This is a genomic window from Oceanobacillus saliphilus (genome assembly GCF_023522835.1).
Lineage (GTDB): Bacteria > Bacillota > Bacilli > Bacillales > Amphibacillaceae > Oceanobacillus > Oceanobacillus saliphilus.
In genome coordinates this window covers 171,956-287,298 of record NZ_JALCZU010000004.1, presented here as the reverse complement: position 1 = coordinate 287,298, position 115,343 = coordinate 171,956, and the positions used below count along the sequence as shown (strand labels likewise).

Genomic DNA, 115,343 nt, shown 5'->3' with positions numbered 1-115,343 from the left:
AAGGAAACGCCTAAAGGCAAACGGAATCAAGGTGTTCGTATGAATGAGGGAGATTATTTACTGAATGAAGCAGTCTATGTTGAATAGATAGACATAAACCTAAATTAAATAGATCAATAGTGGATAATAGCAGTGTCTGAAACAGATTGTTTTACTCCAGACACTGCTATTATCAAATGGAGAACTAGAGGGATAGGAACTCTGGTTCACCGCTAAGGCTAACGCACTCGTGTAATCACGCTTTTTGATATTCTGATATTCCTGTTACTCTAGCTCATAAAATTTGGAAAAGTCATCTAAAAATATGAAAACTTATTAATTTACTCCTGCTTTATCCATTGCAGATTGTTTAATAAACTCTGCAATCCTTTCTCCAACCATTATTGCTGTTGCAGCTGGTCCTCTTGATGGAACCATTGGAAAGATAGAAGTATCGGCAACCCATAAACCTTCCATTCCATGTACCCTGCCATACTGGTCGACTACTGCTTCCGGATTATCACTCGGCCCCATTTTTGCACTTCCACTTGCATGGATAGCAGTAGCAAGATGGGAGCGTAACCATGCGTTTAACTTTTCATCATCATTTAAAGTTGCTTGATCTATTTCAGTCAATTTTTTGAAATAGGGTTTAAAGGCATCGCTAGTTAATAATTTGATTGTAGTTCGCATAGCTTCTCTTAATCTGCTTAGGTCATATTCGTTTTCTAGATAATGATAATCTACTTTAGGATATACATGTGGGTCTTTCGAAGTAATCGTGATATTTCCCCTGCCTTTAGAATACTGTACACCTATTGCAACCATCATATCTCCCTGATGCATTGCCTGTTGTAAGAAGCGCTTTTTTGAAATTCCTTTCATTGACTTTAATGTCTGGTTTGGTCTTCGAAGAATATCTGTAATTCCCTTAAACTTGGAACCAGAAGCTCCCAACATGGATTCACCAAACGGTTTAAACATCGGCATAATTTCCAAATCTCCCGGATGTTCTGACCCCTCTGAAGTGAAGTTTAATACAACCTGTAGATTATCTCTCTGCTCATCAGGACCAGGCACTTGATTTGGTTTATAACTCATTTGGATATCAGGGTGGTCAGAGAACTTTTTACCAACTCCAGGCAAATGATGGATCGTATCGATGCCAACAGCTGTTAATTCCTCGCTTGGTCCAATACCTGAAAGCATTAGTAAGTGCGGCGTATTAAAAGCTCCTGCAGATAAAACAATTTGATCTCCATGAATAATTTCAATTTCACCATTTCTTTCGACTTCAACACCGGTTGCTTTTTTATCATTAAATTCTATTTTTCTAACAAATGTATTCCCACTGACAAATAGGTTTTTACGATCTCTGTTATGATTAATATAAGCAAGTCCTGTATTAATCCTCATACCGTCCACTGCATTAAGCGGAACTGGACCATAACCAGGTTCTCCATCAGCGTTCTTATCTTCTTCATAAGAAAATCCAAGATCTTTGCAAGCCTGATAAAATGCTTTCGATATGCCATAAGGATTTTCGATTTCACGATAAATTGGCACAGGTCCTTTACTGTTATGAATCTCTGTATCGCCAAAGTTCAAATCATTTTCTAATTTAATATAATATGGCAGAACCTTTTCATATGACCATTCCGTATTGCCAGCTTCCACCCAACGATCGAAGTCTGCCCTAGTGCCTCGAATAAAATAGCAGCCATTTAATGATGAAGAACCACCGAGAATCTTTCCCCTAGGAACGGAGTACGGTAATTCAGGAGTTAAATTAGCCGTATATCCCCAGTTATTTGGATGTCCTGGGACAGCTCCTGACATGTGGCTAGCATTTAGAAGGTCTTGTGGGAATTCTTCACTGTCTGGATAATCCGGACCAGCTTCGATTAGTAGAACAGTTTTATTCGGGTCTTCACTTAAACGAGCTGCCAAGGGAGCACCTGCAGATCCAGCACCAATTACTATAAAGTCATATTTACTCACATATTTCTCCTCCTAAAATTATAATTTTTGTTATCTAGTAAAATATGAATGGATTAATTTGTGATTGTATTCTTTTTTTCTGTCTCATTTCTTTTGTTAGTTTTCATTTTATCGCCTGTTTACGCTGAGGTGTAACATAAGATTCTTTCCCAAAATCAGTTAGGTATCTCTGAAAGGGAGGTGCTGTTTTTAGTATGAGTTGACATGAATTCTAATTCGTTGTTTGTGCTGTGTTCGACAAAAGCCCCTCAGACCACTGACTTTTCCTCCAGTGAGGTGGTAGCTTAAGGATGGATGGATCGAGCTCGTCGATGGATTCCACTCCGAGATGACCAAGAGCATCGTTAATCTGTGAGCGGAAGAGGGTGAGAATATGATCGATGCCGCTTTCTCCTGCAGCCATGAGTGGGAATATATAGGCACGACCCAGTGAGACTGCGCGTGCACCAAGAGCCAAAGCCTTGATTACGTCAGTTCCGCGACGGATTCCGCCGTCCATGTAAACTTCGATCTTGTCACCAACCGCTTCGATGATGCTTGGAAGTGCCTCAATTGAAGAAATCGTGGTATCGAGCATATTGCCACCATGATTCGACACAATAATTGCGTCAACGCCTTCATCTACTGCTCGTTTGGCTGACTCTACAGAGACAATTCCTTTCATTACAATTGGACCATCCCAAATCTCTCTAATCCATTTTAGATCTTCCCAGGTCGGCGTTGGATCGAATATTTGTGAAGCGGCATCGAACCACTTCATGACTTCTCCGTTTTCCTCAACTGCCAGTTCGGCCATGGGCTCCTTAAGTCCGTTACGTAAGAAGTCGAATGCCCACGGGATCTTGGTGAACAGTTGTGGTGCAAACTTCATCACCTCCTTAAAATTGACGCCCATCGGTGGGGAAGCACGTCTGTTCGGTGGAATTTCGAAAGGCGGATTGGGAGCGGCACTGTCGGCGATGAGGACGAGAGCATGCACGCCAGCAGCCTTTGCCCTTTCAATGATTCTGACAGTCATATCACGATCCTTAATGAAATACAACTGCTGAAATACTGGACCAGTTGCTTCTGCCATAATATCTTCAATCGATGTAGTGCTCACACCGCTGACAATTTGGATGGTCCCTGCAGTACCAGCTGCGCGTGTTGCTGCTCGTTCACCATCTACATGGCCGGCACGAAGAGCGCCGACGGATGAGAGCATGACGGGCATAGATATCTCGTGTCCGAGTACCGTGGTAGATATTTTTTTGGTGCGATTAAAGGTGGCAGCCCGTGGAAGAAATTCAATTTCAGTAAAAGCTTCTTCGTTTCGCCGTGCGGTAACACCGGCCCCACTCCCACCTTCGTAGAAATTCATGATTCCCCGCGGAACACGCTTTCGGGCGTAGTAGAGCGCATCATTGACGGATTGAATCTTTGCTGGAATATTCTTCATTAGATATTTCCTCCTATTTTGCATTATTGTTAGCACTTATCATTGTGATATAATACTACTAATCAACCTATATCAATCCATCTTTTATCCCGCATCTGGCTATGTTGTACAATATGTATAGACATAAAGTTTGATATAATAGATTTGTTCTTTATTTCACCACAAAATAAAGCGCTTACATATTAAGCGTATGATTTAAACCCAAAACTAATGTTTTGAATTATTTACCAATTTTTTCAAAATCTATTACTAAATATAATTATACCAATCTAAAAAGGCATTACAATCGGTAAATTCCGAATATTTGTACATATAAGCAACAGTTTTCCTTGTTTTGTTTGAAATAATATTTAAATTTTTGGGAGGAATCTTTGTGATTACAAATAATAAGTTAGACAGAAGAGTAAGAAGAACAAAACTAACATTTATAAAAGCATTTATAAGTTTGATACAGGAAAAAGGTTACAAAAATGTAACTGTCACGGATTTAGTTGAAAGATCAGATTATAATAGGGCAACTTTTTATGCTCATTTCAAAAATAAGGAGGATTTAACTAATGAAATAATTGAGAAAATGATCAATGGGCTTCAAAAAGCCTTTTACCAGCCTTTTAAAGAGTTTGGACATTTGGAATTAGATAGTCTTTCACCTTCCTCTGTCCAAGTGTTTCAATATATTTATGCAAACTCAGATTCATTTGACTTACTAAAAGAATCTGAGTCAATACCAGGTCTCCAAGATAAGATTGTTGAGACGATTAGAAACATATTTCAAGAGGAAATTATATTTGTAAGTGGTCATAAGTTTGATATTAATAATGCTAATTTTATTACATATCGAACTTATGGAATTTTTGGCCTTATTTTAGAATGGATTAAGAGTGATTACGCACAATCGCCAGTAGAAATATCCGAACAGTTAATTAATATTTATAATACATATTCTCCTAAAGTTCGCGCCAATAGCATCGGTAGTAGGTTTTAGGGTTATCAATATAATGAAAACAAAAATATTATGTAACGCATAACTTCATAAAGACCCATTATGGTGATGTGACTCGATTGCTGGTCAACTGGGTTTTCCTTTTTCCATTGCCTCGCATTTTACCACGGACAATTATAAAGAGAAGATTGATTTGGATCGTTCGGCATTCAAATCGACAGCACCAATGGCACAAGAACCTTATGTCATGGCTGTGATTAACGTGCTTGTTGCTCCAACGGATGAGGAAGCGCAAAGACTTTGGACCACGACAGAGTAATATTTATTGATATTCAAACCGGAAAACAGCGATTACTGCAGCCGCCTGTGAATCCTGAAGAAATAGGATCAGAACAGGAAAGGGCACGTATAGAATCGATGTTCAGCATCAAAGCGGTCGGTTCTCCGGAAACAGTACGTAAGAAATTGGAAGAATTTACGGAGCGCAGTGGGGCCGATGAACTGATTGTTGTGACATACACCTACGATCCGGAAGATAGGAAGCGATCGATGGAGCTGCTCGCTGATCTCTGGTTCTAAAGTGGTTATTACAGATCCGCGTTAACTGTTGATCGTACATTAATAATTGGAAAACAAGGGCTGTGTATCTTGCTTCCCTACCTGTAAGAAAAAGCTTGGAGTCCGTTAATGGTAGGGAACTTGGATAATCTTTTATTAGTAAAACCTTGTGATAAACAAAAAAACACCTGCCCAAATTATTCTTCGGTGAGATTTGCAACATGGAATATCCGCGATACCTAAATCTGTCACCCCACCGCGTATAGAAGAGAATGCGAATATCTACACAACTTATTTATCGTTGTGGATCAAACTTTTTTAAAACCAAACTTAAATCTGCTGGATATGAATCCATTTTGATCAATTTTTTTTCAAAATGGATTCAATTCTATTTAATAAAATATAGGTTTAGGTGTTGTTTAATATGACTACTTATAAATATCTTTAAAAAATCCTGTATAATTGCGATCAATTATTTCTTCGACTGTTTCATTATCAACTACTGTTTCACGCCATTTTAAGAAATAACCCCTTTTCGCAAGAGCTCTGCTACGGCTTGCGTGCGATTGTTTACATCCAGTTTTGTTAAGGCAGACTTGACATATTGGTTGACTGTTGACTCACTAATACCCATAACATCAGCCATTTCACTGGAGCTTTCTCCCCACGAGATATGTTGCATGACCTCTAATTCTCGCCTGCTTAACGTATCTATTTTTTTACTTTCGCCCAAGTTACCTAAAATGTTTCCTGATAGTCTGCCAAATAAGGTGAGAGATGACAACAACTCTTGGTCAAAGGTTGTGTCTTCGTCAAATTGATAACTGATGATAAAACCTACAACAATCGGGCCAGCACACAAAGGAACAATAATAGAAGAATTAACATCCGAGGAAAATATATGCTTGCTTGTCATAAGTTTCAAAAATTCGATTCCAGTAAAATATTTTGCCTCCCTATCTCTAATAACCGAATTGAAAACAGGTAATGACCTTACATCGTCTCGTTCGCTTCTTATATGAATAACTTTTGAATGTGATATACCAATAACTCCTTCTGCTAAATAACCTATAGACGAATATCTGTATAGAAAAGCATCGCGAATAGAGAAAATACGAGTGTATTTTTCAAGGATTCCTATTAAAAGTTCATCTTGATTGGAGAAGCTAGTTAAATTAGATAGTGTTTCTTGGATATTTTGTTTCATCATCATAAAATCTACACTCCTTTTATCAAAAAAGTGATTTTATCGTTTCATACTACTAAAATCGGATGGCGCTATTCATTTAATGATACGAATCAAGAGTAAATTACCATCCCTAATAATTAGGAATATACAGATTATTCCGAGCGGTATAGGATTAAATATAGCACATATTCTTGATTTTGTATAAACAGAAATGTGGGTATGATAGCTGACAATCGGTAAAGTTTATTAAGCAAATTATGAATACGCTTACGGGTTGTAAAAGTATTAGAAGTTGAATGCATGGAAGGATTTTAATATTATGTAATGTCATCTTTGAAGTCAGCAAAAAAGCTATTATAATTTGAGAGGAGAATAACTTTGCCAACAACATTAGTTCCAGTAAGTAAAAATGCCGCTAAATTTATCTCTACTCCTAAGAAAATGCTAATCAATGGTGAGTGGGTGGAAGCTGCCAGTGGAGAAAGAAAAGAAACAAGAAATCCTGCAACAGGTGAGGTTCTCACAACGTTTCCAGAAGGTGGCGTGGAAGATATCGACCGTGCAGTAGCTTCGGCACGAAAGGCATTTGAAGAAGGTCCCTGGCCGAAAATAAAACCAAATGAACGAGCAAAATTGTTGCTCAATCTCGCAGATTTAATGGAAGAGAACTGCGAAGAACTTTCTCATCTAGAAACGCTTGATAATGGTGGGCCGATTGGTGTCACTGCAGCGTTTGTTGATTTAAGTGTGAACAATCTTCGTTATTTTGCTGGATGGGCTACGAAAGTAACTGGTGAAACGATTCCAGTATCAAATCCAGGAAATGTTTTTAACTATACAAGAAGAGAACCTCTTGGCGTTATCGGTGGAATCACGCCATGGAACGGACCATTATATATGGCGATTTTGAAATTATCTGCACCACTTGCAACAGGAAATACTGTTGTATTGAATCCAGCATCACTTACACCACTGACAGCTTTAAGACTAGGTGAATTAGTACAAGAAGCTGGTTTCCCTGATGGCGTTGTTAATATCGTCACTGGTAGTGGTTCGAAAGCTGGAGCACGATTAAGTGAACATCCTGATGTAGACAAAATTACCTTTACAGGATCAACAGCTGTTGGGAAACAAATTATACAAGCAAGTGCAGGAAATGTGAAGAAAGTATCGCTTGAACTCGGCGGGAAATCTGCACATATTATTTTCGCTGATGCAAATTATGAACAAGCATTAGAGAATGCTGCAAACGCTGTTTTTTTTAACTCAGGTCAAGCTTGTATTGCTGGTTCAAGATTATTTGTAGAAAATAAGATTTACGATCAATTCATGAGTGATTTAGCAGATTACGCAGAAAAGAATTTCACAATTGGTAATGGATTTGATCAATCTGCAATGATGGGACCACTTATTTCCGCCAAACAGAAAGATCAAGTATTAGGCTATATTGATATTGGTCAAAAAGAAGGTGGAGAAGTTCTATTCGGTGGAGATGCAACCGAAAGTGAATTTGCAAATGGTCATTTTGTGAAACCAACTGTATTAGCCAATATCACGAACGATATGACGATTGCTCGTGAAGAAATATTTGGCCCAGTTGTATCTGGCATGCCATTTAAGGATATCGATGAAGTAATTAAACTTGCTAACCAATCTATATATGGTTTAGGTGGAGGTATTAGCACAACCAATCTTAGTAAAGCTCATCGAGTCGCCCATGGACTGAGAACAGGAAATATCTGGATTAATACGTACAATCTCCTAGATCCTGCTACACCATATGGTGGTTTTAAACAAAGTGGACTAGGTAGAGAAAACGGCAAAACAGCTATTGATATGCTTACTGAAGAAAAAAGTATCTGGGTGAATCTGGATTAATTTGGCGTAATAAGAAAATGGAGTCTGTTCCTATTACAGATAGTTCATACAATAGCCTTTCATTAATCTTCTATGAATAATTTAGGTTTTTAACTATAGTTAAATATTTTTATTTATTTTGCTAATTATAATATGATAATAAAAAATTTTAAGGATTAAGAGAGAGGTTGATTAGTTTATGCCTAAACAAAAAGTGGCTTTAGTAACTGGTGGCGGAAGTGGAATGGGTGCAGCGATTAGTAAACGGTTAGCACAAGATGACTTCGCCGTCACAATTGCAGATCTTAATGAAGAAGCTGCTAATAAAGTTGCTAACGAAATTAAAGAAAATGGTGGCAAAGCTCGTGTATCAGTTACTGATGTTTCGGCTCGTGATTCAGTTTTAAAAGCCGTAAATGATTCAGTAGAAGAATTCGGAGATTTTAATGTTATTGTTAATAATGCAGGTATTATAATGAATGCAAATATTGATGAGGTTACACCTGAACAATATCAGAAATCATTTGATATTAATGTAGGTGGTGTTTTATGGGGAATACAGGTAGCTGCTAAGACTTTCAAAGGATTAGGTCATGGTGGAAAAATCATAAATACAACATCTCAAGCTGGTATTAAAGGAAATCCTGGTATTTCAGTATACAGTGCAACTAAGTTTGCAGTAAGAGGGTTAACACAATCAGCTGCGCAGGAACTTGGAGAATATGGCATTAATGTAAATGCTTATGCGCCTGGAACTGTTGCAACTGATCTAGCGAAAAAGCATATGAAAGAGTTGGCTGAAAAAAACAATACAACAGTAGAAGAAATAGAAAAAACATTCACTGATCAAATTGCTGTAGGGAAATTAACTCAGCCTGAGGAAATTGCAAATGTTGTATCATTTTTAGCTAGTTCTGATTCAGATCAAATAACTGGTCAAACTATTGTCACGGATGGTGGTATGGTATTCCATTAATTTAAAAGTAATAATCTAAAAAAAGACTACACTAATTTTAGGTCTAAAAGACTTAAAATCAGTGCAGTCTTTTAAGTTTTCAGTGTTTGTCAACATAGTTGTCGCATTTGGCTGTTTTACTTTTCTAAAAATCTCATTCAAAAAATATAGTACTTCCTCCAAGTGCACTGAAGGCTACCGCGCTGCGCTTGCTGGCCTAGTGATTTGATTCGAAAGGAAAAGCGTATTTTCGATTCAAATCACTAGGGAAAGTTGTGCAAACTACGATTTTACTAATACTTCTATTTGTCTTTCAACTCGCATGGGGTTGAGCGCTACATGTTCATGTGGTGTCCAATTTCTTTTTTGCTGCTTCATATACTTCTTTTCGCTTTTCTAATATAGTTACGTGCTCTCCGGTATGGCATTGATTTGGTGTAACGAAGTTTAGCCCACTATGCAAATGAATCTCATTGTACCAATGTACAAATTTCCCGGCCCATTGCCTTACTTCCTTTAGTGATACAAAACCTTTATGTGGGAAATCCGGTCGGTATTTGAGTGTTCGAAACATCGCTTCTGAATATGGGTTATCATTACTCACACGTGGTCTTGAGAACGAACTTTGAATACCCAATTTCTCTAGTAAAACTAGGAATGTGGAGGCTTTCATCGGGCTTCCGTTGTCGGAATGTAACACCAGTGGCTCACCTTGAATTTTCTCACTGATTACTGCCTTTTTCACGAGTGTTTCGGCATACGTGCTTCTTCTGTTTCCCATACTTCCCATCCGACGGCCTTTCTATTAAACAGGTCAAGAATCAAATAAAGCTTATAAAATAAACCTTTCGCAGGGCCGCCCAACCAGGTAATATCCCATGTCCACACTTGATTTGGCGTTGTGGCGAGATGACTCTCCGGAATTCTACTCGCCGGCTTTTGAGCGCGCCCTCGATGATTTTGCATTTTTTCTTCACGTAATACTCGATAAAATGTGGATTCAGATGCAAGATATGTACCTTGATCTGCGAGCTTCGGTACAATTTATGTTGGCGGTAAATCCACATACTCCTCTTGTTTGGCAATCATGATGATTTCGGATTTTTCTTCTTGTGACAGCTTATTTTTCGGTGTGGGGCGTTTTGAAACTGGTCGCTGATCGACCTTCACACCACCACCAGCTACCCAGCGCTCATACGTACGTACGCTAATGTGTAGCTCATGACAAGCCTTGGCTAATCTCGCACCGTTTTGATTGGCTTCTTGAATTAATTCTACGGCTATTGCGCGATTTGATGGGTCAATCATTCGTCCTCGTCGTCCCCCCAAATCGCTTGGGCCTTTTTTCGTAAAAGTAATAATGCCGCGGCCTCCGCTAACGCCTTCTCTTTCTTTTGTAGATCCTTTTCTAACTCCTTCGCACGTTTCTGTTCATCTTTCAATTGCACATCCAATTGTTTTTCCTGGTCGAATGCTTGACCATTTGCTTGAAGGCATACGTTACGCCATGCTTCAATCTGTTCACGATATAATCCTTTTTTACGACAATACTCTGCAAGCTCCAACTCATTCAGCATAAACGTTTCCATAACGATTAAGAATTTATCCTGACTATTCCATTTATCGCTTGTTTGTCCGTTGCCAGGGATTGCAGTACCAACTGCCCTCGCATCCTTACGCCACTTGTACCACCGATTCATTTTTTGGTGGCATCATCCGTTGAAGAACTTCCTCTTCTCGTTCCGCTGTATAACGTATTCCATTTTGCCTTGCCATATCAATCGACCTCCGTGTCATTTACTTAATCATATCACCTTAGCCTTGTATGACATCTATCCTAACAGAGGGGGATGTTTAAACAAATTGATCAGAAAAAGGCAACCCTTGATGCAAAACGTCCATTACCAAAGTATACATTAAGGAGTTTACGTGAAAAGTTACTACTTGAATGGACATTTCATTCAAATGCAATTGAAGGTAACACGTTAACTTTGCAGGAAACGAAAGTAGTGCTGGAAGGTATTATGGTTGGTGGGAAAACAATGCGTGAACATTTAGAAGTGATTAATCATCGGGATGCAATTTCTTATGTGGAAGAAATTGTCGGACGTAAAGAGTCTTTATCAGAATGGCAAATTAAGAATTTACATCGTCTCATTTTAAAAGGCATTAACGATGAATACGCAGGAGTATATCGAGATCAGCAAGTATTTATTTCTGGTGCTAAACACACACCTCCGGCACCGTATCTTATTAAAGAAGAAATGGAAAGGCTAATGAACTGGTATGAAGAGGAAACAGAGCAAATGCATCCAGTTGCTCGTGGTGCGATGTTACATGCAATACTTCTAGGTATACATCCTTTTATTGACGGAAATTGTCGTACATCACGACTATTATTAAATTTAGAACTAATGAAAGATGGCTTTCCACCTATTGTAATCAAAGTAGAAAATCGGTTGAATTATTACACTGCTTTAGATAAGGCACATACCAAGCAGGACTACGATGACTTTATTCAATTGGTCTCAAAGGAAGTAGAGGATTCGATAGATCTGTATATAAGTGCATTGAATAACTCAGGGTGATTTTTAGTAACAGTATAGGTTGAAGGGATCACCAGATAAAAAGGGTCAGACTCCCACTGCATTAAAGTATTAGTGAGACGGGGGCTGACCCTGTCAACCCTCGGTCTTGATCTGTTCGCTCTTGAATTCCCTATTACGGTCTTTATAAAAGCATTTAAAAAAGAAGCTTCAGCACTATACTGAAGCTTCTCAAGATTATTTTTTAAAATTCTCTGGAAACTGTTTCACAACTCCCTCAGAGATAGCATCTGCCATTAAGATTATATGTGTGATCCCTTCATCAATCGCAACAATTCTTGCATCCCATTCTTTTTCTAAGCTTGCTGCTAAGTCATCTGTTACCAATTCTAAATGCATATACAAAAATTTTCTTAAATCTTCATTTGTTAGATTGGGGTTGGCACCACTAAGGAACGCCGCTATATCATCAGCATTTCTATACCATTCTTTGTTTAGCTGATTCACCATGTCTTCGTTTCCGCTTTTAGCAGCATCTACGATTTTACCAGCAATAACAATATGTTCCGTAAGCAAATCCGTAAGTTTGTTCCCTGCGTCCTCTCCGTATACAGGCTTCACAGCATTTCCTATATCCTCCTGATTTTTCAGAAGTCTTGATAGTACTTGCTCTTGATCCTCTGCCCCAGCTGTTGTTGCACTTGTAATATAATTACTTGTCCACAATACATGATCAATCCAAAGTTTCCTAAAATCATTTTTGAACTTTACCTCTGATTGACTAATACATTGTTTTTGTGTTTTAGCATTGACACTAATTGACCCAGGTAGCATGTTTAGCATAAAAACTAATATTAATATCATAAACAATAATTTTTTCATCAAATCTACTCCTTCCAAATATAAAGATCCTTTATATTATTGTTATATGGTATTTTTTCATTCGTCAAAATCACATTATTAGAAATCTTAATGGGTTCTTCAAATGAAAAAGGTCAGACCCCCACTGCTTCAAATTATTAGTTAGGTGAGGGACTGACCCCAATGTCATCCTCATTAAAGGAAGGCACATATAATATAAGAATTATGGTATTATAACACCGTAATATATGAACGGAGGTTTTATCATTGATTTTTAAATCATCTACCTATTTAAGAAAAGATTATAATTCTATTTCTAAATTAGCTCACGAGAAAGCGAAGCCTGTTTATATTACGAAAAATGGAGAGGGTGACCTTGTTCTCATGAGTATAGATGCATTTTTAAAGAAGGGAAGCAATCATTGATTTAAAGGAAAAACTATTAGTTGCTGAGGAACAGCGATTAAGTGGTGAAAAGCCCACTACTCTTGAATTCTGCTTATCGAAGAATTATGGAAAGAATTGATCACAAATTATAACTTAGAATTGCTTCCCACAGTTGATGCTGATCTTGATGATCTTTTTGATTATATTTTGCTTGATAATCCTAATGATGCAGGTGATGTGTTAGAACGCATTATTACTTCATTAAAAAACCTTGAAGATTTCCCTTATGCTGGTACCAAGCTGATTGCAGATCACTAAACCATTATGAATTTCTTCGAATGATTGTTTTTGAGCCGTATGATGCGTATTGGAGTTCGTGGGAAATGAGTATATTAGAAAATGAATGGATGCAAAGAAATGGCCAATGGGTCAGTCCGCCACCACGTTAAAGCGATAGCGAAGTTTGGACTGACCCATAATCCAAAAGAAAAATCCGAACGAATTAGAATTCTATATGAAGAATTTTAAGTCAATCGGATTTTTCTATAACTAAAATACTTCTGTCCCAGCCTCTTCCTACTCAAAACTTATTAAATTACTTCTTCTTTATCCTTTGCAGATTGTTTAATAAACGCTGCAATCCTTTCTCCTACCATTATTGCTGTTGCAGCAGCCCCTCTTGATGGAACCATTGGAAAGATAGAAGTATCAGCAACCCATAAACCTTCCATTTCATGTATTCTGCGATACTGGTCGACTACTGCTTCACGAACATCACTTGGTCCCATTTTTGCACTTCCACTTGAATGGATCGCAGTAGCAAGGTGGGAGCGTAACCACGCATTTAACTTTTCATCATCATTTAACGTTGCTTGATTTATTTCAGTTTTAGGGGGATAGTCCACTCAAGGTTAAGTTAAAAAACACTAAAGGCACGATTTGTTATAGTGGGGGGTTTAGTTTGAACATATTCTTAATTAAGTATATTTTAATTGTAATAATATAAAGCAAGATATATGATAGGAGTATCAGAGACATGAGTATAGATATCAATCATCTATTACGGATACATAAAATGTAAACAGGGAGAGCTTTGGATGAGGAAATGGATTGTAGATAAAGCGCATACTAGAGTAGGATTTGAAGTAACTCATATGATGGTATCAAAAGTAAGAGGTCAATTTGATTCCTTTACAGCTAACGTAGAGGCAGAAGATTTGATGGATTTAACAACTGCAAAAATTTCATTCAGCTTTGATGCTGGGAGTATAAATACTCGGATTCAGGAGCGGGATAGACATCTAAAATCAGAAGACTTTTTTGATACGCCTAACTATCCAACGATTGATTTCCAATCTACTAAAATTACCAAAAAGGAAAGTGATGATAACTATACAGTTACAGGTAACCTGACGATGAAAGGGATAACGAAATCTGTAGAATTTGATGTTGCTTACGGTGGAAGAGCAACTGACCCATGGGGAGGGGAAGTTTATGGCTATGTAGCAGAAGCAACAATCGACCGTGAAGAATTTGGCCTTCTCTGGAATGCAGCGTTAGAAACAGGCGGCGTACTAGTTGGCAAAGAAGTTACAATTAAAGTTGATTTGGAATTAATAAGCGTAGATCATAAAACTTCGTATGAGAATACCTTAATGAAACCGTCTCTAATTAACAACAACCCAGTGAAAAAGAAAACAACGAATGAATTTAACCGGTTGATTGCTGAAAACTTAACCGATTTAATTACGGTTATTGATTGGAACGGATCCATGAAATTTACAAGTTCAACTCTTGAAGCGGTGTTACACGATAATTCTTTACTTCATAATAGGAATTTTTTTGATATCATCGACCCGAAAGAAAAAGATTCTATTCAAAATGAAATCTTAACCTACTCTAACAGAATGATAAAAAAGGAACTAAAAATCGAATTTCGCATTCTTCATAAAGAAGGATATTATATGAAAGTAGAGGCAATTTTTATTAGTATGAAGGGCGAAGATGAATTAGTATTAGTCGTCATGCGTGATATAAGTGAACGAAAGGAAGTAGAGAAGGCTATTTACCATTTAGCATTTCATGATGCGCTGACAAAACTTCCAAATCGACGTTCATTTATGAATCAGCTTCGTAATGAGGTCATGGACCGAAAATATTCGAAGTCTAAGTTAGCGATATTATTTATTGATTTGGATGATTTTAAGTCAATTAATGATAGATGGGGTCATGATGCGGGAGACATTGTCCTTAAAGAAGCAGCTAAAAGAATTCGAACGGCTATCCGTCCAACAGATATAGCAGCGAGATTTGGTGGAGACGAATTTGTTGTTATGTTAAGGGATGTGCAAGATAAAGAAGATGCTATCACAATCGCCGAGAGGTTGGTGGCTCAATTTCAAAATCCTATAAAAGAATCTGGCCAAGAATATAAGCTCACCCCTAGTATTGGTTTAGCGTACTACCCTGAACACGGAGAATCAGCTGACGAACTGATCAAAAATGCGGATACGGCACTTTATCATGTAAAAGAGCGCGGTAAAAATGATTTTTCGATTTTCAGCGAACTTATGGAAAATCAGTCATTAGAAAGACGCATACTTGAAAATGCATTAAGGCAAGGGATTAAAGAGCAGCAATTTTACTTGGAATATCAACCGAAAGTGAATATAACCACAAATGAAATAATTGGTATGGAAGCGTTAGTTAGATGGAACCACCCAGATTTAGGAATCATTCCTCCGGGGAAATTTATTCCACTAGCAGAAGAAACGGGATTGATTGTTCCGTTAGGAGAATGGATTCTCAGAGAAAGTTGCCGTCAAGCTTCTCTGTGGCAAGATGCAGACTATCCACCTTTAAACTTATCTGTAAATATTTCAGTACGGCAGATGGAAGATTTAAATTTTGTGAACCTGATAAAAACAGTGTTAGAAGAAACAGGATTAGATCCAAAAAGACTAGAATTAGAGATAACGGAAAGTGTCTTAGCTAATGTTAAAAGTACGATAGCTATTTTAAAGGAAATACGAGAATTAGGCGTCCTTATTTCTGTTGATGATTTTGGCACTGGTTATAGTTCTCTCAGTTATATTAAGGATCTTCCAATTGATACAATAAAAATTGACCAATCGTTTGTAAAGGATATTCATACGAATAAAGAAAGTAAGGAAATTACGAAGGCTCTCGTAAACTTAGCAAATTCGATTGGATTAAATGCAATTGCAGAGGGAATCGAATTAAAGGAACATGTGGATGAACTAAGTGAAGATGGTTATACCTTTGGACAAGGCTATTATTATAGTAAACCATTAAAGCCAAAGGCATTTGAGGCGTTTTTGCGAAGATAAATGAAATATCTTAATACATGAACGTTGATTTTGTACGAATACTGCTCGTTATCCATGCATGATATGGGAGAGGTTTTCATTTAAGGTATCACACTTAATGGAAATCTCTTTTTGAATTTCAAATTCTTTAATTCAAAACATATTTCTTGATTCTTTATCGATTAACATGTAAAGTGATAGTAATGAAAGGAAGTGAGTATAGTTGAAAAGAGAATAACCCTTGCATTAATCTGTTTACGGATTACCCGTTTTACTTCCAAACGTCGCTATTAAATAACTGCTTAACAGAAGTAAGAGCAAAAAACACGGTATAAGTCCATGACGAAGCTACAGAAATACACAAAAGAAATTTTCTTAAATCATTGCCTATTATTTTTTTAAAATATCACTTAACTAGTAAAGTTAAAAACGTAGGAGAATGACGAGGGATTAAAGAACTCTTTCAATCGTTGGATACGTTTAGTGGTAAGATTGTCACCAACTTTACAGCTTTAGAGTCACATGAAGATATTTTCATCAACGGTAAGTTGGAGTATAGAATTCCGTCAACGAAGGCAATTCAATCTTATGCACATCAACAATTACAGTTATTATCGAGTAAATATAAACGAATCTTAAATCCGGCAGAATATCCTGTGAGCTTAAGTTCCAATACCTGGGATAATAAAATGAAGAAGATAGAAGAAACAAAGAATCACATCCGAAAACCTGTTCTTTTATAATCGATTCATAGAGCATAAAGAAAGATTTATGGAAGTGAAAAACAAAAACATGGAATGAAGGAGGACGAAAACATGATGAACATGTTACCAAGAATCAATGAATTAGCAAAAAAGAAGCGTGAAATAGGATTAACATCTGAGGAAAAAGCCGAACAGAAAATTCTCAGGGAAAACTATTTACGTGGTATTCGCGGTCAAGTCCTCGTTACATTCTCCGGAATGAAGGTGGTAGATCCGCTTGGAAAGGATGTTACACCAGAAAAGGTGCGCAAGTTAAAGATAGTAGATTGATAGATTTGAATGGTGTAAAAAGGATAAACAGGATAAACAGGGTCAGACCCCCACTGCATTAAACTATTCGTGAGACGGGGGACTGACCCTGTCACTTATCCCTAAATTCACCTAATATCCCCAAGATATCTCACAGAAGCAATATGCGTCTGCGACAACTTAATGACTTCATGGATAAATTCCTCTTGAGAAGTTTCATAACCCGTATTAATCCAATTGAATATAAGTCCATAGAATCCATACGCTGTATACCGTGTAAAGTAATCCATATCAACTGGTAAATTATGAAGTGTTTTAAATTCGAACTTCTCTTGATAGATTTTTAGTATCGTTTGCGGAAATCTGCTATGCAACTCTGGAATAGTGTCACGATAGTTAATCAACTCAAAAAAGCTGCGATTATCATAAATATAAGAAATAATGTTAAAAGAGTTTTTATTCAATTGATCTGTACTTACGTTTCGCTTGGATTGATACGGTTTTCCAACAGATTGCTCTAACCCCTGAAGATAGGAGTGCATTAGATCTTCCGCTAAATCGAATTTATCCTGATAATGCGTATAAAAAGTACTTCGGTTATATTTAGCATAATAAACGATATCTTTGACGGAGACAGAATGGAATCCCTTTTCTTTGATTAAGGCAATCAGTGCTTGTTGTAGATGTTCTTTTGTTCGATTTTTACGTGGAGTTGTTAAATAAGCATGCATTGGATTTCCTCCTTAGTAAACACATTCATTTTAATTGTTTAATAGACATTAATAGGTCAAGTGTCTATTTAATGGACAATGAGATTCGTATTGCTGATTGAATATGCCGAGAAAAGTATTAAAATAGGAATGCAAGCCCTTTCAATGGTTGGGTTTGCTATTTATATTATAACAGGGGGAATTAACAATGGGGAAATTGCAAGATAAAGTAGCTGTTATTACTGGTGGGGTATCCGGTATTGGTGCTGCAACAGCTCGTTTATTTGCTGCTGAAGGGGCAAAATTGGTTTTAGTTGATATGAATGAAGAAAAAGGTGCTAGTTTTGAAGCGGAATTAAAATCCCAAGGAACTGAATCTGTTTTCGTGAAAGCGGATGTTACGAGTGAAGAAGATGTTAATAATATTTTTGCAACAGCATTAAAAACGTTTGGTAAAGTGGATGTTCTATTCAATAATGCTGGAATTGGTGCTGTAAAACCAACTGAAGAACTAACTTATGCCGAATGGAGAAAAACGGTAGAAGTGGACTTAGATGGTGTATTCTTAGTTGCACAAGCTGCAATTAAAGAATTCTTGAAAGCTGGCAGTGGCGTTATTGTAAATACGGCTTCTATGTATGGTTGGGTTGGATCGCCTGGAAGTGCAGCATATAACGCAGCAAAAGCTGGTGTTATTAACTTAACTCGTTCTCTTGGCTTGGAATATGCAGAGCGTAATATCCGTGTGAACGCACTTTGCCCAGGCTTTATTGAAACACCAATACTCGGAGAAACCGATAGAGAATTTCTAACAAATGCTACACCAATGAAGCGTCTAGGTAAACCAGAAGAAATGGCAAAAGCTGTATTGTTTATGGCTAGTGATGATTCTTCTTTCATGACTGGCAACAGCTTAATTGTTGATGGTGGATATACAGCACAATAATAAATTGATGTAGAATAAGGATCCATTTTGACAATTGTTCAGAATGGGTTCTTTTTCTATAGAATAAAAAGGGTCAGCCCCTTTCAACCCTCGTTAATCATCTCCGCCATTCATACTCCAGCAATAAGAGAATAAGGAATTTTTAATGCTTCCATTCATATATACTTGTTAGATTTTAGATCCAAAATCAATCCCAGACACTAAAAAGGGGATTGCGGATTTTATAAATTCTTCCATAGGTACCTTCATCCCATTTCTTTTCCATTCTACAGAAGCCCCGTAAATGCCCCAGCTTAATATAACCGAAGTAATTTTTAGTGATTCATCATGCTCCATTCTATTTTGTTTTAGCATCATTTTGTAAAAAATGATTTCGAGCTGTTCCCGAATTATTCTTCCAATTGTATCTTCATATCCTCGATGGCAACGATTGGATAATGACTTTTGAAAATTTGTGATCGCTGTAAAGATACGAACAAAAGCTTCTTCATTTAGTTCATCATTCTCGTATGTATCATAATTCAAATTGACTAACAATACTTCTGATAAGACCTTTTCTAGTAGATCATAGATATCTTCAAAATGATAATAAAAGGTTGCCCGATTAATCATGGCTTCTGTCGTAATATCTTTTATCGTAATATCCTTAAATTCCTTTTTTCCTGAAAGTTCAATGAAAGAATCCATAATTAATTTACGCGTACGAAGAACCCGAGGGTCCGTCTTTGGTTGCGTCACTTTTTCTTCCCCCTACTTTTTAAACATATTCTTCAATCTGTTGTATAAACAACAAATTGCCAGAACTATTGGTATTCATCCTATTTAGTATGACTTAATATTTAATTATAAAGCAAATAAGACGTTTTATTTAAAAAAAATTTAGGAGAAAAAGATATGATTAAAATTGGTATTATTACTGGAAGTACGAGGGATTCAAGAGTAAATATACAAGTGGCAGAATGGGTGAAATCCATCGCTGATCAACGAACGGATGCTGAATTTGAGTTGGTAGATATTAAAGAGTACAACCTACCAAAGTTTAATGAACCTATTCCTGCTATTATGTCACAGGATTATCAAGCAGCGGAAGCGAAAGTTTGGTCTGAAAAAATTAGTGAACTTGATGGGTTTGTTTTCGTAACTCCTGAATACAACAAAGCCGTTACATCCGGTTTAAAAGATGCGATTGATTACTTATATGTCGAGTGGAACAATAAAGCAGCTGGTATTGTAAGTTATGGTTCTACGCTAGGGGTGACAGCAGCTAATAATTTGCGATTAATTTTGACTGTACCGAAAGTCGCAACAGTGGGAACTCAACCTGCCCTAAGTCTATTCACAGATTTTGAAGACATGAGAACTTTCAAGCCAGCACCGTTTCATGAAGAAACCGTTCAAACCATGTTAAATGAGGTCGTTGCTTGGTCTTCTGCATTGAAAACAATTAGATAATCATTTCAAGAAATGATTTAAGGCGAGGAATTAGGATTTCGCTTTTTCCTCGATTGTTCCATAGAAAGGAGGAAATTGAATTGAAAAACAATAATAATATGATTTGTGATTTAGAAACAGGAGTATGTGGCGTTGCGGGCGAAGATGAAATGGAGGTAATCGATTTGAACCAACCAAGTAAAAAAATTGATTTATATTATGTTACCGATCCAATTTGCTCACATTGCTGGGCAATAGAACCAACACTTCGTCGTTTTATGAAGCAGTATGGACACTACTTCAACTTCAAAACCGTCATGGGTGGTTTATTAGAAAAATGGCATGGTGGTCCTGTCGATCCTGCTAACGGCATCAACGGACCCGCTGATGTTGCAGGTCACTGGAGAGAAGTAGGCGAACATTATCGAATGCCGATTGATGGTTCACTTATGATTGACAATCCAGTTCAGTCATCTTTTCCACCATCTCGTGTCCATAAAATAATTCAAAAACATCATGGTGAGGAAAAAGCATTTGAATACCTGCGTCGTGCCAGAGAAGTTCTATTTGCTTTCAATAAAAACATTGGGGAAGCGGCTGTATTAGTAGAAATCGTCAATGAAATGGGACTGGATGGTAAGGTAATTGTTAAAAAAGCTGATGAGCAAACCGGTCATGATTTATTAAACGAAGACTTCGCACTAACAAGACAACTTGGTGCTAGAGGATTCCCAACTATTATCATGGTTAATGAAGAAAATAAAGGGGTTAAGATCGTTGGCGGTCGCCCTTTCGAATATTATGTCGATGGATTAACGCAAATTCTAGGTGAAAAACCTATCCCGAAAAAACAACCAGCATTATCAGCTTTACTTGAAGAAGAAAAGCTCCTTTTTTCAAAAGAAATTGAAGTAATGTATGATGTTGAACAGTCAGATATCAACGCTTTTGTCAAAAGAGAGCTTTCGCCAAATAGTTATCAAGTGAAGGAAATTCTGGGAGAATTATATTTTACAATGACTACAAAATAAGGGAGAATGACTATGACATACGTACTGCAAGTGGATTTCAAAATGAATGGACCCTTCGGAGATGAAATGGCAGAGGCATTTTCTGATTTAGCGAAAAGCATTAATAAGGAAGATGGCTTCATTTGGAAAATCTGGACAGAAAATACTAAAACAAATGAAGCTGGTGGAATTTATATTTTCGAAACAAAAGAAACAGCAGAAAAGTATTTAGATATGCATTCCAAAAGATTAGCTGGATTTGGAATAACAGATGTAAACGCAAAAATATTTGCCATCAATACTAAACTTACTGAGATTACGAAAGGACCAGTTAAATAAATTAATCTCAAGGAAAAGAAGAAGAGTAGCTCTGTCGCTACTCTTCTTCTTTTTGAATTAAAGTACCATCCTGATCTCGTAAAAAAGCCAGTACTTTTTATTATTCAACTGAGATGAAAAGGGTCAGACCCTCACTGCATTAAAGTATTAGTGAGGTGGGGGACGACCATGTCAACCCCCTGAAAATTTACAAAATTTCAACATAGTCAGTGTATAATGGTATATAAGTCAAGAATAGATAATAATAACTAATCCCGCTGGAGAGGGTGTGTATGATGAAAAGAGAGGTTAACCATTTATTTTTTATAGATAATCTAAAAATTGTTTTAATCATGCTCGTAGTTGTTCACCATGCTGGTCAGGCATATGGCCCTGGGGGCTGGTGGTATTTCCAAGAGCAGGAAAGGATCGATTGGTTAGGTAAGTTTTTCACTGTAAATGCAGCATTTTTTATGAGCTTATTTTTCTTTTTATCTGCTTATTTTCTACCGCAGTCTATTGAAAGAAAAGGGCCCATCAGATTTTTAAAAGAAAGAGTTATTAGAATTGGTGTCCCGTTGTTATTAGGCTTTCTAGTGATGATTCCTGTTCTAATGTATTTCTATTATATTCATTTTAGAAACTATGAAACAATCTCATTTTTACCGTACTATGTCAATATATTTTTTGGAATGGGAGAAATGCCATTGGACTGGTCTGGACCTGCTTGGCCAGATATGCAATTTGGACATTTGTGGTTTTTAGAGCATTTACTCGTATATGCAGTTGTATTAGCAATCTGCACCTACTTTTCACCTCATAAATCCGTTAACCAATCTTGTGAAAATATAAAAATGAATCAGGTTTATTTATCTATTCTAGGAGTTACATTAGCAACCTTTATTATTAGAATCTGGTATCCAATCGATTATTGGACTGGTGTTTTAGGTTTTATCCAAACTGAACCTGCACACCTCCCTCAATATGTAAGCTTTTTTGCATTGGGAATCATGGCATCAAGTAGGAATTGGTTATTAACTTTGAATACAAAAATAGGTTTTATTTGGCTTGCCATCGGAATTGTATTAGTGTTGATTTTGTACTTTGGAGGGAACGCATTATACCCATTTCTCATAAAGGGTGGAGCAAATTTTGGTTCACTATCTCGTTCATTTATTGAGACATTACTCTGTTTTTCGCTTGTAATTGGGCTAGTAGTTTTGTTTAGAGAAAAATTAAATGGTGTAAATCGTTTATCTAAAACCCTATCGTCTAATGTTTTTGTCGTTTATTTTATTCATGTTCCTGTACTCGTATTTCTCCAATATATGTTTACAAATATACAAGTATCCGTATTAATGAAATTCCTCTGTACTGCATTTTTGGGTATAGTTCTTAGTTTCTTCATAAGTCACTTCGTATGGAGAAAGATTCCATACATCAAAAAACTAATGTGACCTAATTCCCGTGTATGTCACTTCCCGATATTTGTCATAATTTGTCGAAAAAGGGGAAGGGCAGGGGACAGCGTATGATGGCAAATAAGTCAAGCATGATCACACAAATTTGAGCGACCTTAAGCAACCTCCTCAAAATTCCATTTTTTTGAAAATGCTCATCTATCCCAGAACTTTATGATGGTGCCCCTCTAGAACGTGAAAGGGATCTTGCTTTATCATCATAGGATATAGCCTAGATAAACAGGGTCAGACCCCCACTGCATTAAAGTATTAGTGAGGCGGGGTACTGACCCTATCAATCTAAAGTTTTATTAAGTTTTTAGGCTAATGAAGATAAGATTTAGAGATTGCTTTTATCTTTCTATTACACTATGCTCTGAGAGTAGTTGAGAAAAGGAAGGAGCGACCCCAAGAAATAAATGGTCACAGACAGCACGCCCACCACGCTTCATCGTGCAATCTTGCCCCATGAAGGCGCAACCCCACCAATCAAATTCAGAAAGATTCATGGGCCAACAAACGTGTCCCTTCGCCTCACCTGAAACGTAAATATTACTCCTCCTTATATCCTATAAAAATTCATAAAATTCATACATTTAATTAATGCTACTTTGCTAGTATAAGGATAGAAATAATGAGAAGGGAGGATACTTAGTTATTTATCATTAGTAATTTCAATTTCCAATCTACTTTTAATAAGGAGGGATTTAAGTTGAACCGAAAATGGATCAGCGGTATATTTGCTATTTTGCTCATCATTTCATCTGTTATTCCAGTGCCAGTTGTACATGCAAAGGATAATCCTGTAGCTGATGCCAGGTCCGCGTCATCGGATAAAACGGAGCCGATTATTACAGTAGGCCCAGCTGGTAAGACGATTGTTTCGAGTGAAGAGACAACAATGATTGGACCGGGAATCGAACTGACTCACTTTGAACGGTTTGATGCGCGTGGGTGGTTAAATGGAGAAGTAATGACGGTTGACCTAGCAAATGAAGCAGTTTCTACGGATTTGCTATATCCAGGTGTTATTACAGACTCCAAGCCATTATCGGAAATGGCTAAACAATCTGGTGCAGTTGGCGGAGTAAATGGGGACTTTTTTGATATTAATAATACGAAAGCTCCGTCGGGTACGATGATTGAAGATGGTTCATTATTAAAAGGACCACAAGGATCGCATACATTAACAGCTGGTGTAAATGAACATGGAATTGGGGACATTACATCTGTTTTTTTGGAAGGCATTGTTCAGATGCCGAGTGGTGAGCGGCCGCTTGCAGCATTAAACCAGTCGAGCATTCCATCGAATGGAATTGGTGTCTATACATCGGTTTGGGGAGAAGCACAACGGGCGAATGCCGGAAGTTATATATATGAAGTAACTGTCCAAGACGGGAAAGTGGCTGCTGTTTCCAATGAAGTCGGACGAGGAGCAATTGAAGAAAATATATTTGTACTTGTTGGTCGGGAAACGGGTGCGGAACTATTAAAAGAACTTTCCGTTGGTGATGAAGTAAAGGTTTCCTACACACCGAAAATCGATGGAGATGCTTTCATGAATTTTGCCATCGGTGGAAATACGATTTTAGTAGAAAATGGACAGGTCCCTGCTAATGTAGATGACAATTTAACCGCACCAAGGACAGCGGTTGGTTTCTCAGAGGACGGGAAAACGATGATTTTAGGACTTATTGACGGCCGTCAAGTGGACAGCCGAGGAATGACGTATAAAGAAATGGGAGAATTGATGAAGGAATATGGTGCGTACCAGGCATTGAATCTGGATGGTGGCGGTTCTTCTACCATGGTTGCACGTATGCCAGGGGAAACGGATGCTAATATTGTAAATAATCCATCAGATGGAACGGAGCGGTATGTACCGAATGGAATTGGGGTTTTTGCTGAAGCAGGAAGTGGAGAGCTGACAAACTTTGCCGTTGAAACTGTGGTTAAGGGTGATAATAGCTATCGTGTTTTTCCAGGCTTAGGCAGAAGTTTTATAGGTCTTGGTCATGATGAAAATTATTTTCCTGTCAATGTAGAGGGAATAAGATGGCAGGCACTTCCAGCAGATGTTGGTTCGTTTGATGAAAATGGTGTTTTTTATGCGAAAAAGTCAGGGTCAGCAGTAGCGCAAGCACAAATTCAATCAGTAAAAGGAACAAAGGATATTACGGTACTCGGTGAGCTGGATCGATTGGAAACTTCACAATCGTATCTTGGTCTTGAAATGGGGAGAAATGGAATCTTCTCGGTTATTGGATATGATAAGGACGGCTACGCTGCACCAATTGAATCACGTGATCTGAAATTAGACTATGATGATTCGATTATTTCCCTAGAAGAAAATCACAATGGCACTTTTTCAGTAGAGCCAAAACAGGATGGGACATCTGCGCTGATTACGATCAGCGTGAAGGACAAGCGTGTTGAGCTTCCTGTATCAATAGGCATGGAAACAGTGCTGGTTTCAGACTTTGAAGAAGCAGATGAATGGAGGTTTTCTTCTGCTCGTGGTTCTGGAAGTTTAGGAACGGCAGAAGGGCAGGAAGGAAATGGATTAGAGGTCAATTATGATTTTTCATTATCAACTGGAACGAGAACAGCAAATGCTCATCCAGTTTCGACAATAATGCTGCCTGGAGAACCTAGGAAAATTGGCATGTCCGTAAAAGGAGAAGGAAAAGGAGAATGGATGTCCTTCACGTTACGCGATGCAGCTGGAACGTTTTATTATTTGTACGGTCCGTATGCAACGTGGACAGGTTGGGAATATATCGAAATGAATATTCCAGAAGGTGTGCAATATCCACTGGAATTAAGGACAATTGGCGCGATTGAAACGAGTGCAAGTAAGCAGTACACAGGCCAATTAGTTTATGATAATTTGGTGGTTGAAGTTCCGCCAAGCGTTGAAATGCCAGAAAAGGAAGTGTCTAAACCAGATCCATTGATTGTTCAAAACGATTCGATTGGAGAGAATCGCTGGAAATTTGCAATGCTAGCGGATAGCCAGTTTGTTGCAAGTTCTCCAAATAGTCGCCAAGTACAAATGGCCCGAGAGTCTTTACGTGAGATTGTCGCGGAAAACCCAGAATTTATCGTTATTAATGGTGATCTTGTGGATACAGCCTGGGTAGAGGATTTTGAATTGGCTAAACAAATATTGGAAGAAGAAGTAGGAGACATCCCAGTCTATTATATTCCTGGTAATCATGAGATACAGGGGCCGGGAACATTAGATAACTTCTTAGATGTTTTTGAAGAGAATCGCTATAGCTTTGATCATAATGGAACACGTTTTATTCTACTTGATACATCAACTGGTAGTTATCGTATTAGTGATTTTGACCAGCTGATTGAGCTTAAGCAATCCCTAAATGATGCAGCAACAGATCCGACGATTAATAATGTCGTTGTTGTTGGTCATCACCCAACGCGCGATCCACTGCCAACAAAAAATAGCCAACTCTCGGATCAGAAGGAGGCAGCGCTAATGGAAAATTGGCTAACCGAATTCCGAGAAACTTCCAATGGAAAAGGTGCTATATACATTAGCGGTCATGCACATATGGTTCACCTTGAACGTGTAGAAGGAGTTCCATATTTGATTGTTGGATCATCAGGTAAAGCTCCATACGGAACACCTGATAATGGTGGATTTTATGCTTGGACTATGTTTGGCATTGATCCAACGCCTGTTCCTGACCACGCATTTGGACCAGAAAATGGAGCAGAGCAAAGTACAGTGAGGGATTCCGATTGGATTGAAGTAGAGGTTCGTCCAATATTAGATTCGATAACGATAAATGCACCAGAAACAATTAAAGCTGGTGAAACTGACGATATTATAGCAACAGGTCATCAAGCTGGAAATCTGAATTTCCCTCTTAGCTACCCAGCGTCTGTTAATTGGGAGGGCAGTGACAATGTATTTATTGGCTCAGGTGATAAATTAGAACGTGCGAAAAAATCTAACAAATATGCTGCAGTATACAATCCATCAACAGGAGAACTTACCGCACTTACAAGTGGTGAGATTTCATTAAAAGTCATCTCGAATAAAGTAGAGGCTGTACATGGGTTGGTGATAGAGTAATTGAGGAGATTCCCCTATGACGGTTCACTGACCTCATATAAAAAGAAAACAGTTAAAGCCACTAAGATGTTATGGTAGTGGCTTTAACTGTTTTCTTTTGGTTTTTATGTGACAAAGGGTATAGTTCACTGTCCCTTCATTCCATAAAACTTCGCAGTTAAACCGCCATCAATGACAAACTCAAATCATAGGAAACTCTTGAAAAAATATAAGCAAATTTATATCAATGAATTAAGTAACCTGAATGGATGGAATAATTCGAATGGTAAATGAAAGTTATTAGTTATTAACAGGGTTAAGGAGGATAAAGGGTCAGTCGCGCACTACGTTAAATTGTTAGCGAAGCGGGAGCCATAACCCGATAACCTCAAAGATATTTCAATGCTTCTCGCTTACTAAGTGGTTTTAAGTGATGGTTTCTAACAAATGCTTTTACGTTCTCGGGGCGAGTTTTGGCATATTCACGCAATATCCATCCAATTGCCTTTTGTACAAAGAATTCATCACTAGTTGCTCTCCTTAAAATGTAGCGGAATAGCAGCTCCTCATCTGTTTCATCTTTGTATTTTAGCTGATACAATATGGCCGACCTCTGTAGCCATATATTATCATCCTCAATCCATTTATCCGCAAATGAGGGAATAAGTTCAGGCTGAATAGAAAACATATATCCCATTATATGTGGGGAAAGGACATCTATCGTATCCCACCACGACTTTTTCACAATCAAACTGGATAACCAGGACATATCATCCTTGGTTAATTTCTTTTTGGACGCCTCGAGAATATCAAGGGCTGCTTTTTGATATTCCCGTTCTGGGAGTTCCCACAGCATGAGAATGACATCTTTCAGCTCTTCTTGTTGAGGTAATCCGCTTTCTTTGATAAATTGTTTCGTTAGTTTTCGACGAATAGGGGTTCGAATACCTAAAAAGTCGAACTGGTTTCTTAAATAGTTTTTAGACCACCTAGCAAATTCAACATCCGTATGTTTTGAATAAATCGTAACAAGTTTTTGAACGTATGAATGTGTTGAATTAGTCATCATTGCTGCCACCTTCATTTAGTTACTTTGATATTAAATTATTCTGACCCTCATTGCAGATAAAATATATTTTTCTGACTGCTTTTATTGTACTACAAGAACTTAAATAAATTAGAGTTTGCTAATTTCATTGAAGAAATCAAAACGATATAATGACTAATGATACCTCCACATAAGAGAAATTATTTTCTGGCATATAGAAACTTTTAGCGGTGGATAAACGTATAAAAATTAGCAAAGAAAACAACAGCCATTCGATTGAAGTTGCAAATGATCCATATACATGATTGAAGGAGGTATCGTATGAAACAACTTTATATAAAGCAGAAGGTATTCAGTTTAAGTGATAAGTTTACCGTAAAAGATCAGCAGGAGAAGGATGTTTATTTTGTTGAGGGGACTTTTATGCAGGTTCCAAAGACTTTTTTCATTAGAAATCATGCAAGTGATGAAGTTGCACGTATTACAAAAAAGGTGTTCAGCTTTCATCCAAAGTTTTCGGTTCAGGTAGATGGTCAAGAGGTGTTAACGATTAAGAAGGAGTTTTCGTTCTTTAAAGCACGTTATACGATAGATTCGGCGGGTATTGAAGTACATGGCAACTGGTGGGATATGAACTTTGAGGTGTACCAGCATGGGGAAGTCGTCGGCAAGGTGAGCAAGGAATGGTTCACTTGGGGTGATAGCTATAAGGTTCAAGTGCTGAACGAAGAGATGGAGACGCTCGTTATTGCGCTCGTCGTCGCGATTGATTGTGTGAAGGCAGATCAAGCAGCCGCTTCCTCCGTGGTGACGCCTTAAAGTGGCATGGGGCAGGCACCTTGTCCATTCGTTTTAAGTTCAAACTACGGTATGATAAACCTGTCCCCGTGGATCTATTCTCGATGGTTCCCATGTTTAAAACCCGGGTCTTTTTTTCTTTATTAAATATATGTTTAAATAAAAAACTCTCCTATAATTTAGGAGAGTTCGATTAGTTATTAAATTTTAATTATAATTTTCCACTTTTACTTTTTCGCATATCAATGATTACAGCAATTAATAAAATGATTAGTTATTCTTAACCGTAAGAAACAGTTAATCCACCATCAATTACGACTTCGGCACCAGTGATATAAGATGATTCATCTGAAGCAAGGAATAAGACTAGATTTGATATTTCTTTTGGCTCTGCTATACGTTTTAAAGGAATTTTTTCAGTCATTTCAGCAATGACTGCTTTTGTATCCTCTTGCTCTGTAATTGCTGTTCTAATAACACCAGGGAAAATAGCATTTGCTCTAATATTATGTTTACCAAAGTCTAATACTGCACTCTTTGTAAGTCCTCTAACAGCAAATTTTGACGAAGTGTATGCTGCTAAATTCTCAAGACTAAATTGTCCTGCAAGTGAGGAAACATTAACAATTGAACCGGACTCACCTTTCTTCATGGAAGGGAATACATACTTCATACCTAAAAGAACACTATCTGAATTAATTTTCATGATTCTTTCGTATGTTTTGTAATCAATATCCTGAACAGAATCGTAGTTAGTTATACCTGCATTGTTAACTAAAATGTTAATAGGACCAAATACTTCTTCTGTTTTAGCAATTAAATTCTTCCAATCTTCTTCGCTTGATACATCAATCTTTACAAATGCAGCATTTTCACCTAATTGATCTGCAAATTTTTCTCCAGCTTCAGCATTAAAATCAGCAACAATTACTTTTGCTCCCTCTTTAATGAACAATTCTGCATGTGATGCTCCCATTCCACCTGCTGCACCTGTAATAATAGCAACTTTACCATCTAATCTACCCATAATTTATTCTCCTTTATCTCCTATAATTGAAATGTATTTTTATATAAAAATAACAGATATTTCACATTTTATTCACAATTATACTGTATTATCGATAATTATGTAAAATAATCTGCTTGTCTAGAATTGTGTTAGAATATATAAAAAATCGATTTTATAGAAATATATTCGTTGAGGAGAAAAATAAATGACTAAAGAGCATGTAATTGATAAACCATTACCTATTCAAGTTGCAGAATTGCTGCTCTATCGGATTTTTTCAGGAGAGTTGGTACAAGGTCAGCGTCTAATAGAATCAGAGATCGCTAAAGAACTTCAAGTAAGCCATGCACCTGTCAGGGAGGCTTTTTATATTTTACAGAAAGATAATATACTGGAACGACTGCCCAGACGAGGGGTTACTGTTAGAACCATTAGTGATGATGAGCTGAATGACTATATAGAAATCTTAGTAATTCTCTTAAGAAAAGCCGTAAAGGATTGTGAAAATCAGTGGAATGCTGATGTGCATGATGAATTCGAAAAACGTGTAAATATATTGAGGGAACATCATAAAGAAATGAATATTATTGACTATATTGCAAGTACAGAGGACTTTCTGAAATTATTTTTTGAAGTCTCTAAAAACACTGCAGCTGTTCGTTTTTATTCTCAAATTGCGATGATAACCAAGGTAGCTGCACAAACAAAATGGACTCCTGAAATAATCAATAATTATCATAAATTACTAAGTAAATTCATTAAAGCGATCGAAGAATTGAATTTTTCACTAGCAATTGAAGAAATAACTGAGACAACATTTTCATCTTTTTTGCCGAATAACGAGAATTAGAAATTATTTTCAGTTTTATTCATTAGAACTGCGCGTCCCTTGACCCATTTGTTTTTAGTTTAAACTACGGTACGATAAACCTGTCCCCGTGGACCTATTAGCTTAATCTTCTCTAATTTGGGCATAATCGAGGATATCACTAAGTGTCACGAACATGGCGCTTAGAATATAAATTTATGTGAGGGATTTTTAATGAAGAAGCAATTAATGGAAATGTTAGAAGCCCGCAAAGATGAAATGGTTGAAATTCGCCGGTATTTACATGAGAACCCGGAGCTTTCATTTAAAGAGGAAAAAACCGCTCAATACATTGCTGATTTTTACCAAGGAAAAGATGTTGAAATACTTCGGAATGTAGGGAACGGACACGGGATAATCGTAACGATAAAAGGTGGAAAGCCCGGAAAAACGATTGCTCTTCGTGCTGATTTCGATGCACTGCCAATTTTGGAAGAAATAGATGTCCCATTTAAATCGAAAAATGAAGGTGTCATGCATGCTTGTGGTCACGATGCCCATACTGCCTATTTACTTGTTCTGGCCGATTGTCTGATCCAATTAAAGGACTCGATTCCAGGAACGATTAAAATTATTCATCAGCATGCAGAGGAAGCACCTCCTGGAGGAGCGAAAAGTATTGTTGAATCTGATGTGCTGGAGGATGTAGACAATATATATGGGATTCATATTTTCCCCACTCATCCAGCAGGTTTTGTCGGCTACCGAAGCGGTTATTCGTTGGCGGGTAGGTCATTTTTTAAATTAATCGTCCAGGGTACAGGAGGACATGGTTCTTCTCCGCATTTGTCCAATGATGCAATTGTTGCTGCTTCCCATTTTGTAACAGCGGTACAAACCGTGATCAGTCGCCGGATTAATCCGTTTGAGATGGGTGTGGTTACAATCGGCTCATTCGATGGGAAAGGAACGTTCAATGTGATTAAAGATAGTGTAGCGCTTGAAGGGGACGTTCGCTATATGACGGTGAAAACACAGCAAATCATCGAAAAAGAAATATATCGAATTGTAAAAGGAATTGAGGCGGAATTCGGAGTAGAATGCACGCTTGAATATACGGCTGATTATCCACCGCTATATAATGATCCGGAAGTAACAACAAATGTTGTCACAAGTCTGGAAAACATGAATGACCCGGATATTAAAGAGGTTGGCGAATATCCGATGCTCTCTGGGTCGGAAGATTTTGCTTACTATCTTGAAAAAATCCCTGGTTCTTTCTTTTTCATTGGCTGTAAACCAAAAGGGGTTGAGGATGCCTATTTCAATCATCATCCGAAATTTGATATTGATGAAGATTGTCTTCTTGTTGCAGCCAAATCGGTTGGACAAGTCGTCTGCAGCTATTATGGGTTGGAGTAGGACCTGAAATTAGTGCCTGTCATCACCCGGATTTTGTTGGATTCATTAACATTATTCGGGGAGTGGCTGGGCATTTTTCTTTTTCTCAGGCTTATATTTTTGGAATAAAGGGTCAGTAGTCCACCATGTTAAAGCGATAGTGAAGTGGGGGATTGGCCCATATAATACAAAGATAGTCTTATGCGTTTTTCCCTCTCAAAACACCTATATATCGACAATGCGATTCTTAAGAACCATACCTTTAGACCCCTTTTTATTAAAAGCCCAATTCGTTCTTCCGATTTATTGTATTCCACATTATACTTATTAAAGATACTAAATTTTTTATCAATTGCTAATTAGATGTATTGGAGGCTAGATTGTGAAATGTTGGAAACATTTGATCTTATTCCTACTAATTATTCTACTAGGAGGCTGCCAAGTGGACAATGTAGATCAAACGAAGAAGCCATCAGAAATGAGCCCGGACGAATTGCCAGGAGTAAGAGCATTCGAGGATGAATTTACGCGCGGATTCCTGCAATCGACGGAAGAAACAAGACCTGGTTATTATCCTTTTTTATCAGGGACTGGGAAGTATGAGATGGATTTTCCAGCTGGAGGAGTTGTTGGCGATAAGGGTTATTCAAAAGAAGGTGAAAGGTTCGAAAGCTTTATAATAGGCGTTGATAAATCACTAATTGAGTCTTCTATTGACATGAAATACATGCCTGATAAACAAGGGTACGAAAATGTAGTTCTAGATATGTTGAGTACAAGTATGGATAAAGATTTGGAATTTGAAAAAGCAGAATTAGCAGACAGGGAATTATATTTCGCTCCATTTAAATTAGAAAACGGCGACTTTGGATATGTAGCGTTTATACAGAACACCGTGGATATAGGTGGAATCCATATATTTTATCTATCTGGCTGTACCACAGAAGAAGAAAATTGCTCTGAGATTATAGAAGAGGAAGAGTCAACGATTATGAATTGGCTAAAAACAATTGAATTCATTAACGAAAGCGAATGAGAAAAATGTCAGAAAAAATTGTTGTAAGTGAGGAATTTCGTCCTAGGCTTATTGATTTAGAGTATAAAAACTTATCAAAAGGAGAAATCATTTATTTTTCATGATTATATAACGATAGGCCCATGTACTACATAAATTGATTTTACAAAGATAATCTTATGGGTTTAATTTTACAAACCCCTCTCAAATCACCTATATATCTACAATGCAATTCTTAACAACCATGCCTTTAGAACCTATTTTATTTAAAGCCCAATTCGTTCTTTCGATTTATTGTATTCCACATTTTACTTATTAAAGGTACTAAATTTTTTATCAATTGCTAATTGGATGTATTGGAGGCTGGATTGTGAAATATTGGAAACATTTGATTTTATTCATACTAATTATTCTACTAGGAGGCTGCCAAGTGGACAATGAAGAAATATCGAAGAAGCCGTCAGAAATGAGCCCGGAGGAATTGCCAGGCGTAAGAGCATTCGAGGATGAATTTACGCGTGGGTTTTTACAGTCGACGGAAGAAACAAGACCTGGTTATTATCTTTTTTTGTCAGGGACGGGAAAGTATGAAATGGATTTCCCAGCTGGAGGAGTTGTTGGAGAAAATAGTTATGCCCTAAAAGAGGAAGATTATGAAGGAATATCAATTGGAGTTGATAATTATAATGGAACAGGATCTTATATCAAACTTAATTATGATTCATTAGATGAAACGGGGCGAGAAGATACTATCTTAGATATGATTAATCATCAATTTAATGGGGAACTTGAATTTGATAAATTCACTTTCGGAAATAGCATCTTATATCTTTCTTATTTTGAAGATGATGAAACATATTATGGTTATGCAGGCTTTTTACAAAATGAAGTAGAGAATGGTGGAATAGAAATTATATATGAAACGGAGTGTTTTGCTGGTAAAGAAGAATGTGAAGGAATAAAAGCTGAAAGTAAAGATATGATGAAACAACAGATTGAGTCGATTCAATTTACTTTACAATCAGATGAAAGCGAATGAGCCTTTTATGAGTGAAAATCTAATATCTACTAATGAAATAAGATTGCGTCTGGTTGATTTGGGATGTAAGAGTCTCACGGAACAAGAATTTAAAAGTAAAGAAAAGAAAATGTACATCGAAGAATACGGATACTTCACTTGTCTATATATTCATTAGAACAAAAAAAATATTTTACAAAGAAAGTCTATGCAATAATATTGTAAACACCTCAAAAAAACTTATATTTCTTCCGTATAAATCTTAAGAACCATGTCTTAAGACTCCTTTTTGTTAAAAGCCCAATTCGTTCTTCCGATTTTTTGTTTTCCACATTATACTTATTAAAGATACTAAATTTTTTATTAATTGCTAATTGGATGTATTGGAGGCTGGATTGTGAAATATTGGAAACAATTGATTTTATTCCTACTAATTATTCTACTAGGAGGCTGCCAAGTGGACAATGAAGATCAAACGAAGAAGCCATCAGAAATGAACCCGGATGAATTGCCAGGCGTAAGAGCATTCGAGGATGAATTTACGCGTCAATTCTTACAGTCGACGGAAGAAACAAGACCTGGTTATTATCCTTTTTTATCCGGAACGGGGAAGTATGAAATGGATTTTCCTAAGGATGGAGCAGTAGGTGAGCAAGGCTATGCATTAAAAGACAAAGATTATGAAGGTATATTTATTGGAGTAGATGCTGGTGAGATTCACAGTGCAATTCGATTAAACTATTATTCAACAGATGGAAAAGGACGGGAAGATTTGAAATTAGACATGATTAATGATCGAGTAAATCAGGAACTTGAATATGATAAATTTACTTCGGAAAATAGCACCTTATATCTCTCCTATTTTGAAACTGAAATGTACTATGGGTATGCAGGCTTTTTGCAAAATGAAACAGAGAATGGCGGAATAGAAATTATATATCAGTCGGAATGTGTTGCTAGCAAGGAGAAGTGTGAGACCATAAAAGCTGAAAGTATAGATGTGATGAGAGAACAGATTGTATCAATACAATTCATTACAAAATCAAGTGAAAGAGAATGAGTAATTTATGAATGAAAATCTTATATCTACCAATGAAATGAGATTACGTTTGGTTGATTTGGAATATAAGGGTCTCAATGAAGAAGATTTTAAAAGAAGTATAAAACAAATTTATATAGAGGAATATGGAACGCAAATGAATGCGAATATAGTAATATTCCAATCCTCTACTTTTAGTAAAATCCCGGATATAAAAGATTCTGGATATGATGGGACAGCAGTTCACTTTTATTCTGAAAAAGAAGGTATTAATGAACTCTATGTTATTTCTCAAGGAACTCAGGATATGAAGGATTGGGAATATAATATTAAGGCCATGTTTGCTGGTTTAGACTACGCTCAAGCCAGAGCTACTAACTTATTTACAGTAGAAGTGAAAAATCGCATAAAAACAAAAAGTGAATTAAGTGTTATTGGTCTTTCTCACTCTTTAGCCCATAACAATAATACAACAGCACATCTACTTCATGACACTTTTGATAAGGTTTATAGTGTTAACGGTGCTCAAACAAATTATTATCAACTTTATTATGCGGATACAGATTTTGCAGAGGAACTAAATAAAAGGTTTACCATACCTACCTATGATCAGAATGCCATCTACAACCTAGACCCCACACAACTCCAAGCATTCGCAACAGACTACTACGCAGACAAAGCAGACAACATACATCAAATCATTTCACTTGACGATCCACTCTATGCCGTTAGTGGAGCGCGTGGATTTTTTACACTCGGTGAGGTGGAATATATAGATACAAATCCAGATTATCCCGGTCTTCGTGAAATTATGGACGATATTCCGGACTATGTTGTTCAGGATTTCCAAGGGTTAGCCATTCAATACACGCTAGCCTCCAAGGAAGGTGGGGTAAATGCCGCGATTTACGATATTTTAGGCGCGGACATGAACCTTTTCAGTGAAATTGATGGTAGATGGAGCATGGCTAAATCATACTTCACGAAACAGTCTGAGTGGGATACGATGATTAGGAATTTAAATGATAACATCCCAGCATTAGTGTCCAATATCCAAACGATTACAAGCAATGCAGATGTTATTTTCGGGCGTTTTCAGGAAGCAGGATATATTACAGGTAAGCAAAAACAATTGCTTGTCACGGAAATAACCAAGATTGAGAATGAACTGCTGGGGATACAAAAAACGATAGAAAGCAATGTAGGAATTCGAGATATGGGTGACTTTTATGCCCAATTAGGTGGAGATGTTGGATCTATACTGAAAATTATAAGACATATGGATGCCATTCAAGAAAGTCTAGAAACATTAAACCAAGAAGAGTTTCTCGAAATCCTCCACAGGATAGCGGAAAGTCACAGTATCCAGGAAATATTAGAATCCATATCTGCAGGGAATAAATCATACATAGGGACAGATATGGTGCTGACGGCAAGTAAAGGCAAAAAAGAAATTAAAGTCAATATGTCTGCTGCCCTTCGAATGTACCAAAAAGGCACAGGAGTACTACAAGAAAAGGAATTCGAAATAGAGAAATTTAGCAAGGCAATTGAAATGGAAATCATGGATGCTTATAAGGATGAAAGAAGAAAAGTCATCCAGAAAATAAATGATATGGAAGGAAACCCACGCTTGTATCATAATCTACTTGCCAAGCATGGACTGTATCCAACTTTCACGAAAAGAATTACAAGTATTCGGGTACACGAGGTGCTTTATCCACTCGAGCAAGCAGATCTCGATCAAGAATTGCATAGATTAAGAGAGACGGTAGAAAAAGCACGATTACAAATAGAAAATTATCGCAATGCAATTGAATCCTTGTTTGAAGAGGATGAGCGTATAGGTAAACAGTTTGATTTAATAAGGGGTTTATAAGGTGGGGGAGACACATACAATAACGGTTATGGAAAAACTGCTTCCATATGAAGATTTTTCTTATAAAAAAGATTTGTTACGAAAATACGCAGATCATATTGGAAAGTGTGACAAAGACTTTTTCTCGCTCGTAAATAATATTTTCGTTGATGAAGGGGAAAAGGGAGAAATAGTGGATGAGATGATTTTAAAAACGAAACAATTAGAGGTTTGGAATACGAACCTACTGATGGATGTTAATTTTAGAATTGGTCAAGTAGTTAATAGATTCAATGACCAAGTAGATGGAATGAAAGAACAGCAAATAACAATAACTTATGAAAATACTTTGCTATTTGAGTAACAGGAATAAAGGGTCAGTCCCCACCACACTAAAGCGATAGCAATGTGGGGGACTGACCGGACTGACCCTATCAATCAAGGTTTTGATTCTTGAAATTCATCGCAATTACTTTATCCGAATAAAAAGATGTTAATTGTTCGCTCATAACACTTGTAGAGAAAATAAAATCCTTTTTAATCCAATACTTTATGACACCAACTGTAGCGTGGACTTGAAAGCTAAGAAAGATATCATACTTTGTTTCCTGAGCGTCAGTTTCTCGTTCAATATAAATTTCTTTACTAAATAAATTCCATAAAAATAGCTCGAGCCGTTTATATATATCTGGATTGTCCTCTATAATATCTAGAGCTTTAAACAACTTTTTATGCTTTTCGATATGCTCAAATACGAGCTTATTAGAAGGAATAACCCCATTTAAAAATACCTTACCCTTATTTCTATATGGTTTTTTAATAGACTGATGTATGCCTTCGATAGCATCTTGGTATACCTCTTCCAAAAGATCGATTTTATCTTGGTAATGGATATAGAAAGTCCCTCTATTAAAATCAGCTCGATCAGTAATCTCGCTAATTGTGATAGAATGCACATCATTATATTCTAAAATGAGATCTATAAAAGCATTTTTTAGTAACTTCTTTGTTGATTGTTTCTTTCTCATTTGTCGATTTGGATTATTCAACATAAATCATCCTCTTGTCCCGATTATCAAGCCTTATAATAAACAAACCTAATCACTTTGTTGAGCATTCAACATATTCATTATACCTGCTTATTGAGTGTTAAGTCGAGAAACTCTATCATATGAATGAAAGCGCTCTTAAAAAATTTAACTTCTTTAAAATGCGGAAGGGACATATAGGAGGAATAATAATGGGACTATTAGATGGAAAAGTAGCGATTATTACTGGCGGGGCGAAAGGTATGGGGGAATTTCATACGAGAAAGCTTGCTGAAGAAGGTGCAAAAGTTGTAATCGGAGATCTTGATGCAGAAAATGGAGAAAAAGTAGCAAGTGACATCGGGGAAGATAAGGCTATTTTTGTAGAGTTAGATGTTACAAATCCTAGTAGTTGGGACACGGTAGTACAAAAGACTAAAGATACATTTGGCACTATTGATATTTTAGTGAATAATGCAGGACTTGCAGGTGCGATAACTGGACTTTTAGAAATAGAAGAAGGCTTGTATAAAAAAATAATCGATATTAATCAGAACGGAATATTTTACGGCATGAGAGCAGTCTTACCTACAATGGTTGAAAACAATAAAGGGTCTATTATAAATATTTCTTCACTTGCTGGATTGAGACATGATATTACAGTTAATCCAGCTTATACTGCTTCAAAATTTGCAGTCAGGGGTCTTACAAAACAAGCAGCATATGAATTTGCTGATAAAAATATTAGAATCAATGCTGTTCTTCCAGGAGCAATACTCACGCCAATGGCTGAAGCTACACTAACTAAAGAACAGATTGATGACGTGTCTCAAAATCTGCTTCCAATGAAACGTTTTGCAGATCCAAAAGAAGTTTCCGAAGTAGTTGCATTTTTAGCATCTGATAAAGCTAGTTATGTAAGTGGAGCAGACTATGTAGTTGATGGAGGAAGAGCTACTATCAATAAATAATTAACATTATGAATTCGAAAAAAGTGTAAATAAGACTTGCTTGGATTAAAGATGTCTTAAAAGAAAGAGTATATCTTTCTAAACGAATTAGAACTAGTTTTCTAGGAGGAAATAGAATGGCTAGATTAGATGGTAAAGTAGCAATCATTACAGGTGCTGCAGGTGGAATGGGTTTAACGATGGCCCAGACGTTTGCTGAAGAAGGAGCAAAGGTTGTAGCGGCAGACATACAATTTGAACTTCTACAAGAAGGAGTAAATGAAATTAATGCCAAGGGCGGGGATGCACTTGCTTTAAAGCTAGATGTGTCTTCTCCTGATGAATGGAAAAGTACTATTGATGAGACTGTTAAAAAACACGGTAAGATCGATGTGTTAGTAAATAATGCTGCTATTCAGATAGGAAAAAGTGTTAAGGAAGCAACACTAGAAGAATGGAATAAAGTTTTGGCAATAAACGCAACTAGTGTTTTTCTAGGTATGCAAACGGTTATTCCTAAAATGCAGGAAAACGGTAAGGGATCAATCATTAACATGTCATCAATCGGAGCCATTGTTGGTGGTGCTCCTGATGGGTATGATGTAGCCTACAGTGCTTCTAAAGGTGCTGTTCGGTCGATGACAAAGCATGCTGCAAAAGTACTGGCAAAAGATAATATTCGTGTGAACTCTGTACATCCAGGTGTAATTAGTACTCCGATGGTAGAAAGCTCGTTGAAAGATAATCCTGAATTGAGAGAAACAATAGAAGCCAATTTCCCGCTTCCACCGCATCTAGGTGATCCTAAAGACCTTGCATATATGGTGTTGTTTTTAGCATCTGATGAGTCTAGGTTTGCTACAGGAAGTGAATTTGTAGTAGATGGAGGAGCTACCTCAACAAAATGATTAATTACTAAGCTATTAATCATTTGATTTTTAAAAGCCTGTTTTGGGTTTTCTCGTTTACGTAAGATTAACATTCCAATAAATACATGCGGATAAGGAAAAAGAATTTCTCCTTTCCCGCATGTATTTGGTTTAAAGACAGGAGATTGATCTACTAAAAACCTGCCCTGCTAGAATAATAGTATTTAATACATTGCATAAAATCGTCTGAATAGGCCCCTGTTAGATGTAAGCTAAATCTTCTTCTATGCATTTAGTCATTGAATCTTAATCCAACAAAATTATATTTAGGAGGAAAAAATAATGAGATTTGGAATTATAGGTGCAGGACCAATAGGCAGAACTATCTCTAAAAAATTAGTTAAAAATGGACATGATGTTAAAATTGCAGATGCTCGAGAAATTGAACGTTTAGAAGGAAAAGAGATTGCTGGAACACCTGTGCGTGTAGAAGATGTAATAACAAATATTGATGTCCTTATAATATCTATCCCTCTTCATGTAATGCCAAGCATTCGCAACATAGTTGAGAAAGCTGGGGAGGAAATAATCGTTGTAGACACTTCCAATTATTATCCTTTTAGAGATAATAAAATTGAAGAAATTGAGAATGGAATGGTTGAAAGCGTTTGGGTTTCAAATCAATTAGGTAGACCTATCATTAAAGCCTTCAGCAATCTATTAGCTTATACTTTAGAAAATAAAGGAACCCTCGAAGGGACTAGCGGTCGCATTGCCATGACAATTGCTGGCAATGACCTATCGCAAAAACATATAATCATAGACCTAGTAAATGAGCTAGGCTTCGATGCAGTGGATAGTGGCTCTTTAACCGATTCTTGGAGACAACAGCCAGGAACTCCTGCATATTGCACAGAACTAACAAAAGAAGAACTAACTAACGCATTGAAAAAGGCAGATAAAGAAAAAGCCCCACTCCTACGGGACAAGGTAATAGAGAAGTTTTCAGCTGGATTGTCACATAAAGATATTGTGAATCTAAACAGAGAAACCTATAATTCATAATTAGGAATTCCATATTGATTATTGATTTGGTATTTAATTTTAAATCACTATAGAAGACATAGGAGACATAGGGGAATTTAGAATCAAAAATATTTAGATGTAGTTAACAACTTTTCATCACCGTGAAAAGTTGTACTCTTGTTACACTAGACCACCCCATTAATTGAACAAACCACTTAGAAATACGTTGCATAAACATACCTCGTTATACAATCTCTTTATATTTAATTAACATATCTCTCTAAGCATACTGCCCGAACCTTTCAAAAATTATATGCCATATACACCAAATAAAAAATCCCTAAATTGTTAAAAGTAACCAATTTAGGGATTCAATTTTAAACAAAAGGAAAGGTGCTTTTTATAATGTTTTGGTTTCGTATGCTCTTACTGATAATATAAAATTTTAAAACCGCACCTTCTTAAAAATTATTTATTCAAATTCACCGATTGTGAATTCGGTACTCATATAACAGTTTTATCATACTCTTATAAAAAGAGAACAATAAGAGGAGGTTAAGATAGTTGAAAGCCGTTAAAGTTAAATTACAACCCATTTTAAGTAATATTAATTTACCCACAGTCTTGACATCGACCATACTTCCGGGCGATTCCATGGAAACATTATTTATGGCAACCCAAGTAGGAGAAATATTTTACATAGGAAACCGGGATATAAAGGTATTTTTAGATATTCGCTCTTCGATAATAAAACTAGGTGCTGATGGTGGTGGATATGATGAACGGGGATTGTTAGGACTGGCATTTCATCCGGAATTTTATGATAACGGTTTGTTCTATCTTCATTATTCGGTGGCTGGAACACAAGGACCAGGGGCTCTTCCTAAAGCCTTTCATCCTGACCCGTGTGATCCGAATACGTTAAATTTAAAGTGGGTAAACAGAGAATCGTTATATGATCACATTGATACCGTTGAAGAATGGGGGTTACAGGTTAATGGTATGCCTCAAAAACGACGTACATTACTTAACTTAAGAAGACCATTTTCCAATCATAATGGTGTCAATAGTTTAAACTTCTCGCCTGAAACAGGAAAACTTGTGCTAACAACTGGAGACGGTGGATCAGGCTATGATCCATTTAATTTAAGTCAGGATAATATGGAAATAGCCGGTAAAATTATTGAAATCGATGTGAGCAAGAATACATTGATCAACAACCCACCCGTTGTTACGCGTTTTTATGATCTTCCCGCAACGATTCAGGATACACTTACCGTAATGGCCAAAGGAGTTCGCAACATACCGGGGATTTCGTTTCGACGGGTTGATAATCGGTACATGAAATATACAGGGAATGTCGGACAGGACTTGGTAGAGTCAATCTTTTCATTCGGAAGTTATCAACCAATACCGGTTACCGAGCTTCAGGGTTCTGAAACTCACCAGGAAGGTTTGGTTAACTTTGGTTGGCGAGGATGGGAAGGTGCTTTTCCTACGTCGATTCTAGAAGGCTGCATTCATACGTCCATAGATAAGAAAACAATTGCTTATTATGATGAAGCAGTAGCCCTTTCAGCGAGTCGTCTTCAGCCTTTAACTAGTTATTTTCATCAAGATAAAAGACCCGATAAGTTTGAAGGAACTGCACTTACAGGAGTGCAACCCTATATGGGAACTGCAATTCCAAGTTTAACAGGAAGTGTTGTATTTACCGATATCGCAAGGAAAGAATCTCAATCTCCGGTTAGAGGTGCTTTAGCCTATACGAGAGTGAAATCAGACGGTAAACAAAATGATTTTGGTGTGATCCAAACCGATTATGATTTTGGGTCACAATCTGCTTATTATGTTAGTCTGGGAACGAATCTGAATCAAAGTCGGCTATTTTTAGGGGTTTACAACTCTATGCTAGTGACTGATTTTAACCAGGGTACCATTTTTGAGATAGTTTGATGAACTAGAGAGAATTACTAAACGACCATCATTATTTTTATCCTTTTAAAAATGATTAAAGCAACCTCAACCCATAACCAGCTATAAAGGAAAGCAAATAAAGCAATACCACCAGTTGTTAGAAGAGAAAAGGAATCAGAGGCGACTGGGCTTAAAACTGGAAAGCGGAAAATATATAGTAGAATCATAATCCCGAGCATTAAAACGATTGCGCCAGAAGCAGTCATACTTATTCTCTTTCTAAAAATGGAAAAAGCTGCGCCTATGCCAAGTCCTAACAATCCTGTAGTAAAGGGAAATATAATTAGTTCAGTTGGCTGTAAGATGAATAACAGCATAATGGTCAGAAAATAGGTCTTTACTCCAAATCGAATAGAAAACATGGAGCATAACAGGATAGGTGCAGTGGCAAGCGGACTTATAAAATATCCTATACCTGGCAGAAGACCGCCTGCAGCCTGGAGAATGGCAGCAATACAGGCAAAAATAGACACGATAAGGAGCTTCCTTACTTTTTTATAGTTACTGAATATTTTTTGAGACAAATGAACCTCATCCGAAATAGATTTTAAAAAATACAACTTTCCACCTCATTTTTAATAATATATGTTCCATACATTATATTTCTATTAATCAATGGTGGAACTTATGATTGTCCACGTAATCAGGTTCCTGTCTCCCACTGCTTTAATACTGTAAAGCGTTGGGGACGGGCAGCTTCGGATATTGTTCCAAGATCTTGCAAAAGAGGGTATAAGAGTCAATTCCGTTCATCCTGGTCTTATCACGACACTAATGTCTCAAAATGCGCTTGATGATGAAGGAAGGAAGCAAATGGAATCTACTATTCCTTTAGGTTTCTCTGGAGAACCAATTGATATTGCTTATCCAGTTTTATTTTTAGCTTCAGATGAATCTCGCTTTATGACTGGGTCGGAATTGGTTGTTGATGGCGGAACGATAGCACAATGATAGAAAAAACGCTTGAAACCAAGCGTTTTTTTGTTTGTATAGACATATTGATTAAGCAAATATTAGATTCGCTTTTACAAATATTCAAGAAAAAATATACGTATCGGTAACAGTTGAAGATTAAAAGGGTCCGTCCCCCACCATGTTAAAGACATAGCGATGGGGACGGACCACATAACTCTTAAGCGTGTATTATTATATTATTTTTCCAAATTCGCCACAAGTCTTCCAGTTACTTCGTGTCGCTCGAGCTTTAGTAATCCTTCATATATTTCATCAAATGTAATTTCAGAAATCGTTGGTTCGATATCACCAGAAGCCATCAATTTGTATACTTCGGCTATATCGTGCACGTCACCGCCAACACTACCTTTTAATGTTGCAGCTTTTAGAATAAGAGGGTCGGTATTAATCGTTGCTTCTAATTTACCCATACCCACTAAAACAACCGTGCCTCCAGGTGCAATGACATCGATTGCGCCAGCAGTTGTTGTGCCAAATCCAGCATAGTCAACAATTAAATCTGGTGCGATATCTGCTAATTCACGAACATCCTCAAAGACTTCCTTGACACCGAGTTCTTTTGCTAGTTCACGTGCTTTTGGACTAACATCTACGGCATATATTTCGATACCTCTAACAACTGCTGCACGGGCAGCAATCTGACCGAGTCCACCGATTCCAATAACGCCAACTTTCATCCCAGGCTTAGCTTGACCAGTTTGGAACATGGCGTGATAGGAAGTCATACCAGCATCTGTACCTGCTGCAGCTTGTGCGAAGGAGATTTCGTCTGGCATTGGTACTAAATCTACAGCCGGCGCGGAAACAAGATCAGAATATCCGCCATCATAACCGTAACCTGGCCCCATGCCTACTTTACTTACTGGACAAACACCAACACGGTCCCCAACTTTATAATCTGTCACACCTGGACCAACTTCTTTAATGACTCCAGCAACTTCATGTCCCATAATAATAGGCGTATGTTCAATGATGTCGAGCCATTTCTTATCGCGTAATGCACCTACATCCGAGTGACATAACCCTGCTGCTTTTACTTCAATGACGACGCGTCCTTCTGTTGCTATTGGATCTGGTTTTTCCACCAGTTTTAGTGGTTCGTTTGTAGTTGTAAATTCCCAGCCTTTCATATCTTATCCCTCTTTTCTAAAAATTTTATAACCTATACGATTAGTCTATCGAACTGTCAATGTCTATGTCAAAGCATCCGCTTACAATCTAGCGAAAATAGTTTCATTATTTTCTTTAAATACGAGCAACATGATGAACGTCGCTCGTAATCATAATGTATGAAAATCTTCTTTTAAAATAGCTCGTTCTATTTACGCTACAGGAATATAGGGTCAGCCCCCACCATGTGAAGCGATAGCGAAGTTTTGGGCTGACCGCATAACCCAAGTAAAAACAACCTATTTATTATAAAGAATTAAATCGTATCTTTTCCACCATCAACAATGTAAGTTTGTCCAGTCACATAAGAGGCTTCATCTGATGCTAAGAAACAAGCGACATTTGCAAGTTCAGAAGGTTCACCAATTCTTCCCATCGGAATGGCTTCGGAGTATACGTTTAACATATCTTCGTCTACATCTTTTAAAATACCAGTATTAACGACACCAGGAGAGATTCCGTTGACACGAATGTTATCACGAGCATAATCGTGACCAGCTTGACGCGTTAACATGAGAACGGCACCTTTGGAAGTAACATATGCTGGTGATCCTGGAGTAGCATGTTTAGATGAAATAGAAACGGTATTTACGATTGAACCGCCACCGTTTTGTTTCATATAAGGAACCGCATGTTTTATACCAAAGAACGGACCATTGATATTGATGCTGATTACTTTATTCCATTGCTCTTCTGTATATTCATCGATATTGGCATAAGCTCCAATAATACCTGCATTGTTACATAAGATATCGAGTTTCCCAAACGTATTTACTGCTGTATCAATCAAATTTTTTACGTCTGCTTCTTTTGAGACATCCACTTTTACAGCCTTTACATTGTCACCAAACGTTTTTTCAAGATCAAATATATTGTCTGTTATATCCCCAACAACAACTTTTGCGCCTTCTTTAACAAATTTCTCTACGATTCCATAACCGATACCAGAGGCAGCTCCAGTTACTACAGCGATTTTGTTTTCTAGTTTCATAAAAGATTCCTCCTCTTAATTATGTTTCAAATACCCCACGACTCCAATCTAACATCTATTGGGAAAAGTTAGATAAACAAAAATACTTCAAATGAAGCTTTAACAACAGTTATACTAAGATTGTTGAGTATTTTTCTAATAGGAGCTGGACATATGGAAATTAAAATCGATCGAAGAGTTAAAAAGACGAAACTTTCTTTGATAAATGCTTATATTGATTTAATTGAACAGTACTCGGAACATGAAATTACCGTATCCATGATTGCGCAATATGCAGATTTGAATCGAGCTACCTTTTACGCCCACTATTCCAATAAGGAAGAGTTTCTGGAAGAGGCTTTGTGTGATGTGTTAGAGGGGTTACGAGAAGCCATATTAACCCCATTTGAAAATAAAGATAGAATTAATGTAAATTCTTTAGCACCTACAACCGTTCAAATATTTGATTATATCGAAAAGAATAAGCGGATGTTTTATGCATTGTATACGAGTCGTTCCGATTTTAAAAAGCATATCGAGGAGTTATTTTTCGATATTTTTTCAAAAGATATTGTTATTGAGGTGAAGTCCACTGTGAGTAAGATAGATTATGACATGTTCCTGCATTATCAGTCGAATGCAACCTTGGGATTAATTTTTTATTGGATTCAAGGTAGATTTCAATATTCTGCGGAGTTTATGATGGAACAGCTTACTGTTCTTTCTAATGCTCAGGTAGTGGATTTGAAGAGGGTATAGAATACGAGATTACTTTTTTATATAAATCATTGGATAATTGTCTTACAAATCTGTAAATGCTTTAATTTGTTTGGGAATAGAGGGTCCATAACCAATAAATCTCTCCTTCTGATATTAATTCGAAAAACAAAAGAAATGATTTAGGATTATTAGTATAATAACATTAGATTTAACTGCTTTATTATTACTTACAGGAGTGAAATTATGGTTATCAAAGCGGAGAAACTTAATAATAATATTAAAACTAATATCTTGAAAACGATTGAAACAGAGTTAGATAGATTAAATGATAAATATAATTCTGAGATAAATTTCTATGAGATTAAAGTAGATGAGCTAAAGGGTCAAGTCTTTAGTCTATCAGGAGAATTGCATTCACAAGAGACGAGTATTGTTAATCTTGAAAAAGATAATTCGAGATTAAAAGCTGAAATAGATATTTTGCAGAACTTACTGCTTGAAAATAAGAACACGACAATGATTGAATCGTATCTGCTACAATATAAAGAGAAACTTGGGAATAAATGGCTAGAAAAGTGTACTGAAATAATTGAAAGTAATATTCAGAAGAAGTACCACGATCAAGCTGCATACTTTATTTCTTTTTTAAACAATCACCTACCTGTTACCTCTCTTAATGATTATGATTATTCATTGCTTCATGAACTAAGCGCCTCCGTCTTTTTAGAATGGATTGATTTAGACGATATTGATTATGAGCTAAATTTTATAAATCTGTTCAAGTTTCTACGAGCAAATGGAGAAGTAAGAAATAATATACCAATTAAAAGTTTCTTTATAGATAATTTAATTGGAATTAAAGAAAATGTATTCTTATCAAACTCTCCGCAAGCAATCATTGAAATGATTAGATGTTATATGACATTTGATTTAACCGAAGAATTACACGATATTTTTGATGATTTAATGGGTGAGTGGTTATTTGTCGAACATGATTTATCTGAAGACCAGTTAAGTTATATTTTGATTTTATCTTACTATTTAGGGAGAGAGAGTGATTTATTAAAGCAACCGGGTATTGCAGATAAGAATATAAAAGAACTTCCGGACTTTTTATCAGAAAATGAAAGAAATTATTTACTTCCGAATATTAGTCAAAACAATTCTTCAGTAAATAGTAAAACTAAAGAAGTAAAAAGAGAAATTGAATATAAAGATGAAGAAAATCATGAAGTATTTTTACAGCGTATCACTAAGTTACCAAATAAGAAGAATCGCCCTAATACAAACGTTCATTTTGAAAATGTTCAAGTTAAAATTGCTATATACCGAAATAAATCTGCAAATATAGTTTATGAATATATAAAGACAAATGTCCAAAAGATTAGGGGCTCTATGGAGTATTTTATTACTAAAAATCAACTTAAGTCATTGAGCAAAAATAGACCGGGTTATTGGATAGATTTAGAGTATGTTGATAAAGGTTTTAATTTTATAAGTAAAGAAAGATTTCAACTTATTGAACTGGCTAGACCTGTTAAGAAAGTAGAACATGATTCTTTCAAATGGCCAGTAACGGAAATAAACCCTGAAAGTGGTAACGCCGAGAACGAACCGGACCTTAACACAAAAAGTGAACTAAGGAAGTTAGGTTACCAGATATCTGGTATGAGCAGAATAAAACGGTGGGAAATCCTTGAAAAAAAGGCGGTACCACAATTAGGACTTAAAAAGGTTGCTTATACGATAGCATTTCTTGTTCGGGGAAGAAAAGCTATGAAAAATGGTTTAATTAGAAACCAAAACTCCATTACGGAATGGGAATATGATTTACAGAGATTAAAGGATACGTTTTATAAAAATAACTTCTTTTGGCCGTCTACGAAAGTAAACAATTAACCTGAATTATTCATCACGGCTGCTCGATAAATCACCTAGTTAGGGACAGCAATCGTTTTTGATATGAGTTGGGTCTCACATACATCCTATTTCTTGAAAATGTAACATCTTAGTAAATTGCATTTATACATAGCTATTTTAGTTAGACTACCAGTTGTACATTATGTAGTCATCGCCATCTTTGGCAACAAATACAAAAATAACATCGTACTCCTCCTGGTAGTCTTTTATAAGTGCTTTAGCAACTTCATTAATTTCTTCTATAACGAAGTAATTTATTTAATGTAATTTTAATAGATAATCGTTTTACACCAGGCTTTTTCCATAACACTAAAAGTGCCGTCAATAGAAATGTTTTGTTTCTTTGTATTTCTCTATTATATAATCAGCAACAGAAGGAAACTCAGGGTAAATTGTAGTTTTGTTAATAAGATGACGTTGATCAAATTTATTTTTTATTGCTAGCTTATGTTCATATGGAATACAAATGAATAGATTTGCTTTAATGGAATCCAGAGATTTTACTTGTTTTTGAATTTCCTCATTTTGAAGGTCGTTCCCACATATCACAAACGTACCCTTTTGACTGTGTAATCGTGGATTTGCGTCTTTTAACTTATCAGAAAAAGTAACGAAAGATGTATTTTGAGCTGATTTAAGAATTTCCTCTTTGGTAATACTCTCGTTGTATATAGCTTTTTTCTAATAACATAAAAGAATAAGGATCTGTGGAAAAATATCCTCCATAGATCCTTATTTCTCTTACTAATCTATTATTTACATACTAACTTCTTCACTTACTGGACTCGAAGAATATGGGTGGGTCAAGGAACCAGTCCCCTCGTCCCCCTGTTCTAACTTTCTACAGAGATAGTGCTGTTTCTAATGCAACTTCAATCATATCATTGAAGGTTGATTGCCTTTCCATAGAGGTCGTTTGTTCTCCAGTAATGATATCATCACTTACGGTAAGAAGTGATAGTGCATGTACTCCAAATTTAGATGCTAGGTGATATAATCCGGCCGTTTCCATTTCAACACCTAATACACCATGCTGAATCAATGGATTGTAATCCCTATCATTATAGAACAGATCAGATGAAAGGACGTTTCCAACATGGAGAGTTAATCCTTTTTCCTCCCCTGTCAGTACTGCTTTTCTCATCAGATTAAAGTCTCCGATAGGCGCAAAAGTAAGTTCTGGGAATTCATTTCTTAAAATAAAAGAATCTGTCGTTGCAGCTTGTGCAATAATAACATCTCTTAAATTAATATCCTCCTGTACCGTTCCGCAAGTTCCAATTCTAAATAAATTTTTAACTCCATAATCATTGATCAACTCATGAATATAAATGGAAGCGGACGGCATTCCCATTCCAGTCCCTTGGACAGATACTTTCTTTCCCTTATACGTGCCAGTAAAACCTAACATTCCACGAACTTTATTATAGCAAACAGCATCTTCTAAAAAAGTTTCAGCTATATATTTGGCTCTTAGTGGATCCCCGGGTAATAAAACACTTTCTGCTACCTCTCCTACTTTTGCTTCTAGATGAATACTCATTTAAACTATCCCTCCACTTTATTTGATTATAAGCGCTTACTTATTTAAGCGTAGCATAATCACTTTTAAAATTCCGTGTACTCATTCACAAGAAAATTGTGAAGTATTTCACATTAAAACTGTTAAAGAGATAACTGAATTTAAGCGCTTTCTTTTATATGATATAAATGCAGGGGCAACGTACTAGTACCATAAACGAAGTTCTCGAGTATCTTCTGTATCACGACATACAGCTTTTAAGCCTTTAAGATCAACTATAAATCTTTGGTGTTGTAATTCAACAAGGCCTTCGTTTTGAAAATCAGAAATTGTTTTGGAGACAGATTCTCTAGTAATACCAAGCATATTAGCAAAAAGTGATTGGTTGATATGGAAGTTGATTTGATGATGGCCATCATTTTCTTCACCAATATTATAATAAAAATCCAATAATAAGTTGGCTACCTTTGCCCTAACGTCACAAAAACTCAAGTATCGGATAAGCCGATTAAGTGTACGTATTCTATCAGAGAGAATGGTATACGCTCTCTTCATCACAATAGGATATTTATCAATTATATTTTCGAAGTCTTTTTTCGATAGTTGCCAGACGGATATATTTGTAATCGCTTCAACAGAGGATATTTGCTCTGGAATTCTTGTGAATATTTCCATTTCTCCTAGAATTTCTCCTTTGCTAGCGAGACTTAGGATGATCTCTTTTCCGTCATAATATCGACAAACTTTTAATAATCCAGAACGAATAAAGTAAATCCTATCATTTATATCATTTTCAAACAAAAGAAGATGATTCTTCTTAAAATTACGTACTGTTAATGAAGGGAGTAACTCATTCAGTTCTGACTCGGGAATCTCTGAAAATAGTTCTAAATCTTTTATAGTCAAAATTATCTCCTCCTTTCCTTATTATAACAGCATTATTAAAACGTTTTCATAAAGGAGTTGTCAGTAATATGAACTTTGAACGAGTCTGTGTGATTGTATTAGACAGCGTAGGAATAGGGAGTTTACCGGATGCTGATCAATTTGGAGATGACGGCACCCATACGCTCAGACATATTTGTGAGCAATCTCCAAATATTAATTTAAACAATCTCGAATCCTTAGGCTTAGGAAATATCGATCATCTTCCATCGATTAATCCAGTGGATCATCCAAAAGCATTCCATGGAAAAATGGCAGAAATCTCTGTAGGAAAAGATACGATGACTGGTCATTGGGAGCTAATGGGGTTAGAAGTAAAAGTTCCGTTTCAAGTTTTTCCGAATGGCTTTCCAAAAGAACTGATAGCTAGATTCGAGGAACTGACAGGACGTAAAGTGCTTGGCAATAAACCTGCATCTGGTACAGCAATCATTGAGGAATTTGGAAAGGAACAGAAAAAAACAGGTGCTTGGATTGTTTATACTTCTGCAGATAGTGTATTTCAAATAGCAGCACATGAAGAAGTAATCCCACTGGAAGAATTGTATAAAGGCTGTGAAATTGCCAGGAAGTTAACTTTAGAAGATCCCTATGTCGTTGGAAGGGTAATTGCAAGACCATTCATTGGAGAAGCAGGTCGGTTTGAAAGAACAGCAAACCGTCGAGATTATGCATTAACTCCATTTGGAAAGACATTATTGGAACACTTGGATAAAGATGACTATGACGTCATTTCAGTCGGAAAAATCAACGATATTTTTTCTGGAGTGGGAATTCAACAGTCCTATCCTACTAAAAGCAATTCACATGGCATCCAAACAACTATCGAGCTCTTGAAGGACTCCTTCCATGGCCTGCTTTTTACCAACTTAGTTGACTTTGATGCCCTATATGGTCATCGTCGTGACCCGCATGGTTATGCTAAGGCGTTAGAAGAATTTGATCAATATTTACCGGCAATCATGAATCAAATAGGTGAAAAAGATTTATTGGTCATTACTGCTGACCACGGAAATGATCCAACACATGTCGGCACCGATCATACACGCGAATATGTGCCAATTTTAATCTATAACCCATTACTAGAGAGAGTAGCAGGTGATATTGGTACAAGAAATACATTTGCTGATTTAGCTGCAACTCTTGCAGAAAACTTTAATGTAAAACAACCAGATATTGGTGAAAGTTTTCTCGATTTACTTATACAAAAATAAGGAGGAAATAGAAATGAGAAAGTTAATGAAATTAGTTGTTCCAATGGTATTGATTGTAAGTTTGTTATTAGCAGGATGTAGTAACGATAGTAACACAAACACTAATGAAGAAAGTAATGCTGATGGTAACAATGATTTAAAATTTGGAATGGTAACGGACTTAGGTAGTGTGAATGATAAATCATTCAACCAGAGTGCATGGGAAGGTTTACAGCAACTGCAAGAGGATAAAGGCTATGAAGTCCGATACCTTGAGCCGAAATCCGATGGAGAAGTTGTACCTAATCTATTGGAATTTGTAAATGCTGGTTATGATTTGACTTGGGGAACAGCCGCCACCCTACAAGATGCGATTACAGAAATTGCAAGCAGTCATCTTGACACAAAGTTAGGGATTGTTGACGCAGTAGTTGATATGCCTAACGTTGCTTCCGTTACTTTTAAAGAAGAAGAAGGATCATTCCTAGTTGGGGTAATTGCTGGATTAACAACAGAATCAAATAAAGTTGGATTTGTAGGTGGTATGGAAATCCCTGTTATTAAACGATTTGAGTCGGGTTTTAAAGCTGGTGTTGAAGCTGTAAATCCAGACGCAGAGATAATCATCAATTATACAGGAGACTTTAGCCGTGTTGACATGGGTAAATCTGCCGCTTCCACTATATATGACGCTGGAGCAGACATCATCTTCCATGCTTCAGGTTTAACAGGTAACGGTATCTTTAATGAAGCGCAAGAACGTTTCGAAAGCGGTGATCGAGTTTGGGTTATTGGTGTAGATATGGACCAGTCCCTGACTTTTGGTGATGATGTGACGCTGACTTCCATGATTAAGAAAGTAGATGAAGCGGTATATCAGGTTTCTGAACAATTAGAGCAAGGAGAATTTCCAGGTGGAGAAGAGACGAGCCTTGGACTAAAAGAAGATGGTGTGGATATAGCGCCAACTTCAGATAAAAATGTAAGTCCTGAAGTATTAGATGTTGTGGAAGAATACCGTCAGAAAATTATAGATGGAGAAATTGAAGTCCCAACAAATTAAACTACACGGGAAGCATGAAATCATGTCCTTCCTCTACGATTTAGAGAAAGGACTTTTTTAGGAGGGAAGTCAATGGTTGATAAACATACAGTTTTAGAGTTAAAAGGAATAACCAAACGATTTTCTGATTTTGTTGCAAATGAATCTATTAATTTCCAGTTGGAAAAAGGAGAAATCCACGCACTTTTGGGTGAAAATGGTGCAGGAAAATCTACGATGATGAATATCGTCTTTGGCTTATATCAGCCGGACGAAGGTGAAATCTATATCAATAATGACCGGGTCACCATCGATAACCCGAATGTGGCCATTGAACACGGGATTGGAATGGTTCATCAGCATTTTAAACTGGTGGAGCCTTTTACAGTAACTGAAAATATTATTCTAGGAATGGAACCGAAGAAAGGTATGTCCATAAACTATAAACAAGCTAGTAAAGATATTAAAGCATTGTCTGATCGCTATGGATTGGATATCGATCCTTATGCAAAAGTTGCCGACATCAGCGTCGGTATGCAGCAGCGTGTTGAAATTGTGAAAACCTTATATCGAGGCGCAGATATTTTAATATTCGATGAGCCTACAGCGGTACTAACCCCTCAAGAAATTGACGAATTACTTAATATTATGAAAAAACTTGTGGCTGAATGTAAATCTATCATCCTAATTACACATAAATTAAAGGAAATTATGAAAATCGCTGATAGATGTACGATTATTAGAAGAGGAAAAGTAATTGATACTGTAAAGATATCAGAGACGAATACACAAGAATTGGCAGAAAAAATGGTAGGAGAAGCGGTTAGCTTTAAAACCGAAAAAACACCTTCACAACCAAAAGATATCCTACTAAGTGTAAAGAACTTGGTAGTTAAGGATGCAAATAATAAAAATATGGTCGATGACATTTCCTTCTCCGTACGTTCCGGAGAAGTGGTTGGAGTTGCTGGTGTCGATGGAAATGGGCAATCAGAATTAATTGAAGCGATTACAGGGATGCGTCCGAAAGAATCAGGTGAAATATTATTAAAAGATCAACATATTGAAAGCTTGGACACACGTTCCATATACAATGCAGGTATTTCACATATTCCTGGGGATCGTCATAAGCATGGACTCGTTCTCGACTTTTCAGTCAAAGAGAATATGATTCTTCACAACTATTATAAAGATGAAATCGTTAAAAATGGATTCATTAATGAGGAAACAGTAGAGAAAATTTCGTTACGATTAATCGAACAATACGATATTCGCACACCTGGACCACAAGCACTCGTTCGCTCGATGTCTGGTGGTAATCAACAAAAAGTTATCATTGCTCGAGAAATTGACATGAATCCTCGTGTCCTGATTGCATCACAACCTACTCGTGGGCTTGATGTTGGTGCAGTTGAATTTGTTCATAAAGAAATCATTCATCAGCGGGACCAAGGAATGGGTATCTTACTTGTTTCCTTTGAATTAGATGAGATTCTAAACCTATCCGACCGAATCATTGTTTTGTTTGATGGTCAAATCATTGGAGAAACTACACCTGATAAGACATCTGATCGGGAATTAGGGTTGATGATGGCTGGTAATTATATAAGGGGTGAATCTAGTGAAAATCAGAAAAATATTCCAATATGATTCTCTACTCGTTCCGATTATAGCGATAGCTTTGGGTCTGATCATCGGTGCATTATTTATGCTCTTAGGGGGCTATAATCCTACCGTAGCTTATGTATCCATGATAGAGAAAGTGATTGGGAGCAGTTATGATGTTGGTGAGTTATTAAGAACAATCGCTCCTCTCATCTTAAGTGGTTTGGCCGTTGCTATCGCCTTCAAGGTAGGCCTCTTCAACATTGGGGTAGACGGGCAAATTATCATGGGTTCGTTAGGAGCTCTTATTGTCGGAACACAATTAAGCTTGCCTTCAATCATCCATGGTATCGTTGCAGTTTTATTTGGTGCACTGTTAGGTGGTCTGTGGGGAGCCATTGCCGGTTACTTGAAAGGCAGCAAAGGAATCAATGAAGTTATTACCACCATTATGTTGAACTATATTGCATTATATTCCAGTCATATGATGATCAGGGCTTTTATGCCACAAGAAGGAACGCAACGTTCCGAATTGATTAAGGAGTCCGCCAGTATTAAAATTAATTTTCTATCTGACATGATGGGCGGCGCAAGAATTCACTGGGGATTTTTGATTGTAATTCTTGTTCTCGTTTTCTATCACTATTATTTAAATAAAACAAAATGGGGATATGAAATCCGTGTAACAGGGCTTAATATCCAGGCCACGAAGTATGCAGGTATTAATTCATCGAAAATAATGGTACGTACCATGTTCATTTCGGGTTTATTCGGTGGATTAATTGGTACTTTCAATGTACTTGGTGTATTTAATTACATGGCAATAAGTGCATCCACTTCAGGCATTGGTTTCGATGGAATTGCAGTCGCTCTTCTTGGTGGTAACACAGCTATCGGCATTTTGCTAGCGGGTATTTTATTTGGTATTTTAACCTATGGTGCACAAGGTATGAGTTTTGGCGCAGGTGTACCAAACGAAATTGGAGATGTAGTCATTAGTGCAATCATCTTCTTTGTATCTGCACCAGGGATTATCAAACATTTATTGTATCGATTTCGTAATAAACAAAAAAGAACTGAGAATACGGATGAAACAACGAAGAGCAAGAAGGGGGCTTAAATCATGGAAATCATAGGTAATTTGCTTAATGGAACGTTGGTCTTCTCGACGGCATTAATTTTTGCCGCCCTTGGTGGTATGATTTCTGAACGTTCAGGTGTAATTAATATAGGTATTGAAGGCTTTATGGTGTCTGGAGCATTTTTTGCAGCGATATTTACCTACTATGCCGAAAGTGCCGGTCTCGGTTCCATTTCCCCATGGCTTGGTTTGCTAGGAGCTTTTGTTTGTACAATTATCTTTTCTTTTATTCATGCCGTTGCATCCATAAAATATAAGGCAAATCAAGTGGTAAGTGGTACGGTTATTAACATACTCACTCCCGCACTGACATTTTTCCTTGTAAAGGTTCTGTTTGATGGTGCAGCAGAAACACCAATTATAAGTAATGTATTTCGCAAAATATCCATACCTTACTTAAGTGATATCCCAATTCTTGGAGACATGCTCTTCAATACATACCCAACGACCTATGTAGTAATCTTACTGGTGCTATTCATGTATTACATTTTCAAAAGATCTACTGTCGGTTTAAGGTTACGTGCGGTTGGGGAACACCCTGGAGCTACGGATACTGCAGGAATTAATGTCAATCGAATAAGATATATTTCTGTCATATTAAGTGCTTCCATTGCGGCACTTGGAGGTGCGACGATTGTTTTAACAACTACAAGCAGTTTTTCATTTACAACCGTTGCTGGACAAGGATTCATCGCTTTAGCTGCAATGATATTCGGGAAATGGCATCCAATCGGAGTAACGTTAGGAGCCTTATTGTTTGGTTTCGCACAAGCTCTTAAAGACCAGATGCAAATTATACCATTTGCCCAATCTATTCCTAATGAATTGTTCTATATGCTACCTTACCTTTTGACCCTGATTGTGTTAGTTATTGCTGTCGGTAGATCAAGCGCTCCAGCAGCATTAGGCCAACCATATGAACCTGGACAAAGATAGAGCACCTAGAACTTCACAAAACAGGAGTGATGGAATGAATAAAAATATTTTGAATCAGATGTTTCAGATTCAAAATGAAAATACCACGATTCGGACTGAAATTCTTGCAGGGATAACATCCTTTGTAACAGTTTCCTATATTGTCATTGTAAATGGTACGGTACTTAATTTGGCTGGTATGCCATATGAAGCTGTGACGATTGCTACTGTTTTGGTTTCTTTTTTAGGCTGTATGCTCATGGCTTTTTGGGCGAATTCCCCCTTAATTCTCATACCGGGAATGGGGGATAATGCATTTTTTGTTTTTACATTGGTTTTTTCCCTCGGTTTGACCTGGGAACAATCACTGGTCGCTGTACTCTTTGCAGGTATTGCATTTGTCATCATATCATTTACAAAACTTGCTGATTATTTATCACATGCTGTTCCTGTCTCGTTAATCTATGCTATCACAGCGGGAATTGGACTTTTTGTTGCCTTCTTAGGTTTTAAAAACGGAGGAATCATCGTTTCACAAGAGGACTCATTTGTACAATTAGCCACTCTTGGCGATCGTATGGCATTAACATCGATATTAACTCTAATCGTTATGTTGTTTCTAATTATCAAAAAGGTAAAAGGAAATATATTAATCGGAATAATCGTTGGAACAATCATTGGCATATTACTTGGTATTACTGATATTTCTTCACTAAGTCAATTTGAAATTTCGTTTGATGGTTACGAATCGGTCTTTTTCGCTTATGATTTTAGTGCAATGAATGATTTTAACTTTTGGATTGGTGTCTTCTCTTTAACGATGGTCGTTTTATTCCAAAACATGGGAGCACAATTGAGTATGTTACCTAATAAATCAAAGTTTAAAAAATCCTATCAAGCTAATGCTTTTTCGATAGTAGGAGCTTCCCTTTTTGGAAGTAGTTCAACAGCAACAACAGCTGAGTCTGCAACAGGAATTTCCTTAGGTGGTAAGACGGGATTAACTTCCTTTACTGCAGGAATATTATTTATTCCTACTCTATTTTTTATCCCGATTCTTACGGTTATTCCGCTTAGTGCAATTGCACCAGTTCTTATTATTGTAGGCTTTCTAATGTTTCAATCAGCAGTTGAAGAGATCCCTTTCAACGACTTAACCGAAGCGATTCCAGCATTTTTAATGATCACGGTCATGCCTTTTTCCCTTAATATTCCAAATGGAATTGGCTTTGGATTTATATCCTATGTATTATTAAAATTATTTACAGGTAAGAAAGAAGAATTAAACAAGACGATGTATGTCATTGCATTCCTCTTTCTCATCTATTTCTTTTTATATTGAAGGGGGACATAGGGACAGGTTTTTTGACCCAATTCAGTAATTTTCTTTGTTCGTTTTAAATAAGTTACTAACATTTGTATCTGTTCCTATTATAAAAAATAATTGAACTGTGGAACGTTATCCTACACAGCTCCTTATTTTTCTTGCTTGAAGAGTAGATTATAAGATAAACTAGTGATCTTTTATCCGGTTAGAGATTTAAAGAAGGGATCTTATTTCTTTAAAATTAAATTGGGTAGCCAACATTTGTGGCACTCCAAAGGCCAATAGGTCAGCCCCCCACCACTTTATAGCGATAGCGAAGTTTTGGACTGACCTCATAAACTATCAATACCATAGGGTAAACAATTTATATACTCTATTAATCGGTCTTTTTAAAGAGAAAATTCATATACGGAAGCCGCTATATAACTAGGTCTCCGTGTATGATTATTTTTTTGTCCATTTTCGACCCTTTTCTTGCGTCGGTGGAAGTCGGTCACCTGAATTAATAGTCACGACTCTAGGGTTGTTTACTTGCCCGCCTCGAGGTCCAACTTCTTTGTATTTCCCTGCTGGTTGATTATCTGTACCTGGTTTTTTCAAATTTGCCATTTTGCACCTCCTTTGAAAAGGTAGTAATATTAGTCCCTTATATTTTAATACAATATATTGATTTTGGTGTGGTTCAAGTAAAAAGAAGTTTGAATTTAATATTTTTTTAGAATAGGTAGAAATCTTATTAGGGATAAAGGTCCAGTCCCTCACCACGTAAAGCGATAGCAAAGCGGGGGACTGCAACCTCATATACTATTTGGTAGAAAACAATTAAACTTTATTTTAAATCAACAAATGAAATCACTTGAATTGTATCAAAATAAATAATTGGATTTATATGGAATTATTCATACTTAAAGTGCCAAATAAATCATTTAGTTGTTACAATAGTTATAAAGCAGAGTCAAAAAATTAAGAGGTGATAACAGTTGAAAGCTTCTGAAACAAATTTATTAAAGTTTCTTCAAGGTAATAAGCAATTTATAATCCCTATCTATCAGAGGAAATACAGTTGGACAGTGGAGCAATGTAGACAACTATGGAATGATATAGTTAGAGCATCTAAAGACGATCATATTAAAGGTCACTTTGTAGGTTCCGTTGTTTACGTAGAAAAAGGCCTATATCAAATATCTGCAGTTCCCCAACTTCTTGTTATTGATGGACAGCAGCGTTTAACGACAATTACTTTAATGTTACTAGCTTTAGGAAAAGAAATAAAAGAAAGTGAGAAAAAGCTTGATATAACCAGTAAAAAAATTATGAACTACTATTTAGTTAATAATGAAGAGGAAGATGAACTTTACCATAAACTTCTTCTGACTCAGACCGACAAAGAAACACTGTTAAGTTTGATCAATGATAGTGAACTCCCCAATGAATATTCACCAAGAGTTTATGAAAACTTCAATTTCTTCTTAAATCAGATTAAAAAAAGTGAAATTGACCTTAATTTGCTATATTTGGGTCTATCTAAACTTATAATTGTCGACATAGCCCTTGATCGAGACCATGATAATCCACAATTGATATTTGAAAGTTTGAATTCTACAGGGCTTGAATTGTCTCAAGCTGATTTAATTCGAAATTTTGTTTTAATGAAACTTGAGCCAAAGAAGCAAGAAACTCTGTACAAAAAGTATTGGGATCCTATGGAGAAAAGTTTTGGTAACTTAAATGAATCCACCGTGTTTGATCGTTTTATGCGAGATTATTTAACTGTTAAAACAGGGCGTATTCCGAAGATTAGAAATGTTTATGTTGCATTTAAAGAATATCTCTTTCAAAATCAAGATCTCAGTATTGAAGATATTCTAAAAGAGGTATATCTATACTCAAAGTATTTCGTTTACTTAGCATTCCAAACAGAAACCGATAAGGAAATAAACGAGGTACTAAAAGACATCAACTCATTAAAAGTTGACGTTTCATATCCATTCTTAATAGAGTTGTATGATGATTATAACAATCAAATAATTTCAAAATATGAATTTATTTCTATTTTGAAGTTGGTTGAATCTTATGTTTTCCGTAGAGCGATATGCGGGGTTCCAACGAATTCACTGAATAAAACGTTTGCAACAATGAGTAAGGAAATAGATAAAGAGAATTACTTAGAAAGTTTACAGGTTGTATTAGTTCTTAAAGATTCTTATAAGAGATTTCCGAGTAATGAAGAATTTACAAGGGAACTTGAAGTAAAAGATACATACAACTTCAGGAACCGCAACTATTTATTAAGAAAGTTAGAGAATTACGAACGGAAAGAAATTGTTGATATTGAGACCTATACAATTGAACACATTATGCCTCAAAATGTTAACTTATCAGATGAATGGAGGATAGCTCTTGGAGAGAATTGGAAAGAAGTTCAAGATAAATATCTCCATACATTAGGGAATTTGACTTTAACAAGGTATAACTCTGAAATGAGTGATAAACCATTCAAAGAGAAAAGGGACTTGGAGGGGGGGTTTGCCGATAGTCCACTGCGATTAAATAAAGGTATAAGGAAACTTGAAGAGTGGAATGAACAAGAAATTAAAAATAGAGGAAATAGACTTGCAGAGCGGGCGTTGTTGGTTTGGTCGTATCCTAATTTACCGGAAGAAGTTATTTTGCAACATAGAGATCAACGTAGAGAAAAAGAGAACGTGGTATATACTATTAGCGATTTCCCTGAATTATCAGGGGACATGTTGGACTTATTTGAACAGCTTAGAAAACGGATTTGCAACCTGGACAGTTCGGTAAGGGAAGAATTTAAAAAGATGTATATAGCTTATAAAACAACTACAGATTTTGTTGACATTGTACCACAAAAGAGTAGACTTCGTTTAAGTCTTAACATGCCTTTTAATGAAATTCATGATCCAAAAGGGATTTGCAAAGATATTACAAATTTGGGTAGATGGGGGAATGGCGATGTAGAAATTGGTATGTCAAATGCCAATGAAATTGATGATATTATGTACTTGATACAACAGTCATTCGAAAAGCATAGAGATGAAGAGTAATGGTTGACTTTTATTAACTACCAGATATGAAATTGGGCAGAGCAGGTGACACAATGAACGTATATATTAATTAAGTCAATTCTGGAATTGAAAGAATAAATAATAAATATTATTATACAGAAACGGTCATCGATCTAAGAGAAATGTGGGGAAAGGTACCTTGTCCCGATTAGCTTTCAGTTTAAACTACGGGACGATGAACCTGTCCCCGTGGACCTTTTCTGCGGAGTTTATGATGGAACAGCTTACTGTTCTTTCTAATGCTCAGGTTGTGAATTTGAAGAGGGTATAAGAATACCAAATAATGGACAGAGGGGGAGGTGTACCCTTGTCCTTTCCAATAAATACAGAACTAATATGGATTTAATAGATAAATCTTTTCCCCCTCTTGGAGATCTAAAATTAATAGTCATATTTTTTAATAGCGATCATAGACTAGAGTAAGGACAATCGGACAAGCCGACATGTCTTAATGAAAAGGGGGAAAAGGTATGAAGAGGTTAGAAAATAAAGTAGCAATTATTACAGGTGCAGCAGGTGGCCAAGGGGCGGATTTGAAGGAAGAGTCATCGGATTAAAACACGATGTATCGAATGAAGCGAGTTGGAAAGAAGTTGTCGAAGAAACTATAGATAAATTTGGTACCATTGATATTTTAGTAAATAATGCGGGTATTGCTGGAAAATTGAGTTCAAATGTTTTAGATTTTAACTTAGAAGATTGGCAAATTGTTCAAGATATTAATGTTGTTGGTAACTTTTTAGGAATAAAAGAAGTTGTTCCCCATATGAAAAGAAATGGTACAGGCTCCATTATTAATATTTCTTCTATTGCAGTTGTAGGGAACCAAGGCGGTGTACCATATCAAGCGTCGAAAGGTGCAACTAGAGCTTTAACAAAATCAGTGGCGTTAGATCTTGCAAAGGATGGAATAAGAGTCAATTCCGTTCATCCTGGTCTTATCACGACACCAATGTCTCAAAATGCGCTTGATGATGAGGGAAGGAAGCAAATGGAATCTACTATTCCTTGAGGTTTCTCTGGAGAACCATTAGATATTGCTTATCCAGTTTTATTTTTAGCTTCCGATGAATCTCGCTTTATGACTGGGTCGGAATTGGTTGTTGATGGTGGAACGATTGCACAATGATAGTAAAAAACGCTTGGGTTTCAAGCGTTTTTTTGTTGTGTTTATACATATTGATTAAGTACATATAATTAGATTGCCTTTTATAAATAGAACATTTTAAATATATATAAGAAAAATGTAGGTATCGGAATCGATGACAGTTGGAGAATAAAGGAATAAAGCGTCAGTCCTCAGCACGTTACGATTGCAAAATGGGGGCAGTGTCTATAACCTTGGGTGTACCTTTTATCATGCTAAAATTTGGACTTTATCCAGTTATTTATCTAATTAAATATTTTAACTGATTGAGAGTTATTTTGGCAGAAAGTGTTCAATTCTATATAGCAGAAACTGTCCATTTTAGTTTAACAGTTACACTGTCCAGAGGCGGAGTGACTTTGTACTTTCTTTTCTCAAGATGACATTTCCTCATCAGGTGATGCGATTGATCTTGTTGAAGCAGGTTTATCGGGGATTTCGGATAAATAGGGGGGAACCGTACCATAAGTAAATGAGGTTAAAAATATTTAATAAAATAGACTATGAATTAAGGTGCCTCTTCCACACCACTTTTTTTAAAAAAGCCTTAACGGTTATTTTAAAGATAAGCTTTTCCTATAAGTATTTTTCGTGAAATAAAGTTAATCGACCTAATTAACAACCCAATCCGTGGAAACGGAATCAAAGGCATCAACATCTCCAACCCACCTATCTCTGGAAGGGTAACCAAAATTCATCCATTTCCAGTCGGTTTCCAAATTGATTTCCTTCATGAGTTAGAGCTCCTTTTACATAAAGGTGATGGTTTTTTAAAAAGTTTGAAAATAGGTGAAATTCAATGAAAAAGAAGAGAGGATAAACAGAAACATGTTGCTGTTTATGACTCTGCGTGTGGATTACATTCCATCATTCCAATGATATGTCTATAAAGAAAAATTTACCATATCCAAGAATTTTAGTTCATTTTTTTTTAAAAGTACCTAACTTCTAAAACCCCCTCTGGAAATTGAATTTTAGAAGGTTTTTTTTGTGTAAATCTCCATTTCCCTCTAGAGAAATTTCCATTTTTCGATCGGAAATGGCAAGTTAGGCTAGATGCAGATTATTTTACTTTTATGTAGAATAAATCTATACAAATATATAACCTTACTGACTTGATGAACATATTTTTACTAAGAAAAGGAGTAATCAAATGAAGAAGGAAAACGATGTAACGTTTGAAGAAATCTTCAAGCAAAATGAACGAAGGATCTATTACCAGATGCAGCGATTAGGAATCCATGATCCGTCAAAGGAATTTTATACGGAAGGGTTATACGCCATGTGGATGGCGTATAAAAAATATGAACCAGACAAAGGACTGCTTGCCACCTACTTCAACTACGCCATCCGCAACCGATTAATCGATTTACTACGAAAGAAATCAAGAACACTCCAAGCAGAAGAAAAAAGCCGCGAACATACGAAGACGCAACTGCAGGATGGCAATTATATCCGCAATGGTCATACTTCCTATCCACTTCCGAATATCCCCGATATCCTACTTGATGACCCCATTCAATGGAGAAAACTTAAATCACACCTAACCGAGAATCAGTGGAAGTGGATCTATTTTCACATCTTAGGAGACATGCCAGTGAAGGACATCGCCATTCAAGAAAACACCACCGTCGAAGCTGTTACAAGTTAGGAAAAAACTGAAGAAAATGCTTGAGGACGGCTCTCTTAACTCCTTGATGGACTGATGTTGTCCAGGGACATTTACTGTCATTCCTTGAATGTTGTGGAAAGGTTAATAGAATGATAGAGGCTGCTAGGATTATGCTGGCAATTGTTTTCGTGTTTTCTAGCAGCTTTGCATAGTAAACGTGTTTTAATTTGAAAGGGTGGAATCGATGAATTACATAAGACAAGTGAATGCATTTTATACGCATTTGGAGACGAACCCGCTGTCTGCTGCAGCAGCGAATCTTTGGCATGTGTTGATGCATGTTAATAATCGAGCAGGATGGAAGGAGGAATTTACGGTTGCGATGTCTGTGCTCTGTAGTAAAGCAAATTTATCGGAAAGCACGTTTAAACGAGCGAGGACGGAATTGCGGGAGAAGGGATATATTTGTGTGAAGTCACGAGGCGGGAATCAAGCGGCGGCATATCAGATAGTATCATTAGTTGGAATGGTGTATCAGGAGAATGAAGCGATTGTTGGGGTGAGCGAAAGTATGGCCGGAAGTGTGGACCACAGTGTGAAGCCCAATATGGACCGTAGTCTGGACCACAGTGTGAAGCCCAATATGGACCGTAGTCTGGACCACAGTATGAAGCCCAATATGGACCACAAAATGAACCACAGTTTGGACCGCAATGTGAGCCTTAATGCAGACCCATTAGTTAAACAAAACAAAACAAAACGAAACAAAACGATACAACAAATACAACAGACGCGATTCCATTTTTCCAGGAAAATTTCGGTGTGGTCAGCGCTTATATAGCGGAGGATATGATTCATTGGATGAATGACTTAGGTGAATCGTTAGTTTTGTATGCGATGAAACGAGCGTTGGAACATGGAAGGGCGAACTGGGGTTATGTGAAAGCAATCCTCGATTCTTGGGCGAAGAAGGGAATTCGCAGTGTGGAAGCTGCTCGGGCGGAGGAAGTGGCGTATCGGTGTCGTCGGGAGCAAAAAGCGCAACGTCGGTCAGGGACTTATCAATCTGGTGGTCAGGTTGTAGCGGAAATTGTACCGGATTGGTTTCGGGAGGGGAAGCATAAGGTGCAAGAGCGTGATGAGGGGGAGAAGAAGAATGTGATGGTGGAAATGGCGGAGGTGGGAAGGAGGTTGCGGGAGTATGCGAATGCCTGATGGGATTGGTTTTTAACTGTAATGACATTGATTGCTAGAAGTACTGTCGAAAAGGCAGTACCGTGGGGACTAGGTACCCTTGTCCCGAATAGCTTTTAGTTTAAATTACGGGACGATGAACCTTTCGCCATGGACCACAATAACTTTTGCTCACCAAATAAAACCGTGCTATATTATAAGCAGATATTCACCTCGGTTATCTCCTCAAAAACCTCAAGGATGTGATAACATGGCAACTATGCCATACTTATTAAAGAAAATCCTCCAAAACCTACCTACACGAAACACGACCAACTACACAAAGAACTCATCAATACATATTTCCAGGAATTCCTTGAAGCATTCTTTCCCGACGTTCATGACAACATTGATTTTCACGCAATTAAACCACTATCCGAGGAAGTGTATACAAACGTACTGAAGGGGAACACTCGCAGAATTGATATTGTTATTGAGACAACGCTTAAAGGGACAGATGTCTTGGTCATCGTTCATATTGAACTACAAAGCTACAAACAAAATGATTTTCATAAGCGAATGTATCATTATTTTAGTATGTTGTACAATAAATTTCAGAAACCAATCGTCCCCATTGCTGTTTTTACTTATAAAGAAGAGTGGGAAACGGATCAGTATACAATGGAATTTCCTTTTCTACATGTACTCACATTTAACTATTTGACACTTCATTTAAAGAAAAAGAACTGGCGCGCATACATTCACTCGGATAATCCAGCTGCTGCAGCACAGATGAGTCAAATGGGCTATAAGGAAGAAGAGCGGCTACAGGTAAAGAAGGAATTCTTGCGTATGATTGTGAGAATGGAATTAGATTCTGCCAAACAACGGATCGTATATGGATTTTTTGGCAGAGAAGAAAGCATAAACTTTCTTCTGCTTCATAAGTGCAACTAGGGCTGTCACCTAAAGGCTTGGTGACAACCAAGTTTTCTAAAAGCCTATTTAAATTTAACTGAAGAAGAGGAGGAACAATTAATGAAGGAAATTCAAAACTTACCAGAAACAGAGGAAATTTTTGAGATTCCGATTTCGTATGAGGAGAAGGGGAAAGAGAAAGGGAAAGAAATTGGAAAGAAAGAGGTTGCAATGGAAATGTTGAAAAAGGGTTTAAGTATGGATCTCATAGCAGAAGTCACACATTTGGATATTGAAGAAATCGAGAAATTAAAAGAACAACTATAGTCAGTATTCGACCCTGATTGGGAACATGAGAACAGTTTTCTTGCTTCCTATTTGCTATGAAACAATGCATTTTTGTAGTCTGTCACCATAGCGTACCAAGAATGGAAAATCGAAATGAAGAATTTTCGCGGGCTAGAAAGGGTACGGTCTAAAAAGCATGGTCTTACGAGCTAAATTAAATTGCATTAGTAGTTAATTGAAAGAGGATAGCAGCGATACTATCCTCTAAAAAGGGTCTAGTTTAGATTTTATAGTCATATTTTTATTCTTCGGGAATGATGCGTTTTTAAAAAAGTACTAATTCAGTTTCCTCTATCTGTCGCAAAGTCCTTTCTGTCATGTGCACACGATTAGACAAATGGAGAAGGGAGCGGGCGAGATAGGTACCTTGTCCCGATTAGCTATTAGTTTAAACTACGGACGATGAACCTGTCCCCGTGGACCCATCCGTGGACCCAAATCTAACGTTAGTTCGCATTTTATCTCAACTCTGCGATGATTAAAAGGCTATAAACGGTACGAAAAACAGCCTTGTTTTAATCAAGTTAGGCGATTATTAGAAACATTCTAAGTTTAACCCAGTTAACGGCTCGAACTTGTTTTAATGGTACAAATTTCTTTTATATCTATTTTAATTTTTCTGATAATAATAGCGTTTATGGTTAAAACCTGATAAAATATAACTAGTATAAATCTGGGGTGTTTAAGTGAAATGGAAAATACTACTAAAGAAATCTTTTATATAAATAATGAATATAATAATATTCGGTCCCTGTTACATCAATATATAATTGAGACCTCAATAGACAATTGCGAGAGGGATACAAATACCTCGATTGAAAAAGAAGCTATTTTAGTTGGTGGTGCCCCAGGAGCAGGTAAGTCAAAAATTGTGAAGGATATCATTGGCACAAATAAATATGTGATAATTGATGCTGACGAAATTAAGAGTTTTCTCCCTGAATATACTAGCGCACTTATATACAACAAGAAAAGTATTGCAGCTGATCTTGTTCACGAAGAAAGTTCTGACATTGCAAATTCCACAATTTATGCTTCAATTGATGAGTCATCAAGTTTCCTTTTTGATGGAACAATGAAAAACACTAAAAAATATAGTAAATTAATCAGCTCTTTAAAAGAAATGAACTATACAGTAAATTTAGTGGTTGTCGACGTAGATGTTGATGTTGCTTTGGATAGAGTCAAATACAGATATAACGAACCAATGGGAAGATTTGTTCCAAAAGAAATTGTTGTATCTTCAAACTACTTAGTTGCAAAGTCTTTCCTTGAATTAGTGGACCAAGTGGACAACTTTATTGTTTATAGTAATAGCATAAATGGCGTACCACCTAAAGAAATTGCGGCTTGTAATGAAAGCGACATATTTATATCTGACCAAATAGCATATGATGAATTTATTGAAAAGAGTAAAAATGTGTGAATACGTACGACTTAAATAGGGTAAAATAATAAGCAGGAGGTGTGCAAAATGAATTTTAACGAAAGATTAAGAAAAAACATGGAGGAAAAAGGGTCATCTGCTGCAAAAAAGTGGGATGAGCAACGCCGTGAAAATGCACGCAAATATAACTCCACTGAATTTGAAAAGGCTATTGAAGACAATAAGAAATTTCACGAGCAACGTAAAAACTCGGCAATTTATGGATGATTTAGTATAAAAAGGCTTTAACCCTAATTTCATAGGGTTAAAGCTTTTCATAATGGGATTTAGGAGATGATAAAGGAATAGCAACCCTAACTTTTATTGTTACCATTTTCGTATTTACCAATTCTAACCGTAAGCCTTAACTTTTACACTTGTAACCTTTTCTGTAACATCCCTTGGAAATTCGGGTAACTTAATTCAAATCCTGCTCCCCTTCCTGGATTAACACCAACATCAACACTCCCAGTTAGAACACCCAATAAAGTTCCATCTTCAGCCAATAATGCTGTAAAAAGGGTCAGTCCCCCTCCACGCTAAAGCGATAGCGAAGTGGGGGACTGGCACCAATTTTTCCGCGATTAGCTTTTAATTTAAACTACGGACGATGAACCTTGCCCCGTGGACCCATTTACATTTTTATCTTTCAAGTTAAAGGATAGAATAAATCCAATTAATGCCATAACAGCAGCTGCAGCAAAGGCGACTTTAATTCCGATTAGCATCGCTTCACTCGAAGACCCTGATGAAACATTAGTCGAAACCGTACTCATGACTGAGATTAATAGAGCAGTACCTATGGAACCTCCAACCATCCGAATGGTGTTATTCATCGCAGTTCCGTGGCCAATTAAACGTGGATGAAGTGAATTGATTCCCGCCGTCGTCATCGGCATCATGATCATAGAAATTCCTAACATCATAATGACAAAGAATAGAGAAAGTAGCAGCAAAGGACTATCCATTTGTAAAAGCGTAAATAGAATCATAGATAAGAGAATTAGCCCATAACCAGTAATAGCTAACATTCTACCACCGAACTTGTCAAAAAATTTACCAGTTACCGGAGACATTAGTCCCATCAGTAAAGCTCCCGGCAATAGAATTAATCCTGAATCTAGTGGCGATGCACCTTTTACATTTTGAACGTATAAAGGCAATAGTGTTTGTACACCAACCATTATAGCAAATACAAGTGTTGACAAAATGGTCGTTATGACAAATATTTTCGATTGAAAAACCCGAAATTCAAGAATTGGTATTTCAAGTGATAACTGTCTTTTGATAAATAAATAGAGTGACACTCCACCAACAATAATAGAACCAATGACAACGGAATTCATCCATCCATAAGAACCAGCCATACTAAATCCGTATAGCAAACCTCCCCATCCGAACGAAGATAATATTATAGATGTAATATCAATTTTGGCTTCTTTTTGTTCTGTGACATTTTTCATAATAAAGAAGGAAAGAACCAGTATAACTAGAGCAATAGGCAAGATAATATAGAATAAATATCTCCATGAAAACTGTCCAATGATCCAACCAGATAAAGTTGGTCCAATTGCAGGTGCAAATCCAGTAACCAGTCCTGCCATCCCCATTGCAGCCCCCCGTTTCTCAGGAGGATATAACGACATTAAAATGGTTTGCATTAAGGGCATCATTATTCCAGCGCCTGCTGCCTGAACAATTCGTCCGATAAGCAATACAGAAAAGGTAGGAGCAATTGCGCCCAAAAAAGTACCTGCCGAAAAGAAAAGCAGGGCAGCCATTAATAGATTTTTACTAGAGAACTTATCCATCAAAAACGCTGTTATGGGAATGAGGATCCCATTTGTCAACATAAATCCGGTGGTTAACCATTGCGCCTGATTAGCGTCAATTTGAAAATCTGCCATAATTGGGGGAATGGCTATGATTAATAAAGTTTGATTCAAAATTGAAACAAAAGAAGCTGCTAATAGTATTCCAACTATTGCCTTCCGATTAAACGTAGTTGAAGCATTCATCTTTAAATTTCCTCCTATAATCCCTTTGCATGTAGCAGAACGAAAAATCTGTATCTGTATAGCAACTTTTTCTTGGCAGATAGAAAAAGTAAAAAGCTTACCTATCTGCATACGTGCAACTAAGTTTTCTAATTTATCATTATTAAGCCAGTCGCCAATAAATGTTAGTTAGTGACAACTAACATTTATAATATAGATTTACAAATAAAAATCAATTGATATGCACTGTAACTTGAAATGCAAATTTGAATGTTGGTAACAATTCAGGGCCTATTTCCTTTGTAACATCTAATAGCATGTGATAGTTGCATGCCCACGAAAAATTACTTGAAATTCAATACTATAAACATGCTATTTTATGTTTTAAAAGGTTTATATTCTGACACCATTACAGAAAGATTGAATTAATGTTTTAATAAATATATCTTTCTGGTCGAATAAGAAATGATTTTCCCATGTTGCGATAGATGAAAAATATCCGTAAAGCGTAGTGAGATAAACAGTTGCTTGCATTTCAGCATCTTGTATCTGTATCAAACCCTTTTCATGCATGTTGGCAAGATAGGTAGACAAATATGATTTCAATTCAAGTGTGTTTTTTGAAATTAGCTCGTAAATCTCAGGCATTGTTGTTCTTTCATGGATGGAAATTAAAAAGATTGGTTTATTTCTCTTCATTAATTCTAAATAAGAAGTTGAAAATAATTCGAGATCTTGTTCGATGTTCCAATTTATTTTTTCTTCAAATAGATGTTGAAAACAGGGAACATAGGAGTATTTGTTAATTGCTGCTTCAAGGACACCTTTTTTTGTGCGAAAGTGTCGGTAAATGGTCATTTCACTTACTCCAGCTTCTTCGGCAATTTCTTTTGTCGTAACACTATCAAAGCCTTTTGCTTGCATTAAGTCTAAGGCCGCTTGCAAAATTTTTTCAGATGTTTCGCTCACATTATCCCTCCAATGATAGTACATACTAACTTTAATAATAAGACTAGAGAAAAATAAGTCAAATTTTAATTGGTGTGGGGATGATCCAAATCTTGGAGTCTTGCTACTGCTTCCTGGGGGGCTTCATCATTTCGATCTCTGAAGCGAGGTAAGCGCTAGCTTCTGCTAGACGATTACGGAAACTAAATTCAATTCCAGAAGCGTCTCCTGTCACTACGGCAGTATGTCCCTGCATTGCAATGGGGTATGGTTGGCTATTCATTTGACCATGCTTCCGACCACTTATATACACCACTACTGAAAACGCCAGAAGAACGTAAAGCCTAAGCCGAATCTGGAGTTGAAGCAATCAATGAGATTGTTGAGGGGTTAGATGGCTGCGGTTGTGAAACAGTTGAGGGAAGTAGATTAATAAACAACATAAAAGTATGAATAGATATGGAGAATGGCTTCCGGATTATGCTAAGGGGGACGGTATATATACCGTTCCTTGTTATATTAATTGGACCGAGACGGCAATAAAAATTTAAAAATTTACTCCACTTCATACCCCCTTACCCGATTTCATTTCGATTCTAATTGTGAAAGGGAGGTGAGAAACATGGCAGTAGCAGATATGACTAATTCCTCGTTGCAGTTGGTGCTTCAAGACGGGATTAATCCTGAATCGGGCTTACCGATCTTTAAGTTCAAGAGCTTCAATAACGTCAAAACGAATGCAACGGCAGACCAGCTTTATGCTATCGCAACAGCTTTTGCAGCACTACAGGAGCGTGCACTTTACAACATTAATCGTAAGGACAGCTCAGATATTCGGGAAGGGTAATCATCTGAGAAATATTAAATAGAAAGGAGCGGTAACCATGAAAAAATTGGAGATGAAGTTTACGAATCAGGATGGAAAAATTGTAACGTATACCTTAGACAAGCCTGTGGAACCTGTCAATATTGCTAATGTGCATGCAGCAATGGATGAGATCATTACACAGAATGCTTTTACAACCACTGGTGGCGATCTTGTAGAGAAGAAAAGTGCTCGCTTGGTCGAACGTATTGTGGAAGATATTGATTTAGGTTAATGACGTTTATGAGGCTTCAAGATGCTGGAGCTTCGTTATGCCAAAAACAGACCAGCGGCTTTATTGAGCTCTGGTCTGTTTTTGTCAGAAAGGAAAGTATAAAACTTACCTTTCTGCATACGTGCAACTAAGGCTGTCACTGAAAGGCGTGGTGACAAACAAGTTTTCTAATCAGGAGAGAGATTACATGCTAGTAGAGTTTTGAGGTGACTTTGGAAGGTAGTGGTGAGGACTGTAATTCCATGGAAAGTTATACGATACAGGTGAGAAGTTGGGTAATTACTTCAGAAGGTTACGCAATCACATGCTAACGGCAAATCTACCAATGCTAAATTAGGCAGGAGGGAATATAGATGGAAACCTGGATATCATTCATTACAGATGTCGGCTTCCCAGTCGCGGTAACATTTTACTTGCTTCATCGCGTAGAGGGAAAGCTGAATCAATTGATTGAATCAATTCATGCGTTGCCGGAGAGGATGAAATAGCCCCGGGGAGCGAGCGTGGGTTAGTATCATAGGATTTATTGAGAGATTCACGTGTTAGTCCCCATTACTTTAAAACTTTAAAGTGATGGGGACTGACACATTTTGATATTACTAAATCTTGAGATTCTCATACTTCGTCATAACGTGCTTGACGTATCTAAAAGTCGGCTAGGAGACCTATTATCGATGATTAAAAAGTGTTTTAACTAAAATGGATTTAGAAGCTCAAGTTTACGTTTATGTATATTTTTTAGCAACAAATTTAACTATATCAATAAAGGAACGTGCTGCTTTCGATAGATATCTATCGCTTTTATAAGCAATAACTACCTCTCTTGTTGAATTTTTCGAATTTTGAATTGGTAGATAAACAATATTTTCATTTTTATTAAATTCACGGAGGGCCATTTCGGGAATAAAGGTAATACCAATTCCTGAAGAGGCTAATGAATGGCAAGTATAAATATTAATACTTTCAAATATTACAGAAGGATTAAAACCCGCTTCCTGGAAAATCAATTCGGTTTTGGCTCTAAAACTCGTTCCCTCTTTTAATAAAATAAACGACTCGTCTTTAAACATTGACAGATTTACTTCTTTCAACCTAGATAATGGATGTGATGAGGGAACCGCCAAGAGTATTTCTTCCTCCATAATAATTTCTTTTTCAATTTCATTATTAATAAATGGCATTGACAATAAGCTAATTTCTATTTCTCCATAGGAAAGAAGTGATTCTAAATTCTTTAAATTATCTTCAATCAACAATATATCTATACCAGGATATTCCCTTTTAAAAATTGAAATCGCATCAGGTAATAATATAGCCCCTGTTATGGACAAGCTACCAATGGAGAGTTGTCCATTCTTCATGTTAGCTATATCAACCATTTCATCTCTTAACTGTTTGAACTGATCAAGAATTTCCATTGCCCTTTTAACAAAACTCTTTCCAGCATAGGTAAGTTGAACCCCCCTTCTACCTCTTATAAATAAGTCTATTCCCAGTTCCTTTTCCAATTTAATGATTTGATAACTCAGTGATGGTTGTGCGATATGAAGTTTTAAAGCAGCCTTAGAAAAGCTTTTTTCATTTGCAATCATAATTACGTAACTTAGAATTTTTGGTTCCAACACATAAGCCACCTCTCAGATATAGTTAATTTCTATAACTCTTATAAAAATTATATCTTAGACATAGTATTTTGCAAATGTTATAAATTAAATAACTAAAACAAAAAATGGGAATATTCATTAATTGAACTATTGCTCTTTCCAAGTTGTTATAAAACTAGCTAATGCAAGTTAAATAAAATCTTAGTTAGTAAACTAAAACTAAATATAACTAGGAGGAAAAAATGTCTAACATACTCTCTGGGATGAAGATAATCGATTTAACTCAAAATGTTGCAGGCCCTTATTGTACACAAGTATTAGGTGATTTAGATGCGGAGGTCATTAAAATTGAAAGACCTGGTACGGGGGATGACACAAGAAATTGGAGCCCTCCTTCTTGGGAAGGTGAATCTGCAACATTTCTTGCTTTGAATAGAAATAAAAAAAGTATATGTGTAGACCTAAATGATCAAGAAGGTCAAGAAATTATAAAAAAGTTAGCGAGAAAGGCAGATGTCTTTATTCATAGCATGAAACCCGGGAGTTTGGAATCTAGGGGATTAAGCTATGACATACTTAAAGCAGAAAATCCTCAATTAATTTATTCAGCAATTAGCGCGTTTGGCGACGAAGGAGCGCTAAAAAAAGAACCTGGATACGACCCTTTAATTCAAGCTTATACTGGCATAATGAGTGTCACTGGTAACCCTGGAGATGATCCTGCCAGAGTTGGTGTGTCAATTATTGATATGGCTACAGGAATGTGGGCTGTGATTGGAATTATGTCAGCAATTATTAAGAGAAGTCATACGGGGTTAGGAAGCAAAGTAACAAATAGTTTACTGGAAACTGGACTGGCATGGATGACCCTACCAATGACGAACTATATGGCTACTGGAAAAGTACCACAAAAACATGGAACTGCAACACCTATGATTGCGCCTTATGAAGCATTCAAAACTAAAGACAATTGGGTAATAATTGCTGCAGGTAACAATCGAATGTTTCAAAAATTAATTGAGGCACTGAATTTGGCAACAATTCAGAAGGATAGTAGATTCGTAACAAACTCTGAAAGAATCAAGAATAGAAGTGAGTTACATGAGATTATTGAAAATAAAACAAAAGAATTTGAAAGCGATAAACTTATAGTTTTGTTGCGAGAATGTAAGGTGCCTTGTAGTGTTTTAAATACAGTAGAAAAAGTATTAACCGACAATCAAGTAAGCGCTTTAGAGATGATAAAGCAAATTAATGATTTCAAAGTTCCGGACTTTAAAATTATTGATTTACCTTTTAAATTAGACTATCAACGAGGAAACTATCGATTGAATCCTCCAGAGCTAGGGGAGCATACGGAAGAAATTTTAAATAAGCTTAATCTCTCTGAAACTTAGGTAAAAAATTTGACCCATCAAAATGTAAATGGATTTATAAAGGGAGGATTGATTAAATGAGTCTGCCTAAAAGCATTAAAATTTATGAAGTGGGGCCAAGGGAAGGCTTTCAAATAGAGGATGGTCCAATTTCTACAGGAGATAAGGTTGAATTAATCAATAAGCTTAATCATACAGGAATTAGCAGTATTGAAGTTACATCTTTCGTCAGTCCCAAATGGGTACCAAAAATGGCAGATGCTGAGAAAGTGCTTCATCTAATGGAAAAAAAGCCGAACGTTGAATACAGAACAGTATATTTAAACATCAATGGTTTGAGAAGAGCGTTAAATAATAATGTAACGATAGATGGTGTTCTTCTGCTTACAGCCAGTAATACATTTTCAAAGAGAAATACGAACAAAAGTATACAAAAAACACTTTATGATCTAAAAGATTGGATTACTGTTTACAAAGAATCTGGGTTGAAAGTTGATCAACTAGCGTTAATGGCGGCATTTGGTTGTAACTTTGAAGGAAATATTACACTTCCGCAAACTGTGAATATTATTCAAAATGCTATGAGTATAGCAGAAGAGAATAATGAAAAGATAAGAAAAATTAAACTAGCTGATACGATGGGTTGGGCTAATCCTCAACAGATAAAGCGAACAATAAATATAGTTAAAGAGAACTGGCCTGAAATCGAAATTATTTTACATTTGCATGATACAAGAGGGCTGGGCTTAGCTAATGCGTATGCTGCGATGGAAGAGGGAGTTAGAGAGTTTGAAACGGCAATTGGAGGGTTAGGTGGTTGTCCATTCGCAGCAGTAAAGGGAGCAGCCGGGAATATAGCAACAGAAGATCTGGTCTTTATGTGTGAGGAAATGGGGATAGACACTAGTATAGACTTAGAAGGGTTATTAGAGTGTACAAAATTTGCAGAAGAAATTGTTGGACATAGGCTTCCTGCACATTTAACTACTGGTGGGATGTTTTCAGATGTTCGTCAAAGTAAATGGATCAATCAAGAAAAGATTTACTACAACAAAATTAGATGGGAGAATAACGATGGATTTTGAATTAACTGAGCTACAATTAGAGATTAAATCAGCTGTAAAAGAGCTTTGTAATAAGTTTGATCTTGAGTATTGGAAAAAATGTGATGAAGAAAAAAGGTATCCTGAAGAATTTGTTGATGCGATGAGCGAAGCCGGTTGGTTGGGTGCGCTTATACCAGAGGAATATGGAGGATCGAACTTAGGTATTACTGAAGGTGCCTTGATTTTGCAGGAAATAAACCAATCAGGTGGTTCAGGAGCTGCTTGTCATGCTCAAATGTATACGATGGGTTCCCTTTTGAGGCACGGAAGCGAAGAACAAAAGAAGAAGTATCTACCAAAAATAGCAGCCGGTTCTCTTAGACTGCAAGCATTTGGTGTAACGGAACCAGATGCAGGATCTGACACAACAAAAATTAAAACATTTGCTAGGAAAATAGACAACGGTTATGTCATTAATGGACAGAAAATTTGGACTTCTAGGTATCAACATTCTGATATGATACTTTTACTAGCACGCACCACTCCTCTAGAGAAAGTTAGTAAGAAAATAGATGGCATGAGTTTGTTTTTGATTGATCTAAGAGAAGTTGGTAATGCAATAGAAGCTAATTTGATTGATACGATGATTAATCACGAGACAAATATTTTATTTATCAATGATTTGGAAGTGCCTGAGAGTGCTTTAATTGGGGAAGAAGGGAAAGGTTTTCGTTATTTATTAAGTGGTCTAAATGCTGAAAGGATTTTAGTTGCTAGTGAGTGTATTGGAGACGGAATGTGGTTTATAGAACGGTCCGTACAATATGCAAATGAAAGAATCGTATTTGATAGGCCGATTGGGAAGAATCAAGGTATCCAATTTCCTATTGCTGATGCTCATATGGCATTAGAAGCTGCTGAAACGATGGTTTTAAAAGCTGCTTCAAAGTTTGACCAAGGCTTAGAATGTGGACGGGAAGCAAATATGGCAAAGTATTTAGCTTCTGAAGCATCTTGGAAAGCTGCAGATACTGCTATGACCACTTTTGGTGGGTATGGGGTTGCTACGGAATATCATATTGAGAGAAAGTGGAAGGAAACGAGACTTTTTAGAACGGCACCAATTTCAAATAATTTAGTTATGAGTTATGTAGCCGAACATATTTTAGGTTTGCCAAGATCTTACTAATGATAAAAAATGGAGTGTAACATTATGGAAACCATTAATTTGAATTACAAGGGAGAAAACAAGGAAATTCTCGTAGTGGAAATTAATCGGCCACATGCAATGAATGCAATGAATACTAAATTTTTTACGCAATTATTAACCGTATTTAGAGAAAGTGCCTATAGTGAGACATTACGTTGTGTCATTCTCACTGGAGCTGGGACGAAAGCATTCTCTGTAGGAGGAGATTTAAAAGAGAGAAACGGAATGTCAAACCGGGATTTTAACGTTCAGCATCAATTAATAGAAGATTTATTCATTACTGTTCATGACTTTCCGCTGCCGGTAATCGCAGCGGTTGAGGGTTATGCGCTGGGGGGAGGGTGTGAATTAGCTTTATTAGCTGATTTCATTATTGCCTCAGAGAGCTCCAAATTTGGTTTGACAGAAGTAAAAATAGGTATCATGCCAGGTGGTGGCGGCTTGCAGAATTTACCCCGTGCCATCGGTGTGCGTAGAGCGAAAGAGCTTATATATACAGGGCGAATTATTGATGCAAGTTTAGCGTATGAGTGGGGATTAGTTAATAAAGTCGTAAACGTTGGCGAGGCATTAGGCGAAGCGGAAAAAATCGCATTGAAAATAGTTGATAATGCTCCATTGTCCGTTAAAATGGCAAAGTCTTCGATTAGCAGAGGGACTGAAGTTGATTTTCATACAGGCTATGTATTAGACATTACTGGTTATAATATTCTAGCTTCGAGTGAAGACCGTGTGGAAGGAATAGCTGCTTTTAATGAAAAGAGAAAACCGGAATGGAAAAACAGATAGGAGTTGAGATAGTGTCCCCTAACCTAATGGATAAAATGGTTGATTTTATTAATTCAACTGAATATGATAATTTACCGCCTGAACTACAGAAAATTTCCAAGTTTGCCATTATCGATACGTTTAGTGTAGCTTTGGCAGGATGGAATGAATCAAGTATAAAAATATTAAGGGATACGTATAGCTCAAGACAATCCGATCATTTAACTGCTTCCTTGTGGGGTGAATCAAAGAAGTTTTCAATAGAGTATGCAGCTTTAATAAATGGGACGGCAACGCATGTGTTGGATTACGATGATGTCACACCTTCTGTTTTGGCCCATTCAAGTGCACCAATCGTCTCTGCAATCATTCCGGTGAGTGAATATCTAGGTAAATCCGGCAAAGAGTTAATAACTGCATATGTTATTGGAACGGAAGTGATGATACGGGTGGGACAAGTGATGGGATTTGAGCATTATGACCTTGGCTGGCATGCTACTAGTACGTTAGGTACGATTGGTGCGGCAGCTGCATGCGGGTACTTGTTCCAGTTAGATGAAGAAAAATTATCAAATGCCATTTCAATCGCTGCTTCCATGGCAGGAGGACTGCAGAAGAACTTTGGTACCATGACAAAGCCTTTACATGTAGGATTAGCAGCACAAAATGCAATTCACGCCACTTTATTAGCCGATAAAGGATATGTTGGTAATCGGAATGTATTTGAAGAGAGAGGTTTTTTTAACGCTTTTGGTGGAGAGAAATCTTGGGGTCATTTTAAAGAGAAGATTAATAGAATGGAGTTCGGAAAGCCATATGACTATCTGGCAAATGGTTTATCTATCAAAAAGTATCCTTGTTGCTACTTAACGCACCGTTTCATTTACGGTGTTGAAAATTTAAGGCAAGAATTCAATTTAACATTGGATGATGTGTCTGAAATAGATGTAAAGGTACCAAAAGGCGGCTTGCTCCCCCTTATCTATAATCGACCTCAAACGGGTTTACAAGGTAAGTTCAGTGCGGAATATACTTGCTTGGCAGCACTGGAAGATGGAAAAATCACATTACAATCGTTTACGGATCGTCAAGTCAGCAGGGAGGAAATTCAACAAAAACTACCCATCGTTAAGGTAAGTGAAGTGGGAGGCACACCGAAAGAAGGCAATGAATTAGATGAAATTCCGGTTGTTGTCACCATAAAAACCAATAATGGTAATGAATATGAAAAGTCAATTAAGCACGCTCCCGGCTCTAAAGAATTACCGATGAGTGATGAGGAGCGCAAATTTAAATGGATGGACTGTTTTACGTATTATTTTCAGGAAGATAGCGTAAATCAGGAATTGGAGAAGGAAATAATTCATCATTTTGAGTACGCTGGTAATCTGGAAGAAATGGATCGGATTGAAGACTGGTTAAGTGGAATTCATGAATTGGTTAAATGTAAGGGTTTACAAAAAGGAGGCTTTTAAATGAAAAAGAGATTAGCTGTTTTGTTTCTTTTTATTACTCTTTCGGTTCTTCTGTTGATGGGGTGCGGCAGCGATGGAGGAGAAACGAGCGCTAGCAATAATGGTTCTGCTGGAGGAAAAGAGCAAAACATTCGGATTGCATATAACCTGCCTCCTGAGCATGCCACAGGCATATATTTTGAAACGTTAGCAGAAGAAATTGAAAATAGAACGGAAAATTTATCGATTCATTTAAAACCTCAGGTATTCCCTAATGGCCAACTCTATAATGATTCCGAATTACCTGATGCTTTAACAAATGGTGCAGTAGAAATTGGGCAACTGAATATCGGATTTTTAGCGGGCAGTCAAACGGAACCGTTACGTGTCACGGATTTGCCGTTTCTTTTTAATTCGTTGGAAGCTCAATGGGCTGCTGAAGATGGAGAATATGGTGAACTGTATGGAGAACAATTGGAAACGATGGGAATGAAATTAATAGGATGGGCTCCATATGGCACGGTTGAATTATATGGAAACAAACCAATCAAAACACCAGATGATTTGAAGGGCTTAAAATTAAGGGCTTTTGGTCAAGGTGCAGCATTATTTTTAGAGGAAATAGGAGCTTCTCCGGTTAGTATAAGTTCCCAAGAAATATACCAATCAATGGAACACGGCACAATCGATGGATTTATGACAGGGCCTTCTTCGGTTGTAGAGCGTGGTTTATATGAAGTTACGACGTATGGTACGGACATGACCGTCATGCAAATCTCTTTTCAAAGTATAGCGAATATCAATTGGTGGAATTCTCTGCCGGAAGATGTTCAACAGGCTGTTATCGAAGCTTCTTACAGCGCTCAAGAAGTGGCGAGACAAGCGGAAGCAGAAGCAGATGCGGAATATAAGCAAAAGTTAACAACGGAAGGGGTGGAACAATACCAACCTACAGATGAAGAATATCAGCAATGGGTTGAAACTGTTTCAGACAGACAAGAAGTATATAAAGAAAAGTCGGGAGAGCTGGGAGAAAGACTTCTGGAACTTGTAGAAGAAGCGAATGAACAATATCTTTCTGAATAGAAAAATAATAATGCTGGGGCAAAATTTTTTAGTATATTTTGTAATAGATTTACTTGGTAATAATTTTTTGTCCTGGTTTCTTTTTTTTAGTGGTTAAGAGACTCAGAGACTCACATCTTCTAGTTTGTAAGTTCTCCATGCGATGTTTGTTGGATTGGGTCACTCTAACCTATGAGAGGACAGAAAGATAATTTCTTGATTTTAAGTTAAGGGGTGAATCAAATGCTGAAATCCATAATAAGAGGGATTGTAGTATTCGAAAAGCTGTTTATCTATATTTCTGGTGTTTTTATGGGCTTACTGGCTCTATTTGTTTTTTATGAAGTGGTGGCAAGATACGTTTTTAACTCCCCAACGGTTTGGGCTAATGAGTTTTCTACGTATATACTGCAATTTATAGTTTTTTTATCGATGGGATATTTATTTATTCGAGACAAGCATGTAAAAGTAACTTTTCTTATAGATAAATTAAATGGGGTGGCTAGGAAATTTATTCAAATTTTAGCCGCCTTATTGGTAATTCCCTATGCAATTGTTTTAACTATTTATGGGTTTCAGTATACCAGTAATGCGTATAATCTGGGTATGGTTTCTCCATCCCTGCTGGAATTTCCTTTATGGATCCCCTATTCATTTATTCCCATGGGCGGTCTCTTGCTTGTTCTCGCGAGCATATGCACCGTTCTGAAAATAATCATAAATGAAGAGGAGGAAATAGCTTGATTAGTGCAAGTTCGATTTTAATATTATTAGGTGTCCTCTTCTTTTGTTTAATCATTGGCATCCCGATTGGTTTTGCATTAGGATTATCAGGGGTTGTTACAATTCTTTCTCTTGGTACACAATTTATGGTGCAGATACCAATTACATTGCATAGCACCTTAACTGAGTTTGTATTTGTTGCCATCCCGTTATACGTTTTAATGGGGGAAATATTATATCACGGTAAAAGTGGTGAACGGATTTTTATGGTGGCCCACCGGTTATTGAGAAAAATTAGAGGAGGAACTGGTCTAGCAAGTGTAGGTGCATACACTTTTTTTTCAACAATTGTCGGATCCAGTATGGCAGCTGTGGTAACAATCGGGAGAATAGCCATTCCAGAAATGATAAAAAAAAATTATTCCAAGAAGTTATCGTTTGGTTTATCAGCGGTAGGTGGGTCTCTTGGTATACTCATACCTCCTAGCATCCCATTAATTTTGTATGCATCATTAAGTGGAACGTCGCCTGGTGCATTATTCATGGCTGGTATCATTCCCGGACTTCTTTTAGCTGGTTTATTAGCTGTTTATGCCGTCATTATAGCACCAAAGAATGAAGGGGCTGTTATTGGTCATGATTTAAAAATAGGTGATAATGAATCTGCTGCTGCTTTAGAAAAGGCTAGCATCCTAAAAGCAATACCAGATATCATACTCCCTATTATTGTATTAGGTGGGATTTACGCGGGAATTTTCACTCCTACCGAAGCTGCAGCAGTGGGAGTTGTGTATGCCATAGTTGTTGCATTCTTTCTTCAAAGAAGCTTGGACATCAAATTAATACCAACCATTTTAAAAGGGTCGGTCGAAACTTCAGCTATGCTATTAACTATAGTGGTAGGAGCTTTAGTTTTTGGTTCCGCACTAACATTAATTGGACTGCCCCAATACTTATCGAGTTTTGTAACAGATCTGTCGGTTTCGCCTTGGGTTATATTACTGATAATGAATATAATTTGGCTCATAATGGGCTTTTTCTTAGAAGTTGTTTCCATTTTGCTTATAACCACGCCTATTTTCTTCCCAATTGCTATGTCTCTAGGTTTTGATCCGATATGGTTTGGGATTATTATGGTTATTAACATGGAGCTTGCTGTGATCACACCTCCACTAGGGATGAATTTATTTGCATTGAAGTCTTTATTTCCTAATGAATCAATGGGTCTGATTATTAAGAGTGTATTACCGTTTATTTTCATCGTTATTTTAGTATTAATATTAGTTTGGGTGTTTCCGCAACTTGCTCTAATACTCATAAAGTAAAGAATAGGCAAAGCGTTTCAACCATTATTATGTAGAAAGAAGTGATTGTGGATGTTAACCAGGGTGATTAAAGTACGGGCATTTCTTTTTTCACCCTATTTTTACACATACATATATATCTTATATTGGATATTATTGTGCAAGTATTCTTTTAGTACCTCTATGAGGGTGCGATATTGTGAGCGAAATGTCTTTCATAAAGGTGATGACTGACAAAATAATGCGTTTAAAGGTGTAGAATGTCCTTCAAGAAATGTCTATTGTTAGAGGAATGCGGTAATCGCGCGCGGGAATACCGAAGTTCACAGTGTTAATACCGAAGTTCAAAATTACAACCAAAAAAGTGGGACATTCAGGGACTGTCCCTGAATGTCATGGCAAATGCGATTCCAAATAATGCCCCTGAAACCCAACCATCCACATCCTAGTAGAGAAGCCTAATTAAACCAAACGGATAGTCCCTGAAATAGCTGGAATAAAAAGGATCCTGTGGCCGAATTTATCAAAAAATTTACCAGAGAGAAAGATCGAATGACTACAATTGTAATCCCTTGTGTGATAAAAAACTGCGAAATACTTCCACCAACATTAATCTCTTTCCCAAACGCCCCGATGAAGTTGACAGTCCCTGCGATAGCCATATAATTAAATGCTACCAGTATACAGGGGAGAAGGACACGCTTTAACGAACATATACTTATAGATAGGTTCATCGTTGTTCGTCTGTGGACCTTCCTTTTCTTTTTCAACTTTCGTATTTTTAGTGAAAAAACTGCACAACAATGAAAAAGACATAAGCCCCAGTGTTAACATCATCATGGACTCAAATGAAAATTTTGCAAGATATGAAATGGCGATTGGTGGCCTAATTGTCGTTCCAACGCTTGTAGACATTGCGAAAAAAACAATGCCCTCACCTAATCGTGATTTAGGAACAATATTACTTGATATGGTAAACACTAACATCGTAAGTATGCTAAAACCAATCCCTTGCAGCTCGAATGAATATTAAAAATTCGATGGACTGGTGTACAAACGTAAGAGCGATTGTGCCGAAAAAATAAATGAGGGAAATGATGTGGGTAATTTCATATTAACTTTTTGGATAATTACATTTGCAAAGAAACGCGTAATTAGTGATGCTACCATTAAGGTCGTGGTCATGGTTCCCACAATCGCAGGGTTGTCACTAATGGTGGATACAAAAAGTGGGAAACCTGCTGTAATCATATAAAAGATACAAAGAGGTATCAATGCCTTTTTAAATAGGAATAAGCGTGGGTCTATTAATATGAAGTTTTTAAAGTTGAATGGAAAAGGAGTGGTTACTTGGGGCGATAGCTAGAAGGGTCAGACCCATTAATTTATGCTCCTTCTTGATGTGTGATGGTAAGCCCTGAGCTAATGCCATAGAAGATCATACGACGAAATTATTCTCATGTTATATCAAGGTCAAATCAACGATGAGGTATACAAATTTATTGTGGATTACAGCCACTCGTTAGAAGGGTCAGACCAGCACTGTGCTAGAGTGTTAGCATAACGTGAGAGTGACCCTATAATTAAGTATTTATTACACTAAGTATAATTCCACCTTTAACCTAGGTATAATGAAGTATATAATGAAATTACAATAACGAAACGACAAAAATAACTAGGTGATAAAAAATGAAGGAAAAATTAACTGTTTTGAAGGACAGGCTCAATGACCTGAGCCGTCGAAATAGATCGATTCGTATGCTGAAATCCTATAATAAGTGGAACTTCGACATAAGTGAATTAGTCAAATTAAATAGAATTCCAAATGACATTATAGATGCCATCATTAAAAACAATAGCAAAATTGAATTACTGAAACAGAATATCAATGATGAGACATCACTCCATTTATCAGGGAAATTAACTACACTTTATCGGAATTTAAAATCAATTGAAGATGAAACTGGGCTTTATGATCTTTATTTGGGCTATCCATTTATAAGTGGTTCAATGTTAGATGGTACATATGTACGTGCACCTTTATTTTTGCATCCAGTTAAATTAGAAAGGGTTAAGACTCATGGGACAAAATGGGTGCTAAATACTATTGAAGATTCTGAGCCAATGTTAAACCGGCCTCTTTTTTTAGCGATGCAGAAAATGAGTAATCTTCATGTGCCGGATGAAATGTATGATGAGGCAGTGGAAAAATCAAAAGAAATTGACTTCCTAGGTTGGTTAACTTGGTTAAAGAAATATAATATAAATATCTCTTGGCCAGAAACCCCAGAAATAGAAACCTTTAAAAACTATTCAAGTGAAACTATCCCTAAGCACAATAAAGGCAAATTCCAGTTAGACAATTATTTAATCTTGGGACATTTTCCACAAGGTAATTCCGCTATTTTAAAAGACTATGAAGATTTCCTCCATCAAATGGGCCAAGGGGATTTTGATTTAGGAATGGCTGGAGAATTGATTAATGTAGGTGAAGTAGGTTCTGATTTTATCTCTGATAATTTAGCTAGTCCAGTGACTTCAAATGAGTCGTCAAACAAAGAAGAAAAAGATAAGTTCTTTGTTCTAGATACAGATGAATCTCAAGAAGAAATAATCAACTCCATAGAAGATATAGATGGACTGGTCGTTCATGGTCCTCCTGGTACTGGAAAGTCGCAAGTTATTGTAAATACTATTGCCAACGCCATTGCTGATGGGAAAAAGATACTTTTAGTTTGTCAGAAGCGGGCAGCGTTAGATGTTGTCTACCAAAGACTCGATGGGTTAGGACTGTCAGCTAGTGTGAGCCTTCTGCATGATGAAAAAACGGATAGAACAAGGATTTATAAAAAACTGCATAACCGTTTAGTAAGAGATGAGTATGCCCAGGATCTTGAAGTGGAATTTGTGCAGCTATCCAATAAAATCCAAAAATCTGAAGACGAACTAAATGCTATTGCAACTGGATTATACGAAATGCAACCATTCGGATATCGGGCATATGATTTGTATGGTCTTGGAAAATCTGTCAATCAGCAAGAGGTAATATTAGATTTAACTAAAGTCATTAATGCTTTAAATAAGGATAATTTAGATGAAGTTCTAACTAAAATTTTGTCCTATGGGGATAGCTACAGTAGATTCGGTCAAGAAAATTATCCATTGAAGGATAGAAAACCATTTGCCAATCTAGAAATTAAGGATAGATTAGCAATAGTAGAGATTTTAAAGAAAGTTTACGAAAAAGCCGAGAAGAGCATTGCGTATCTTGAGCACTTTGAACAAGATGATATTACGCCAGAATACAGCTGGGAAGTCGGCAGCAAGTTAGAAAAAATCTATGAAGATTTGAATCCTGAGGAGAAAAAGTCTTTACAGAAGCTCCGTCTTTGGTGGTGGACGTCATTCACTGGAAAAACGATTGTTGAAGAGTTAATAGAGGGAGACAAGTTTAAAGGTCTATCTTCAAAGGAATGGCCTAAGCTTAGAGAAAGTTTAAGAATCCTATATGAACTTTCAACAATTTCCGAAGAGATGACAAAAGAAGTTCAACAATTATCTTCTTATTTTATGGAAGAAAAAATCAATAGATATAAAGAGCAAATCTCTAAAGGGGATATTCCACTATCCGAATTCAGAAAGCAGCAAGAGTATGTTATTCAAGATTTTGAAGATTTGCGAAATATGGATAGAATCTATGATGGCAGTTTACCTTTTATTAAAAGCATTATCGATGAATTAAAGGAAAAGAGTAAAGATAATATTCACAGAGAGCTAGCGAAACAATGGGTAGAATATACAAAACAATCAACATATATTTACTGGATAGATGAAATTGAACGAAAACATCCAGAACTAACGAAGATCGGAACAACAGAATTTAATCGATTAAGAGATCGATTTAAAGAATTATTAGAAGAGAAAAAGGTACTCTCAGCAAAAGTACTACAAAATCGATTGATTAAAGCGCTTGATGAAGTGAAAGTAACAAATTCAAGAGCCATAAAAGACATCATCCATCAAACAGGGAAGAAAAGACAGATTTGGCCAGTAAGAAAATTAGTTAAAAAGTATTCAACAGACGGGTTAATAGATGCTTTACCAGTTTGGCTTGTTTCCCCTGAGACAGCTTCAGCTATTTTTCCACTGGAGAAGAATTTATTCGATTTAGTCATTTTTGATGAAGCATCTCAGTTAACGGTTGAAAACGGAATACCAGCGGTTTATCGGGCATCTAAAGTAATTATTGCAGGTGATGAAAAACAGTTACCCCCAAATAATCTATTTAGAGGAAGCGTCCAGATAGATGAAGATGATACAGAAGACGATGACATGGCTGATTCCGAAAGCCTTCTGAACTTAGCGAAGCGTGTTTTCCCAAGTAAAATGCTCCAATGGCATTATCGGTCGAATTCAGAAGAACTGATTAATTTCTCAAACCACGCTTATTACAATGGAAATATCCAAATCGCCCCAAACGTAGAACATTTAAAAAAACCTGCAGCCATCCAGTGGAAGAAGGTTGTTGATGGAAGATGGATCAACCAATGTAATGAGGTAGAGGCCAAAAATGTTGTCTTATTATTGAAAGACTTACTTATTAAAGATCCAAATAAATCTATTGGAATTATTACCTTTAATGCAAAGCAGCAAGACAAGATTGATGATTATATTGATCGTTTGACTGAAGATGATGAAGAATTCAATGCAGTCTACCAACAAGTGATGATTAAAGATCTAGATAAGCAAATATTTGTTAAAAATATTGAAAACGTTCAAGGTGATGAACGAGATATTATTATTTTTTCAGTCGGGTATGCAAGAAGTCAAAATGGACGGGTTTATAATCGATTTGGAACGCTAGGACAGCAGGGTGGAGAAAATCGTTTAAATGTTGCGGTAACACGAGCAAAAGAGGCAATTTATGTTGTTTCAAGTATTGAGCCAAATGAACTTGATGTTTCTACTACTAAAAACGTAGGTCCGAAGTTCTTAAAAAGTTATTTAGAATATGCACAGGCAGTTTCAAATGTGGAAAAGAATACAATAGAAGCTGTTCTTTCTAATCTCAATGAAGAGATGAATACTCATAAACAAGAAAAAAGTGTTCATTTCGACTCGCCTTTCGAAACCCAAGTTTACGAGCAACTTTTGGATATTGGCTACAAAGTTGATACACAAGTGGGTATGTCCAAATATCGTATTGACTTAGCTGTTGTTCATCCTAAGAATCCGAATAAGTATATTTTAGGTATAGAATGTGATGGTGCAATGTATCATAGTTCTCCTTCAGCTAAGGAAAGGGATGTATATAGGCAGAAGTTCTTGGAGAGTAAAGGCTGGAAAATTCATCGGATATGGAGTAGGAATTGGTGGAAAGAACCTAGTGCCGAATTGGAGAAAGTTAATCAGATAATTGAACAGATACTCGAGCATGAAGTAAAAATGAGGAAAGTAAAGGAAATGATTTAGATTTAAATAGAGCCCTCTCAGGAGGTATTGTGAATATATTTTTACAAATGATAGAGTCCTCATCAGTTTCGTATAAAAAGGGTCAGTCCCCCTCGACGCTAAAGCGATAGCGAAGTGGGGGACTGACCCATAACGCAATTTCTTTTTAAATGAATCATTATAATCTATAACAAACTGGGGACAGGTTAAGAAAAACCTGTCCTATTTACCTGGGAAATTTCAATTATTTTTATTCTTTTTATCTACAATTAAATACTCTCAGACCCCTCAATAAAATCCCTTAATACAAACCATACTGTCTCATCTTCTTATCGAGCTACGGTGAATAGTTTACAATTAGTTCAGTTTACGAAAAGAAAATCAAAGACTTGCAATGGAGAATGATATTTTAAAGCAAGCCGCGCTGGTCATGGGACGAAAGTAGATGTGATTCGTAATAACTGCCACAAATACTAGGTACCTTGTCCCGATTTTAGTTTTAACTACGGGACGATGAACCTGTCCCCGTGGACCGTTAGACCAAATTATATATAATTATTTCATTAATAAATCATGAAGCTTAGGAGAGATAGAAGTATGAAGAAGGTAATTGGCATCCTATTAGCGGGAGTATTATTCTTTTCCGCGTGTAATGCTGGAGATACGGAAGAGGTTGAATCCAATAGCGGACAGACGGATGAGACCACGGATCAGGCTGAAGAGAGTAACGGCCAATCCGGAGGGAACCAAGAAGAAGTAGAAGATTTAAAATTACAGGTGACGAAAGTGGATGAAGACGCAGGTGTCACCATTGAAAATAATGAGACCTATCAAACGCTTAATGAATTCGTTAAACAAAATCGCAAGTATGGTGTGCCGAATGACTTTTCCATGCTATCCGTTTCCATGATGGTGGATGAGGAGGGGAATCAGCAAATGCTGTTCCTGGGAGTGAACCGGTTGGGGGCTCCAGTGAAAAATGTAACTTTTAACATCACGTTGGGCAGTACAGAAGGCGATATGGTCTGGGAAGATTTCCTAGTCACGTTGGATGAGGAGACTGCAGGTGTTTTAGAAAATAATGCAGCGCTGCCGATCTTCCTGCCAGTCACTTCACAAGAACAAATTGACGCGATGAATACGATTAGTCAGGAAAACCTTGTGATGGAGATTAACAACTTCAACTTTGAAACGGTAGATCAGTAGATATCTGTTTGCATAAAGGGAGCCTCACAGCAAGTGAGGCTTTTTTTCAACATAGGGATACGGCGAAATTTCTGATACGGTAGGCCGTATGGACGGAATTGGAGGAATTGGGATGAAAGCAAGATACGTGTTACTTACGGCCTTTTTAAGCCTAATCATCAATGGAATCAGCCTATATAACCTGCCGATTGGGTATATTTCCATCTTCGTCATGTTGCTGGTGTTCATTCCGAATCTATTCTTGAAAATCATTTCATTTGGAAAGAACAAAAAAGCACAGGGGGCCGATTATATTCTGGTAAAAGCCGCGGTTGACTTTGAGAAAAATACGTATTCGAAGTCCGCTTATATTTTTGGGATTCTGATAATGTATATGGCAGACGGCGCGTTAATCTTTTTCCAAATTTATCAATATGATTATATCGATGCCCTCGTTACGGGTAATGTTCACTTGCCTGTTTATTATACTGCTGCACCATACTTAATTGGGACAGGATATGTTCTCTTTGTCGCGACTCTGGTAATGATGACGATTCACTTCCGGAAAATTATCCGTGAAGCAGGCATGTTCCAGAAGCATGAGGAACCTAAGTATGTGGCGAGGGATGGATAAGCCGTCCGAACAGAGCAAGCAGCTTGGAGACAATCTCAGAAATAAAGGTGGAGTTCTAATGAAGGATAAGAATGTACGGACGGGAAGATTATTATCAAAGATTGGCGGTATTATTTGTTTAGGTATCGCGGGTGTCATGCTTCTCATCAGTATGGTGACACCAGTAGCTCTCAATCTGAATGGGGAACAGTACCTTGTGACGCTATGGGAGATGGACAGCTATCCTTCTGCTTTTTTATTCTGGAAGGGAATTCTATTTTATTCTGTTGGGTATTGCGGGACTCTTCATCAGTAGCTGTCATGCCGACAAAAGGATATGGGATTACATTAGGTTTGAACATTTATAATAAAGATTGATCATTTTAAATAAAGTCCGATAATTAATAAAAATGTTTGATACAATTACATGTGATGAATTGTTCCAGAATTGTGACAATATATTTAATAAGAGTTATATTTTTGACAAAACAGTGTTTCTAATTGTAAGGAGGTTTTAATTTGATAGAAAGTAAAATAGAATTTTATCATTCAAAAGGGAAGCTTTTTTTAGGAATCATTTTTTCATTATTACTTGTCGCTTTTGGCACTTTAATGGTGTATGTTGCATATATAGGAGAATCTATACTATTTTTCATTTTGGCGTTGTTTATTATTGTTTTATTCAGTTTCTTTTCCGTTGCGAATATATTGAAAATGAACAGAGGTTATCCTTATATTACGATAACAGAGGAATATATTCAGTTAGATTCGTTTACGAAAAGTGAAGTAACAATTTATTTTACGGATATTGAATATATAAAGGTATCTGAAGCTTCATATCAAAAAATCATAGAGATTGATTTATATGACGAGAATGATTATTTTGCTCAATTGTCCTTTCATAATAAACTGAGATTATTTATGAATCGAGTAACTGGATTTTCTCTATTTACGATTAGCCCAAAATCCGTTCGAAAACAAGAACGCTCTAATTTACTAAAGACGTTAGATTACATAATTCAACAAAAACTAAACAACGAAGCTCCAATGATAGAAACTGCACAAAAACAAAATGAAAAATTGGATTTTATGGAGAAATATGATCCAACCCCGCAGGTCAATCGATCAATCAATCGTTCATATTTTTTAAAATCATACAGTTATGGCTTTATCATATTTGCTCTCTCGTTTATATTATTCTATTTACTTATTAGTAAAAATGATGATTATTTGTTTTATATTATAGTAAGCTTTATTTTTTATCCTTTTGCGAAAGTGTTAATCGATTTGTTGGTCGGGTTTAAGTTAAGACATAGACTAGATAAGCAAAAAGGGGTTACGTATTATTTTGAACAATTAATATTTATGTTCGACTTATTTCTATTCCATGTTAGTTTGTTTATTGCTCCTATTGGGATATTATTCTTATTGATACGTTTTATCGTAATTCGGATAAAGCGGTAAAAAGGCAGATGGTTGAAAACTAACTATCCATCGAACCTTTATACACATTCTTATATTCGTCTCCGTTGTTTAAGATGAAAGAAAGTTATGTGACAATCTTTTAATAGTTAGATTCTTCGCATTAATTGTTTCATCATTTCCTTTGTTTCAAAAGGATTAAAAGCTATTGCAAAATTAAATAAAAGGTTGTTATTATTCCACTAACGCTGGGATTGTTGAAGATTAGCAGTGGAAAATGAACAATCTTTTTATGAAAATTGTATAACATTTCACAAAGAGAAAACCTGTTTTGTTCAACCTTTTTTTCAAAACAGGTTCTTTGATTTAACGTAAAAAGCGGATTTGTGGGTTATTTTTAATCAGACTTTATTCTAAAGCCACAACTGCAGAAGAAGCCAAACATTATTTTAACGAACTTCATCTAACACTTTTAAAATCCTTTGAAATCTTATTTACTGACCTCGATGAACAGCTAAAGAAACATGTAAATTCCTTTCAATCAAGAGTAGACATGTGTGAGTCTGCCATTATCGAGACGAACAATTTAATTTAGACAAAAGAAAGTGTGAATAAGCATTACGATCGTTTAAGTCAGGAGCAGGAAGCGGTCAGGGAGACCATTGCCAGTAACTCCGATATAAGCAGTGCAAATCAACCCTCCAGCGCGTCAGTCGATAGTGATCACAGGTATGTGGTGAAGGTTATAACGGAATTGGAGAAGGATTTAGAATCCAATACAAGTGCAGGCAGACCGGAAATTGCACAAATAGAAGAAAAGCTTCATCATATGGAGGTTGCAATTAAGAATGCAGGGGCGGTATCGGGAAGTGCCCGCTTTACTGACTATGCTAGAAATTCCAAGTCTGTTGGATTGCCGATTTTGAAGGGACACAATGATGAAAGATACGAAGCGATAATAGGTAAAGCAAAAGATGCGAAGGAAGCGGCCTTAGAAGATGTAAAATATTCAGCGTCTAGAAATGTCATCAATATGGCATAAAAGGAATTTGTCGATGGTAAGATTGATGAGGAAACATTCTATTCCATTTTGTCATCATCATGAAGCTGCTTCCGCCACATGATCATGCCGGTAATGCCGCCAATGCAACAGAGAATACTACCAACCCAATTTAATAAGGTTGCTGCAAAAATTAGAGAAATCAACGCTAAAAAGAAGTTTTTCTTCCAAATTGTAATCGCTCCAATAATACCAACGATTCCTCCCATAACTAGTGGAAATATTAATCCTCCACTTAAAGCAAGCGTCACTGCAGCTAGTCCTCGCATGAGTCCTATCGATTGTTCAAGCATTTGATGTGTTTCCTTGATAAATACATCGATATAATGAATGGTGTATAGACCACCAGCCATAATGAGTAGGCCGGGAATCCAGTTTAATTTTTTGTGCATCCAAAAACCTCCTACCAGGAAAACGAATTATCTTCAGTATAAAAGGGAAGAAACAGCACATTTTATTAGCTGTCCACTCTTCATGTATATGCAGTGTCCTTTTTCGTTACTTCTATTATAGCAAGATTCACACTTTATGCGAACGAAATTTAAGGGGGCAGTTTATATAAATCATAAGACTCGCATCTTTAGAATCGATTTTACTGAATAGCCCTTTTCTCCTTCCAGATTCCAGAATTCCTTATTATACTTGTTAAAGAGATAAAAGAACGGTAAAAACTGGCTCTTTAAGAACCAATCATATAATTTCTACCGACATATTGAATGTAACTTTGTTGGCGCCATCTAAACAGGGTAAAGGTAAGAGCGTTTGCTTCCATAAGCGGCTGACTAACTATGTCTTTGTCTGTTTGAAAATTTAAAATCGAAACACATATTAGGAAGGAGGAAGAAATGGTGTTTGGCTTGTTTAGAACTGCTACAGAAAAGAAGAGAGATGATTACTATAGACTCTATGAAAAGCTGCAGGATGCAGTCACCGAACACGATAGATTAGTAAGTGATGCGGAGAGCGCTTATTCTAGCTATAAAAATACATCTCCATATCTTTCTGCTAACAAAATACCTTCCAATCATTTCAGTCCTGTACTTTCTGAACTGGAAGGAACGTTACAAAGATATTTTAATGATGAAAAAGATAAAATAAGTGATCTCCTTCGAGCTAGATCCAGAGCATATCAGCAATATGAACATTATAGAATGCTTGCCATCGATAAAAAGGGTCAGACCCCCACTGCATTAAAGTATTAGTGAGGCGGGGGACTGACTCTGTCAACACTGATTTAGCCATTAGAAGAACCTACCATTCGTATATTTTTATTCTACCAATAAAAAAACTAAACTGCGAAGTAAGAGCCGTACGCTCTCTTACTTACACAGTTTAGTTTACACTCCCAATATTAAGAAAATCCCTTTCTTTTTTCCTTTTCTTCTAAAAATCGAAATTAGTACAACATCCCAATAATATTAGTAACCTTATGCAAGGCTAATTGAGTATAAATATTTAGATGATCCAGCGCCTGATTTGTATTCAATATAGATGTGCAATGTCTTTTCTTCTTTAGCTACTACATTATACTTCTCTTGAAATTCCTTCTAAGGCATACGCTCCTAAATAATTTAATAGTTTTTCTTAGTATCGACAGCCTTATCAAACTTTAAACAAAACACTAAATGGAGAAGAATCTCAAAAAATTAGGATGTAAAAGGTTAATTGTTGGAAGGAATACCATAAAAGGTGGAACGAACAAACTCTTTATCCGTCATAAGGTATTCATGGCTTCGCATCAACGTATTTTGAAGAGATGCAGTGATATCTGTGGCTGTGTATGCACACACCGACATAATACCCATTTCATCAACGGAACAATCTGCCAAATTTTCAAATTCCTCAATTTTGCTTGATATTCCATCCTGATTCTTCCATTCAACATGTGCCCACGTACGAATAATGATGTTATCTTTAAAAAATGGTTCTAATATTTTACCAAAATGTTCAACAATACTGTGAACGTGAAAATCTCTGTGGTAACCATAAAATGAATGATTATCGACATAGTGAATACGCTTTTGCTGTTCATTTGAAAATAATTCTGATATCATCCCTTCTGCCTCCTGGTAAATAGTGGGATTTTCTATGATGAGAAGGTGATGATCTCTTTCAATCCCTGCTTTAATATAAGATATTAGATTCTCAATATAGTAACGCTTATCTTCATAAACATATACAATGTGTGATGCACTGGAAACCTCTAAAAATTTAGTCAAAGGAATCATTTTTGCCAATGTAGCCACTTCCTTCCATGTTGTTATTCAAATTTTTAAAAAGTCCTTTACTTATTTATTATCTTGAATGAATAATGAAGGTAATATGTATGAGATTTGATTACTAGGATTATAAAATGGAGAATTTACTATTTCTTTATCCGTCATAAGAAATGGATATGCTCGCATCATTTGTATATGCTCTCCTGCTGAAATTACCGAAGCATTGTAGGTATGGATAAATAAAATATCCTTATCACTTTTCTTTATGTCCTTTATATTCTTATTAAGATTTAATAGACAATCATTTTGATACTTATGACTATCGGAGAACCAAATTCGTATCGACTTACTATTTTCAAATTCATGTTGTAAAATTTTTAATTTATTAGCTATATCTTTGGGAGAATAAGAATCAAACTCTTCCTTACTGATAAAATAAATATGATTTTCTATTTCACTCTCAGTAAATAAATTTTCTAGTCTTTGCTTAATCTGATTGAATTTATTTTTATTATCTATAATTAAACATTTACTCCCTTTTTCTCTCCCGTTTAAAAAGAACGTAATAATATGGTGATCATGTATTTCTAAACTATTGTATAGGTATAATATCTCCCCACTTTCCATACTTTTGAGTTTATCGGATATTTCAAAACTTAAATTGGTATTTTGAGATGAATTATTGTATTGAAGATGCTCTTGAAAAAACATCATCGGGTCAAAATTTAATACATGTCCAATGTTTTGAGCAACACTTAATCCTGGGTTACGCCTGCCGTTTTCAACTTGTGAATAATATGCTCTATCAATAAAAGCAGCAGAGGCAACATCTTCTTGTGTTAAATTCTTAGACTTGCGAAATTGGATTAACCACTTTCTCTTCATATTTTGACCTCACTAACCATTCTATTTACTGTCCGATAAAGTTTCCTATCTTATAAAGGGATATGTATTGATTAAAACATAAATTTTGTCAACTGTAATTTGGTGAATTTTGTTAAATAATGAATAATAAGAACTTCTTTATTTTTCAACAAGGTTACAATCTAAAAAGATAGACTATTCTATTATAACAAGCATGAATTTTATTAAATGAGGCAATCAGCCACAATGGTGAATCCTATCAATATTTTATGGTAGGATGGGAGGATTAAAGTAAAATCTTAGCGACTATTATTTTAAGATAAGGAAATAGTCTGGATAAATACTTAACTTTTACATACAATACAATTTTCGCATTCGTGTCTATTCGACACATTTTTTAATTCACTTGATTTTGTAAATGTAGTATAGGTAAAATATACTGTAATTTCAATTAGTAATTTCTACAGTTGCGCTAATCAGCAAGAAATAATACAAAAAGTAGATTTAACATTTCTATTCATAAGGTATTTGTATACTAGTTAACAATTTCAGGAATCTTTTGGGGCAAACTTCACAACAGAGAGGATTAGAAGAATAATTTTAATCTAAAAAATATAAAGGGAGAAATACAAAAATGCATTATTTAAGCGATCAAATGTTAATGGATGCATATAAAAAAGCAAAAGAACTGAAGTTAGAGAAGGATTTCTTGGAATTATTAAAAGAGGAACTGATTAGAAGGAAGATTGATCTTACATTTTGAATTAACTTAGCTCCAAATAATTCTAGTAAGTAATTAATAGGGTCGTAGTCAGCGACCATTATCTGGTAGGTCAAAGAAGGAAAGGGATAGACGGTCATCAATCCCCATTTATAATGGGATAGCTGCCTCTCTGTCATTTAAATTACCGGGCGGGAAAAAAGGGTCAGCCCCCACTGCACTAGTGTGCCGGGGGTCTGAACAATCTATTGATTTCAAAAATGAAATAAACAATCAATGAATAATGTTATAATAGAAATAGGTGTATAAGGCTTTTTCTTGGGTGGTGGCTCGCTCCCTTATTAGAGAAAGGGGGTGTTGCCAATGGCGGTATACGAAGCAATGGTTCTAATGATTTCTTTTGGAGCCGTAATCGTAGCAGTTCTGTCATTTAATAATAAAAAATAACCACCCTTAGCCTTGCGAGCAAATAGGAGTGGTTATTTTGATCCTTATTGTGAGCCGCCCCTTTGAAGGGCTTTGCACCACTTAACCGTTTGGTGTTCCAGCACCAGGCGGTTTTTATTATTGTATGATGTTCTATTTATAGTATACTCGATTTTTTTAAAAAATAAAAGCTTTCGAAAAGAAACCAAGAAACAAAGGTATCTAAATTAAAAGGTGCTTTTCCTATTGTACCCCTAAATCAAAGGGGAAATCCAATAAAAATGAATTTAAGTGCCGGCCCCCCACCACTTTACAGTATTAAAGCGATGGGGGACTGGCACATTGGCCGTAGAACGATTGGCGAGGAATACTACTTTTTCCTTTTCATTTAGTAAGCAACTAATTCATTCTTGGTTCACCTAAAATAAATGTATCGTAATAATTTAAAGTAAATGGAAGAAGATAGTTTAATGAAAGGAGGGATTGCCAATGTCAATAAAAAATTGGTTAGCAGGATTACTTGTAATGATTCTTGTTATGTCCAGTTCAGGTCCACTACATGTGTTTGCAGCAACCGAAACCGAATTAGTGCCTATGGATACGAGAGAAGAGATGGTTGTCGAGTTGCACGATGATTACTTTAACCCAGATTCGATTACGATTGCTAATGGAGAAACGACAGAGCTGCTATTGAAAAATGTAGGTCAGAGGGAACATACCTTTACTGTAGAAAAGCTTGGTATTGACGTCGAACTCCAGCCGGGAGAAGAGAAAACCATCACCGTAAAACCGGAAGAGACTGGTACATACGAACTGATATGTCAGTACCATGTAAAAGAAGGGATGGTTGGAGAAGTAATCGTAGAATAAGAAGTAAAGAAAGTCGAATAAATGTCTAACAATAACTAGCGATAGTCTAGCTCAAACGCTATTCTATCGCTATCTATTTCTGGCTAAGTAGGTATAAAAAATTGAATGCCATTAATTAAAAACAACTAGTTCATTTGAAAATATTTCTAATAATTCTTTTGCGCTATATACTACCTTGTCTGGTTTAACACTATCTTCAGGCATGTTTCGTTTTCGATGATTCATCCACACTGCATGCCATCCCGATTGTTTTGCGCCTACGATATCATTCGCAAATGAATCCCCAATATAAACCGTTTTACTCTTGTCCAATCCAAGTTTATTTTCAAGAACTGTGAACACTTCTTTAGATGGCTTTGCGTGACCAATTGCACCCGAAATAAACATATTCTCTTTGGGAATCCATCTATCTAGCTTTAATTGATTGATTTTCATCGCTTGATGCCCTTCAGCTCCATTTGTTAGGACTGCAAGCTGCTTATTTTTTTCTACAAGGAGATCCATTAGCTCGATAACTTCATCAAATAAAACTATCTTTTGTTGTTCAGCTACATAGGCTTCTTGGAAATCTATTGCTTGTTGTGCGGTCATTTCAATACCAACCTCCGCGCATGCATCCTTCATACGGCGGATATGCATTTCCTGAACGGTTATTTTCCCAGCTACTTGATCATCGAATAATGCATCACTGTACTTGCGACTTATGATATACAGATTATCTAATTCAAGATCAGTGAAAGGCGTATCAATCATTTTCTTACATGTATTTTTAAATGATGCAGCCTGATCGTATAATGTATCATCCACATCAAAAATAATCGTATCCATCCTATCAACCTCCACTCCAATCATACTATAATTCATAGAGTAGTAGAAGAGGTGTAGAGGTTATACTATCTGATAGCTATTTTTTAAGCGAACTTAATAAGAAGATGATAAAAAAAGACCGTGGGGACAGGTTCATCGCCCTGTAGTTTAAACTATTCGGGACGATGAACTGTTCCTGTGGTTCTTTAAAAATGCTTTCTCCTATAATAGTTTTACACCCTTAACGAGCCACGGAATCCTCTGGAAGCATAGTAAGAGGAAGCTCCATTATGATAAACGAAGACCTGCCCGTAACGATAATCACAAAAAAGGGCTCCGCCAAGTTCTCTAATATTTGACGGTGTTTGCACCCAAGTCGATGTTTTCGTATCGAAGTTACCAAGCTCCTGCAATGCTCGATACTGTTCTTCCGTTAAAAGCTCAATACCCATGTCGGTTGCCATATCAATCGCATTATTTTCTGGTTTATGTTTTTTCCTTGACTCCAGCCCTGCAAGATCATAACAAACACTTCTACGGCCTTTAGGACTTTCCGTTGAACAATCATAGAAAATGTATTCGTCCGTCTCTTTATCATGACCGACAACATCCGGTTCACCGCCAGTTCTTTCCATTTCATGGAGTGACCATAGTTTTGCAGGATTAGCAACCAGTTTTGCTTGTACCTTGTCCCAAACAAGAGCTTCATGGCGGTTCATATTTTTCTCAAAACGGGCTTTCAATGTTTCCAGTAACTCTTCACGCTGTTCGATTGATAACTCCTTTTGAATGCTGTTTGTCATGTTATTCTCTCCCTATTTGTTTTACACATCATGGTTTTATAATAAATGGTTTAAAGAATCTTGTGTATTCAGTTTACAGTAATATATAGATTTAAGTAAATTCATACCTTCAAAATTGGTTTTGCTGCAGGCGTCTATTATTCTCCGTGATTACTACTCCACCCACAGATGAACTTGAAATCAATTTGACTCCTCGAATGCAGCTATTTCTTCTACAAGTCTCTGCATAGCAAGGTTCTTATGTAAAATTGACAATATGATAAGAAGGGCACCTTTAACTTACTAAAGGTGCCCTTCATTGTTGATCTCTAAGGTGTAACAATATAGTAAACACTGATGAAGAAAATAAAGATGGCTAAGACGGATGTGTATGCTTTCCATGGTACGAATTTTTGAGTGACAAGTACAATTTTGACACAAATGAAATACATCCAAGCAATCCCTAAAATGACACCAACGATCGCAATAAATGGAACGGCTGCATCGATACCATTAGCAATCAATCCTGGCATTGCAAGGATTGATGGAATGAGTGCACCAGCTCCAAGTCGGAAAAGTTGTCCGAGGTACCCAGGTCCGCCAAAGCCTCTAGAAGCAGCCCATAGCAGTAACGAAAGGGCAACCCTTGTTAAAAGGACCATGATTATTCCTGCGACGAGGAACACCCCAGGAACGACTAAGTTTCTCAAAAAATCAGCATCAAAACTAGAAATATATTCTATATTTAGCTGAATAGAGATAAAGCCATAAATGAACCCTAAAAGGATAGTAACAAGGTGACCCCATATATTCCACTTTGAAGAAGTGGTCAGTTCGGCAATAGCTTCGTTGTTTAATAGAATAGTACGGATATAAAGTATCAACCCTGTCATTAATTATCCCCTCATTTTAAAGTACTTTTAGTTTTGATTAATCATCGCTATAACTTAAAACACCCAAGGTAGTAATGCCCAAACAAATACAGCAATACTTAAAGATGTCATGACGAACGCTCCGAATGTGCTATTGTAACGGGCTGGATTTACGTCACTCCAACCATGAATACGCTCAACTAACTTATGATCCTCATCTGTAGGTAAATTTTTTTGTAAAGCTGGAATGCGGTTTGTGATATATGATACTACTATTAGGAGAATAAAGCTAAGCGGTACGGCTAGCATTGCTCCAGAAAGTCCCATTCCATCCGTTAAAGCATGTCCACTTACAACGATGTTTGGTAATACGAATGGGGAAACGATAACATATACGACCCCACCAATTACAGAAGCGGCCATCGCACCGTATTTATTGGCTTCTTTCCACCATACACCCATGATAATCAGTGGTGCATTGGTAACCCCAGAGAGTCCAAACGCCCATAATATACTTACAGTTAAGAACTCAGGTGGGTTAAAGGCAAGTAATATACTGAGAAGACCACCCATAGCGATAGACATATAACCTAAACGTACTTTTGACTTGTTTATTAATTTCGGCCTAAGTGTTGTCACGATATCTTGGGAGATTAAAGCCCCAATCGCTAATAGGTTTCCATTTAATGTGGATAGACCTGCTGAGATTGCCCCAGCGATAACAAGTGCTGTTACCCATTCAGGGTTATAGACAAGGTTCAAGATAATGGTTAGTTTATCTGCATCTGCAGGAGAAATCTCTACACCAGAAATTTGTGCATAGTAAACACCTGCAAACCCCATCGCATATGTTGCGGAGAATATAAGGCCGAGTACTAAAACACACCAAATCATAGCTTGACGTGCACTTTTTAGGTTCGATGCTGTATAAATACGCATTGCTAAGTGAGGTAAGCCAAGAGCCCCAATCGTTAAAGCAGGAATGATAGCAAAGTACCATTTTGGTGAGTATTGATAATCAAAGAAATTCGGCATTGCCTCTAGCATTGCTGGAACCATATCAGCATAGAAAAGTGGAGGGAAGTACCAACCAGAACCACCCATGGCTTTCATAATAGCACCTAATGGAATGATGAACATGAGTGCAATAATAACCATTTGGATTGCTGCGTTGTTTGTTGCACCGCTCATTCCACCCAGCGTTACGAATCCAACAATTAAAAAACCACCAACAATAAGACCAGTACTATAAGGGATACCAAGTAATGTTTCAAATGTAACAGCAATACCAATCATTTGTCCTAAAGCATACATAATGGAAACTAAGATCATAAATAGTGCCGCAATAAGAGAAGCGGATACACCATAACGTTCACGAACAAAGTGAGTCGGAGAGAAGGCCCCCATCCGACGTAATGAAGTTCCGTAGATAATCGTAATTAAAGGAATCGCTAAAATCATTTGAATCCATAAAAGAACGAATGGAACTTGGATTCGAAGGATGAGCGCTGTAACGCCTAAGAATGTAGCTAAACTCATGTAAGTAGAAGCCATTGCAAGACCATTCGTAATTGGACCGACAGCAGCGCCAGCAATATATAAGTCTTCTACGGATTTACTTGCACGATTAGAAAAATAACTTACGGCATAGAAGAGTACGAAAGTTGCAAATACAATTACAATACCTATAACTGGATTAGTTAACTGCCATGCTTGCTCCATATTATCTTACTCCTTTCATTTCAGCGTTTTGCTCTTTTATATTTTCTTCATTTTCCGCATCAATCGCATCATCAATGTGGTTACCAATTTTTCCAGCAATGATCGTTAAAATGAATATCCCAAACCAACCAACTAAAATAGGTACGATATACATAATCGGGAAACCAAACAAATTACCTTCTACTGGAAAGATCGAAAAGATAAAGCCGACATGTCCAGCAAGCAATAGAATGACTGACATTATAATCGTAAACCAAACCTCTTTTTTATACGCACTCATAAACTATTCTCCTCCTTTATTTCAAGATGTAAGGGCTTTCTTTTTTGTGTAAACTTACTAGTTAAAAGTAAGCTGGACAACATTCAATCCGTGGCCAAAACAATAAGCTGAACATTCACTTATCATTAATTGCTTTTTCGTTGGAAAATAATAATAAAATGTTCCTTTCGCCACACCTTCCTTCAAAGTAATTTTAATGATGGATGTGTCAAAAAAACCTTTTTTCCAAAGAACCCCTCTGCTGTGTCCAATAATTTTTTGGATCCCTTTCCTTGTTAACTAATTTGTGACAATTGCTATTCATGAAAGGTGAATCACTTTTCTGTTTTTGATTATACTAAATATTTATAAGAGTATCAATATTTTTATAAATATATTTACATAAGTAAAATTATCCCTTAAAATGAGAGGTGAATTACTTGTCATTTTTGGATGAAGCTAAATTAACAAAAAAGGGATGGAACAAAAATTAAATAGGAGGTGATTCACTTGTCACTAAAAACTGAAAAGGAATTAACGAAAAAGGGGTTAAACACACGAAGAAAACTATTAAAAGCAGCTGAAAAGGTTTTTGGTACGAATGGGTATTTTGAAGCGTCAATTGTCGAAATTACCCAAGGAGCAAATGTTGCGCAAGGGACGTTCTATAAGTATTTCCCTTCGAAAAAGGCAATTTATGATGAACTAGTTCAGCAAATGAGTCGGGACCTTCGCCTATTTATTAAACAGTCGATTGAAAAATCGCCTCAGATTGATGTGCATCGGAGAGGTTTTGAAGCATTTTTTGAGTGGGTAGGTGAAAACCGAAACTTATACAGCATTGTTTTGCAGGCAGTTATTGTTGATAAGGATTTATATCGCTGGTACTACGAGAAATTAGCAAACGGTTATATTAGAGCTTTAAAAGAAGCTCATAAAACAGGTGAATTTAAGTTACTAGATCACGAAGCGTTGGCTTATAGTTTAATGGGCATCGGTCAGTTTATCGGGATGAGATGGATTTATTTGGAAGAGGAAGAGGTCCCTAAGGAAGTGTTGGATGTAGCAATGGAGATGGCATTACACGGAATTTTAAAATGACAAAGTTGAAAGCAAATCTCTAAGAATTGAGGGCACTTTCTTATTATAAAACTAATCTTGTTCCCTAGCTACCGGCTTAATATTGAATATTCAGCGCATGCAAATTTTTCGGATTGAACGGTGTCCTTTCCCTAAAAAACGTTCAGGAGTGCTTCGCCTGTACTTGTACCTATACTAAAAATATTAATTGTTGAAAATTTTCTAACAATAAAATATAATGTGACATATCTTAAAAATAGTTATATTGGAGGGGTTAATGTGTACGTACCATTATTATTGACAGACTTTTTAGATCGAGCGGTTAAGCTATATGGAGATAAGACGGCAGTCATTGATGACGAAAAGGTTGTCACTTATTTCGAACTGAATGAAAGAGTAAATAGGCTTTCCCATGGGCTGAAAGAACTGGGTGTCGAAAAAGGTGACAAGGTTGCTATCTTGGCTCCGAATACGTTGGAAATGTTAGAAGGGTTCTACGGAGCATTTCAATTGGGAGCCGTTACTGTCCCACTAAATATTCGGTTAAAACCGAATGATTATTTGTTTATTTTAAATCATAGTGAAACCAAAGTGTTATTTGTGGACTATGAATTGTACGGTCTTATCGACCCGGTCAGAGATCAGTTGAATGTTGAACAGATCATTGTTCACGGTGGCAGCAAGATTAAATTTGAGGAAAACGATTTTGATTATGAAAAGTGGCTTGCACAATTTACGGCAAATCCGTTTGATCGTGCAGAAATGGACGAACAAGATATTGCCAGCCTGCTTTACACAAGCGGGACGACAGGAGATCCGAAAGGCGTTATGCTCACTCATCGAAACAATTACATGCAAGCCCTTCAAGTGATGCATCATTTACGTGTAAGTGATCAAGACGTGGTGCTTCATGTTTTACCTATGTTTCACGTCAATGGATGGGGCTCCATATTTTATTATACAGGCAACGGTGCTACCCAGGTCATGTTAAGAAAAACCCGTCCGGATATCATTTTTGAGAAGCTACAAAAGCATGACGTGACAATTATGCAAATGGCCCCTACTGTGCTGAATTCTTTACTTCAATATTATGATGAAAGTAAACTAAATCTAAATCAAAATGTAAGGGTTGTCATTGGTGGTTCCGCACCACCTGTTACGTTTGTAGCTAAAGTGGAGGAAGAATTAGGCTGGGAATTCATACAGATCTATGGAATGACAGAAACGTCCCCGCTGACCCTAACATCCATTATCCGGGCCCAACATGTGGATGCATCTAAAGAAGACTTATACCGGATGAAATCAAAGGCGGGCTATCAAATGTTCTTAACTGACGTGAAAGTAGTCAATGAAACAGGTGAAGAGGTGGCGCCTAATAGTCAGGAAATCGGTGAAATTGCAATCCGGAGCAACGGTGTGATGGTAGGCTATTGGAAAAATGAAAAGGCGACAAGAGAAGTCATCAGGAATGGCTGGTTTTATACCGGAGATATGGGGGTCGTCGACAGTGACGGAAATATCGAAATTGTCGACAGGAAAAAAGATGTTATTATCAGCGGCGGAGAAAATATTTCGTCCATTGAGGTTGAAAATATCCTGTACGAGCATCCTGCTGTAGTGGAAGCTGCCGCGATTTCCATCCCTCACGAAAAATGGGGAGAGACTCCGCATGCCATTGTGGTTGTCCGTGATGGAGAAACGGTAACGGAGGAGGAAATCATTGCTTTTGCAAGAGAACGAATTGCCCATTATAAAGCCCCCACATCTGTCAGCTTTGTAAAAGAACTGCCTAAAACAGGTTCAGGCAAAATACAAAAGGCAAATTTACGAAACGAATTTTGGAAGAATAAGAACAAAATGGTTAATTAAGAAGGTGAGTGAAGCAATGGTATTCAATTACATCGCTTCAATCAGAAATTAAAAAGGTGCCATCTAAACCTGGACCCGTGTCAAGGACACAAGAAAAAAAGAGTTAAGTAACTAAAAGATGATTCCTATATTGAATAGGGGTCATCTTTTTAAATTCCATTGATATCGATAATTGTTATAGTAAACCATGTAATGATTTATTTTTTACTTTAGTAATTTTAAAGTTTTTCAAGATTGATATTCTACCTCATCCGTTAAGTCATGGATGACATTCGCTTTTTATTTTCAAAAGAAAGCGTCCAGCAGGTTTGTTCAGCTATAACTCTTTAGGTGCATGCCCTACCTGCAAAGGAAAAGGAGTTCTGACGCCGGACGTCGCATTTGCGGATCCAGTGACGATTCCGTGTGAAGCTTGTGGCGGTACGAGATATTCGGACGAAGCATTGTCCTATCGACATCGAGATAATAATATAGTACAAATGCTCAATTTAATAATAGACGTGGCTATTCAGTATTTTAATATACAAAAATCATAAAAAGAGTGCATTAAGCTAAAAGAAGTCGGATTAGGGTATCTGACCTTGGGACAGACGACAAGTTCTCTAAGCCGTGGAGAAATCCAACGTCTAAAACTTGCAAGCCACTTACAAAAGAGGATGTTATAATGCAGTGACATCAACAGTGAAATGGCTGAAGGATGGAGTTAGAGAAAATATTACTTAAAAAGTGGCTATGGATTTACGGATAATGGTAATTCTATAAAGACGAGACAACATGAAGGAATGGGCTTAAAGAGGAATCCGATAAAGAGATAAATGTCGAAAAATAGCGAGTGACAGTCCTAATAGAATATGTAATAATAACGGAATAGATTATAAATACTTTTTACTCAAGGGAATCTTTAAATTCCCAACTATAAATGTTACTCATATGCCTGTAATGCTATAGGCTCGATTTTTCTAAATTCTTCTAAAGAGGTGCATGAAATGAAGCTTTTATATTCTGGTAAAACAAAAAATGTATATGAATTAGAAAATGGAAACTATTTATTAAAATTTAAGGATGATGTGACTGGTGAAGATGGTGTATTTGATCCAGGTGCAAATACTGTTGGGCTTTCCATTGAAGGTGCAGGCAAAGCTGGATTAAAGCTCACTCAGTTTTTCTTTGAGAGGTTGAAAGAGCAAAATATACCAACACATTTTGTTGATGCAGATATCGAGAAACAAGAAATGACAGTCGTGCCGGCAACCGTATTTGGCCAAGGCTTAGAAGTAATTTGTCGTTTCCGTGCGGTAGGGAGCTTTTTGAGAAGGTATGGAAAATATGCAGAAGAGGGCCAAATCCTGGATGCATTTGTTGAAGTAACTTTAAAAGATGACGAGCGGCAGGATCCACCAATCGGCAGTGATGCATTGCATATGCTAGGAATTTTAACAAAAGAAGAGTATTCCATTCTAAAGAATCTTACAAAAGAGATTTCCCATGTAGTAAAAGATGAGTTGGAAAAAAAGGGAATGGAACTGTATGATATAAAGTTGGAATTTGGTAGAAATGCCGATCATCAAATTATCTTAATTGATGAAATTTCTGGTGGAAATATGAGAGTTTATAAAGATGGGGAATATGTTCAACCGCTGGACCTAGAAAAATTACTATTGGGCGACTCCTGACAGTAATAAAGTAAGTCATCAAACTGTGGGTTACTTTACTGTAGCTAGTTAACCGCTTGATAAAAAAAGATGCAAGAGCCGAATACCATATGGTGTTCGGCTTTTTGCATGAGTCGACCCGTCCAATATAAAGAGAAAGGCTGGGAACTACCTAAGAGTTGATATCATCAATTTCAATCACTTTCCACAGCACTTCTTAAATTTCTTACCACTACCACAAGGGCAAGGGTCATTCCGTCCGAGTCCATACTATTTAAGTTTGTAGTTGCAATCTATTTTATGTGTAAAGGTAGGAATGAAAATTAATGATCGGGCATTAGACTTAGATAGTGCAAGATATTTATACGATTTCAGCAGAGTTGTTGCTTAATTTATTAACTATATATTTTAGTGAATCGAGATACTTTCTTAATAACGCCGCTAGTATTTAGTGGTGTATTCTAGTTTTGGCGCAGAAAGTTCTGGTAGATTCTTTTCACTTTGTTCAAGCAGTTGGTCAATAATTATAGTTAAGAAGACAAACATAATTGTTTGTTCAATTCGATAAAATCAAATTCCGAACGGTAACACGCACCCTAAAACCAATGTCCCCTCAAGAACTGTTTTTTACATACGACAGAAGGACAGTGTCATCCAAATGATCTGGAAAGTGGGTAAATTAGGGTCTGTCCCTAGGCCCACTAATTTCCCCATTAATAAATTTGAACTTTGTTTAAATTTTGAGTTGATTTTTCTTTATTTTGTGTTATATTATTCTATAAGTAAAATTCAGATAATTCAATTATATATAAAAATTGGAATCAGTTAGTCTCCCTACCGATGTCAAACTTCTAATGATTGAAAGCTTTCATTCCCTAACTTATATTTAAAAACATAAATACAAACTCTTAGTAATTTTTTTTCTGCTAAATCACATATAATAATTAAAAATTAAACGCTGTTCAATTTTATTGCTGTCCTAGGTAAAAAGGAACGAGGTGATAAAGTGAGAAAAACGCTGAAAAAACGGTTAAAAAAAGACCAAATTCTATTTTCTGCCGTGTCTGTTATTAATCGTAATGGTTATGAAAATACTACAATGGAAGACATATCAAGAGAGCTTCAAATGACAAAAGGATCCCTGTACTATTACTTTAAAAATAAAGATGATTTAATTTACCAATGTCATACTTTAGTTTTATCTTTAGCCACCAAAGAATTGGAAGATATCCTACAAAAAGAAGATATCACTGCTGAAGAAACGTTACGAAAGATGGTATCAACACATATTGAATATGCAATTGAAGAAAGAGAAATATTCAACTTGATTTTCGAACCAAAAAGCACCTTCAACAAAGAGCAGCTAGAACCTGTCTTAAAACTTCGCAAGTATTACTCTAGACTTTTTGATGAAGCAATCCAACAGGGAATTGATCATAAAGAATTTCAAGTGAAGGATCCTATTTTAGTAAGAATGATGATTCTCGGAGCGATGAACTGGGTGCAACAATGGTATGACCCAAATGGTAAGTTATCTAAGTCAGAATTAAAAGAGAGGTATGGTGATTATATTATCAAGTTAGTCAACTAAAAATGTAAGCGCTTCATTAACTGAAAGACCTGTATGGTAACCATTTTTAATCAATATTAATGCGCAAAAGGAGATGAAAATAGATGTTAATCACTGAAAACTTAGAACTGCATGCTAAGGAACAGCCGGACAAAATTTATACCCTGCATAATGGAGAAGCATGGACTTATGCTGAATTCTTTAAGAAAGCTAAAAATATTGCAGCCTATTTCCAAGCAAAAGGATATAAAAAAGGTGATATTATCGCACTTTATTCCTTAAACTCCGATCATTTTCTAGCTTGTTACTACGGAATTCAATTAGGTGGATTTTCCGTCATGCCTGTTAATACGAAATTAGCTGCTCCTGAAGTGGAATATATCTTTAATCACTCCGAGGCAAGAGGCTTAATTTATGATATTCGACTGGATGACACATTTCAACAGATTTCCTATGAATTTGAAGATGTAGTTACTATAGGAGCAAGTGAAGGGCTGGAACAAATCTATGCATATGATACCCTCGAATTTCAGCCTATAAAAATAGAGGCTGAAGAAGTAGCAGCAGTCATGTATACATCTGGTACAACTGGAAAGCCGAAAGGGGTCATGTTAACCCATAGTAACCTTAAATATACTGCCAAAATCTGGTCCGAGTCTATGAATCTCAAAGAATATGACCGTATGCATGTATCTACCCCACTCTTTCATTGTGCGGCTAGTCATGTGTTTGTAGTTCCGGTCACTTATATGGGAGGGTCCATCGCGATTGAAGAAGCCTTCTCCCCTTCCAAGACCTTGCAATCCCTGCAGGATACGAAAGCAACTATATTTTTCGGTGTTCCCGCCATGTATAGTATTATCTTAAATTTACCGAATATTAATACGTTAGACCTTCCGAACCTTCGCCTATTTGGTTATGGAGCTGCGCCGATGCCATACGAACTGGTAAAAAAATTAAAGGAAACTTTCCCGAATGTTGGGGTGCAAAATTTATATGGACAAACAGAAAATTCTCCTGCAGCAACTTCTTTAAAGGATCATTTAGCTCTCAAAAAAATTGGCTCGGTTGGAGCACCTTTGCCATATACCGAAGTCAAAGTAGTGGATGAATTTGGAGAAGAATTGCCAATTGGTGAAGTTGGTGAAATCGTTGTAAAAGGACCACAAGTAATGAAAGGTTATCTAAAAAATAAAGATGCAACAGAACGAACTATCATAGACGGTTGGCTATATTCAGGAGACCTTGGAAGATTTGATAAAGACGATTTACTATATATTGTCGATAGGAAAAAAGACATGATCAACCGTGGAGGTGAAAACGTATATCCAGTTGAAGTAGAAGAAGTATTATATCAAATTCCAGAGATCTTAGAAGCTGCAGTTGTAGGAATCCTAGATGAAGTATACGGAGAAGTACCAAAAGCATTTATCGTGATTAAAGAAGGGATGCAAATCACAGCACAAGATGTGATCACCTATTGTGAAAAAAATATGGCAAAGTATAAAGTGCCATATGAAATCGAACTTCTTGATGAGCTGCCTCGAAATGCATCCGGGAAAGTACTGAAGCATACGATGCGAACATTAAACGAAGTACGGTAAAAAGTCAATATTTAACCTTTTTCAAAACATGTAATTTAATAATCCAATGAGAGGAAGATGTACAATGAGGCTAAAAGTTTATTCAATATTGTTTATATTTTTATTAATACTGGCTGCTTGTGGAACCACCGAAGCTGAAGATACTATTACAACTACTAGTGGGAAAGGTTCAAAAGGCTCTTTACATTTAAAAGCATCATCCGGTGTTCCTACTGAGCATTTTTGGGATCGCGGCTTTTTCGCACCACTTTTAAAAGAAGTGGAGGAAGATTCTGGTGAAGAATTGTCATTCGATAAGTTCGTTGCTGGGGAACTTGTGGAACTTGGAAATGAGTTTGATGCATTAAATTCAGGATCAATAGATATTGCTCTTACATTAATGGGACCATACGATCCGCAACGCTTTCCGTATACAGAAGTAGTGATGCTTCCTACGCTTGGATCAGATGCGGAAATGGTCACTGAGGCATTAGAAAACTTAATGAAAAGTGACCATGTCATAGCAAATGGAAAAACATTTTATGAAATAGAATTTGAAGATAAAGGATTAGTTGCGTTCCCTAACCCTGCAACGGAACCATATGTTATTTCCACAACGAAAAACAAATTTGAAAAGAAGGATGACTTTACTCAGACTATTAGACTCAGAACAGCTTCAAGAGTTCATGAAATTCTTTCTGAAAAGCTTGGTGTTACAGGACAATCCATGCCAATATCAGAATCTTATGACGCATTAAGCCGTAACGCTCTTGATGGGATCATCTATAACGCTCCGGACTGGATAGCATTTGGATTTGATGAACTAATCAAACATACGATCGTGGATGCGAACGTAGGACACTTTGCCGGCTATACTGCAATGAAGCAAGAAACATGGGATTCCTTCTCTACAGAGTTACAACAATTATTTGAAGAAAAAGCTTATGAGATTACTCATCACGGTGCCAGCTTAACAAAAGGTGAAACCGAAGAGAATTATGCTTCGAATAAAGAAAAAGGCGGAGAGATTATTAGCTTTCAAGATTTAGATCCAGACCTTAAGCAGCATTTAGAAGCAGCAATTGTTGATACATGGTTTGATTGGATTGAAATTTTGGAGGCAGACGGTTTTGCTGGTAATGAAATAGCATTATTATGGCGGGATTTATTAATGGACGCCGGCGGTACATTACCACAAGAAATATTAGATTTAGAGTAAGCAGAAAGGAGCCTCATGCTCCTTTCTTACATAAGAGAAGGGGGAAACCTTATGGAAAATCTCATTATATTTATCGCTCTGGCACTATTCCTGTATTTTTTAATCGCCGGTCAGCATATTAGCACATTATTATTCGGAATAGGGATTCTAGGTATATTCTTGCTCGAAGGCTCAAGTGTCGTCACTGGATTTATTCAAAATGACCCTTTCTCAAGAACAGCAAGTTATGCATTAACAACCGTTCCCCTTTATATATTGATGGCTCAATTTATTATGCAATCAGGGATTGTTAAAGATTTATATAGTTTGATGTATAAACTCTCTAATGGTCGAGGAGGAGTACTTGGAATCGCAACCATTCTGTTAGGTGGAATGCTTGGCGGAGTTTCGGGCTCAGGAACTGCTACTTCTGCTGCACTAGGTCAAATAGCAGTTCCTGAACTTCAACAAAGAGGTTATCCAAGTCATTTAGCCGGAATGATTGCTGCATCGGCAGGCTCGCTTTCTGCCATTATACCCCCTAGTGTTTTTCTAATTATCTATGGAGTTGTTGCACAGATTTCAATCGGACAGCTTTTTACTGCCGCATTAATTCCCGGGATTCTACTCATGGTTGTTTTTTCATTAGTAGCAATGATTTATTTAAGAAGGTCAAAGCATGAGTTTAATTCCACGACACAAGCTAGTGAGATGGAAGAAGTGCCAATTTACCGCTACATTATTGTCATTATTTCCGGTTTATTCATTTTCACAGCAATTTTCGGTGGTATATATATGGGAATATTTACTCCAACAGAAGCTGGAGCTGTCGGTGCCTTTCTTGCATTAATTATGGCAGGCTTATTAGGGAAATTAAACTTCAGGTTTTTGAATAACGCATTAGTTGAAACAACAAAAATATCGGTAATGGCTATGTTTATCGTAATGGGTGCATCATTATTTGGGCGTTTTATATCGCTCTCTTTAATGCCACGTAAAATAATTGGTCTATTAGAGCCACTTCTTTCAAATCCAGCTTTAGTCATCATTATTATTATGGTCTTCTACTTTTTCCTATTTATGTTCATTGAGGGGGCGGCTGTAATTCTAATGACGGTACCGATTATAAAACCCCTTTTAGATACCATTCAAGTAGATCCGCTATGGTTTGGAATCATGTTGACAGTGGTTTGTACAATCGGTCTGATTACTCCTCCTGTTGGTATGAGTGTTATCGCTGTTGGGGGAATAACGAAAATTCCAATTGAAAGACTGTTTAAAACAGGTATCGTATTTGGTTTGATTGCAGCAGTAGTCGTAATTGGATTACTAATTATATTCCCTGAGCTAGTCACCTGGTTACCAAGCCAAATGAGATGATGGAGGTGGAGAAGATGAAATGGATTCAAAAGGTAAATAAGGTTTTACGTGAATCCGGGAAATATATTAGCGGAATAGCAATACTCCTTATGATGTTTGCTTTAGTGACAGATGTATTTATGCGAAACGTTTTTGGTATTCCTTTAACCGGTACTTATGAGATCGTTCAATATATTCTGATGCCTGCTCTGGTTTTTCCTGCATTGGGTTATGTCTATTGGTCAGGAGTTTTACCCCGATTGACAGAGATTATTGCTAAAACCCCAAAGCGATTTCAAAAGTTTAACAGATCATTAATTAATATAATAGATATCATTATATTTTTACTGCTGACATATTATAGCTTTATTTTTGCTTTTTCCGGGTTTACTTCTAAAATGGCAGTCCCGGTTGGTGGAGGCTTGTTGCCAATCTGGCCAATTTATTTCTTAGTTCCTCTTGGATTTTTATTTGTTCTCTTGGAAGCTATATATACTGCATTAAGCGGAGAAAAGAGAGAAGAAGAAGTAGGTAAAAGTATCTGATGAAATAGAAAGGAGAAAGAAAAGTGAAACCCTCATTTCTAACTAGTGAACATGATATTTTTAGAGAATCTTTAAGAAAAATGCTTGATAAAGAAGTATATCCCTTTTACGAACAAAGGGAGGCTGAACGTGCTATCCCAAGGGAAGTATGGCTAAAACTTGGGGAAAATGGTTTTTTACTACCATGGGTGGAGGAAAAGTATGGCGGATTAGAACTTGATTTTTCTTATTCCACTGTCCTTATCGAAGAACTGGAAAGAGTCGGCTCCGGGATAGCAAGCGGAATTTGCCTTCACTCTGACATCACAAGTCCGTACATAGCTAGCTACGGAACAGAGGAACAAAAGAAAAGATGGCTCCCAAAAAGTGTAAGTGGCGAATATATTTCAGCAATTGCGATGACGGAGCCCGGTGCCGGTTCTGATTTAGCAAACATTCGTACGACCGCAAGAAAAGAAGGTGAGTACTATATCGTCAACGGAGAAAAAACATTCATTACCAATGGAAAAAATGCTAATTATGTGGTCGTTGTTTGTAAAACGGATCCAACAGCGAAACCAGCTTATCGCGGCATAAGTTTACTCGTAATTGAAGATGGAACAGAAGGATTTAAGCGGGGTAAACAATTAAATAAGATCGGAATGCACAGTGGGGATACGGCAGAGCTGATTTTTGATAACGCAAAAGTTCCAGCTGAAAACGTACTTGGTGAAGAGGGAAAAGGATTCTACTATTTGATGGAACAGTTGCAACAAGAAAGATTAGTAGTCGCACTTCAAGTTCAAGTGGAAGCAGAAGAAATGCTCAACCTTGTCATTAATTATGTTAAAGAACGAGCAGCATTCGGAAAGCGTATTGCCGACTTTCAGAATACCCAGTTTAAGATTGCCGAAATGGCGACAGAGGTCGATTTGGGAAGAACCTATATTAATCATCAGGTGGAGATGCATTTACAAGGTAAGGATATTGTCAAAGAAGTTTCGATGGCAAAGTGGTGGATTAGTGAGATGGCAAAAAGGGTCGCTGCTGAATCCATGCAATTACATGGTGGATATGGTTATATGGAGGAATATGAAATTGCCCGTCGTTACCGCGATATTCCTGTAACGAGTATTTACGCAGGTACAACTGAAATTATGAAGAATATCATTGCAAAAAAAATTCTACATTCCTAGACAGATTTTTGAGAAACGGAGGTGTTATATTGTATCAGACGATTCGAACGGAGATAACTGACGGGATTCTAACCATAGCATTAAACCGGCCAGATGCGCTTAATGCATTCACCTACGAAATGAGCGGAGAATTACTAGATTGTTATGAAAAAGCGAATCAAAACGATGATGTCTGTGTAATTATCGTCACAGGAACTGGGCATGCATTTTGTGCGGGAATGGACTTGTCCACGGGTAAAGACACATTCCGGACAAACGAATCTGCACAAGAATTCCGTGATATCGGTGGGAAAGTTAGTCTGCGGGTTTTCGAGTTGAGTAAGCCGATAATTGCAGCAATCAATGGACCGGCTGTTGGTATCGGATTAACAATGACGTTACCAATGGACATCAGAATTGTCAAAAAAGACACGAAAATTGGTTTTGTTTTCGGCCGTGTAGGGATTGGCCCTGAAGCAGCTTCGGGGTGGATGTTACCCAGAATTGTAGGGATCGGGAAAGCCTTGGAATGGACATTAACAGGTAAATATATTCATACAGACGAAGCATTGGAAACGGGGCTTGTACAACATGTGGTAGAAGACCCATATGAAAAAGCATATGAGATTGCCCGTGAAATAATGGAGTATACGTCTGCCACATCCAATCACTTTACAAGAAAGTTGTTATGGAAAATGCTTGGCTGTCGTCACCCATATGAGTCTCATTTGATCGAATCTCAATTTCTTCATTGGGCAAGTCGCAATGCAGATGCTGAAGAAGGTGTACAAGCATTTTTGGAAAAGCGCAAGCCGAATTTTCCTCTGAAGGTATCTGACATGCCTTCTTTTTTTGAAAAATAGCATGGTAGACTTTAAACTATATACCTACCTTACAGAGTAGAAATATTGTTAAATCTTTATAAGGAGATTTATATTCGTGGAAACCATTGCAGACATCGGTGCAGGTATTATTGATAGGGAGCACCCCCAGGGAAAGAAACCAAGGTCCTCAGCAAAAACATTTGTTGCAAAAGTGGCTTTCATAGGAGTATGGTGGATATAAAGAAAGCAGTTGACAGTGGGGAATATTGCTTAAACTAAAAAAATGCTTGTCCATCAAAAAAAGAAACTTAAGCTAGAAGTGGTCCAAGGTCTGCTTCCCTTGGACTTCGAGGAGGGTACAATTATGATAAGTGATTTAGATTTGAAGCACCTGCGACGTTGTGTTGAATTAGCAAAAACGGCATTGGAGAAAGGTGACGAGCCATTTGGTTCAGTACTTGTCTCAGCCAATGGAGAGGTGCTTGCAGAAGACCATAACCACGTTGCCGGTGGTGACCATACGCAACACCCAGAATTTGCTTTGGCACGATGGGCAGCCAGTAACATGACACCTGAAGAAAGAAGCAAGGCGATAGTATATACCTCTGGTGAACATTGCCCTATGTG

The 115,343-nt window shown here is 36.7% G+C and carries 115 protein-coding genes and 4 pseudogenes (2 of these 119 running past the window's edge); 84 read left to right on the top strand and 35 right to left on the bottom strand.

Annotation, left to right across the window (positions count from 1 at the left end; all coding sequences use genetic code 11):
* Window positions 1-87 carry the final stretch of a M20/M25/M40 family metallo-hydrolase gene (locus MN204_RS09485; protein WP_249870842.1) on the top strand. 1,329 nt of this gene lie to the left of the window's left edge, so the window shows 87 of its 1,416 coding nt (coding positions 1,330-1,416); its start codon lies off the left edge, out of view; the stop codon is at window positions 85-87.
* Between the two features lie 228 nt (window positions 88-315).
* Here the strand turns inward: MN204_RS09485 and MN204_RS21500 are convergent, their stop codons facing one another.
* Together MN204_RS21500 and MN204_RS09475 are read right to left on the bottom strand one after the other, a co-directional pair.
* A complete protein-coding gene (locus MN204_RS21500) occupies window positions 316-1,980 on the bottom strand; it encodes a GMC family oxidoreductase (RefSeq protein WP_249870841.1) in 1,665 nt (554 codons plus the stop codon).
* Window positions 1,981-2,191: 211 nt separating this feature from the next.
* Entirely contained in the window at window positions 2,192-3,418 is a 1,227-nt protein-coding gene (locus MN204_RS09475) for an alpha-hydroxy acid oxidase (RefSeq protein ID WP_249870840.1), read from the bottom strand.
* A 373-nt stretch (window positions 3,419-3,791) separates the two neighbouring features.
* On the opposite strand from MN204_RS09475, the gene MN204_RS09470 reads away from it, so the two are divergent.
* The 3 genes from MN204_RS09470 to MN204_RS09465 all read left to right on the top strand — a co-directional run bounded on the left by MN204_RS09470 (window position 3,792) and on the right by MN204_RS09465 (window position 4,940).
* Window positions 3,792-4,403, top strand: coding sequence for a TetR/AcrR family transcriptional regulator (locus MN204_RS09470; RefSeq protein ID WP_249870839.1), 612 nt, complete (start codon window positions 3,792-3,794; stop codon window positions 4,401-4,403).
* 151 nt (window positions 4,404-4,554) lie between these two features.
* Complete coding sequence (locus MN204_RS21275; RefSeq protein ID WP_306798644.1) at window positions 4,555-4,680, top strand: hypothetical protein; 126 nt, start codon at window positions 4,555-4,557, stop codon at window positions 4,678-4,680.
* Window positions 4,662-4,940 (top strand): hypothetical protein, encoded by a 279-nt coding sequence (locus MN204_RS09465; RefSeq protein WP_249870838.1) that lies wholly within the window; start codon window positions 4,662-4,664, stop codon window positions 4,938-4,940. The genes MN204_RS21275 and MN204_RS09465 overlap by 19 nt, the downstream gene beginning before the upstream one ends.
* 496 nt (window positions 4,941-5,436) lie before the next feature.
* On the opposite strand, the gene MN204_RS09460 is transcribed toward MN204_RS09465, so the two are convergent.
* Window positions 5,437-6,132: a response regulator transcription factor gene (locus MN204_RS09460; RefSeq protein ID WP_249870837.1), complete on the bottom strand. Its 696-nt coding sequence runs from the start codon at window positions 6,130-6,132 to the stop codon at window positions 5,437-5,439.
* 354 nt (window positions 6,133-6,486) lie between these two features.
* Here MN204_RS09460 and MN204_RS09455 point away from each other — a divergent pair, with 354 nt between their 5' ends.
* The gene (locus MN204_RS09455) at window positions 6,487-7,986 is read left to right on the top strand and encodes an aldehyde dehydrogenase family protein (RefSeq protein ID WP_249870836.1); all 1,500 of its coding nucleotides are present in this window, start codon (window positions 6,487-6,489) and stop codon (window positions 7,984-7,986) included.
* A 178-nt stretch (window positions 7,987-8,164) separates the two neighbouring features.
* A complete protein-coding gene (locus tag MN204_RS09450) occupies window positions 8,165-8,941 on the top strand; it encodes an acetoin reductase (protein WP_249870835.1) in 777 nt (258 codons plus the stop codon).
* A gap of 322 nt (window positions 8,942-9,263) precedes the next feature.
* Here the strand turns inward: MN204_RS09450 and MN204_RS09445 are convergent, their stop codons facing one another.
* The 3 genes from MN204_RS09445 to MN204_RS09435 form a co-directional block, all read right to left on the bottom strand.
* Window positions 9,264-9,701, bottom strand: a complete 438-nt coding sequence (locus MN204_RS09445; protein WP_249870834.1) for an integrase core domain-containing protein — start codon at window positions 9,699-9,701, stop codon at window positions 9,264-9,266.
* Window positions 9,702-9,964: 263 nt separating this feature from the next.
* Window positions 9,965-10,249, bottom strand: a complete 285-nt coding sequence (locus MN204_RS09440) for a hypothetical protein (RefSeq protein ID WP_249870833.1) — start codon at window positions 10,247-10,249, stop codon at window positions 9,965-9,967.
* The gene (locus tag MN204_RS09435) at window positions 10,225-10,620 is read right to left on the bottom strand and encodes a hypothetical protein (protein WP_249870832.1); all 396 of its coding nucleotides are present in this window, start codon (window positions 10,618-10,620) and stop codon (window positions 10,225-10,227) included. The genes MN204_RS09440 and MN204_RS09435 overlap by 25 nt, the downstream gene beginning before the upstream one ends.
* Window positions 10,621-10,770: 150 nt before the next feature.
* Between MN204_RS09435 and MN204_RS09430 the strand changes: the two genes are divergently transcribed.
* Window positions 10,771-11,508, top strand: a complete 738-nt coding sequence (locus MN204_RS09430; protein WP_249870831.1) for a Fic family protein — start codon at window positions 10,771-10,773, stop codon at window positions 11,506-11,508.
* A gap of 195 nt (window positions 11,509-11,703) precedes the next feature.
* On the opposite strand, the gene MN204_RS09425 is transcribed toward MN204_RS09430, so the two are convergent.
* Window positions 11,704-12,348, bottom strand: a complete 645-nt coding sequence (locus tag MN204_RS09425; RefSeq protein WP_249870830.1) for a glycosyltransferase — start codon at window positions 12,346-12,348, stop codon at window positions 11,704-11,706.
* Window positions 12,349-12,594: 246 nt separating this feature from the next.
* Here MN204_RS09425 and MN204_RS09420 point away from each other — a divergent pair, with 246 nt between their 5' ends.
* Complete coding sequence (locus MN204_RS09420; RefSeq protein WP_249870829.1) at window positions 12,595-12,753, top strand: type II toxin-antitoxin system Phd/YefM family antitoxin; 159 nt, start codon at window positions 12,595-12,597, stop codon at window positions 12,751-12,753.
* A 96-nt stretch (window positions 12,754-12,849) separates the two neighbouring features.
* Window positions 12,850-13,032 carry a type II toxin-antitoxin system RelE/ParE family toxin gene (locus MN204_RS09415; protein ID WP_249870828.1) on the top strand — a complete coding sequence of 61 codons (183 nt, stop codon included), beginning with the start codon at window positions 12,850-12,852 and terminating at the stop codon, window positions 13,030-13,032.
* Window positions 13,033-13,304: 272 nt separating this feature from the next.
* On the opposite strand, the gene MN204_RS09410 is transcribed toward MN204_RS09415, so the two are convergent.
* On the bottom strand, window positions 13,305-13,619 hold the full coding sequence (locus MN204_RS09410; protein ID WP_249870827.1) for a GMC oxidoreductase: 315 nt from the start codon (window positions 13,617-13,619) through the stop codon (window positions 13,305-13,307).
* 192 nt (window positions 13,620-13,811) lie between these two features.
* Between MN204_RS09410 and MN204_RS09405 the strand changes: the two genes are divergently transcribed.
* The 3 genes from MN204_RS09405 to MN204_RS09400 all read left to right on the top strand — a co-directional run bounded on the left by MN204_RS09405 (window position 13,812) and on the right by MN204_RS09400 (window position 17,077).
* Window positions 13,812-16,064, top strand: coding sequence for an EAL domain-containing protein (locus MN204_RS09405; protein WP_249870826.1), 2,253 nt, complete (start codon window positions 13,812-13,814; stop codon window positions 16,062-16,064).
* 449 nt (window positions 16,065-16,513) lie between these two features.
* The gene (locus MN204_RS21495; RefSeq protein WP_368858656.1) at window positions 16,514-16,786 is read left to right on the top strand and encodes a hypothetical protein; all 273 of its coding nucleotides are present in this window, start codon (window positions 16,514-16,516) and stop codon (window positions 16,784-16,786) included.
* Between the two features lie 72 nt (window positions 16,787-16,858).
* Window positions 16,859-17,077: a DUF896 domain-containing protein gene (locus tag MN204_RS09400; protein WP_249870825.1), complete on the top strand. Its 219-nt coding sequence runs from the start codon at window positions 16,859-16,861 to the stop codon at window positions 17,075-17,077.
* A 107-nt stretch (window positions 17,078-17,184) separates the two neighbouring features.
* On the opposite strand, the gene MN204_RS09395 is transcribed toward MN204_RS09400, so the two are convergent.
* Window positions 17,185-17,787 carry a TetR/AcrR family transcriptional regulator gene (locus MN204_RS09395; RefSeq protein WP_249870824.1) on the bottom strand — a complete coding sequence of 201 codons (603 nt, stop codon included), beginning with the start codon at window positions 17,785-17,787 and terminating at the stop codon, window positions 17,185-17,187.
* 187 nt (window positions 17,788-17,974) lie between these two features.
* Here MN204_RS09395 and MN204_RS09390 point away from each other — a divergent pair, with 187 nt between their 5' ends.
* Window positions 17,975-18,712, top strand: a complete 738-nt coding sequence (locus tag MN204_RS09390; protein WP_249870823.1) for an SDR family NAD(P)-dependent oxidoreductase — start codon at window positions 17,975-17,977, stop codon at window positions 18,710-18,712.
* A gap of 168 nt (window positions 18,713-18,880) precedes the next feature.
* Here MN204_RS09390 and MN204_RS09385 read toward each other — a convergent pair whose 3' ends face one another.
* Window positions 18,881-19,450, bottom strand: coding sequence for a TetR/AcrR family transcriptional regulator (locus MN204_RS09385; RefSeq protein ID WP_249870822.1), 570 nt, complete (start codon window positions 19,448-19,450; stop codon window positions 18,881-18,883).
* Between the two features lie 156 nt (window positions 19,451-19,606).
* On the opposite strand from MN204_RS09385, the gene MN204_RS09380 reads away from it, so the two are divergent.
* The 5 genes from MN204_RS09380 (at window position 19,607) to MN204_RS09360 (ending at window position 27,033) form a co-directional block, all read left to right on the top strand.
* A complete protein-coding gene (locus tag MN204_RS09380; protein WP_249870821.1) occupies window positions 19,607-20,164 on the top strand; it encodes an NADPH-dependent FMN reductase in 558 nt (185 codons plus the stop codon).
* 98 nt (window positions 20,165-20,262) lie between these two features.
* The gene (locus MN204_RS09375) at window positions 20,263-21,174 is read left to right on the top strand and encodes a DsbA family protein (protein WP_249870862.1); all 912 of its coding nucleotides are present in this window, start codon (window positions 20,263-20,265) and stop codon (window positions 21,172-21,174) included.
* 12 nt (window positions 21,175-21,186) lie between these two features.
* Window positions 21,187-21,492, top strand: a complete 306-nt coding sequence (locus MN204_RS09370; protein ID WP_249870820.1) for a monooxygenase — start codon at window positions 21,187-21,189, stop codon at window positions 21,490-21,492.
* 272 nt (window positions 21,493-21,764) lie between these two features.
* Window positions 21,765-22,928, top strand: a complete 1,164-nt coding sequence (locus MN204_RS09365) for an acyltransferase family protein (RefSeq protein ID WP_249870819.1) — start codon at window positions 21,765-21,767, stop codon at window positions 22,926-22,928.
* A gap of 715 nt (window positions 22,929-23,643) precedes the next feature.
* Window positions 23,644-27,033 (top strand): phosphodiester glycosidase family protein, encoded by a 3,390-nt coding sequence (locus MN204_RS09360; protein WP_249870818.1) that lies wholly within the window; start codon window positions 23,644-23,646, stop codon window positions 27,031-27,033.
* A 367-nt stretch (window positions 27,034-27,400) separates the two neighbouring features.
* On the opposite strand, the gene MN204_RS09355 is transcribed toward MN204_RS09360, so the two are convergent.
* Window positions 27,401-28,078 carry a DNA alkylation repair protein gene (locus MN204_RS09355; RefSeq protein WP_249870817.1) on the bottom strand — a complete coding sequence of 226 codons (678 nt, stop codon included), beginning with the start codon at window positions 28,076-28,078 and terminating at the stop codon, window positions 27,401-27,403.
* A 303-nt stretch (window positions 28,079-28,381) separates the two neighbouring features.
* On the opposite strand from MN204_RS09355, the gene MN204_RS09350 reads away from it, so the two are divergent.
* The gene (locus tag MN204_RS09350; RefSeq protein WP_249870816.1) at window positions 28,382-28,879 is read left to right on the top strand and encodes an LURP-one-related/scramblase family protein; all 498 of its coding nucleotides are present in this window, start codon (window positions 28,382-28,384) and stop codon (window positions 28,877-28,879) included.
* Window positions 28,880-29,138: 259 nt separating this feature from the next.
* Here MN204_RS09350 and MN204_RS09345 read toward each other — a convergent pair whose 3' ends face one another.
* Complete coding sequence (locus tag MN204_RS09345; RefSeq protein ID WP_249870815.1) at window positions 29,139-29,885, bottom strand: SDR family NAD(P)-dependent oxidoreductase; 747 nt, start codon at window positions 29,883-29,885, stop codon at window positions 29,139-29,141.
* A gap of 187 nt (window positions 29,886-30,072) precedes the next feature.
* On the opposite strand from MN204_RS09345, the gene MN204_RS09340 reads away from it, so the two are divergent.
* The 7 genes from MN204_RS09340 (at window position 30,073) to MN204_RS09310 (ending at window position 37,370) form a co-directional block, all read left to right on the top strand.
* Window positions 30,073-30,717, top strand: coding sequence for a GntR family transcriptional regulator (locus MN204_RS09340; protein ID WP_249870814.1), 645 nt, complete (start codon window positions 30,073-30,075; stop codon window positions 30,715-30,717).
* Window positions 30,718-30,909: 192 nt separating this feature from the next.
* Window positions 30,910-32,097 (top strand): amidohydrolase, encoded by a 1,188-nt coding sequence (locus MN204_RS09335; protein WP_249870813.1) that lies wholly within the window; start codon window positions 30,910-30,912, stop codon window positions 32,095-32,097.
* Between the two features lie 421 nt (window positions 32,098-32,518).
* Window positions 32,519-33,112: a YvcA-related protein gene (locus MN204_RS09330; protein ID WP_249870812.1), complete on the top strand. Its 594-nt coding sequence runs from the start codon at window positions 32,519-32,521 to the stop codon at window positions 33,110-33,112.
* 409 nt (window positions 33,113-33,521) lie between these two features.
* The gene (locus MN204_RS09325) at window positions 33,522-34,130 is read left to right on the top strand and encodes a YvcA-related protein (protein ID WP_249870811.1); all 609 of its coding nucleotides are present in this window, start codon (window positions 33,522-33,524) and stop codon (window positions 34,128-34,130) included.
* A gap of 376 nt (window positions 34,131-34,506) precedes the next feature.
* The gene (locus MN204_RS09320; RefSeq protein WP_249870810.1) at window positions 34,507-35,169 is read left to right on the top strand and encodes a YvcA-related protein; all 663 of its coding nucleotides are present in this window, start codon (window positions 34,507-34,509) and stop codon (window positions 35,167-35,169) included.
* A 7-nt stretch (window positions 35,170-35,176) separates the two neighbouring features.
* A complete protein-coding gene (locus MN204_RS09315; protein WP_249870809.1) occupies window positions 35,177-37,027 on the top strand; it encodes a DUF6792 domain-containing protein in 1,851 nt (616 codons plus the stop codon).
* Between the two features lies 1 nt (window position 37,028).
* Window positions 37,029-37,370: a hypothetical protein gene (locus MN204_RS09310; protein WP_249870808.1), complete on the top strand. Its 342-nt coding sequence runs from the start codon at window positions 37,029-37,031 to the stop codon at window positions 37,368-37,370.
* Window positions 37,371-37,440: 70 nt separating this feature from the next.
* On the opposite strand, the gene MN204_RS09305 is transcribed toward MN204_RS09310, so the two are convergent.
* A complete protein-coding gene (locus MN204_RS09305) occupies window positions 37,441-38,058 on the bottom strand; it encodes a TetR/AcrR family transcriptional regulator (RefSeq protein ID WP_249870807.1) in 618 nt (205 codons plus the stop codon).
* Window positions 38,059-38,246: 188 nt separating this feature from the next.
* Between MN204_RS09305 and MN204_RS09300 the strand changes: the two genes are divergently transcribed.
* From MN204_RS09300 to MN204_RS09285, 4 genes are all read left to right on the top strand, one after another.
* Window positions 38,247-39,005 (top strand): SDR family NAD(P)-dependent oxidoreductase, encoded by a 759-nt coding sequence (locus MN204_RS09300; RefSeq protein WP_249870806.1) that lies wholly within the window; start codon window positions 38,247-38,249, stop codon window positions 39,003-39,005.
* Between the two features lie 116 nt (window positions 39,006-39,121).
* On the top strand, window positions 39,122-39,892 hold the full coding sequence (locus MN204_RS09295) for an SDR family NAD(P)-dependent oxidoreductase (protein WP_249870805.1): 771 nt from the start codon (window positions 39,122-39,124) through the stop codon (window positions 39,890-39,892).
* Between the two features lie 303 nt (window positions 39,893-40,195).
* Window positions 40,196-40,918: an NADPH-dependent F420 reductase gene (locus tag MN204_RS09290; RefSeq protein WP_249870804.1), complete on the top strand. Its 723-nt coding sequence runs from the start codon at window positions 40,196-40,198 to the stop codon at window positions 40,916-40,918.
* Window positions 40,919-41,443: 525 nt separating this feature from the next.
* On the top strand, window positions 41,444-42,835 hold the full coding sequence (locus tag MN204_RS09285) for a PQQ-dependent sugar dehydrogenase (RefSeq protein ID WP_249870803.1): 1,392 nt from the start codon (window positions 41,444-41,446) through the stop codon (window positions 42,833-42,835).
* Window positions 42,836-42,852: 17 nt separating this feature from the next.
* Here MN204_RS09285 and MN204_RS09280 read toward each other — a convergent pair whose 3' ends face one another.
* The gene (locus MN204_RS09280) at window positions 42,853-43,416 is read right to left on the bottom strand and encodes a hypothetical protein (RefSeq protein WP_249870802.1); all 564 of its coding nucleotides are present in this window, start codon (window positions 43,414-43,416) and stop codon (window positions 42,853-42,855) included.
* A gap of 145 nt (window positions 43,417-43,561) precedes the next feature.
* Here MN204_RS09280 and MN204_RS09275 point away from each other — a divergent pair, with 145 nt between their 5' ends.
* Window positions 43,562-43,807, top strand: a complete 246-nt coding sequence (locus tag MN204_RS09275) for an SDR family oxidoreductase (RefSeq protein ID WP_249870801.1) — start codon at window positions 43,562-43,564, stop codon at window positions 43,805-43,807.
* A gap of 200 nt (window positions 43,808-44,007) precedes the next feature.
* Here the strand turns inward: MN204_RS09275 and MN204_RS09270 are convergent, their stop codons facing one another.
* Both MN204_RS09270 and MN204_RS09265 read right to left on the bottom strand, forming a co-directional pair.
* Entirely contained in the window at window positions 44,008-44,961 is a 954-nt protein-coding gene (locus tag MN204_RS09270) for a zinc-binding dehydrogenase (RefSeq protein WP_249870800.1), read from the bottom strand.
* Between the two features lie 296 nt (window positions 44,962-45,257).
* Window positions 45,258-45,992, bottom strand: a complete 735-nt coding sequence (locus tag MN204_RS09265) for an SDR family NAD(P)-dependent oxidoreductase (RefSeq protein ID WP_249870799.1) — start codon at window positions 45,990-45,992, stop codon at window positions 45,258-45,260.
* Between the two features lie 153 nt (window positions 45,993-46,145).
* On the opposite strand from MN204_RS09265, the gene MN204_RS09260 reads away from it, so the two are divergent.
* Both MN204_RS09260 and MN204_RS09255 read left to right on the top strand, forming a co-directional pair.
* Window positions 46,146-46,730, top strand: a complete 585-nt coding sequence (locus MN204_RS09260; RefSeq protein ID WP_249870798.1) for a TetR/AcrR family transcriptional regulator — start codon at window positions 46,146-46,148, stop codon at window positions 46,728-46,730.
* 204 nt (window positions 46,731-46,934) lie between these two features.
* Window positions 46,935-48,590 carry a hypothetical protein gene (locus MN204_RS09255; RefSeq protein WP_249870797.1) on the top strand — a complete coding sequence of 552 codons (1,656 nt, stop codon included), beginning with the start codon at window positions 46,935-46,937 and terminating at the stop codon, window positions 48,588-48,590.
* A gap of 862 nt (window positions 48,591-49,452) precedes the next feature.
* Here MN204_RS09255 and deoD read toward each other — a convergent pair.
* Together deoD and MN204_RS09245 are read right to left on the bottom strand one after the other, a co-directional pair.
* Window positions 49,453-50,154: a purine-nucleoside phosphorylase gene (gene deoD, locus MN204_RS09250; RefSeq protein ID WP_249870796.1), complete on the bottom strand. Its 702-nt coding sequence runs from the start codon at window positions 50,152-50,154 to the stop codon at window positions 49,453-49,455.
* Between the two features lie 183 nt (window positions 50,155-50,337).
* Complete coding sequence (locus MN204_RS09245; protein ID WP_249870795.1) at window positions 50,338-51,039, bottom strand: Crp/Fnr family transcriptional regulator; 702 nt, start codon at window positions 51,037-51,039, stop codon at window positions 50,338-50,340.
* Between the two features lie 68 nt (window positions 51,040-51,107).
* On the opposite strand from MN204_RS09245, the gene MN204_RS09240 reads away from it, so the two are divergent.
* The 6 genes from MN204_RS09240 (at window position 51,108) to MN204_RS09215 (ending at window position 58,316) form a co-directional block, all read left to right on the top strand.
* A complete protein-coding gene (locus tag MN204_RS09240) occupies window positions 51,108-52,292 on the top strand; it encodes a phosphopentomutase (protein ID WP_249870794.1) in 1,185 nt (394 codons plus the stop codon).
* Between the two features lie 13 nt (window positions 52,293-52,305).
* On the top strand, window positions 52,306-53,334 hold the full coding sequence (locus MN204_RS09235; protein ID WP_249870793.1) for a BMP family lipoprotein: 1,029 nt from the start codon (window positions 52,306-52,308) through the stop codon (window positions 53,332-53,334).
* 72 nt (window positions 53,335-53,406) lie between these two features.
* Window positions 53,407-54,963: an ABC transporter ATP-binding protein gene (locus tag MN204_RS09230; protein ID WP_249870792.1), complete on the top strand. Its 1,557-nt coding sequence runs from the start codon at window positions 53,407-53,409 to the stop codon at window positions 54,961-54,963.
* A complete protein-coding gene (locus MN204_RS09225; protein ID WP_438804699.1) occupies window positions 54,935-56,038 on the top strand; it encodes an ABC transporter permease in 1,104 nt (367 codons plus the stop codon). The genes MN204_RS09230 and MN204_RS09225 overlap by 29 nt, the downstream gene beginning before the upstream one ends.
* Before the next feature lie 3 nt (window positions 56,039-56,041).
* The gene (locus MN204_RS09220) at window positions 56,042-56,995 is read left to right on the top strand and encodes an ABC transporter permease (protein WP_249870790.1); all 954 of its coding nucleotides are present in this window, start codon (window positions 56,042-56,044) and stop codon (window positions 56,993-56,995) included.
* A 34-nt stretch (window positions 56,996-57,029) separates the two neighbouring features.
* Window positions 57,030-58,316, top strand: coding sequence for an NCS2 family permease (locus MN204_RS09215; protein ID WP_249870789.1), 1,287 nt, complete (start codon window positions 57,030-57,032; stop codon window positions 58,314-58,316).
* A gap of 429 nt (window positions 58,317-58,745) precedes the next feature.
* On the opposite strand, the gene MN204_RS09210 is transcribed toward MN204_RS09215, so the two are convergent.
* Window positions 58,746-58,910 (bottom strand): YjzC family protein, encoded by a 165-nt coding sequence (locus tag MN204_RS09210; RefSeq protein ID WP_249870788.1) that lies wholly within the window; start codon window positions 58,908-58,910, stop codon window positions 58,746-58,748.
* Window positions 58,911-59,281: 371 nt separating this feature from the next.
* Between MN204_RS09210 and MN204_RS09205 the strand changes: the two genes are divergently transcribed.
* The 3 genes and pseudogenes from MN204_RS09205 to MN204_RS09195 form a co-directional block, all read left to right on the top strand.
* On the top strand, window positions 59,282-61,369 hold the full coding sequence (locus MN204_RS09205) for a DUF262 and DUF1524 domain-containing protein (protein WP_249870787.1): 2,088 nt from the start codon (window positions 59,282-59,284) through the stop codon (window positions 61,367-61,369).
* Between the two features lie 491 nt (window positions 61,370-61,860).
* Window positions 61,861-62,519, top strand: a pseudogene (locus MN204_RS09200) (SDR family NAD(P)-dependent oxidoreductase).
* Window positions 62,520-62,868: 349 nt separating this feature from the next.
* Window positions 62,869-63,009: pseudogene (locus MN204_RS09195) on the top strand (23S rRNA (pseudouridine(1915)-N(3))-methyltransferase RlmH); the annotation flags it as partial.
* A gap of 139 nt (window positions 63,010-63,148) precedes the next feature.
* Here the strand turns inward: MN204_RS09195 and MN204_RS21270 are convergent.
* Entirely contained in the window at window positions 63,149-63,271 is a 123-nt protein-coding gene (locus MN204_RS21270; protein ID WP_306798643.1) for a hypothetical protein, read from the bottom strand.
* A gap of 419 nt (window positions 63,272-63,690) precedes the next feature.
* Between MN204_RS21270 and MN204_RS09190 the strand changes: the two genes are divergently transcribed.
* The 7 genes from MN204_RS09190 (at window position 63,691) to MN204_RS09165 (ending at window position 68,242) form a co-directional block, all read left to right on the top strand.
* A complete protein-coding gene (locus MN204_RS09190) occupies window positions 63,691-64,188 on the top strand; it encodes a sigma factor (protein ID WP_249870786.1) in 498 nt (165 codons plus the stop codon).
* Between the two features lie 205 nt (window positions 64,189-64,393).
* The gene (locus MN204_RS09185) at window positions 64,394-64,990 is read left to right on the top strand and encodes a hypothetical protein (RefSeq protein WP_249870785.1); all 597 of its coding nucleotides are present in this window, start codon (window positions 64,394-64,396) and stop codon (window positions 64,988-64,990) included.
* Window positions 64,972-65,364 carry a DnaD domain-containing protein gene (locus MN204_RS09180; RefSeq protein WP_249870784.1) on the top strand — a complete coding sequence of 131 codons (393 nt, stop codon included), beginning with the start codon at window positions 64,972-64,974 and terminating at the stop codon, window positions 65,362-65,364. Before MN204_RS09185 ends, MN204_RS09180 begins: the two co-directional genes overlap by 19 nt.
* A gap of 243 nt (window positions 65,365-65,607) precedes the next feature.
* The gene (locus tag MN204_RS21265; protein ID WP_368858661.1) at window positions 65,608-66,279 is read left to right on the top strand and encodes a PD-(D/E)XK nuclease family transposase; all 672 of its coding nucleotides are present in this window, start codon (window positions 65,608-65,610) and stop codon (window positions 66,277-66,279) included.
* Window positions 66,280-66,360: 81 nt separating this feature from the next.
* The gene (locus MN204_RS21260) at window positions 66,361-66,567 is read left to right on the top strand and encodes a hypothetical protein (protein WP_306798642.1); all 207 of its coding nucleotides are present in this window, start codon (window positions 66,361-66,363) and stop codon (window positions 66,565-66,567) included.
* A 712-nt stretch (window positions 66,568-67,279) separates the two neighbouring features.
* On the top strand, window positions 67,280-68,014 hold the full coding sequence (locus tag MN204_RS09170; RefSeq protein ID WP_249870783.1) for a zeta toxin family protein: 735 nt from the start codon (window positions 67,280-67,282) through the stop codon (window positions 68,012-68,014).
* Between the two features lie 48 nt (window positions 68,015-68,062).
* The gene (locus MN204_RS09165) at window positions 68,063-68,242 is read left to right on the top strand and encodes a hypothetical protein (protein ID WP_249870782.1); all 180 of its coding nucleotides are present in this window, start codon (window positions 68,063-68,065) and stop codon (window positions 68,240-68,242) included.
* A gap of 368 nt (window positions 68,243-68,610) precedes the next feature.
* On the opposite strand, the gene MN204_RS09160 is transcribed toward MN204_RS09165, so the two are convergent.
* Together MN204_RS09160 and MN204_RS09155 are read right to left on the bottom strand one after the other, a co-directional pair.
* Entirely contained in the window at window positions 68,611-70,032 is a 1,422-nt protein-coding gene (locus MN204_RS09160; protein ID WP_249870781.1) for a DHA2 family efflux MFS transporter permease subunit, read from the bottom strand.
* Between the two features lie 372 nt (window positions 70,033-70,404).
* Window positions 70,405-70,980 (bottom strand): TetR/AcrR family transcriptional regulator, encoded by a 576-nt coding sequence (locus tag MN204_RS09155; protein ID WP_249870780.1) that lies wholly within the window; start codon window positions 70,978-70,980, stop codon window positions 70,405-70,407.
* Between the two features lie 601 nt (window positions 70,981-71,581).
* Here MN204_RS09155 and MN204_RS09150 point away from each other — a divergent pair.
* From MN204_RS09150 to MN204_RS09140, 3 genes are all read left to right on the top strand, one after another.
* A complete protein-coding gene (locus tag MN204_RS09150; protein WP_249870779.1) occupies window positions 71,582-71,806 on the top strand; it encodes a DUF1659 domain-containing protein in 225 nt (74 codons plus the stop codon).
* 37 nt (window positions 71,807-71,843) lie between these two features.
* Window positions 71,844-72,059, top strand: coding sequence for a DUF2922 domain-containing protein (locus MN204_RS09145; protein WP_249870778.1), 216 nt, complete (start codon window positions 71,844-71,846; stop codon window positions 72,057-72,059).
* A gap of 353 nt (window positions 72,060-72,412) precedes the next feature.
* Window positions 72,413-72,547, top strand: a complete 135-nt coding sequence (locus MN204_RS09140; protein WP_249870777.1) for a YvrJ family protein — start codon at window positions 72,413-72,415, stop codon at window positions 72,545-72,547.
* A gap of 237 nt (window positions 72,548-72,784) precedes the next feature.
* Here MN204_RS09140 and MN204_RS09135 read toward each other — a convergent pair whose 3' ends face one another.
* Complete coding sequence (locus tag MN204_RS09135; protein ID WP_249870776.1) at window positions 72,785-73,681, bottom strand: LysR family transcriptional regulator; 897 nt, start codon at window positions 73,679-73,681, stop codon at window positions 72,785-72,787.
* A 224-nt stretch (window positions 73,682-73,905) separates the two neighbouring features.
* On the opposite strand from MN204_RS09135, the gene MN204_RS09130 reads away from it, so the two are divergent.
* The 8 genes from MN204_RS09130 to MN204_RS09095 all read left to right on the top strand — a co-directional run bounded on the left by MN204_RS09130 (window position 73,906) and on the right by MN204_RS09095 (window position 82,630).
* A complete protein-coding gene (locus MN204_RS09130) occupies window positions 73,906-75,060 on the top strand; it encodes a CaiB/BaiF CoA transferase family protein (protein ID WP_249870775.1) in 1,155 nt (384 codons plus the stop codon).
* A gap of 56 nt (window positions 75,061-75,116) precedes the next feature.
* Entirely contained in the window at window positions 75,117-76,124 is a 1,008-nt protein-coding gene (locus tag MN204_RS09125) for a hydroxymethylglutaryl-CoA lyase (protein ID WP_249870774.1), read from the top strand.
* A complete protein-coding gene (locus MN204_RS09120) occupies window positions 76,114-77,274 on the top strand; it encodes an acyl-CoA dehydrogenase family protein (RefSeq protein WP_249870773.1) in 1,161 nt (386 codons plus the stop codon). The genes MN204_RS09125 and MN204_RS09120 overlap by 11 nt, the downstream gene beginning before the upstream one ends.
* A gap of 24 nt (window positions 77,275-77,298) precedes the next feature.
* Complete coding sequence (locus MN204_RS09115; RefSeq protein WP_249870772.1) at window positions 77,299-78,084, top strand: enoyl-CoA hydratase/isomerase family protein; 786 nt, start codon at window positions 77,299-77,301, stop codon at window positions 78,082-78,084.
* Window positions 78,069-79,538 (top strand): MmgE/PrpD family protein, encoded by a 1,470-nt coding sequence (locus MN204_RS09110; RefSeq protein WP_249870771.1) that lies wholly within the window; start codon window positions 78,069-78,071, stop codon window positions 79,536-79,538. Before MN204_RS09115 ends, MN204_RS09110 begins: the two co-directional genes overlap by 16 nt.
* Entirely contained in the window at window positions 79,539-80,603 is a 1,065-nt protein-coding gene (locus MN204_RS09105; RefSeq protein WP_249870770.1) for a TRAP transporter substrate-binding protein, read from the top strand.
* A 222-nt stretch (window positions 80,604-80,825) separates the two neighbouring features.
* Complete coding sequence (locus MN204_RS09100) at window positions 80,826-81,326, top strand: TRAP transporter small permease (RefSeq protein WP_249870769.1); 501 nt, start codon at window positions 80,826-80,828, stop codon at window positions 81,324-81,326.
* Window positions 81,323-82,630, top strand: a complete 1,308-nt coding sequence (locus MN204_RS09095; protein WP_249870768.1) for a TRAP transporter large permease — start codon at window positions 81,323-81,325, stop codon at window positions 82,628-82,630. The genes MN204_RS09100 and MN204_RS09095 overlap by 4 nt, the downstream gene beginning before the upstream one ends.
* A gap of 645 nt (window positions 82,631-83,275) precedes the next feature.
* Here the strand turns inward: MN204_RS09095 and MN204_RS09090 are convergent.
* Window positions 83,276-83,596: an MFS transporter gene (locus tag MN204_RS09090; RefSeq protein ID WP_249870767.1), complete on the bottom strand. Its 321-nt coding sequence runs from the start codon at window positions 83,594-83,596 to the stop codon at window positions 83,276-83,278.
* 112 nt (window positions 83,597-83,708) lie between these two features.
* Here MN204_RS09090 and MN204_RS09085 point away from each other — a divergent pair, with 112 nt between their 5' ends.
* The 8 genes from MN204_RS09085 (at window position 83,709) to MN204_RS09055 (ending at window position 92,322) form a co-directional block, all read left to right on the top strand.
* Window positions 83,709-83,864 carry a hypothetical protein gene (locus MN204_RS09085; protein WP_249870766.1) on the top strand — a complete coding sequence of 52 codons (156 nt, stop codon included), beginning with the start codon at window positions 83,709-83,711 and terminating at the stop codon, window positions 83,862-83,864.
* Between the two features lie 434 nt (window positions 83,865-84,298).
* The gene (locus MN204_RS09080) at window positions 84,299-88,081 is read left to right on the top strand and encodes a PDDEXK-like endonuclease domain-containing protein (protein WP_249870765.1); all 3,783 of its coding nucleotides are present in this window, start codon (window positions 84,299-84,301) and stop codon (window positions 88,079-88,081) included.
* A gap of 576 nt (window positions 88,082-88,657) precedes the next feature.
* Window positions 88,658-89,266, top strand: coding sequence for a hypothetical protein (locus MN204_RS09075; protein WP_249870764.1), 609 nt, complete (start codon window positions 88,658-88,660; stop codon window positions 89,264-89,266).
* A gap of 112 nt (window positions 89,267-89,378) precedes the next feature.
* Window positions 89,379-89,879 carry a hypothetical protein gene (locus MN204_RS09070; protein WP_249870763.1) on the top strand — a complete coding sequence of 167 codons (501 nt, stop codon included), beginning with the start codon at window positions 89,379-89,381 and terminating at the stop codon, window positions 89,877-89,879.
* The gene (locus MN204_RS09065) at window positions 89,872-90,174 is read left to right on the top strand and encodes a hypothetical protein (protein WP_249870762.1); all 303 of its coding nucleotides are present in this window, start codon (window positions 89,872-89,874) and stop codon (window positions 90,172-90,174) included. Before MN204_RS09070 ends, MN204_RS09065 begins: the two co-directional genes overlap by 8 nt.
* Window positions 90,175-90,377: 203 nt before the next feature.
* Window positions 90,378-91,322, top strand: a complete 945-nt coding sequence (locus MN204_RS09060) for an STM3941 family protein (RefSeq protein ID WP_249870761.1) — start codon at window positions 90,378-90,380, stop codon at window positions 91,320-91,322.
* Between the two features lie 340 nt (window positions 91,323-91,662).
* A complete protein-coding gene (locus tag MN204_RS21490; RefSeq protein ID WP_368858660.1) occupies window positions 91,663-91,875 on the top strand; it encodes a T7SS effector LXG polymorphic toxin in 213 nt (70 codons plus the stop codon).
* Between the two features lie 12 nt (window positions 91,876-91,887).
* On the top strand, window positions 91,888-92,322 hold the full coding sequence (locus tag MN204_RS09055; RefSeq protein ID WP_249870760.1) for a hypothetical protein: 435 nt from the start codon (window positions 91,888-91,890) through the stop codon (window positions 92,320-92,322).
* Between the two features lie 38 nt (window positions 92,323-92,360).
* Here the strand turns inward: MN204_RS09055 and MN204_RS09050 are convergent, their stop codons facing one another.
* Window positions 92,361-92,732, bottom strand: coding sequence for a hypothetical protein (locus MN204_RS09050; RefSeq protein ID WP_249870759.1), 372 nt, complete (start codon window positions 92,730-92,732; stop codon window positions 92,361-92,363).
* Window positions 92,733-93,185: 453 nt separating this feature from the next.
* On the opposite strand from MN204_RS09050, the gene MN204_RS09045 reads away from it, so the two are divergent.
* The gene (locus tag MN204_RS09045) at window positions 93,186-93,542 is read left to right on the top strand and encodes an EsxC family T7SS substrate (RefSeq protein WP_249870758.1); all 357 of its coding nucleotides are present in this window, start codon (window positions 93,186-93,188) and stop codon (window positions 93,540-93,542) included.
* Between the two features lie 459 nt (window positions 93,543-94,001).
* Here MN204_RS09045 and MN204_RS09040 read toward each other — a convergent pair whose 3' ends face one another.
* Window positions 94,002-94,568, bottom strand: a complete 567-nt coding sequence (locus MN204_RS09040; RefSeq protein ID WP_249870861.1) for an MEDS domain-containing protein — start codon at window positions 94,566-94,568, stop codon at window positions 94,002-94,004.
* Window positions 94,569-94,628: 60 nt separating this feature from the next.
* Window positions 94,629-95,444 (bottom strand): helix-turn-helix domain-containing protein, encoded by an 816-nt coding sequence (locus MN204_RS09035; protein ID WP_249870757.1) that lies wholly within the window; start codon window positions 95,442-95,444, stop codon window positions 94,629-94,631.
* Between the two features lie 613 nt (window positions 95,445-96,057).
* Here MN204_RS09035 and sda point away from each other — a divergent pair.
* The 3 genes from sda (at window position 96,058) to MN204_RS09025 (ending at window position 97,440) form a co-directional block, all read left to right on the top strand.
* Window positions 96,058-96,186 (top strand): sporulation histidine kinase inhibitor Sda, encoded by a 129-nt coding sequence (gene sda, locus MN204_RS09030; protein ID WP_249870756.1) that lies wholly within the window; start codon window positions 96,058-96,060, stop codon window positions 96,184-96,186.
* Window positions 96,187-96,507: 321 nt separating this feature from the next.
* Window positions 96,508-96,591, top strand: coding sequence for a putative holin-like toxin (locus MN204_RS21485; RefSeq protein ID WP_368858659.1), 84 nt, complete (start codon window positions 96,508-96,510; stop codon window positions 96,589-96,591).
* Window positions 96,592-97,059: 468 nt separating this feature from the next.
* The gene (locus tag MN204_RS09025) at window positions 97,060-97,440 is read left to right on the top strand and encodes a cupredoxin domain-containing protein (RefSeq protein ID WP_249870755.1); all 381 of its coding nucleotides are present in this window, start codon (window positions 97,060-97,062) and stop codon (window positions 97,438-97,440) included.
* A 111-nt stretch (window positions 97,441-97,551) separates the two neighbouring features.
* Here the strand turns inward: MN204_RS09025 and MN204_RS09020 are convergent, their stop codons facing one another.
* From MN204_RS09020 to MN204_RS21480, 6 genes are all read right to left on the bottom strand, one after another.
* Window positions 97,552-98,268, bottom strand: coding sequence for an HAD family hydrolase (locus MN204_RS09020; protein WP_249870754.1), 717 nt, complete (start codon window positions 98,266-98,268; stop codon window positions 97,552-97,554).
* A gap of 212 nt (window positions 98,269-98,480) precedes the next feature.
* Window positions 98,481-99,050 carry a DUF4256 domain-containing protein gene (locus MN204_RS09015; RefSeq protein WP_249870753.1) on the bottom strand — a complete coding sequence of 190 codons (570 nt, stop codon included), beginning with the start codon at window positions 99,048-99,050 and terminating at the stop codon, window positions 98,481-98,483.
* A gap of 308 nt (window positions 99,051-99,358) precedes the next feature.
* Window positions 99,359-99,922, bottom strand: a complete 564-nt coding sequence (locus tag MN204_RS09010) for a YIP1 family protein (protein ID WP_249870752.1) — start codon at window positions 99,920-99,922, stop codon at window positions 99,359-99,361.
* Window positions 99,923-99,976: 54 nt separating this feature from the next.
* Window positions 99,977-101,623, bottom strand: coding sequence for a sodium:solute symporter family transporter (locus MN204_RS09005; protein WP_249870751.1), 1,647 nt, complete (start codon window positions 101,621-101,623; stop codon window positions 99,977-99,979).
* 1 nt (window position 101,624) lies between these two features.
* The gene (locus MN204_RS09000; protein WP_249870750.1) at window positions 101,625-101,903 is read right to left on the bottom strand and encodes a hypothetical protein; all 279 of its coding nucleotides are present in this window, start codon (window positions 101,901-101,903) and stop codon (window positions 101,625-101,627) included.
* A gap of 57 nt (window positions 101,904-101,960) precedes the next feature.
* Window positions 101,961-102,155 (bottom strand): TetR/AcrR family transcriptional regulator, encoded by a 195-nt coding sequence (locus tag MN204_RS21480; protein WP_368858658.1) that lies wholly within the window; start codon window positions 102,153-102,155, stop codon window positions 101,961-101,963.
* Between the two features lie 228 nt (window positions 102,156-102,383).
* Between MN204_RS21480 and MN204_RS08995 the strand changes: the two genes are divergently transcribed.
* Both MN204_RS08995 and MN204_RS08990 read left to right on the top strand, forming a co-directional pair.
* Complete coding sequence (locus MN204_RS08995; RefSeq protein WP_249870749.1) at window positions 102,384-102,983, top strand: TetR/AcrR family transcriptional regulator; 600 nt, start codon at window positions 102,384-102,386, stop codon at window positions 102,981-102,983.
* Between the two features lie 258 nt (window positions 102,984-103,241).
* Complete coding sequence (locus MN204_RS08990) at window positions 103,242-104,831, top strand: long-chain-fatty-acid--CoA ligase (protein ID WP_249870748.1); 1,590 nt, start codon at window positions 103,242-103,244, stop codon at window positions 104,829-104,831.
* 103 nt (window positions 104,832-104,934) lie between these two features.
* Here MN204_RS08990 and MN204_RS08985 read toward each other — a convergent pair.
* A pseudogene (locus MN204_RS08985) lies at window positions 104,935-105,035 on the bottom strand (IS3 family transposase); the annotation flags it as partial.
* A 782-nt stretch (window positions 105,036-105,817) separates the two neighbouring features.
* Between MN204_RS08985 and MN204_RS08975 the strand changes: the two are divergent.
* The gene (locus tag MN204_RS08975) at window positions 105,818-106,504 is read left to right on the top strand and encodes a phosphoribosylaminoimidazolesuccinocarboxamide synthase (RefSeq protein ID WP_249870747.1); all 687 of its coding nucleotides are present in this window, start codon (window positions 105,818-105,820) and stop codon (window positions 106,502-106,504) included.
* Window positions 106,505-106,681: 177 nt separating this feature from the next.
* Here the strand turns inward: MN204_RS08975 and MN204_RS21475 are convergent.
* Window positions 106,682-106,741 (bottom strand): annotated as a pseudogene (locus MN204_RS21475) (SEC-C metal-binding domain-containing protein); the annotation flags it as partial.
* Window positions 106,742-107,489: 748 nt separating this feature from the next.
* Here MN204_RS21475 and MN204_RS08970 point away from each other — a divergent pair.
* The 9 genes from MN204_RS08970 to MN204_RS08935 all read left to right on the top strand — a co-directional run.
* Window positions 107,490-108,074 carry a TetR/AcrR family transcriptional regulator gene (locus MN204_RS08970; RefSeq protein WP_249870746.1) on the top strand — a complete coding sequence of 195 codons (585 nt, stop codon included), beginning with the start codon at window positions 107,490-107,492 and terminating at the stop codon, window positions 108,072-108,074.
* Between the two features lie 83 nt (window positions 108,075-108,157).
* On the top strand, window positions 108,158-109,657 hold the full coding sequence (locus tag MN204_RS08965) for a class I adenylate-forming enzyme family protein (RefSeq protein WP_249870745.1): 1,500 nt from the start codon (window positions 108,158-108,160) through the stop codon (window positions 109,655-109,657).
* 64 nt (window positions 109,658-109,721) lie between these two features.
* On the top strand, window positions 109,722-110,855 hold the full coding sequence (dctP, locus tag MN204_RS08960; RefSeq protein ID WP_249870744.1) for a TRAP transporter substrate-binding protein DctP: 1,134 nt from the start codon (window positions 109,722-109,724) through the stop codon (window positions 110,853-110,855).
* Window positions 110,856-110,906: 51 nt separating this feature from the next.
* Window positions 110,907-112,214, top strand: coding sequence for a TRAP transporter large permease (locus tag MN204_RS08955; RefSeq protein WP_249870743.1), 1,308 nt, complete (start codon window positions 110,907-110,909; stop codon window positions 112,212-112,214).
* Between the two features lie 14 nt (window positions 112,215-112,228).
* On the top strand, window positions 112,229-112,738 hold the full coding sequence (locus MN204_RS08950) for a TRAP transporter small permease (RefSeq protein WP_249870742.1): 510 nt from the start codon (window positions 112,229-112,231) through the stop codon (window positions 112,736-112,738).
* 23 nt (window positions 112,739-112,761) lie between these two features.
* Entirely contained in the window at window positions 112,762-113,913 is a 1,152-nt protein-coding gene (locus tag MN204_RS08945) for an acyl-CoA dehydrogenase family protein (RefSeq protein ID WP_249870741.1), read from the top strand.
* A gap of 29 nt (window positions 113,914-113,942) precedes the next feature.
* A complete protein-coding gene (locus tag MN204_RS08940) occupies window positions 113,943-114,755 on the top strand; it encodes an enoyl-CoA hydratase-related protein (protein WP_249870740.1) in 813 nt (270 codons plus the stop codon).
* 76 nt (window positions 114,756-114,831) lie between these two features.
* On the top strand, window positions 114,832-114,957 hold the full coding sequence (locus MN204_RS21255) for a hypothetical protein (protein ID WP_306798639.1): 126 nt from the start codon (window positions 114,832-114,834) through the stop codon (window positions 114,955-114,957).
* Window positions 114,958-115,080: 123 nt separating this feature from the next.
* Window positions 115,081-115,343: the 5' portion of a nucleoside deaminase gene (locus MN204_RS08935; protein WP_249870739.1), read on the top strand. It continues 220 nt past the right edge of the window; only the first 263 of its 483 coding nucleotides appear in the window; its start codon is at window positions 115,081-115,083; its stop codon lies off the right edge, out of view.

Coding starts and splice junctions, on each gene's coding strand:
- MN204_RS09475 (WP_249870840.1), bottom strand. CDS start 3,418: ATGAAGAATATTCCAGCAAAGATTCAATCCGTCAATGATGCGCTCTAC.
- MN204_RS09460 (WP_249870837.1), bottom strand. CDS start 6,132: ATGATGATGAAACAAAATATCCAAGAAACACTATCTAATTTAACTAGC.
- MN204_RS09450 (WP_249870835.1), top strand. CDS start 8,165: ATGCCTAAACAAAAAGTGGCTTTAGTAACTGGTGGCGGAAGTGGAATG.
- MN204_RS09445 (WP_249870834.1), bottom strand. CDS start 9,701: ATGGGAAACAGAAGAAGCACGTATGCCGAAACACTCGTGAAAAAGGCA.
- MN204_RS09435 (WP_249870832.1), bottom strand. CDS start 10,620: ATGAATCGGTGGTACAAGTGGCGTAAGGATGCGAGGGCAGTTGGTACT.
- MN204_RS09430 (WP_249870831.1), top strand. CDS start 10,771: ATGTTTAAACAAATTGATCAGAAAAAGGCAACCCTTGATGCAAAACGT.
- MN204_RS09425 (WP_249870830.1), bottom strand. CDS start 12,348: ATGAAAAAATTATTGTTTATGATATTAATATTAGTTTTTATGCTAAAC.
- MN204_RS09405 (WP_249870826.1), top strand. CDS start 13,812: ATGAGGAAATGGATTGTAGATAAAGCGCATACTAGAGTAGGATTTGAA.
- MN204_RS09400 (WP_249870825.1), top strand. CDS start 16,859: ATGATGAACATGTTACCAAGAATCAATGAATTAGCAAAAAAGAAGCGT.
- MN204_RS09395 (WP_249870824.1), bottom strand. CDS start 17,787: ATGCATGCTTATTTAACAACTCCACGTAAAAATCGAACAAAAGAACAT.
- MN204_RS09390 (WP_249870823.1), top strand. CDS start 17,975: ATGGGGAAATTGCAAGATAAAGTAGCTGTTATTACTGGTGGGGTATCC.
- MN204_RS09380 (WP_249870821.1), top strand. CDS start 19,607: ATGATTAAAATTGGTATTATTACTGGAAGTACGAGGGATTCAAGAGTA.
- MN204_RS09375 (WP_249870862.1), top strand. CDS start 20,263: ATGATTTGTGATTTAGAAACAGGAGTATGTGGCGTTGCGGGCGAAGAT.
- MN204_RS09370 (WP_249870820.1), top strand. CDS start 21,187: ATGACATACGTACTGCAAGTGGATTTCAAAATGAATGGACCCTTCGGA.
- MN204_RS09365 (WP_249870819.1), top strand. CDS start 21,765: ATGATGAAAAGAGAGGTTAACCATTTATTTTTTATAGATAATCTAAAA.
- MN204_RS09355 (WP_249870817.1), bottom strand. CDS start 28,078: ATGACTAATTCAACACATTCATACGTTCAAAAACTTGTTACGATTTAT.
- MN204_RS09350 (WP_249870816.1), top strand. CDS start 28,382: ATGAAACAACTTTATATAAAGCAGAAGGTATTCAGTTTAAGTGATAAG.
- MN204_RS09345 (WP_249870815.1), bottom strand. CDS start 29,885: ATGGGTAGATTAGATGGTAAAGTTGCTATTATTACAGGTGCAGCAGGT.
- MN204_RS09340 (WP_249870814.1), top strand. CDS start 30,073: ATGACTAAAGAGCATGTAATTGATAAACCATTACCTATTCAAGTTGCA.
- MN204_RS09335 (WP_249870813.1), top strand. CDS start 30,910: ATGAAGAAGCAATTAATGGAAATGTTAGAAGCCCGCAAAGATGAAATG.
- MN204_RS09315 (WP_249870809.1), top strand. CDS start 35,177: ATGAATGAAAATCTTATATCTACCAATGAAATGAGATTACGTTTGGTT.
- MN204_RS09305 (WP_249870807.1), bottom strand. CDS start 38,058: ATGTTGAATAATCCAAATCGACAAATGAGAAAGAAACAATCAACAAAG.
- MN204_RS09300 (WP_249870806.1), top strand. CDS start 38,247: ATGGGACTATTAGATGGAAAAGTAGCGATTATTACTGGCGGGGCGAAA.
- MN204_RS09295 (WP_249870805.1), top strand. CDS start 39,122: ATGGCTAGATTAGATGGTAAAGTAGCAATCATTACAGGTGCTGCAGGT.
- MN204_RS09290 (WP_249870804.1), top strand. CDS start 40,196: ATGAGATTTGGAATTATAGGTGCAGGACCAATAGGCAGAACTATCTCT.
- MN204_RS09270 (WP_249870800.1), bottom strand. CDS start 44,961: ATGAAAGGCTGGGAATTTACAACTACAAACGAACCACTAAAACTGGTG.
- MN204_RS09265 (WP_249870799.1), bottom strand. CDS start 45,992: ATGAAACTAGAAAACAAAATCGCTGTAGTAACTGGAGCTGCCTCTGGT.
- MN204_RS09260 (WP_249870798.1), top strand. CDS start 46,146: ATGGAAATTAAAATCGATCGAAGAGTTAAAAAGACGAAACTTTCTTTG.
- MN204_RS09255 (WP_249870797.1), top strand. CDS start 46,935: ATGGTTATCAAAGCGGAGAAACTTAATAATAATATTAAAACTAATATC.
- deoD (WP_249870796.1), bottom strand. CDS start 50,154: ATGAGTATTCATCTAGAAGCAAAAGTAGGAGAGGTAGCAGAAAGTGTT.
- MN204_RS09240 (WP_249870794.1), top strand. CDS start 51,108: ATGAACTTTGAACGAGTCTGTGTGATTGTATTAGACAGCGTAGGAATA.
- MN204_RS09235 (WP_249870793.1), top strand. CDS start 52,306: ATGAGAAAGTTAATGAAATTAGTTGTTCCAATGGTATTGATTGTAAGT.
- MN204_RS09230 (WP_249870792.1), top strand. CDS start 53,407: ATGGTTGATAAACATACAGTTTTAGAGTTAAAAGGAATAACCAAACGA.
- MN204_RS09220 (WP_249870790.1), top strand. CDS start 56,042: ATGGAAATCATAGGTAATTTGCTTAATGGAACGTTGGTCTTCTCGACG.
- MN204_RS09215 (WP_249870789.1), top strand. CDS start 57,030: ATGAATAAAAATATTTTGAATCAGATGTTTCAGATTCAAAATGAAAAT.
- MN204_RS09210 (WP_249870788.1), bottom strand. CDS start 58,910: ATGGCAAATTTGAAAAAACCAGGTACAGATAATCAACCAGCAGGGAAA.
- MN204_RS21270 (WP_306798643.1), bottom strand. CDS start 63,271: ATGAAGGAAATCAATTTGGAAACCGACTGGAAATGGATGAATTTTGGT.
- MN204_RS09190 (WP_249870786.1), top strand. CDS start 63,691: ATGAAGAAGGAAAACGATGTAACGTTTGAAGAAATCTTCAAGCAAAAT.
- MN204_RS09185 (WP_249870785.1), top strand. CDS start 64,394: ATGAATTACATAAGACAAGTGAATGCATTTTATACGCATTTGGAGACG.
- MN204_RS21260 (WP_306798642.1), top strand. CDS start 66,361: ATGAAGGAAATTCAAAACTTACCAGAAACAGAGGAAATTTTTGAGATT.
- MN204_RS09170 (WP_249870783.1), top strand. CDS start 67,280: ATGGAAAATACTACTAAAGAAATCTTTTATATAAATAATGAATATAAT.
- MN204_RS09165 (WP_249870782.1), top strand. CDS start 68,063: ATGAATTTTAACGAAAGATTAAGAAAAAACATGGAGGAAAAAGGGTCA.
- MN204_RS09160 (WP_249870781.1), bottom strand. CDS start 70,032: ATGAATGCTTCAACTACGTTTAATCGGAAGGCAATAGTTGGAATACTA.
- MN204_RS09150 (WP_249870779.1), top strand. CDS start 71,582: ATGGCAGTAGCAGATATGACTAATTCCTCGTTGCAGTTGGTGCTTCAA.
- MN204_RS09145 (WP_249870778.1), top strand. CDS start 71,844: ATGAAAAAATTGGAGATGAAGTTTACGAATCAGGATGGAAAAATTGTA.
- MN204_RS09140 (WP_249870777.1), top strand. CDS start 72,413: ATGGAAACCTGGATATCATTCATTACAGATGTCGGCTTCCCAGTCGCG.
- MN204_RS09130 (WP_249870775.1), top strand. CDS start 73,906: ATGTCTAACATACTCTCTGGGATGAAGATAATCGATTTAACTCAAAAT.
- MN204_RS09125 (WP_249870774.1), top strand. CDS start 75,117: ATGAGTCTGCCTAAAAGCATTAAAATTTATGAAGTGGGGCCAAGGGAA.
- MN204_RS09120 (WP_249870773.1), top strand. CDS start 76,114: ATGGATTTTGAATTAACTGAGCTACAATTAGAGATTAAATCAGCTGTA.
- MN204_RS09115 (WP_249870772.1), top strand. CDS start 77,299: ATGGAAACCATTAATTTGAATTACAAGGGAGAAAACAAGGAAATTCTC.
- MN204_RS09110 (WP_249870771.1), top strand. CDS start 78,069: ATGGAAAAACAGATAGGAGTTGAGATAGTGTCCCCTAACCTAATGGAT.
- MN204_RS09105 (WP_249870770.1), top strand. CDS start 79,539: ATGAAAAAGAGATTAGCTGTTTTGTTTCTTTTTATTACTCTTTCGGTT.
- MN204_RS09100 (WP_249870769.1), top strand. CDS start 80,826: ATGCTGAAATCCATAATAAGAGGGATTGTAGTATTCGAAAAGCTGTTT.
- MN204_RS09090 (WP_249870767.1), bottom strand. CDS start 83,596: ATGTTAGTGTTTACCATATCAAGTAATATTGTTCCTAAATCACGATTA.
- MN204_RS09080 (WP_249870765.1), top strand. CDS start 84,299: ATGAAGGAAAAATTAACTGTTTTGAAGGACAGGCTCAATGACCTGAGC.
- MN204_RS09075 (WP_249870764.1), top strand. CDS start 88,658: ATGAAGAAGGTAATTGGCATCCTATTAGCGGGAGTATTATTCTTTTCC.
- MN204_RS09070 (WP_249870763.1), top strand. CDS start 89,379: ATGAAAGCAAGATACGTGTTACTTACGGCCTTTTTAAGCCTAATCATC.
- MN204_RS09065 (WP_249870762.1), top strand. CDS start 89,872: ATGGATAAGCCGTCCGAACAGAGCAAGCAGCTTGGAGACAATCTCAGA.
- MN204_RS09050 (WP_249870759.1), bottom strand. CDS start 92,732: ATGCACAAAAAATTAAACTGGATTCCCGGCCTACTCATTATGGCTGGT.
- MN204_RS09045 (WP_249870758.1), top strand. CDS start 93,186: ATGGTGTTTGGCTTGTTTAGAACTGCTACAGAAAAGAAGAGAGATGAT.
- MN204_RS09040 (WP_249870861.1), bottom strand. CDS start 94,568: ATGATTCCTTTGACTAAATTTTTAGAGGTTTCCAGTGCATCACACATT.
- MN204_RS09035 (WP_249870757.1), bottom strand. CDS start 95,444: ATGAAGAGAAAGTGGTTAATCCAATTTCGCAAGTCTAAGAATTTAACA.
- sda (WP_249870756.1), top strand. CDS start 96,058: ATGCATTATTTAAGCGATCAAATGTTAATGGATGCATATAAAAAAGCA.
- MN204_RS21485 (WP_368858659.1), top strand. CDS start 96,508: ATGGCGGTATACGAAGCAATGGTTCTAATGATTTCTTTTGGAGCCGTA.
- MN204_RS09025 (WP_249870755.1), top strand. CDS start 97,060: ATGTCAATAAAAAATTGGTTAGCAGGATTACTTGTAATGATTCTTGTT.
- MN204_RS09020 (WP_249870754.1), bottom strand. CDS start 98,268: ATGGATACGATTATTTTTGATGTGGATGATACATTATACGATCAGGCT.
- MN204_RS09015 (WP_249870753.1), bottom strand. CDS start 99,050: ATGACAAACAGCATTCAAAAGGAGTTATCAATCGAACAGCGTGAAGAG.
- MN204_RS09010 (WP_249870752.1), bottom strand. CDS start 99,922: ATGACAGGGTTGATACTTTATATCCGTACTATTCTATTAAACAACGAA.
- MN204_RS09005 (WP_249870751.1), bottom strand. CDS start 101,623: ATGGAGCAAGCATGGCAGTTAACTAATCCAGTTATAGGTATTGTAATT.
- MN204_RS09000 (WP_249870750.1), bottom strand. CDS start 101,903: ATGAGTGCGTATAAAAAAGAGGTTTGGTTTACGATTATAATGTCAGTC.
- MN204_RS08975 (WP_249870747.1), top strand. CDS start 105,818: ATGAAGCTTTTATATTCTGGTAAAACAAAAAATGTATATGAATTAGAA.
- MN204_RS08965 (WP_249870745.1), top strand. CDS start 108,158: ATGTTAATCACTGAAAACTTAGAACTGCATGCTAAGGAACAGCCGGAC.
- dctP (WP_249870744.1), top strand. CDS start 109,722: ATGAGGCTAAAAGTTTATTCAATATTGTTTATATTTTTATTAATACTG.
- MN204_RS08955 (WP_249870743.1), top strand. CDS start 110,907: ATGGAAAATCTCATTATATTTATCGCTCTGGCACTATTCCTGTATTTT.
- MN204_RS08950 (WP_249870742.1), top strand. CDS start 112,229: ATGAAATGGATTCAAAAGGTAAATAAGGTTTTACGTGAATCCGGGAAA.